This window comes from Stenotrophomonas sp. GL_111, assembly GCF_057835245.1.
The window spans coordinates 114,509-228,644 of record NZ_CM174421.1; the positions used below are offsets into that span (position 1 = coordinate 114,509).

The following is a 114,136-nucleotide window of genomic DNA, read 5'->3' on the forward strand; positions in this document are numbered from 1 at the left end:
GGGCGAACTGGGTGAGCGCATCGCCGAGATCTCGGTACGCGTCACTGCCGATGCGATGGCCTCGGTCGATGCGGCAGTCATGGCCAACCAGGCCGCGCGCGTGGCCCGCAGCGACGCACGTCGGGCCACAGAGGATCGTCAGATCGCGGTAATCGCCCGCGAGCAGGCCGCGCTGGGCCTGCAGCAGGCGCGTCTGGCCCAGCAGCAATCGATGGCGTCGGCGCGTGCCGCACGCGAAGCGCGCGCGGCAATCGATCAGGCGCTGTCCAGTGGCAAGGCCCAGCGCCTGCGCGACTGAGTGATCACCCGCAGTTGGCGCGCACGATCCGGTTCTGCGCATCCACCTCGATGCTGAGGCGGTCCTCGCGGTAGTCCATGGTCATCGCCATGCCCGGCTTCATCACCCGGGCGTGGCGTGCGCCACTGTCCTGCACGGCCTTCTTGATCACCGCTTCGCTGGCCATCTGGCCGGCCAGCCCACCAAGCTTCTCCGGGTCGCACGTGGCCGGACCACCCGCCACCTTGGCCGGCATGTCTTCCGCCGGTGGGGTTGCCGCGGTTTTCGGCGGGTGGCTGCAGGCCGCCAACGGCAGCGCACAACCCAGCAGCAACAACAGATGCAGACGCATGGTCGGTCTCCACGGCAAGGGATGAGCGCGCAGCTTGCACTGTCCGGGTTGTACGGGGTGTCAACGCGCCTTACAACGCCAACGTCTCCCGTTCCCGCTGTTCTTCGGCCACCAGCCGCAGCATCAGCAAGGACAGCGTGACCACGTCCTGGTGGTTGTGGTCGGCCACGCGGCGCAGGTTCACCGCGCTGCCGCCGCGCAGGTAGTTCAGCCACGCCGCGGGTGCTTCCGAACCGGGCAGGTCGTCTTCGCGCACCACCTGCAGCAGCTGGCGCTCGATGGTGGCCAGCCGGCAGTTTTCCCAGGTGCCGCGATACCGGCGGCGGGTGGGGAACAGCAGGTCGACATGGTCCAGCGGGGTGATCGGGCAGGGCAGCCGGGCCAGCCGGTAGCGGGTCTTCAACAGCGGCGCGTCATAGCAGCGGCCGTTGTAGCTGGAGAACACCGTGCCCGGCTGCAGCCAGCCGGCGAACTCGCGCAGCATGGCGGCCTCGGCGCCCAGCGTGGTGATCATCAGCTGGCGGATGCGCAGGCCGTCGCCCTGCACGGGATGGGGATGCCAGTCGGCGGCGCCGATCATGAAGGCGCGGGTACCGGTACCGCCGGCCAGGCCGGTGGTTTCGGTATCGAAGAACAGCAGATCCTGCGGGTGCACCTGTTCGCCCACGCGCTTGGCGAAGTCCAGTGACAGCGGCGCGCTGGGGATGGGCTGGGGCAGGAACGATTCGATCAGGAACAGGCCTGGCGCGATCTCTTCGCCGGGCACGTGGCGGTCCTGCGCGCTGACGTGCGGCTTGGCGCTGGCCGTGGCTGTGCCACGGTCGCGCAGACCGAGCAGCCGATGCAGGCCGCCGACATCGGGTTTGCGCAGGATGATGGGTGTTGCCGGTGCAGCCGCGGTCGCCGTCGCCGCGCCGGTCGGCTTGTGGCGGATCTCCTGTTCGATCCAGGCAAAGGCGGAGGCCGGGAGCGGGGCGTGCGCGCGTGGTTCGTTGGCGGCGGGCGGCAAGGGGGGCGGTGGCTGGTCGGAATGTGCCGACCAACGGTCGGCACCCACCGCATCGCCTGCACTGGCTACCGCGTCGCTCGCACCCGCCACCGCGTCGCTCGCACTCGCCACCGCATGGCTCGCATCTGCCGCGCCAGACGAGGCGGGGGCGGCCGTGGCATCGCCCGCTTGGCGGCGCAGCAGGCGCAGCTTGTCCAGGCTCAGGCTCACTGCGGTACCACCTCGGCGCTCTGGCGTTCGCGTTCGGCGGCATCAGGCAGGGCCTGCGCGTCGAACAGATCCAACACCTGCAGCGCCAGCTGTCTGGGCGTGGTGCCTTCGTCCTCCTGGCCAGCCAATACCGGGCCGACACAGGCCGGGCAGCCGGCCTTGCAGTCGCAGCGCTGTACCAGTTCGCGCGCGCGCTGCAGCAGTTCGTCCTGACGCAACCACAGCGGTTCGCTCAGGCCCACGCCGCCGGGGAAGTTGTCGTACAGGTACACGGTGGGCACGAACTGCTGCTGTAGCTCGATCGCACTGGCATCGAACTCGGCACCACGCAGCTGGCCGCGCCCGCTCTGGTCGGCTACCGCAAACCAGGCGCCATCGCCATTGCCGACCGCCTTCTGCAGATCGCGCGCATCGGCCATCACCGCCACGGTGGCGACGATATGCAGGGCGTAGGCCGCGCCGAGGAAGCCATCCAGCGCTTCCTGCTTGCTCTCGAACGCGGTCAGCAGCAGCGCCTGCGGCAGCTGCCACCACACTGCAGTGGTGTGCAGTTCCTGGTCGGGCAGGTTGACCGGGCCGTAGCCGATGTTTTCGTGAGTGTAATAGCGGATCTTCTTGTAGCCGGCCACGCGCCGCACCACATGCACTTCGCCATGGTGCGCATCGCCCCGCCCGGCCGCACAGCCATCGAAGCGGTCCAGCACCTTGAGCTTGGTGAAGTCGATGCTGTCGGTGTAGTAGTCCACGTGGGTGCGGGTGACGTAGGCCTTGCGGCCTTCCCAGTCCAGCCGCTCCACCTGGTAGGGGGTGGACTGCACCATGTGGATGGCGCCCTCGTACAGGGTCAGCGCGGCAGCGGAGTAGTCCACCTCGGCGATGATCTGCTGCTTGCCGTCGCTGCGGTCCACCACCACGAAGTTGCCGTCGGCCACCGAGCGCAGGCTGACCGCATTGGCCGGGTAGCTGTCGGCGATCCACTCCCAGCGGTCACCCTCGCGGTGCACCACGTCGGTTTCGGCCAGGGCTTCCAGGAACACCAGTGGATCGATCGGGCCGAACGGGTCGCCGGCCAGGAACGGCAGCTCGAAGGCGGCGCAGCGGATGTGGTCGAACAGGATCAGCGGCTGGTCCGGGGCAATGCGCGCATGTTCGGGCGAGGCCTCGGCGAAGAAGTCCGGGTGCCGCACCACGTACTGGTCCAGCGGCTGCGAGCTGGCCACCAGCACGCCCAGCGCGGGCTGCTGGCGGCGGCCCGCGCGGCCGAAGCGCTGCCAGGTGGCGGCGACGCTGCCGGGGTAGCCGTTGAGCACCACCACGTCCAGGCTGCCGATATCCACGCCCAGTTCCAGCGCCGAAGTGCTGACGATGCCGTCGATGCTGCCGGCACGCATGGCGCGTTCGGTCTCGCGGCGCTCGGTGGGCAGGTAGCCGCCACGGTAGGCACGGATGCGTGCGGGCTTGCGCGGGTCGTGGTCGAAGATGTCCTTGAGGTACTTGGTGAGCACTTCGACCATCAGCCGGCTCTGCGCGAAGATCAGCGTCTTCAGCCCGGACTTGATCGCGATGCGCGCGATGCGGTTGCTCTGCGAGCGCGCCGAGGCGCGCAGGCCGAGGTCGGCATTGACCACCGGCGGGTTCCACAGCAGCACGTGCTTGGGCCCGGTGGGGGCGCCGGATTCGGTGATGGCCGTAACCGGCGCTTCGATCAGCGCCTCGGCGTGCGCCTGCGGATTGCCGATGGTGGCCGAGCACAGGATGAATTGCGGCTGCACCCCGTAGAACGCGCAGATCCGCTTGAGCCGGCGCAGCACGTTGGTGACATGGCTGCCGAACACGCCGCGGTAGGTATGCACTTCATCGATCACCACGTAGCGCAGGTTCTCGAAGAACTGCGCCCACTTGGTGTGATGCGGCAGGATGGCCTGGTGCAGCATGTCCGGGTTGGAGACCACGATGTCGCCGTGCAGGCGGATCGCCTGGCGGGCATCGCCGGGGGTATCGCCATCGAAGGTAAACGCCTTTACCCCGAGGTCGCCGGCGCGGTTGAGCTCCAGCAGTTCGGCCACCTGGTCCTGGGCCAGCGCCTTGGTCGGGAACAGGTACAGCGCCTTGGCCTTGCCCTGCATCGCCGCGCTCACCACCGGCAGGGTGTAGCACAGCGACTTGCCACTGGCGGTAGGGGTGACGATGGCCACGTGTTCGCCGCGCTGGCTGGCGTCCCACGCGTCGGCCTGGTGGCTGTAGAGCTGCTCGATGCCGCGCGCCTTCAAGGCGGCGGTGAGCGCGGCTGGCACATCGGCTGGGATCGGCGCATAGCGGCCTTCGCGGCCAGGCAGGGTGAAGCTGCCGGTGATGCGGTCGGCATAGCGGCGCTGCAACCGGGCGGTGAGCAGCGCGCCATTGCGCGAGGGCAGCCCGTCGGTGGTGGACAGGCGGCGCTCGGCGTCCTCGGTGCGTTTGGCGAGTTCGTAAGCCATGGCGACAACGGTCTGCAAAGACCGTCATGGAACCATGCCTGTGTCTCAATGTTTGAGACACGGTGAGGGCGGTGCGTGAATCATTCAGTGCTTCCGGTCAGCGGCGTGCCGGGGGGCGCAACGAAATCTGAAGCCCGCATCCGTATCCTTGCGCCCAGTACCCATGCACAGGACAGATGGTCGTGGCATTTCGCGGATGGCAGGGAGCAGCAGTACTGGCCGGCATGCTGCTGGCCACCGTGGCACGTTCGCAGCAGGCGGCGGAGCCGCAACCGGTGCCGGTGCCGCAGCCGCAGCCGCAGGGCGACGCGCAGGGCACTGTCACCACTCTGGGCGAAGTGCGCGCGATCAAGCCCGAGGACGACCAGCCGCTGGACCTGTACCGCTTCAAGAGCCCGGTGCAGGCAACGCCGAACCGTTTCAGCAAGACCTGGAGCGAGCCGCCCACACCCGAGCAGGTGGGCATGAGCGGCGGCTACCTGATGATGGGTATCTACTACGGGGTAGGCAAGGCGGCACAGGGCCTGCACAAACTCACCGGTGGCCCCGACCAGATCCAGTCCGCCATCGCCCGCCCGCCGCCGGAGTTGGACGCAGAACAGAAACGTCGTGCGCTGCAGTTCTGCGCGGAGCAGGAAGGCTGCGTGATGCCTCCGGGCAACTGATCCACAGCCTGTGGTGGCTGCCGTGGATTATCCTGCCCGCCCCACATCACCGTCTTCCGTCATGCGCCTGCTGATCCTGCTTGCCTCTCTCGCGCCACTGCCCGCCTTCGCTCTGGAGATGGCCGACGACGGTAGCTGCCGCAATGGCGCGTTTCCGGGCGAACAGAGTGATTTCGCGCTGGCCAAGGTCACTGGCACGGCGCGGCTGTATCTACTGGGCGACATGGACGGCTGTCCAGCCAAGGGCGACGCGGCCTGTCGCCAGCGCAGCTATGTGGTCGGTGGCGATACGTTGATCACCGGGCGTACCCACGGAGGCTACCGTTGCGGCTTCTATCCCAACAAGGTCGGCGGCAGCGCCGGTTGGGTCGAGGTCCAGCGCCTGCAACCGGTACCGCTGCACGCCACCCCGAGCCTGCGCGACTGGAGCGGGCACTGGCGCAACGGTGATGACACGTTGGTGATGCAGGTGCGCGATGGCCAACTGGCGGTCACCGGCGAAGCTTTCTGGCCGTCGGCCAAACCCACACCGCAGCGCCCGTATGGACCCAACCTGGGACAGATCGATGCAGTGGCCCGACCGGTGGGGGCGACGGTGCATTTCACCGACAGCGATGACGCCGGCTGCAAGCTGCAGGCGCAGTGGCTGGGCGACTACCTGGTCGTGTCCGACAACAGCGAGTGCGGCGGCATGAACGTGCGCTTCAACGGCGTGTACCGGCGCGACCGCAAGCGCTGAACCCGCACGCTGATCAGGACGCCGCCGCGGCCGCCACCGGTGCGCGGCGTCGCTCCAGCCACCACAGCACACCGGCGACCAGCACGAAGGCCAACAGCCAAGGCCCGCGTGGGCCGGGCACCTGCGTGACAGCGGATGCGGTCGCGGGACCGGCGCTGGCAATGCGCTGCACGGTGGCATCGTGCGTCTGCTGGCGGTGCATCGCAACCGCCTGCGCGGGGTCGAATACGTAGAACGCCTGTGTGCTGTCGCCCTGCCGCAGCTGGTGCCAGCCGGATTGATCGGGCCAGTAGCCTGCACAACGCGCGGTGCCGCTGCGTGGATCGACGATCAGCGTGGTGAGGCGGCCGTCGGCGGCCTGCACCTGCGCGCCGGCGGGCAACTGGCACAAAGAGACGCGCTCGCCGGCCCAGGCGGTATCCGTGCCCAACCGTGCCGCGCCGTGATCCGGCAGCGGCCGCGCGAGGGTGGCCACCACGCTGCTCCACAGCTCGGCATGGCGATCGTCGCGGCCGGCCAGCACCAGCCGGTAGCTGTCAGTGACCGGTAGCAGGGCAATGCGGCCACGGCCGGCATCGCGCCAGCCGCCAACAGCGGCGTCCTTGGCGTCGTGCAGCAATGCCGTGGCCTCGCTGCTGCGCAGGGCCAGCTGCTCCAGTGCAGGCACAGTGGCGTGCTGCGAGGCGCGCTGGGCATCTTCGATGTAGACGGTGCTGTCCGTGCTGGCGCGCGTGGGGCCACGCCGCGCCTGCAGCAGGGCCGCATCAGGGTCGGCGGGCAGCGCCAGTGGGGTGGACTGTGCGTTGCCGGTAACCACCAGGTCCCAGCTGCGCAGGGTCTGACGCGCGCCGTCGCCGAGCGGGCCGGTGCTGCGTACCAGTACGCCCAGGCCACCGCGCAGCGCCTGCTGCACGGTAGCGCGCTGGGCGCTGCCGAGCGCGGCCAGGCTGCGCTCGTCGAGGATCAGCAGGTCGGTCTGCGCCAGGCGTGCCGCGGTCAGCGCAGCGGGCGGGTCGCCCAGTGATACGCCGGCACCGGCGCTGGCCTGCGATTGCACGCGCAGCCCGGTGTCGGTGGCCCAGCGGCGCAGGTACTTCAGTTCCGGGCCGGGCGCGCCGGCCACGATCAGCACGCGCGTGGCGGGTGCTTCCAGCGTCTGTTGCGGTACCACCACGCTGTCGATGACGTGCTGGCCGGCATCGAGCAGGCGCAGGCTGAACGTGCTGCGGCCGGCGGCGCGGGCAACCCCGTCCAGGCGTACCCCGCCCGTGCGGTCGAGTGCGGCGCGGGCGATGACCTGGCCGGCCGGGTCGAGCAGTTCGGCGCTGCCCCCGGTGAGGCCCTGCGACTGGGCGGCGACATTGAACACGGCGCCTGGCGCGCTGGGCGCGGGCGGTTGCAGGCCGATCCAGCCGCGTGCGGCGGCGGGCGGTTCGAGGCTGACCTGGGCCGGCAGACGCGTGTCGCGATCGCGCGCCGCCAGCCCATCGCCGATCAGGCGCAATGCATCCGTTCCCGGGTGCTGGCGCAGGGCGGTGGCCAGGTCGGGCGCACGCTGCGCCCCGGGGCGTGCACCGGCTTCGGGCAGGGAAATCACGGTGTCGCCCGGGCGCTGCTGCCAGCGCACCTGGTCGGCATGTGCGCCCAGCACCACCAGTTGCCCGGCGGCGGCATCGCGTGCGGGCGGCACCAGGGTCAGATACAGCAGCCCACCGGCAGTGGCCTGCAGCGCCAGCAAGGCGGCGAACGCTATGGCACCACGGCGTGCACCGCGCCATTGTTGCCAGCACAGGCGCGCGCTGCCGATCAGCACGATGGCCGCCAGTGCGATCGCGATCAGGCGGGCATCGTTCATCGCGCGGTCTCCAGTGCGTCCAGGTAGCGCTGCCCCATCGCCTCGGCGGGCTGGCGCCGGGTTGGCTGCGGGGTCGGCCGCAACAGGGCGCGCCACAGCTGCGCGCGCAGTGCCTGACGGCAGTCGAGGCAGGCGGGGGTGATGCGCAGGGTTTCAATCGCGGCGGCGAGGCTGAGCGGGTCGCTGAGGCGCTGTTCGTTGCGCGCCAGCCAGGTGGTCAGCGCGTCGAGATCGGGGCGGCTGTCGGCGGTGGCCAACTGCTGCCAGACCGCGACGATGGCCGGGTCGGGCGTGGCCTGCGCCTGCAGCGGCAACGGACTGCTGGCGATGGCCGCGCGGTCGCCAGTGAGGCGTCGGCCTTCGTCGATGGGTGGCAGTTCCGGGCCGACCCGGGCCAGGTAGATGCGCTCGGCCTGCTGCACCTGCTTGATGAAGGCCAGGGCCTTGTAGGCGAAGGGCAGCGCGGCCTCGGGCCGGCCCTGGCGCAGCTCGCCTTCGGAGGACCACATCTGGTCGAGCGCGGCCTTCAGCGTAGCGCGGGTCTGCGGGTCGAGCAGGGTGGCTGCTTCGGCATGGTCATGGGTGTGGCCGTACTCGCTGAGCACGTCGGTGGCGCTGCCGAATACCGGCGCGGTTTCCGCAGGTGCCGGGCCATGGTCGTGACCGTGATCGTCGTGGTCGTGTTCATCCGCATCGGCGTGCACACCCGGCGCATCGCTGGTGGGCAGGCCGTCACTGGTGGGCGGTGGTTTCGGCGCGCCTTCGCTTTCCTCGCCCAGGAACTGGCCGTAGCGCAGGCGCAGGATGCGTTGGTCGACCCCGATCGCATCGCTGCGTTTGACGAATTCGGCAGCCGGCAGCTGCCGACGCAGTTTGATCAGCGCCTCGGCGTCGATGATGATCTGGCGCTGGCTGCGGAAGTAGGCCGGCAGGCTCTTCTTGACCATGCCCTCGAGTTCGGCACCCTGCACGTCCTCGACGCTGGGCAGGCGCAGGATCACGCTGCTGCTCTGCGCGGTCTGGGGCTGTGGGGCGCGGGTGTCGCGCACCTGCAGCTGGGCGATCACGTCATTGCCGGGCTGTGCGCCCAGCGCGGCCAGATCCAGCGTGTGGCTGAAGCGGCGCTGGGTGGCCGGGCCGCTGCCGGCCAGGGTCACGCTGTGCTCGCGGAAGGTGATGTTCTCGCCGCTGCCCTGGGCCAGGGTGATCTTCAGCTGCGCGCCCGGGGCCACGCCATGATCATCGCTGGCCTCGAACGCAAGCGCCCACTGCCGTTGCCCGGGCGTGCCCAGCACCAGGCTGCGGTCGGGGCTGATCACGCGGATGGTGGGCGGCAGATCCGGCACCACGTCCAGGCGATACAGGCGGGTGTCACGCAGCGCCGGCTCGGTCACCACGCGGTACAACGCAGGGCGGGTGGCGCGCCATTGCGCGGTCCACACCTCGCCGTTGCGCTGCAGGGCCACGCGCCGGCCATCATGGAACTGCAACAGCGCGTGCTGCGGTTGTGCGGAGAAACCCAGCGTCCATTGCAGGTCGCTGCCCTGGGCGACCTTGGCGTCCAGCGTGCTCTGCACGCGCTGCGCTTGGTCGGTGTAGGCCGGTGCGGTGATCTGCAGGCGGGTGGACTGCAGCTGCGGCGGCCGTGCAGCGGAGGCTGGCGGTGCGGCGTGCGGAGCAAACGGCATGCCGCTGCCACCGCTGCGTGGCCAGCCGACAGCCAATGCGATCAGCAGTACCGCGCTGGTCCAGGCCAGCAGCAGCGCGCGGCGCGGCCAGCGTGGGCGCAGGTCGGGCATGCGCGCCTGTAGCGCGTCGGCGACGTGGCTGTGTTGACGCTGCTGCAGCGGGTTGAGCTGCGCGGGCGCGGCAAACAGCAGGTCGGCGCTGTCCTCGGCCAGCGGATGCGTATCCAGCTGGCGGACCAGCCAGTGCCGGTCCAGCTGGCGTGCCCGCCAGGTGGCCATGCCCACTGCAGCCAGCAGGCCCAGCAGCAGCACCACACTGGCGATATCGCTACCGCCCAGACGCCAAGCCAATGCCGCCAGCGCCAGCGCGATCGGCAGTGCCACCGCGGTGCTGCTCCACCAGCAACGCCGACGCGCACGTTGCCACGCGGTGTGCACGGCGTTCATGCCGCGGCCCCGCGCCGTGGCGATGTGGCCATGACCCGCTCCACGGCAAACAGCAGCACGATCAGCAGCAGCAACCACGGTGAAAGATCGCGTGCCGACATCACCGGCGCGGCGGCACCGCGCAACGGCACGTGGCTGGCGGCAGCGGCCAGCTGCGGTGCAGGCGTGGGGCGCAGCACCTCCAGCAGCTGGCGGGGCAGAGCCGGGTCACGCAGCGCAGGCAGTGTGTGTGAGGACAGCGCGGCGCTGAAGCGCAGCTGTTGTCCCTGGCCCTGCGTGCGCTGCTGCAACAGCACGTGGCCGTCAGCATCGCGCAGCAGCGTCTGCCACGCCGTGCCGGGGGTAGTGTCTTCGGCGGCCACCAGCACGCGACCGCCGGCCTGCAGCCAGTCGCGCCATGCCACAGGCAACGGTTCGGCCGACAACCACACGCCGATCTGTCCCTCGCCGGGGAGGGCATCGCCCGCACGCGCAGGCGCCAGCGGCGTACGGCTCCAGGCTTGCTGGAGCGCGCCCAACACCCGCTGGGCGTCCGCATCGGCGCGGCCCAGCTGCCACTGCGGCGGCGCCACGGGAGTGGCTGCAGACGACGGGGGTGTCGCCACCGGTCGCCAGGTGAGCGGGCGCGACAGCTGCACGCGCTGGCCGTCCAGTCCGGGCATTGGATCAGGTACGTACGCGGTCAGCGGCGCCCCGGCCGGCAGGGTTTGATCCAGTTCGCGCAACAGGCTGGCCAGCGGCTGTGCGCTGACCGGCGCGGGCTCCTGCAGTGCCGGGAAACCGGGCGCCAGCCAGCGCCAGTCACCGTCGCGATCCTGACCGCGCAATGCCGCGCCCGCCAGGCCCGGGGCCACCACCGTTACCGCGTGGGTATTGGCCGCGCCGCCCTGCAGCACGGGCCGGGCCAGCAGCAGCGCCAGTGCACCCAGCAGCAACAGCCGCACCAGCAGCAGCGGCCATTCGTCGAAACGGATGCGCTGGCGCGGGCGCACCTTGGCGCGCAGCCAGCGCAACGCGGCAAATTCCAGCGGTGCGTATTGATGGCGGCGGGCGAGGTGAACCAGCAGCGGTATCAACCACGCGGCCAGCGCCAGCAGCCCGAGCGGAAACAGCAGGGACAGGCTCATCCGCGCGCCCCGCCGCCGAACAGCTGCTGCAGCGGTGCATCCAGCGGCTGATCCAGGTAGCCGATGGCGTGCGCGATGCCGCTGCTGTGCAGGCGCGCCTGCAGGCTGCGCTGGGCCTGGGCGAAACGGGCCAGATAGTCGTCGCGGATCGCGCGGCCATCGCCGAGCAGTTCCTCGCCGGTTTCCGGGTCGCGGAATAGATGGCCGTCCGTGAACGGGAAGTCGCGCTCCTCGGCGCTGAGCAGCTGGATCTGCAGCACCTCGCGGCGCGCCGCCGCCAGGCGTTCCAGCAGCACCACGCCGGCCTCCTCGAAACCATCGCCGAGCGCGATCAGCAGATCACCGGCTTGTACGCGTTCCCAGACCGGCCGCAGCGCCTCATGGGCCGGCCACGTTCCCTCGGCGCGCAGCTGGCGCAGCAGCAGGTGCACGCGGTCGCGCTGGCGGGGGCCGGCACCGGCCGGCACCAGCTGCACGCCGGCGCCGTTGAGCACGATCACACCGAAGCGATCGCCTTGCTGCAGGGCCAGCTCCACCACGCAGGCGGCCAGCGCACAGGCGTGGTCCAGCCGCGACCAGTCCGGTCGCGCGCGGTCGCACTGGCGCGCCGAGGCGCTGGCATCGATCAGTACCCAGGTGGTGACCGGGCTCTCACGCTCGGATTCGCGCACGAAGAAGCGGTCCGAGCGCGCGTACAGCTTCCAGTCGATCTGGCGCAGTTCATCGCCGGGCTCGTAGGCGCGGTACTGGGCGAACTCCAACCCGGCACCGCGGCTGCGGCTGGCATGCTGGCCGATGCCGTGTGCACCGCGTGCGCGGCGCGGCAACAGGCGCAGCGCCTTGAGGCGGCTGCGCACGTCGGCGGGCAGGGCAATGGGTGCGTTCGACGACACGGGCGATCAGGCGGGGAAGGGCACGGCCTGCAGCAGCGCGGCGATCACATCGTCGGCGCTCTTCTGCTCGGCCTCGGCCGCAAAGGACAGCAGCAGACGGTGCCGCATCACCGGCGCCAACAGCGCCTGCACGTCCTCGCGGGTGGCAGCAAAGCGGCCCTGCAGCAAGGCGCGGGCCTTGGCCGCCAGCACCAGGGACTGCCCGGCGCGCGGGCCGGCGCCCCATTTGATCCATTGGTTGACCGCCACCGGTGCCTCGGGCCCGGGCCGGCTGGCGCGTACCAGCCGGGTGATCCAACCCAGCACGTCGTCGCTGATGTGCACCTGGCGCACCGCCGCCTGCAGGGCCAGCACGGCGTCGGCGTCCATCACCTGCGGGACCTGGCCGCTGGCGCTGCCGGTGGTCTGCAGCAGGATCTCGCGCTCTTCCTGTTCGCTGGGGTAGTCCACACGGATGTGCAGCAGGAAGCGGTCCAGCTGCGCTTCGGGCAGCGGGTAGGTGCCGGCCTGTTCGATCGGATTCTGTGTAGCCAGCACGAAGAACGGCGCCGGCAGCGTATAGGTGGTGCCGGCATAGCTGACGGTGCGTTCCTGCATCGCCTCCAGCAGTGCGGCCTGGGTCTTGGGCGGCGTGCGGTTGAGCTCGTCGGCCAGCAGCAGGTTGGTGAAGATCGGGCCCTGCTGGAAGCGGAAATGGCGGTGGCCGGTGCCGTGGTCTTCTTCCAGCAGCTCGGTGCCCAGGATGTCGCTGGGCATCAGGTCCGGGGTGAACTGCACACGCCGGAACTGCAGCTCCAGCGCCTGCCCGAGCGAGCGCACCAGCAGGGTCTTGCCCAGCCCGGGTGCGCCTTCCAACAGGCAATGGCCGCCGGCCAGCAGGCCGATCAGCAGCTGCTCCACCACCGCATGCTGACCCACCACGGCCTGACCCAGCGCCGTGCGCAGGTGCTGCAGTTTGGGAAGAAGGGCATCCAGGCTGTTGGTCGTCATAAGGCGCTCGCAGAAAATCGGTGTAGAGCCACGCCATGCGTGGCTGAAGAGGCAGGAAGGAACCTAGCTGTTCAACGCATACATCACGATGTTGACCGCGAAACGGGTGTTGTCTTCGGCCAGGAAACGCTTGTTGCGCCAGTCGTAGTCCCACTCGCAGCCGTAATCCTTGTTGCTGTAGAGCACGCCCAGGCGACCATCGACCTCGATGCCCTTGAGGTAGTCATGCACCAGGTCATCGCCCCAGCCATTGAGCTCGAAGCCGGTGGCGGGCGGGCCATCGGGGAAACGGAAAAAGCTGCGGTACAACGCGTGGTTGTTGGGCAGCTTCTTCATTGCCGCCGGTCCGAACAGTTTCGCCATCTGTGCTTCGAACGATTTGGCGAACAGGCCGTCGATATCGTGGTTGCAGTCATCCACGAACACGAAGCCGCCGTTGCGCACGTAGCGCACGAAGTTCTGCCGCTCGGCGGCGTTGAATTCCACCAGCTTGTGTCCGGCCAGGTAGCAGAACGGTGCTTCGAGCATGCGCGGGTCCGACAGCGCGATGACATGCTCGGTGGGGTCCACGCGCAACGAGGTGTAATCGATCAGCGAAGTGATCACGTTGGACGGCATGCGCGCATCCACGTCCCAGTCGCCGGAGTCGTACTTGAGGCGGGTGAACCAGAAGTCGTAGCGCCCGGCCTGCGCGCGGGCCACCGGCGGCAACGCCGCGAATGCGGCGCTGCCCAGCAGCAGGCGCAGGAACTGCGCGCGGTTCATGACCGCGCGCGTTCCCGGCAGGGGCTGACACCAGCGCGCATCAGACGGCGTCGGACAACGAGGTGAAGGTGAAGTCGCGCAGCTTCATCGGCGGGATCATCATCACGAAGCTCGACTCGTCACCGGCCACACGCACCGGCTTGCCGAGTTCTTCGATGTTGTTGAGCATGATCACCGGCGATTCGTTGAAGCGGAAGTTCTTCACCGGGTACTTGATCTGGCCGTTCTCGATGTAGAAGGTGCCGTCGCGGGTCAGCCCGGTCAGCAGCACGGTCTGCGGATCGACCATGCGGATGTACCAGGTACGGGTGACCAGGATGCCCTTCTGGGTGCCGCGCACCAGCTCGGCGGTGCTCTTGTCGCCACCGCTCATCAGCAGGTTGCCGGGGCCGGCGTTGGCGGTCTTGCCCTGCTTCTGCGCCCAGAACCGCGAATACTCCAGGTTGGCGATCTTGCCGTTTTCGATGATCGCCAGCTTGCTGCGCGGCATGCCTTCGTTGTCCCACGGCATCACCGGCGCGTCCGGGTGCCACGGATCGGCATGCATGTTCACGCGCGGGTCGTAGACCTGCTCGCCGAGCTTGTTGCCGCCGCCCTTCTTGGACAGGAAGCTGCGCCCTTCATCGGCCGAGCGCGCGCTGAAGAAATTCATCATGAAGCTGATCAGGCCCGCCGCCGCGGCCGGCTCCAGGATCACCGTGTACTTGCCCGGTTCCAGCGCCTTGGCTTCGGAAGACTCGGTCGCCTTGCGCATGGCGATCTGGATGTCCTGGTCGGCCTTGAAGTCGTCCGCATCCTTGAGGTTGCGCCCGACCCAGCCCGAGCCGCGGCCGTCTTCGGTGCGCACGGTGCAGGTGTAGTCGAAGTTGGTGCTGCGCTGGTAACCGAAGTTGCCGTTGCTGTTGGCGGTGGCGTAGAAGCCCTGGCCGTCTTCCAGGAAGCCGGCGGCGATCAGGCCCTTGCCCCGGCACGGGGCGATGGAGTCGGCGGCGACCTTGGCGCGGAACGCCGGGTCGATGGCGGCGGTGGAGGCGCTGAAGGTCGGGCTGGGCGTGTAGCTCTGCTTGCCGATGGCCGGCATGAACTCCGGGTTCTCCGGGGCCAGCCGGGCCAGGTCTTCGGCGCGGCGCACCACGCGTTCCAGCGCGGCATCGTCGAACTCGTTGATCGAGGCGGTGCCGACGCGCTTGCCGAACGCGACGGTGACCGCCAGTTCGGTGTTGTCGACGATACCGCTGGTGGAGACGTTGTTGAGCGCGAAACGGATGTTGCCGTTGATCGAGCCGGCCAGCACGGCGGTGCACTCATCGGCCTTGGACAGCGCGATGACCTTGTCGAGGACGGCCTTGGCCTGGGCTTCGGTGAAGATACTCATGGATTGGGGCTCCTGACCGGTCAGCCGAGGCTGCGTGCGGTGTTGATGACGTTGATGCCGTTGAAGCGCGCGGTGGACGAACCATGCGAAACCGCCGAGACCTGGCCCGGCTGGCCCTTGCCGTCGAAGAACGACCCGCCGAGGCGGTAGTCGCGCTCATCGGCCACGGCGCTGCAGGCGTTCCAGAACTCCGGCGTGCGGATCTGGTAGGCCACGTCCTCGAGCATGCGGGTGATCTTGCCGTTCTTGATTTCATAGAACAGCTGGCCGCCGAACTGCGCGTTGTAGCGCTGCTGGTCGATGGAGAACGAGCCGTCGCCGATGATGTAGATGCCGTTCTCGACGTCCTTGACCATGTCGGCCACGCTGAGCGGGGTCTTGCCCGGGGCCATCGATACGTTGGCCATGCGCTGGAACTGCACGCTGGACCACGAGTCGGCATAGCAGCAGCCGTCGGAGGCGGTCTTGCCCAGGATGTGGGCCTGGTCGCGGATGGTCTGGTAATCCACCAGCTTGCCGTCGCTGATCAGGTCCCAGCGCTTGGTCTTGACGCCTTCATCGTCGTAGGCCACCGCGCCGAGGCTGCCCGGCTGGGTCTTGTCGGCGAAGATGTTGACCTTGTCGCTGCCGTACTGGAAGTGCTGTTCGCGCTTGTCCAGCGTGGCGAAGCTGGTGCCGGCGTAGTTGGCTTCGTAGCCGAGCACGCGGTCCAGTTCCAGCGGATGGCCGATCGATTCGTGGATGGTCAGCCAGGTGTGCGACGGGTCCAGGATCAGATCGTACTTGCCCGGCTTCACCGACGGTGCCTTGAGCTTCTCCTGCGCCTGCTTGGCCGCGGCAATCGCATCTTCCTTCATGTCGTAGGAAGAGCTGTAGTTGACCACGCCATTGGGGGTGAGCACCTTGCCGGCCGCGGCACCGTCCATGTACTCGTAGCCCATGCCCATCGGCGAGGACAGGCCTTCGCGGGTGCGGAACTTGCCACTGGCCTTGTCGATCGCGGTGATCGTCATCGGCGCCCAGATCCGGTGCACGTCCTGGTCGATGTAGGAGCCATCGGTGGAGGCGAAGTACTTCTGTTCGTTGACCAGGAACAGCATCGAATTGACGAAGCTTGCCCCGGCGGCGAGTGCGGCGGCGTTGACGTCCAGCAGCAGTTCGACCTTTTCCTTGATCGGCACATCCATCGCGTTCTTGCGGATCGGAGTCTTCCAGCTCACCTCACCCACGCCCGGCGCGGCGGCCAGCTGCACCGGCGTGGTCTGCACGCCGGCGTTGGCCTTGGCGATGGCCGCCGCCTGCTGCGCGGCGCGGGCCACATCGGCGGTGCCCAGCTGGTTGGTGGCGGCAAAGCCCCAGGCGCCGTTGACGATCACGCGGATGCCCACACCGGTGGATTCGGTGTTGACCACGTTCTGCACCTTGTCCTCGCGGGTGATCACGAACTGGCGCAGGTAGCGCCCGATGCGCACATCGCAGTAGGTGGCGCCGGCCTGGCGGGCGGCGGCCAGCGCCGCATCGGCCAGGCGCTTCTTCAGCCCCAGGTCCAGCGTGCTGTGCAGCTGCTCGGCGGCGATCGCCTTGCCGAAGAAGGACGGCACAATCAGGCCGCCTGCGGTAAGCCCGGTGAGGGCAAGGAAGTCACGTCGTTGCAAGGCAGCTCTCCACGTCGGTGTGGGGGTGGCAGGGACACGTCGACATCACGGCAGCCGCAGGGTGGAACTCCCGGTCCCGGCGGCTGCGCCTGGGGTGCGGTGGTGGGGCGATACCGGCGGATTGGGCGGTACTCATCCCAGGCTCCGCGCGGTGTTGATGATGTTGATGCCATCGAAGCGGGTGGTGGACGAACCGTGCGACACCGCCGAGACCTGGCCCGGCTGACCCTTGCCGTCGAAGAACGAACCGCCGAAACGGAAATCGCGTTCATCGCAGATCGCACTGCACGCATTCCAGAATTCCGGCGTACGGATCTGGTACGCCGCATCCTCGACCATGCCGGCGATCTGGCCATTCTTGATCTGGTAGTACAGCTGGCCACCGAACTGCGCGTTGAAGCGCTGCTGGTCGATCGAGTACGAGCCGCGGCCGTGGATGTAGATGCCGTTCTCCACGTCCTTGATCATGTCGGACACGCTCAGCGGCGCCTTGCCCGGTGCCAGCGACACGTTGGCCATGCGCTGGAACTGCACGCTGGACCACGAATCGGCATAGCTGCAGCCGTGCGATTCGGTTTCGCCAAGCAGATGCACCTCGTCGCGGGTGGCCTGGTAGTTCACCAGGATGCCGTCGCGGACCAGGTCCCAGCGCTTGGTCTTGACCCCTTCATCGTCGTAGCCGACCGCACCGAGGCTGCCCGGGGCGGTCTTGTCGGCGAAGAAGTTCACCCGCTCGCTGCCCCAGCGGTAGCCGGCGTCGCGCTTGTCCAGCGTGGCGAAGCTGGTGCCTGCGTAGTTGGCTTCGTAGCCGAGCACGCGGTCCAGCTCCAACGGGTGGCCGACGTTCTCGTGGATGGTCAGGAACAGGTTGGAGGGGTCCAGCACCAGGTCGTACTTGCCCGGCTTCACCGACGGCGCTTTGAGTTTCTCGCGGGCATGCCGGGCGGCGGCGATGGCGTCTTCCACCGGGTCATAGGAATCGCGGTAGGCGGTGATGCCACCGGGCAGGGCGATCTTGCCGCTGGGGTTGCCGTCGAGGAATTCGTAGCCCATGCCCATCGGCGAGGACAGCCCGGCGCGGGTGCGGAACTTGCCGCTGGCCTTGTCGATCGCCGTGGCGGTGAAGGGCAGCCAGATGCGGTGGATGTCCTGGTCGATGAACGAGCCGTCGCTGGAGGCGAAGTACTTCTGCTCGTTGACCAGGAACAGGGTGGAATTGATGAAGTTGGCGCCGGCGTTGAGCGCGGCGGCATTCAGGCTGAGCAGCAGCTCGACCTTGTCCTGGATCGGCACGGCCATGGCGTTGGTGCGGATCGGGGTCTTCCAGCTGACCTCCCCCACGCCCTGCACCGGGGCCAGCTGCACCGGGCGGGTCTGGATGCCGGCGTTGGCCCGGGCGATGGCAGCGGCCTGTTCCACGGCGGCCTTCACCGCCGCCGGGGTCTGCTGGTGGGTGGCGGCAAAGCCCCAGGCCCCGTTGACGATCACGCGGATGCCGATGCCCGACGATTCGCGGTTGGTGACGTTCTGTACCTGCGCCTCGCGGGTGATCACCGACTGGTTGAGGTAGCGCCCGATGCGCACGTCGCAGTAGCTGGCACCCAGGCGCTTGGCGGTGCCCAGCGCGGCCTCGGCCAACGCCTTCTTGCGGCCCACGTCGCCGGGCTCGAGCAGCTGCTCGGCGGCGATCAGGCGGGAGTGCGGCAGCATCAGGCCAGCCAGGCCCATTCCAGACAGCGTCAGAAACTCACGGCGTTGCACAGCTTGCGATTCCCCGGGTACGGTCGTCGGCGGTGGGCCAACGGCAGTGGACAAGTCATCGACTTTCGTTCGCGCCCGGCAGTGGCACAAGTGACTGCGGTCATGGTTGGATGGGCGCTGTCGAATTCATCTGGGGTGGCACATGAGCCAACAGCGCTGGTCCGAGGCCTGCGAACGCAACCGCGCGCCGATCCTGGCGGTACTGCGCGAGCAGCTGCGTGATTGCCACCGTGTCCTGGAAATCGGCAGTGGCACCGGCCAGCACGCGGCGTACTTCGCCGCCGAACTGCCGCACCTGCAGTGGCAGGCCAGCGACCACCCCGACTACCTGCCCGGCATCGCCGAGCGCCTGGCCGAGGCCGCGCTGCCCAATGCACCCGCACCGTGGCCGCTCCAGGCCGTGCTGTCGCCGGTGCCAGGATTGGCACCGCTGCCCGACCCGCCACGGGACTTCGATGCGGTGTTCAGTGCCAACACCCTGCACATCATGAGCTGGGCGCACGTGCAGGCCCTGTTCGCCGGCCTGCCAGCGGTGATGGCGGACAACGCGCTGCTGTGCATCTACGGCCCGTTCAATTACGGAGGCGACTTCAGCAGCGACAGCAACCGCCAGTTCGATGCCTGGCTGAAGGCGCGCGATCCCGATTCGGGCATCCGCGATGCCGAAGCGGTGGATGCGCTTGCGGCGGCACAGGGGCTGGTGTTGATCGAGGATGTGGCGATGCCGGCCAACAACCGGTTGCGGGTGTGGCGGCGGGGGTGATCAGGCGGGGCTGTTGAATTGACGCAGGCAGCGCTCGCAGCTGCTTTCGATTTCCTGCACCAGCGTCGTCAGCAGTGGGTGATCGATACCTTCTTCCCGCAGCAGCATCACGGTGCCTTCTTCGGCTTGATGGCGTAGTCGGCAGGCGACTCATGCACCGTCAGCGGTGCGGTGGAGGGTGTCGGTGGCAGCCCCTGCCGGGCAAGCTCAAGAATCTGTGCGTATGACAGCTGCCCGGTCGTGCCGATGTGGCGCGCTGGGCCCTGCGTGGGCCCACGGTGGCGGTCAACGGAATCCCCAGCACATTCATCACCCGCAGCACCAACTGCAGTTCCGCGCGGGGCTTGCCCTTCTCGATGTCGATCACCCACTGCCGGCTGACGCCGGTCTCGTAGGCCAGGCGTGCCTGGTCCCAGCCCAGTGCCTTGCGGCGCTGCCGGATCACCTGACCCAGGTCGGCGGGAGTCTTGAGGGCATCATGGCCCAAATGTAAGCGTTCGCCGACCTCACGCCACCTGCACGATGTGCAGCGCCTTCGGGTTGCGCCACTGCGCCAGCAGCGTGGCCTCGCGGGCCTTGGCCTTGTGCAGGTGCGCTTCCTTGACGTGCCCGTAGCCGCGGATGTGCTCGGGGATGCTGGCGATCTCCACCGCCAGGGCCACCCGGTCATCGTCCAGACCATCCAGCAGCAGTGCCACGGTCTGCGCATAGTCGGTGATCAGCTGGCGCTCGCCGCGACGTTCAGCGGTGCGGCCGAACACGTCGAAGGTGCCGCCGCGCAGGAACTTCAGCTTGGCCAGCAGACCGAAGGCCTTGAGCATCCACGGCCCGTACTCCTGCTTGATCAGGCGGCCCTGCTCATCTTTTTTGGCGAACAACGGCGGCGCCAGGTGGAAGCGCACCTGGAAATCGCCCTCGAACTGCTGCTGCAGGCGGCGCTGGAACTCGCCGCTGGTATACAGCCGCGCCACTTCGTACTCGTCCTTGTAGGCCAGCAGCTTGAAGTAGTAGCGCGCCACGGTCTCGGTCAGGGCGGTGCTGCCGGCCTTGTCCCATTCCACCGCGCGCACCGTGTCCACCAGCTGCCGGTAGCGCGCAGCGTAGGCGCTGTCCTGGTAGTCGGTGAGGAAGCGCACGCGGCGTTCGATCATTTCATCCAGCGAACGCGACAGGCGCTCATCATCCAGCGGCAGGAACGCCACATCGGCGCCGCCGCCGTGGCCGGGCAGACCACGCAGCTCGCGCTCGTCGCCGGTGTCGCGGGGGGCGGCGTTGGCACCCCATTCGTTGCCTTCCCACTCGCCCGGCGGCAGGTCATGCAGCGGGCCCGGCGTGCGCTCGGCATCGGTGTGGCCATTGCGGACCAGCCCGGCGGCCTGCTGCACGGCCTGCGGATCGACCGCGGCCAGACGCCCCCAGGCGAACGCCTGCTGGTTCATCTGCACGGCCGCGCCGTTGAGCTCGACCGCGCGCATCAGCGCCTCGAACGAGATCGGCACCAGCCCCTGCTGCCACGCATAGCCGAGGATGAACAGGTTGGAGGCGATCGCATCGCCGAGCAGCGCGGTGGCCAGCTGGGTGGCATCGAGCAGCATGGGCTCGCGCCCGCCCAGCGCCACGCGGATGCCGGCGATGATGTCGGCCGCCGGGAACTGCATGTCCGGGCGCGTGGTGAAGGTGCCCGGCATCGCCTCGTAGGTATTGAGCACCACCTGCGAACGCTCCGCGCGCACCTTGGACAGCGCCCAGTAGTCGTTGACCACCACCATGTCGCAGCCCACCACCAGGTCGGCTTCACCGGCGGCGATGCGCACCGCATGGATGTCTTCGGGTGTGCGCGCGATGCGGATATGGGTGGTGACCGCGCCGCCCTTCTGGGCCAGGCCGGTCTGGTCGAGCACGCTGGCGCCCTTGCCCTCCAGGTGTCCGGCCATGCCCAGCAGCGCGCCGATGGTGACCACGCCGGTGCCACCGACGCCGGTGATCAGGATGTTCCAGGGCTGTTCCAGCGTGGTGCGGAAGGTCGGCGCCGGCAGGTTGTCCAGCAGCGCCGTCCTGGAACTGCGTTCACCCTTGCGCAGCTTGCCACCGTGCACGGTGACGAAGCTCGGGCAGAACCCGGTGGTGCAGCTGTAGTCCTTGTTGCAGTTGGACTGGTCGATGTCGCGCTTGCGCCCGAACTCGGTTTCCTTGGGCAGCACCGACACGCAGAAACTCTTCTGCCCGCAGTCGCCGCAGCCTTCGCAGACCAGGGAATTGACCACCACGCGCTTGGGCGGATCGACCAGCTTGCCGCGCTTGCGACGGCGGCGCTTCTCGGTGGCGCAGGTCTGTTCGTAGATCAGGATGCTGGTGCCCTTCACTTCGCGCAGCTGCTTCTGCACCGCGTCGAGCTCGGCACGGTCGTGGAACGCCACACCTTCCGGGAACAGCTCACGCTTGTTCCACTTGCCGATCTCATCGCTGACCAGCACGATCGTCTGCACCCCTTCGGCGCGCATCTGATGGGCGATCTGCGGCACCGTCAGGGTGCCGTCCACCGGCTGCCCGCCGGTCATCGCCACCGCGTCGTTGTAGAGGATCTTGTAGGTGATGTTCACACCAGCGGCGATCGCCTGACGGATCGCCAGCGAGCCACTGTGGAAATAGGTGCCGTCGCCCAGGTTCTGGAACACGTGTTCGGTATCGGTGAACGCGGCCTGCCCGGCCCAGGTCACGCCTTCGCCGCCCATGTGGGTGAAGGTGTCGGTGCTGCGGTCCATCCAGGTGACCATGTAATGGCAACCGATGCCGCCCAGCGCACGCGAACCTTCCGGCACGCGGGTGGAGGTGTTGTGCGGGCAGCCCGAGCAGTAGTGCGGCACGCGCGGGAAGCTGGCGCGCGGCAGCGCAAGCTCGGCTTCCTTCTCATCCATCCAGCGCAGGCGCTGTTCAATGGATTCATTGGTGAAGAAACGCTGGATGCGACGGCCGATCACCCCGGCGATGGTGGCGGGGGTGAGTTCGTTGGTGGACGGCAGGATCCAGGTCCCCGCCTCGTCGTACTTGCCCACGATCGACGGACGCGGGCCGGCGCTGGCCGGCCAGTTGTAGAACTGTTCCTTCATCTGGCGCTCGATGAAGGCGCGCTTCTCCTCCACCACCACGATGTCTTCCAGGCCTTCGGCAAAGCGTGCGATGCCCACCGGCTCCAGCGGCCAGGTCATGCCGACCTTGTACACGCGGATACCGATGTCGGCGCAGGCCTGCTCGTCCAGGCCCAGGTATTCCAGCGCCTGCAGCACGTCCAGGTAGCTCTTGCCGGTGGTGACGATGCCCAGCCGTGCGCGCGGGGAATCCATCACGATGCGGTCGATACCGTTGACGCGCGCGAAGGCCTGCGCGGCCTTGACCGCATAGCGGTGCAGGCGCATCTCCTGGTCCAGCGGCGGGTCGGGCCAGCGGATGTTGAGGCCGCCGGCCGGCATCTCGAAGTCTTCGGGCAGCAGGATCTTCCGCGCGAACGGATCGATCTGCACCGAGGCGGAGGACTCGACGGTTTCGGCAATCGTCTTGAAGCCGATCCAGCGCCCGGTGTAGCGGCTCATCGCCCAGCCCAGCAGGCCCATGTCGAGGATGTCCTGCACACCGGCCGGATTGAGCACCGGCATCATCGCGCTGACGAACTCATCCTCGCTGCCATGCGGCAGGGTCGAACTGCGGCAGGCGTGGTCATCGGCGGCCAGCGCCAGCACGCCGCCATGCACCGAGGTGCCGGCCGCGTTGGCATGCTTGAACACATCGCCGCAGCGGTCCACGCCCGGGCCCTTGCCGTACCACATGCCGTACACGCCCTGGACCTTGGCGCCCGGGAACAGGTTGGTCTGCTGGGTACCCCAGACCATGGTCGCGCCGAGGTCTTCGTTGAGGCCGGGGGTGAACTTCACCTTGGCCGCGTCCAGGTGCTGGCGTGCGCGCCACAGCTCCAGGTCGAAGCCGCCCAGCGGGCTGCCCCGGTAGCCGCTGATGAAACCGGCGGTATCCAGCCCGGCGGCCTCGTCGCGCAGCCGCTGCATCAGCGGCAACCGGACCAGCGCCTGCACACCGCTCAGATAGATGCGGCCATCGGTACGGGTGTACTTGTGGTCCAGCGTATAGCCATCGTCCAGGCCACCGGCAGCAGGCAGGTTGGCGGAAGACGGCGAGGTGAGTTCGGCGGTACTGGTCATGGCTGGCCCGGAAAGACGGCTGGCAGGGCCGCGCCAGGCGCGGCCGGAAGAGGCGCGGATTGTAACAGTGGTGCCTGCAAGGCCCGTCAGGGACTCGCGCCGGGGCGCGCGCTGGGGTTAGGATCAGGTGAGGGAGGGTTGTTGTGACAACCTGGGGGAGTTTGCATGGCAGTGGCAAGACAAATGCTGGCCGGTGTGGTTCTGGCCGCGGGAATGACGGTGTTCGGGGCGGCCGCGCAGGCGTTGCCAGCCCTGCAGGAGTTCTACTTCGACAACGACAGTGCCGCCGCACCCGTGGTGGTGGTGCCGGGTGAGGGCAGTGACCTGGTTGACCAGTTGATGCGGCAGCGCGAGCGCGGCCGCAAGATGCTGGAAGCCACCGTGCAGCTGGCCGGTGTGGCCATGGCGCAGGGCCGTCCGGAACTGGGCCGTACCTTGTACCAGGAGGCGCTGGGCAGCGCGGCGGCAAGCACAGCGCCCGGTCGTATGGTGCGCTGGAACTACGCTTGGGACCTGTTCCGCGCAGGTGAGGCCGAGCTCGCGCTGGCGCAGTGGCACAGCGCCCAGGCGGGTCTGCGTGGCAACCCTTCGTGGGTACCGCCGACCTATGCACTGGCGCTGTGGACGCTCGGGCGCAAGGACGAGGCGGTGCAGTGGTATGCCGCGGCCGTGCGCACCGAACCCCAGTTGTGGAGCGGCACCGACCGCTATGCGCAGCTGCTGCCCAGTTGGCGCGACAGCGAGCGCGCCACGTTGGCCGAGGTCCAGCAGGCCTGGGCCAGCAAGCCACCGGCCTGGCCCTAAGCCACGCGGGCGGCCGTGTTGCACGGCTGCCCTGGGCAGGGCCGCGTCAGCCGTCCGCGCTGACGGTGCGTCCGCGTGCCCACTCGCGCAGCGCGCCGACCTGTTCGGCCATCAGCACCGACAGCGGCCGGCTGCCGCGGATCTCCTGCATCAGCAGCTCGGTATCCAGGCTGCGCTCCTCGGCGTGCGCGGCATACAAACCGGCCACCACCGCCTGTTCGATCTCCGCACCCGAGAAGCCATCGCTGGCGGCAGCCAGCGCGGGCAGGGCGAAATCATCGGCGTTGAGCTGGCGACGGCCCAGGTGCAGCCGCAGCAGTTCGACCCGGGTGTTGGCATCGGGCAGGTCGACGAAGAAGATCTCGTCGAAGCGGCCCTTGCGCAGCAGCTCGGCCGGCAGTTCATGCACCTGGTTGGCGGTGGCCACGATGAACACGTTGCTCTTGCGTTCGGCCAGCCAGGTCAGCAGGTGGCCGAGCACGCGCCGCGATACACCGCCATCCTCACCGCCACTGGCCAGGCCCTTCTCGATCTCATCGATCCACAGCACGCACGGCGCCAGCTGCTCGGCCGAGGCCAACGCCTCGCGCAGGTTCTTCTCGGTCTCGCCGTGGTACTTGTCGTACAGGCTGCCGAAATCCAGCCGCAGCAGCGGCACCCCGAAGCCGGCAGCCGTGGCCTTGGCCAGCATCGATTTGCCGCAGCCCTGCACGCCCAGCAGCAGCATGCCCTTGGGCGGGTCCAGCCCGGCGGGGCCTTGACCGCCCAGGAATACCGGCCGGCGCTGGTTGACCCAGCGCTTGAGGCGGTTGGCCCCGGCCACATCGGCAAAGCGCGTGGTGTCGTATTCGTAGTGCAGGTGGCCGGCGCGGTTGAGCAGTTCGAACTTCAACCGGGCCAGCTGCGGCAGGTCGTCCTGGCTGAGCGCGCCGTCGGCGAAGATCAGCTGGCGCGCGATCCGGCGCGCATCGACCATGCTCAATCCACGCAGGTTGTGCAGGATCTTCTTGACCGCCTCGTTGTCCACTTCAACCCGGCGCCCGCCATTTTCGCGGGCATAGGCGGCGGCCTCCTCGCGCAGCATCTTCAGCAGCGCGTTGGGGTCGGGCAGGCGCGGATTGAACCGGGTGGCCAGGGCTTCCAGTTCACCGGGCAGCTCGACCTTGGCCCCGATCAGCACCAGCACATGCTCCTGGCAATGGCGGCGCTGGATCAGGTCGCGCAGGGCGCGCTGGTGGCTGGCATAGCCCAGGTAGGGATGGAAATCGAGCAGCAGGTAGATGCCGCGCTGTTCGGCCTGGCGGATCATCTGCAGGGCCGAACTGGCATCGGGCGGGCCGACCGGATCGTCCTCGCGGTCCATGTCGATCCGGCGCAGGCCTTCGGTGATCGACCAGCGGTGCAGCGCCCGCCACACATGCATCAGGGTTTGCCGGAACAGGTCGACGATCCGACCCTCGTCCTGGGTTTCGATCACGATCAACGGGGTGTTGGCGCGGATCAGCGCACTGAGGTCCTGTAACTCGCTCATACCGGCTTGCAGTCCATTGGATCGCGCACGATAGCAAAGCCCCACCCCTCGCAGGCAGTTCAGCGCTGCGACTATCTCCGTCACGGATGCCGGTGTACGCTGCGGTGACGTTCCCCGGAAGCGAGGCTGGCATGAAGACGATCCTGGTAGCCGGTTCCAAAGGTGGGGTGGGCAAGACCACCGTCGCCACCCACCTGGCGGCGCATGCCGCGTTGGACGGCCGCAGGACCGTGCTGGCCGATGCCGACCCGCAAGGCTCCAGTACCCGCTGGGCGCAACGCCGCGCGGTGCTGGAAAGCGCCGTGCTGCCGGTCGATGTGTACCGCAAGAAGGCCTGGGAGAAGCTGATCCCGGAAGGCACCGATGACGTCATCATCGACGCGCCGGCCGGTGCATTGGCCGACGATCTTGGCCATTTCCTGGAGGTGGCCGATGCCGTGGTGGTGCCGGTGCTGCCCTCGGCGCTGGATATCGAGGCCATCGTCGGTTTCCTCAACAGCCTGGCCAAGGTGCCGCGTGTGCACCGCCGGGCGCTGCCGGTCGGGCTGGTGCTCAACCGCACCAAGCCATGGACCCAGACCTCCCAGCAGGCCATCCAGATGCTGGGCGAATGGCCGTATGACGTTGTCGCGCAGTTGCGCGACAGCCAGAGTTACGTGGTGATGGTCGGGCTGGGACGCAGCCTGTTCGATTACCGCTCCGCGCAGGTGCGCGAACACCAGAGTGACTGGGAGCCACTGTTGAAGTGGCTGAAGAAAGCCTGACACGAGAGAGCCCATGCGAGAACTGATATTGCTGCGTCATGCCCATGCCGAAACCGCCAGCACCGGCCAGGCCGATCTGGACCGGCCGTTGTCGCCGGTTGGACTGGCCGAAGCCGAGGCCGCCGGCCGCTGGCTGAAGGAAAACAACCTGTTGCCCGACTGCGTGCTGTGCTCGCCGTCGCGGCGTACCCGCGAGACCCTGGAGGCCGTGCTCGGCATTACCGGCTTCGTCGAAAAGCGGCTGGAGGATGCGGTCTACGACGCCACCCCCGGCACCTTGATGGGGCTGATCGACGCCCGCCGCGATGTCGACCGCCTGCTGGTGGTGGGCCACAACCCGGGCCTGGAACAGCTCGTGGCGCTGATGAGCGAAGGCACCAGCAGCGATTACCGCGGCATGCCGCCGGGCGGGATCGCGGTGCTGGCCTTCGACCGTGAAGCCAGCATCGAACCTGGCGTGGCCACCCTGACCGCCTTCTGGTGGCCGTAGCCTGTGGCAGTAGTACGTGCGCTGCTGGGCGCTCTGCTGGTGCTGGCCCCGGCCGGTGCCGGGGCGGAACCGTCGGTGCCGGTCACGGCACCGGCACCGACCATCCACCAGGTGCTGGAGTTCGACACCGCGCGTTCGCGCTTCGGTTTTGAGATCCGCACCCGGCTGGGGCAGCGCATCGAAGGTGTGTTCCCGCGCTTTGAAGGGCGCATCGATGTCCTGTCCGACGGCCGCCACCAGGTCCACCTGCGGATGTTCACCCGCTACGTGGAGATCCCTGGCAAGTCGCGCTACACCGGCTGGATGCGCGGCGAGGAGTTCTTCGATTCCGGCCGCTACCCGGTGGTCGAGTTCGACTCACAGCCCTACTGGCCCGATGTGGTCGACAAGGGCGGTGGGGTACAGGGGCGGTTGATCCTGCGCGGGGTCAGCCATCCGGAGACCCTGCGGGTGGAACCGGCGGAGTGCCCCCGGGCCGGGTATGATTGCGACGTCGTCAGCCGCGGTACCGTGCAGCGTGGCCGGTATGGGATGGATAGCTGGCAGCTAGCCTTGAGTGATCGAGTGACCTTCGTATTGCGAGCGCGTCTAAGTGAGGCGCCGAAACCGTGAATCCATTGCTGCGGGTATTGATGCTGGCAACGCTGTTGCTGGGCAGCGGCTGTGCGTCGCTGAGCAATGCGCAACGCGAACGCGCCGTCGGCATCGCCGTGCAGGCGCGCTCGACCGTGGTCGACTGCGACCGGCCGGACCGCTGCGCGCTGGATTCGCCGCTGCGCGCGCTGGGCGGGCGTGCCTTCAGCGAATCCACCGAAACCGTGCCGCGCCACTACGCCACCATCATCGACGAGGGCGAGGTATCGCTGGTCGCGCGGCTGAACCTGATCCGCAGCGCCACCCGCAGCATCGACCTGCAGACCTACATCTTCGACAAGGACGACAGCGCCCGGCTGATCCTGGACGAGCTGCTGGCGTCGGCGCGGCGCGGGGTCAAGGTGCGGCTGCTGATCGACCAGTTGTCGGCGATCTCCGACCTGGAGATCCTGGGCGCGCTGGCCAGCAGCCACCAGAACTTCGAGCTGCGCGTGTACAACCCGACCTTCGGCAAGGCGCGGCTGAACTACTTCGACTATGCCGGCAGCGTGCTGTGCTGCTTCCGCCGTTTCAACCAGCGCATGCACAACAAGCTGCTGGTGATCGACGATGCGCTCGGTGTCGTGGGCGGGCGCAACTACCAGGACGACTATTACGACTGGGACAGCGAATACAACTTCCGCGACCGTGACGTACTGGTCGCCGGCCCGGAAGCACGCGAGATGGCCGCCAACTTCGACGCGTTCTGGCGTGCGCCGCGCAGCGTGCCGGCCGAACGTCTCAACGATGTCGGCCGCACCCTGCTGCGTCAGGGCGCGCCCACGATGCCGCCCGCCATCTACCGGCGCCCGGAACGGGTGGAACGGGTCAGCGAAGAGGCCAACGATCCGGACTACATCACCCGCACCTTCGTTGATACCGCGCTGCCGGTGGCGTCGGTGCGCTACGTGGCCGACCTGCCGCGCAAGCACCGTCGCGAGCGCGCCAGCCAGCCGGCCAACGGCCAGCATGTCACCGAGCCGCAGCTGGATTCGCTGATCGCCGGTGCGCAGACCGAAGTGATCCTGCAGACCCCGTACCTGGTGCTGTCCAAGCCGGCGCGGCAGCTGTTCCGCGACCTGCGCAAGCGCGAGAATCCGCCGCGTGTCGTGGTCTCCAGCAACAGCCTGGCCGCCACCGACAATCCGATCGTGTATGCGCTGTCCTACAAGTACAAGCGGCGCAACCTGCGCGAGCTCGGCTTCAACATCTACGAGTTCAAGCCGTTCCCGCTGGATGCGCCGGTGGACTACCGCAACCTGCTGCCCGCCCCGCTGGGTGAAGCGCCGATGGCGCAGGGCCGGCGCAGCAGCCTGCTCGGTGGCAGTGCCGCGGGCAGCAATGCGCGTGGCAGTGGCAGCAGTGGCGGCAGTGGCAGCAGCACTGCCAGCAACGACCCCGACGCACGCGTCGAGCGTGCACCGCGCCGCGGCAACGCCGGCCAGAACAGCGCCAGTGGCCGGCGCCGCAGTACCGATGGCAGCGAAGTCGAGCGCCGCGTGCTGCGTGCCGAAACCCGGCCCTCGTTCCTTGGCACCAAGGCCGTCAACAAGCCGTTGCCGGTTACCCGCACCGGCGCACGCATGGGCCTGCATGCAAAATCGCTGGTGGTGGACCGCCGCATCGGTGTGATCGGCACGCACAACTTCGATCCGCGCAGCGAGAACTACAACACCGAAGGCGCGGTGATCATCGATGACCCGGTGTTCGCCGAAGCGCTGGCGCAAAGTATCCTGCGCGACATCCACCCGCAGAATTCCTGGGTCGTGGCACCGGCCGCCAAACCGCCGGTGCTGTCGGGCCTGAACTACAGCGTCGGCAAGGCGTCCGAAGCGCTGCCGGTGCTGGATTTCTGGCCCTGGCGCTACGCCACCGACTACGAGTTCCAGCCTGGCCCGGACTGCCCGACGCCGCTACGCCGCCAGGACCAGAACTTCCACAAGTGCTACGTCGCCGTCGGTGATTTCCCCGAGGTCAACGTCGGGCCGAAGTGGTTGCTGGTCCGCATGCTCACCGCGTTCGGCGCCGGTCTTGTGCCCATCCTGTAACCCTGTTTGTCTGTCACGGAGCTGCTGCATGTCCCAGGTCTTCCGCGCACCGGTATCGGTCGATGAGCTCAACGCACTGAGCCGCAACACCCTGATTGAACACCTGGGCATTGTGTTCACCGCCGCCGGCGAGGACTGGGTCAGCGCCACCATGCCGGTGGACGCGCGCACCCGTCAGCCTTACGGCATCCTGCATGGCGGCGCCTCGGTGGTGCTGGCCGAAACCCTGGGCAGCAGCGCCGGCAACCTGTGCGTGGACACGCGCGAGCAGGTCTGCGTCGGCCTGGAGATCAACGCCAACCACATCCGCGCCGTGCGCGGTGGCGTGGTCACCGGCACCGCGCGTGCGGTGCATGTCGGCCGCAGCACTCACGTCTGGGACATCCGCATCGAGGACGAGGCCGGCAAGTTGGTCTGCACTTCGCGGCTGACCCTGGCCGTGGTCCCGGCCGCCCGCCCGGCCTGATCGGCCTACCCGGTGGATGCTGTGTTGCACGGCCCGGTACCGTGCGCCGGCGCACTGTTGATGGCGCCGTTGTGCCGCAGCCGGGGACCGGCTTGATCGCCTGCGGCGGTTGGCCCTGCCTTGTCATCGAATTGTCTGGTTGCTGCTGGCAGAGCCTGCGGCGCTCGGGTATCGTTCGCGGATGACTTCCCCCACTCCGGCCTCACGTGGCGGCGTGGCGCGTGTGTGCCGTTATCTGTACCGCGTACCGCTGCTGCTGGTCCACCTGCTGCTGTTCCTGCCGATGCTGCTGATCGCCATGCTGCCGCCATGGGGACGCATGCGTGTGGGCAACCGCCTGTTCGAACATGCCGCGGTGAATGCCTGGTCGGGGGGGCTGATGTGGATCTTCGGCTTCCGCCTGCACCGGATCGGCACGCCGCTGCCGGGCGCGGTGCTGTTCGTGGCCAATCACGTCAGCTGGGTCGATATCTCGATGCTGCACAGCCAGCGCATGATGGGCTTCGTGGCCAAGCGTGAGATCGCCGGCTGGCCGGTGGTGGGCTGGCTCGCCGCGCGCGGCCAGACCATCTTCCACCAGCGTGGCAACACCGAGTCGCTCGGTGGGGTGATGCAGGAAATGGTGGTACGGCTGCGCGAAGGCAAGGCGGTCGGGGTGTTCCCCGAGGGCCGCACCCGCGGCGGGCATGAAGTCGGCCCGTTCCATGCACGCATCTTCCAGGCGGCCGTCGAGACCCAGGTCCCGGTGCAGCCGGTGGCACTGCGCTACGGTCACCGCGGCGACGCACAGACCATCGTCGCGTTTGGTCCCAACGAAAGCTTCTTCGCCAATTTCCTGCGCCTGCTGGGCGAACCGGCCCGCCGCGCCGAGGTGCATTTCCTGGCGCCCATCGACACCCTTGACCTGGAAGGCCGTCGCCGCATCGCCGAAACCTCGCGTGCGCGCATCCTGGCAGCCATGTCCGCAGGGTAGTCCGGTGCTGGTCCTTCACGTGCCAGCGTCGGATGCGGGAGCAGGCTGCGGCCCATGTTGACTGCTGCCGACTACCGTCCACCGCGCTGGCTGCGCAATCCGCACCTGCAGTCGATGCTCAGCTCCAGCCGCATGCGCATGCAGCGTGGCCTGATGCTGCTGGCAGCCACCGGCGCGCTTACCGACGAGGTCATCCTGGACGGTGGCGAAGGCGTGCGCCTGCAGGGCTGGCACAGCCATGTCGAAGGCCGTGCGCCGATCGGCATGGCGCTGCTGCTGCATGGCTGGGAGGGCAGTGCGGAGTCCAGCTACATGCGCATGACCGCCGCGCGCCTGCTCGAGGAGGGCTACGACGTGGTGCGGCTGAACTTCCGCGACCACGGCAACACCCACCATCTCAACCCCGGCATCTTCCACTCCAACCGCATCGATGAAGTGGTGCAGGCCGCGGGCGACATCGCCCGGCGCTGGCCGCAGCTGCCGCTGGTGGCAGCGGGGTATTCGCTGGGCGGCAACTTCGTGCTGCGGCTGGCCCTGCGCGCGCCGGCGGCCGGGGTGCCGCTGCGCCGGGTGGCCTCGGTCTGCCCGGTGCTGGACCCGGCCATCACCATGGAGAGCATCGAGAACGGCCCGGCGATGTATGACTGGTACTTCCGGCGCAAGTGGGCCGGCTCGCTGCGTCGCAAGCGCGATCTGTTCCCCGAGCTCAGCGACTGGGACGACCGCGTGCTCAAGCTGGACATCCGCGCACTGACCGCATGGCTGGTCGAACACCACACCGATTTCGGATCGCTGCAGGCCTACTTCGACGGCTACTCGATCGCCGGTGACCGGTTGGCCGGGCTGGCCGTGCCGGCCGATATCCTGATGGCGCAGGACGACCCGGTGATTCCCTTCGCCACCTTCAACGGCTGGCGGCTGCCGCCGCATGCGCACCTGGAAATCGCCCCGTGGGGCGGGCATTGCGGGTTCCTGGAGAACTGGCGTGGCGACGGCTTCTCCGAGCGCTGGGTGGCCCAGCGGCTGGGGATCGAAGCCCTGCGCTGAGCGGGCCGCGGCTGCCGGCGCGGCGGTCAATTGTCCGGATCGGCCTGCAACCGGGCCCGCGCGACCCTACAATCGGGGGTTTGAGCCCACGCTGGACCGTCATGCAAGACAAGATTCTCCAAGCCCTGCGCCGCAACGCGGCCGATGATGCCGTGCAGCTGGCCCGCGAATGGGCCACCACCGAGCCGGAGCAGCCGCAGGCGCACCGCTGGCTGGCCCTGTCGCTGCAGCAGCAGGGTCAGTTCGACGATGCCCTGCGCAGCCTGCAGCAGGCCCTGACGCTGGCCCCGGACAACGCCGACCTGCACCTGCAGCACGCCGGCCTGCTGCTGGCACTGCGCCAGATCGAGGCGGCCGGTTCGGCGCTGGACCGCACCGCCGCGCTCAATCCCAACGAACTGACGGCCTACCTGATGCAGGCGCATCTGGCGCTGGGCCGCAATGACGTCGATGAAGCCGAGCGGATCACCCGCCTGGCCTCGCGCGTGGACGAGGACCATCCTGAGTTGGCCGCACTGTCGGGCATGATCGCGCTGCGCCGTGGCGAAGGTGACCGTGCGCTGGCACTGCTGTCGGCGGCCAGCCACGCACTGCCCGACGACGCGCGCGTGCTGTATGCGCTGGGCTTTGCCTACCTCGGCAAGGAGATGCTGGCCTTCGCCGAACAGGCGTTCCGCCGCGTCATCGAACTCAACCCGGCCGTGACCGCGCTGAACGGCCTGCTGGTCCAGCTGGCGCTGCGTCAGGGCAATATCGATACCGCGGCGACGATGATGCGTCAGGTACTGGCCCAGCCCGACGGCGATACCCCGGCGATGCGCCGCCTGGCCGGTGAGCTGGAGCTGCAGTCCGGGCAGCCGCTGCAGGCGCTGGAGCACCTGCTGCCGGTGCTGGAACAGTGGCCCGCCGACCGCCAGACCCTGCAGCTGCTGCTGATGTCCTGGCAGCGCCTGGGCCGTGAACAGCAGGCCCGCGACGTGCTCGATGCGGCCCTGGAAAACCATCCGGCCGTGCACGAGCTGTGGCTGGCACGGTTGTCGATCGAAGCGGTGGGCAGCCCGGAATCGGTCGCCGTGGTGGAGCGCTGGCTGCAGGCCATGCCCGGGCATCTGCCCGCGCTGGAAGCACGCCTGCGGCTGCATGCCCTGGCCGATGAAGCCGAGGCGGCCGAAGCGGTTGCACGACAGATCGTGGCGATCGAACCGGGCCGTGCCAGCGGCGAAACCTACATCGTGGAGGCGTTGCTGCTGCGCGATCCCGATGCCGCGGTAGCGCATGTGCAGGCCATCCATGACCGCGCGCCTGCGGACGCCCAGTCCACACTGCGTGCCTGGCTGGGCGGGGTGCAGGACCAGGCCGGCCGCCGCGGCGATGCCCTGCGCACCTGGACCGAGCTGCACGCCAGCGAAGCCGTGAACCGCTTGCCGCTGCCACCGCAGGCCAAGGCGCCGATGAGCTGGCCGGAGCTGGGTACGGTCGACGCGGACAACGCCGCCCGCCCGATGTTCGTCTGGGGCGCCCCGGGCTCGGGCGTGGAGCGGGTCATCGCCGCGATCGCTGCCGCCAGCCCGGTGCTGCGCGGCGATCGCTTCGCGCCCAACCCGCCCGACGACGCGTTCCAGAGTTACCACACCCTGCAGGACCTCTCGACCGGCAAGCTCAGCCCCGAGCAGCTGGTGGCGCACTGGCACGCCCAGCTGCCGGCGCGCGGCCTGGCCGATGCCAACGTGATCGACTGGCTGCTGTGGTGGGACAACGCGTTGTTGTGGGCGCTGCGCCCGCAGTTGCCGGAAGGCCGCCTGCTGGTGGTGCTGCGCGACCCGCGCGACATGCTGCTGCACTGGATCGCCTTCGGGGCCCCGGCCCCGTTCGCGGTGACCTCCCTGCAGGAAGCGGCCGAATGGCTGGCGCGCGCGCTGGCGCAGGTCGCTACCCTGCACGAGCAGGATCTGTACCCGCATGCGCTGGTGCGCATCGACGAGATCGGCAACGACCCGGCAACCATGGCCGAGCACCTGCAGGGCCTGTTCGGGGTGCGTTTCCCGCCTGCCGCCACGCTGGGGCCGCCGCGGTTCGCCGCCGGTCACTGGCGTGAGTATCGCCAGGAAATGGCCAGTGCCTTCGCACTGCTCACCCCGGTCGCTGTCCGCCTTGGTTATCCGGAAGAATAAGGAGCCCGATCATGCATCTGAGCAGTACCAGCCTGCGCAACGGCCAGCCGATTGCCGCGGAATTCGCCGCCGGTGATGCCAATGGCTTTGCCGCCAACCGCAACCCGCAGCTGGCGTGGGACGACGTGCCCGCCGGCACCCGTTCGTTCGCCCTGCTGTGCATCGATCCGGATGTACCGACCGTGCCGGACACGGTCGGCCGGCAGGATCGCAGCGTGCCGCGCGATCAACCGCGCGCGCACTTCACCCATTGGGCGATGGCCGATATCCCGGCCAGCGTGCGTGAGCTGGCTGCGGGCAGTTGCAGCGAGGGTTTCACGGTCAAGGGCAAGACCGCCCCGGCGGGTCCGACGGGCGCGCGCCAGGGCCTGAATGATTTCACCGGCTGGTTTGCCGGCAACCCGGACATGGCCGGCCAGTACCTGGGCTACGACGGCCCGTACCCGCCGTTCAACGACGCGCGCGTGCACCGCTATTTCTTCCGCGTGTTCGCGCTCGACGTGGAAACGCTGGCGCTGCCCAGCCCGTTCACCGCCGCTGATGTCCTGCGGGCGATGCACGGCCATGTGCTGGCCGAAGCGGCCCTGCACGGCACCTACACGTTGAACCCGGCGCTGGCCTGACAAGGTAATGCCGGCAACGACGAAGGGCGGCCTGTGGCCGCCCTTCTCATTTCTCCGGCAGCGGTGCCGGGGTGAATACCAGCATGTCGCCCTGCACGTTGTGGAGGACCAGGCTGCCGTTGTCGTCCAGCGCAAGCGTGGGAGCCGATTGGGCACTGACCAGCATGCCGGCACGTCGTTCCTGCTCGGTAACCTGGACGAGCAGACAGGCGGCGGAGGTGATCACGCCGTTCTCCAGGATGAGCCGGTTGTCCTGCACGCGATATTGGCTGCTCGCGTAGTTGCACAGGTTCAACTGGCTCATGTAGCCCGGCTGGAAGCGCAGGGTGTACGGCGGCCGACCGCTGACAAACATTGCGTCGATACGCCGGCCCTGCGCGTCGGTGGCGCGCGCGAGTTGCCACAGATGGGCCTCAAGCTGGGCGGTGGTGGGAGTGCTGGCGGCCTGGGCGGTGATGCTGCAGATGGCCAGCAGCGGCAATGCAAGGACGCAGACGAGCTTCATGCCGATCTCCCTGGCAGTGTGCGATTGGCGTTGCCTCAACGAAGAAGGGCGGCCTGTGGCCGCCCTTCTGTTTTTCATTTCTTCTCGTTCGCCGATTCGACCACCATGTCCAGCACATAGGCGTTGGACGAGGCATCGGCCGGCGGGTTGGCGATCTTGTAGCGCTTCACGCGCAGCACGTTGCGCACGCCCGCTTCGTGGGTGTAGCCCTCGATGGTGCTGTAGAAGTTCTCCCACTCACCCGGGGTGCCCTGCTTGAGGCCCTTGTCGTCGAACTTCACTTCGCGGGTCTGCAGGCACTGCATGTTCGGGATCAGCGGATGCGAGCAGGGCTTGGTCTGCGCGGCCACTTCGATGAACACCGTCTCGCCTTCGCCGCCGTAGCGGGTTTCAGCGGTCGGTTCCGGGTTGAACACCAGCACATCGCCGGCGGCGGTGCGCAGGGTCAGCTGGCCTTCGCCGGCCAGTTCCACCTTCAGCGCGCCTTCCAGGCGGCTGCTGACGGCCTGGTCCAGCGCCATCAGCGCCTTGTCGGTGCAGGCCATCATGGTCGAGGCCATCGGCGAGACCGTCAGCGTGCCGTCGGCCAGGGTGTAGCCGCCGCCCAGGTGGTTGCAGGTGTTGCTGACCGCGATGCGGCCGTCCTTGAAGTCCAGCGTGACCGGCTTGTCGGCACGCGCGAACAGTGCATCCACGCGCTTGCCGCTGGCGTCGGTGGCGCTGTCCAGTAGCCAGTGGTTGCCCAGCAGGCGCTGCTGGTCGAGCTTGGCAACGGTGGCCTGGTCGGTGGCGGTGGTCGGGGCCGGGGCCAGGTCATCGCCACCCTTGGGGGCGGTCGACTGCGGGTTGCTGCACGCGGCCATCAGGGCCAGCGGCAGGATCAGCATCAGGTTGCGCTTCATGTACATCTCCTTGGTAGCCCGGGGAAAAACGCCCGGGCGTTGAAAACGGGGTTACGGGCGCCGCGGCCGCGTTCAGTTGCCGGCCGGCAACCACAGCAGCAGGGCGGCACCGAGTGCGATCCGGTAGAACGCGAAAGCGGTGAAACGGTGCGACTTGATATAGCCCAGCAGCCACTTCACTACGACGAAGCCGGTGATGACCGCGGCAACGAAGGCCACGCCGACGTCGGTCCAGTTCTCGCTGGCCAGCTTGCCCTCCTTGGCCAGCTCCAGGAACGCATAGCCACTGGCGGCGAACATGGTCGGGATACCGACCAGGAACACGAACTCGGTAGCGGCCGCGCGCCGGCGCAGGCCGAACAGCATGGCGATGAAGATCGCCGCCGCCGACCGCGAGGTGCCCGGGAACACGCCAGCCACCACCTGCGCCAGGCCGACCAGGATGGCTACCTTCCAGGTCACCTCGTCGCGGTCGGGCAGGCGCGCGCTGTAGCTTTCCACCAGCAGCATCCAGATGCCGCCGATGATCAGCGCCCAGGCCACCGGGGTGACCGTCTCGGGCAGCTCCCAGCCGGCCAGCCGCACCGGCAGGCCGACCACGGCGGTGACCAGGAAGGCGGCGCCCAGCTTCATCACGTAGTCGCGGTTGGCGCGCTCGTGCAGCCCGGTGGCCAGCGACCACAGGCGCTGGCGGAACACCAGCGTGATCGCCAGGATCGCACCGGCCTGGATCACGATGTTGAAGAAGTCCGAGCGCGCGCCCAGCCAGTGCTGGGCGATCAGCAGGTGCCCGGTGCTGGAGATCGGCAGGAATTCGGTGAGGCCTTCGAGGATGCCCAACAGAAGGGCGGAGAGCAGGTCGGACATCGGGATGCTGGGGCTCGCAAGGGGTGGAAACAGGGGCGGAACAACGGGTTGCGGGCCATGTTCAACATCGCGTATCGACGGCCCGCCGCGGTAAAGCATAGAACATCGCGCAGTGCACCAAAGGTGTGCGCGGTGCGTCCAATGCACCTTTATGGTGCATCCGGTTCAGCCGCCGGTCGGGTGCATGTCGTGTGAAATCAAGCGCTTGGGCCATCGCAGAAGTTGGCACGGGGATTGCTGTATCCAGGTACGCAATCACCCATCCGAGGTTTCACCGATGTCCGTGGAAAACGTTGAGAAGCTGATCAAGGACAACCAGATCGAGTTCATCGACCTGCGTTTCGTCGACATGCGCGGTATTGAACAGCACGTCACCTTCCCGGTGAGCATCGTCGAGCCGGCGCTGTTCGAAGAAGGCAAGATGTTCGATGGCAGCTCGATCGCGGGCTGGAAGGGCATCAACGAATCGGACATGGTCCTGCTGCCGGATCCGTCCAGCGCCTATGTCGACCCGTTCTACGCCGACCCGACCCTGGTGATCAGCTGCGACATCCTCGACCCGGCCACCATGCAGCCGTATGGCCGTTGCCCGCGCGGCATCGCCAAGCGCGCAGAGGCCTACCTGAAGTCCTCCGGCATCGCCGAGCAGGCCTTCTTCGGCCCGGAGCCGGAGTTCTTCATCTTCGACTCGGTCCGCTTCTCCAATGACATGGGCCACACCTTCTTCAAGATCGATTCCGAAGAAGCCGCCTGGAGCACCGGTGACAAGTACGACGGCGCCAACAGCGGTTACCGTCCTGCGGTGAAGGGCGGTTATTTCCCGGTTCCGCCGACCGATTCGCTGCACGACCTGCGCGCTGAAATGTGCAAGACGCTCGAACAGGTCGGCATCGAAGTGGAAGTGCAGCACCACGAAGTGGCCACCGCCGGCCAGTGCGAAATCGGCACCAAGTTCAGCACCCTGGTGCAGAAGGCCGACGAACTGCTGCGCATGAAGCACGTCATCAAGAACGTCGCTCACCGCAATGGCAAGACCGCCACCTTCATGCCCAAGCCGATCGTCGGCGACAACGGCAGCGGCATGCACGTGCACCAGTCGCTGTCCAAGGGCGGCACCAACCTGTTCTCCGGCGACGGCTACGGCGGCCTGAGCCAGATGGCGCTGTGGTACATCGGCGGCATCTTCAAGCATGCCAAGGCGATCAACGCCTTCGCCAACTCCGGCACCAACAGCTACAAGCGCCTGGTCCCGGGCTTTGAAGCGCCGGTGATGCTGGCCTACTCGGCGCGCAACCGCTCGGCCTCGTGCCGCATTCCGTGGGTGTCCAACCCCAAGGCACGCCGCATCGAAATGCGTTTCCCCGATCCGATCCAGTCCGGCTACCTGACCTTCACCGTGCTGATGATGGCCGGCCTGGATGGCATCAAGAACCAGATCGACCCGGGCGCACCGAGCGACAAGGATCTGTACGACCTGCCGCCGGAAGAAGAGAAGCTGATCCCGCAGGTCTGTTCCTCGCTCGACCAGGCCCTGGAAGCGCTGGACAAGGACCGCGAGTTCCTCAAGGCCGGCGGTGTGATGAGCGATGACTTCATCGACGGCTACATCGCGCTGAAGATGCAGGAAGTGACCCGCTTCCGCGCGGCCACCCACCCGCTGGAATACCAGATGTACTACGCCAACTGAGCAACAGGTGGCGATGACGAAGGACCTCCCTCCCACCTTCGTCATCGCCGCCGCTTCCGCGGCTGGGGAGCTGCGGCGGCAACGGTAGTACCCGTACCACCAGGGGCAAGAGAGACCGGACGCGTGCCATGGGCCCTTCCTCCCTCCCGCGTCACCGCTGGCGTCGCCCCTGACGGGCGTCGGCAACGGCGTGGCCCATGCAACGTTCGGCGCAACGGTCGGTGGCCAGTGCAATGGCTGCCGGTCGACCTGACATCGGCCCGCGACTGCAGGCCGGTTCCTTCCACCATCGGGATATGCGCATGAAATTGATCTCCGCCATCATCCGGCCGTTCAAGCTCGACGAGGTCCGCGAGGCCCTCTCCGACGCAGGCGTGTCGGGCATCACCGTGACCGAAGTCAAAGGCTTCGGCCGCCAGAAGGGCCACACCGAGTTGTATCGCGGCGCGGAGTACGTCGTGGATTTCCTGCCCAAGATCAAGATCGAAACCGTGGTCACCGACGACCGCCTGGAAGCCGTGGTCGAGGCCATCCAGAGTGCCGCCGGCACCGGCAAGATCGGCGACGGCAAGATCTTCGTCACCGCCGTTGAACAGGTCATCCGCATCCGCACCGGCGAGATCGGCGCGGACGCGCTCTAACCCCACTCGGAGCCCACAATGAAGACTTCCTTGTTCACCGGGTGGCAAGCCCGGTTCCATGCCGTGTGCCTGATGATGCTGCTCAGCGCACTGGCCGTTGGTGCGTTCTCCTCCACCGCGCATGCCCAGGCGCAGGTCACCCCGGTGCAGTCGGCTGAAGTGACGGTGGAGCCGTTGCCGGTCGCCGCGCCCGTTGCTGCAGTGGACGTCGCCGCAGCGGTAGCCCCGGCGTTCGACCGCGGTGATGTCGCCTGGATGCTCACCTCCACCCTGCTGGTGCTGTTGATGGTGGTGCCGGGCCTGGCCTTGTTCTACGGCGGCCTGGTGCGCTCCAAGAACGTGCTGTCCATCCTCAGCCAGATCCTGGTGGTGTTCTCGCTGGTGCTGATGCTGTGGGTCGCCTACGGCTACAGCGCGGTGTTCAGCCAAGGCAATGCGTTCTTCGGCTCGTTCACCGAATTCGCCTTCCTCAAGGGCTTCACCCCCGACTCGGTCGGCAACACCCCGATCAAGGGCCTGCCGGACTACCTGTTCGTGGCCTTCCAGTCGACCTTCGCCGGCATCACCACCGCGTTGATCGTCGGTGCGTTCGCCGAGCGCATCAAGTTCAAGGCGGTGCTGCTGTTCTCCGCCCTGTGGTTCACCTTCAGCTACATCCCGATGGCGCACATCGTGTGGGGTGGCGGCTACCTGGGTGAAATGGGCGCGATCGATTTCGCAGGCGGCACCGTGGTGCACATCAACGCGGGCGTGGCCGGCCTGGTCGGCGCGTACTTCGTCGGCAAGCGCATTGGTTACGGCCAGACCGCACTGAAACCGCACAACGTACCGTTCACCTACATCGGCGCGATGCTGCTGTGGGTGGGCTGGTTCGGCTTCAATGCCGGTTCGGCGGCGGCCGCCGATACCGTCGCCTCGCTGGCCTTCATCAACACCCTGCTCGCCACCGCGGCTGCGGTGCTGGGCTGGACCCTGGTTGAAGCGGTCAGCAAGGGCAAGCCCTCAGCACTGGGCGCGGCCTCCGGCGCGGTGGCCGGCCTGGTCGGCATCACCCCGGCCTGCGGCACCGTCGGCCCGCTCGGCGCGATCATCATCGGCCTGGTCGCCGGCGTGGTCTGCGTATGGGGCGTGACCGGGCTCAAGCGCCTGCTGAAAGTGGATGACACCGCCGACGTGTTCGGCGTGCACGGCATCGGCGGCATCGTCGGTGCGATCCTCACCGGTGTGTTCAGCGCGCAGTCGCTGGGCGGCACCAAGGCCGATCTCGACATCGGCCACCAGGTCTGGGTGCAGCTGGTCAGCGTCGGCTTCACCATCGTCTGGTGCGCCGTGGTCACCGTGGTGATCCTGCTGGTGGTGCGCATGGTGTTCGGCCTGCGTGTGACCGAAGAGGCCGAGCGTACCGGCCTGGATGTCACCTCGCACGGCGAATCGGCCTACGAGGCCTGATTCGACCGCTGCACTTTCGCCGGCGGCCTTCGGGTCGCCGGCGTTTTGTTGGCCCCGGCAACCGCGCGCTGAATCCCGCACAATGCGGTCATGCGCCAGATCCGCACCCTGTTCCCGCTGCTCGCCTGCCTGCTGCTCGCCGCCTGCGCCAGCACCGACATCCGCAGCCCGCTCGCCACCTGGGTACCCTCGCCGAACCACAACGCGCGCGGCCCGGTCGTGATCGTCCTGCACCACACCGACCAGGACAACGTGCAGCAGAGCCTGGATACGCTGCGCAGCGCCAACAGCGGCGGCAAGGTCAGCTCGCACTATCTGGTCGGCGCCGATGGCCACATCTACCAACTGGTCGGCGATGACCGCCGCGCCTGGCACGCCGGCCCTGGCCGCTGGGGCACGATCACCGACCTCAACTCGGCCTCCATCGGCATCGAGATCGACAACGACGGCGACACCCCGTTCGCCCCGTCGCAGATTGACGCGTTGATCCGCCTGCTCGACGACCTGTGCACGCGCCTGCGCATTCCACGTACCCAGATCATCGCCCACGCCGACCTTGCGCCCGCGCGCAAGCAGGACCCCAGCCGCTTCTTCCCATGGCAGCAGCTTGCCCAGGCGGGCTTCGGCATCTGGCCGCGCGACAGCGATGGCCCGGCGCCGGCGGGCTTCGATCCCTACTTGGCGCTGCAGGCCTTCGGCTATCCGTTGGACGACCGCGCTGCAGCCGTTGGCGCCTTCCACCGTCGTTTCCGTGGCCGCGACGACCTGCCACCGCAGCTGGATGCCGACGATGCCCGCATCCTGCACTCGCTGCTGCAGCAATCCCCATAGCCGCAATATCCGCATCCGAATCCGGGTAGCGCCGAGCCACGCTCGGCTGCACCACCACCCACCCTACAATCAAACCCTGCAGCCGCCACAAAGAAAAACCGCCCATGAAGGTCAAGCGCATCACCGCCGCATTCCAACGCTCCGCCATGTTCGCGCTGGCACTGGCACTTCTGGGTGGCTGCGCCGTCTCCCCCCAGCGCCCTGGCGTGCCGACGAACACGTACGTCAAAGCCGACTGGAAGGCCCTGCCAACGGTCACCGACAGCGACCTCCAGGCCGGTTTCGCCGCATGGCGTAGTGCCTGCCCGCGTCTGAAAACCGATGCCATCTGGGCAACCCCCTGCGCCGCCGCCGCCAAGGTCGGCACCACTCCGGAGGCGATCCGCCAGTTCCTGCAGGGCAGCCTCGACGTTTACGCATTGCGCGCCGCCGGCAACCGCACCGATGGCCTGATCACCGGCTACTACGAGCCGATCTATCCCGGCAGCCTCACCCGCACCGCCAAGGCCACCGTGCCGGTGTATGGCGTGCCCCAGGACATGGTCATCGTGCAGCTCGACAGCGTCTATCCCGAGCTCAAGGGCAAGCGCCTGCGCGGCCGCGTCGAGGGACGCGTGCTCAAGCCCTACGACGACGCGGCCGCCATCGCCACGCACGGCGTCAAGGCCCCGGTGCTGGCCTGGCTCACCCACCCGATGGACCTGCAGTTCCTGCAGATCCAGGGCTCCGGGCGAATCGTTCTGAACGATGGCAAGCACCTGCGCATCGCCTACGCCGATCAGAACGGCCATCCCTACCGCCCGATCGGCCGCTGGCTGGTGGAGCAGGGCGAGCTGAAGAAGGAAGACGTCACCATGGATGCCATCCGTGCCTGGGCGATCGCGCATCCGGCGCGCATTCCCGAGCTGCTGGCCAGCAACCCCAGCTACGTGTTCTTCAGCAAGGGCCCGGACGGCGACGAAGGCCCGCGCGGCTCGTTGAACGTGCCGCTCACTGCCGGCTACAGTGTGGCGGTGGACCGCAATGTGGTGCCGCTGGGCAGCCTGATGTGGCTGTCGACCACGCGCCCGGACGGCAGCCCGGTGGTGCGCCCGGTGGCCGCGCAGGATACCGGCGGCGCCATTGCAGGTGAGGTGCGTGCCGACCTGTTCTGGGGCACCGGTGACGCGGCCGGCAAACTGGCCGGGGACATGAAGCAGAAGGGCAACCTGTGGATGCTGTGGCCCAAGGGCGCGGCCCTGCCGAAGGGCGCCGAGCAGCCATGAAGGTCAAGCGCATCATCGCCAACCTGCAGACCGCCGACCCATCACGGGCCGACAGCTTCTATCGCGACATTCTCGGCCTTGAACTGGCGATGGATCACGGCTGGATCCGCACCTATGCGAATGCGACCGACATGAAAGTGCAGGTGAATTTCGCGCAGGAAGGAGGGTCCGGCACCGCGGTGCCGGATCTGTCGATCGAGGTGGATGACCTCGATGAGGTGCTGCGCAGGGTGCACGCCGCCGGGATCGCGCTTGAGTACGGGCCTGCCAGCGAACCGTGGGGCGTGCGGCGGTTTTATGTGCGCGATCCGCTGGGGCGGCTGATCAACATCCTCCAGCACGCGTGAGCGAAGAGGGCCATCATGCATCGGGCATTTCCAGCAGACGCTGACGACGCAACAATCTGTGCCTGCTTCTGGGCAGGAATTGCGTTGGGCCTGCTGCATTTTCAAGCCAGCAAGGACTGGGCGTTCGCGATGATCGCGGCAAGGGATGAACCCGGCATCGAGATCATCGACATTGCCACCGCACATGATCGCAACCGTGCGATGGATGCGGTGCAGGCCGCGGCCGAGGGCGCAGACTGGCAGCGTGCAGGTCGCTGGCTTCTGGCAGAAGTACGGGAGCAGTTTCAGTCCGGTCAGCGATCAGCCTTGGAGACGTCCCGGATCGCCATGCGCGTCGCAGAGACCACGCAGCTCCCCGAGGAGGTTTGCCATGCATTTGATGCTCTCGATGATGAGCTTGAGCTGCTTGCCAATGGCATCTATGGCACTGCGGCGGAGGTTGAGGCCGACCTCCTGGAAGCACTTGAGCGACATTCCGGGGTGGTCGGATAGCGTTTTGGATCCGGTGGATTCCCGCACGCTTCCATTCGGCCTGCACCTTTCTTGTCAGTCTGGCAAACCTTGGTACGGAACATGTCCACGTGTCCGGTCATGGGCCGTTCGAAGCTCAACCCCCCGTTTTGCACTACATTGGTGCAATGACCCTCGCACTCTCGCCCCCTGCCCTTGACGCCCTCGGCACCCCGGTCGCCTGGGCCGATGCCGCAGGCCGCGTGGTCGGCTGCAACCCCGCCTTCGCCCGCTGGCTGGGCGTCAGCGTGCGCCGCCTGTTGGGTCAGCCCCTGGCCTCGCTGGAAGTGCAGGGCGAGGCGCTGGCGCACTTCCTGGCCCGTGACGAGCGCGACACCCTGCGCCTGCACCGGCTGGCCCTGGCCCTGCCCGGTGATGCCCCGCGCTTCGCCGAAGGCTGGCTGAGCCGCTGGGACGAGGGCGGTTGGCTGCTGGAGGCGCATCCGGTCGATGAATTTCCCGGGCTGGACCCGACCCAGGCGCTGCCCAGCGCGCTGAGTGCCGCGCTCAAGGGCCTGGCCCACGAGCTGCGCAATCCGCTGGCCGGGCTGAAGGGCGCGGCCCAGTTGCTGGCCCGGCGCAACGCGCAACGGGCCGCTGACGCGCGTGATCCCGACGAGCGTGAGCTGATCGAGCTGATCGGCTCGGAGATCGAACGCCTCAACGGCCTGCTCGAACAACTGCTGTCGCCTGCACCGGCCGCGCCGCATGCGCCGCTGAACATCCACGCCTCGCTGGAGCGCGTGCTGCGCCTGGCCGAGAACGAGGGTGGCTGGGCGGTGCGCCTGCAGCGCGACTACGACCCCAGCATTCCCGAATTCGACGGTGACGCCGACCGCCTTACCCAGGCGGTGTGGAACCTGGTGCGCAATGCGATCCAGGCCGGCGCCGGTACCGTCACCCTGCGCACGCGGGTGGAGCATGGCGTGCGCATCAGCGATCAGCTGCACCCGTTGGCGCTGCGTCTGGAAATCGCCGACGACGGCCGTGGCGTGCCCGAGGAGCTGGCCGAACACCTGTTCCTGCCGCTGGTCAGTGGCCGTGCCGAGGGCACCGGGCTGGGCCTGGCGCTGGCCCAGCAGGTGGCGCGCGAACACCGCGGCACGCTGACCTACCGCTCGCGCCCGGGGCATACCGTATTCACCGTGCTGCTGCCGATCGGCCAGGGCACGCCCGCGGCTACCGAGGAGACCGCCCATGGCGGATGACGCCGACCCTACCGGCCAGCGTGTCTGGGTGGTGGACGATGACCGCGCCGTGCGCTTCGTGCTGTGCACCGCGCTGCGCGATGCCGGCTACCGGGTGGAAGGGTTCGACGGTGCGGCGGCCGCGCTGGCGGCACTGGCCGCTCAAACGCCGCCGGACCTGCTGTTCACCGACGTGCGCATGCCCGGCGATGACGGCCTGGTGTTGCTGGACAAGCTCAAGGCCGCGCACCCGCAGTTGCCGGTGATCGTGATGTCGGCCTATACCGATGTGGCCAGCACCGCCGGTGCATTCCGGGGCGGTGCGCAGGAATTCCTGTCCAAACCATTCGACCTGGACGACGCCGTAGCGCTGGCGCAGCGCGTGTTGCCCGCGCCGGATGCGGCCGTGGCCGCGCCGACCGACGTAGCTGCCTCGCCGCGCGCCGACCAACGACCGCAGCTGGTCGGGGATACTCCGGCGATGCGCGCGCTGTTCCGCGCGATCGGGCGCCTGGCGCAGGCCCCGTTGTCGGTACTGATCAATGGCGAGACCGGGACCGGCAAGGAACTGGTCGCCCATGCGCTGCATCATGAATCGCCGCGCGCGCAGGGCCCGTTCGTGGCGCTGAACACGGCGGCGATTCCAGCCGAACTGCTGGAAAGCGAACTGTTCGGTCACGAGGCCGGTGCGTTCACCGGTGCGCAACGGCGCCACGTCGGCCGCTTCGAACAGGCCCATGGCGGCACGCTGTTCCTGGATGAAATCGGCGACATGCCACTGCCCTTGCAGACCCGCCTGCTGCGCGTGCTGGCCGAAGGCGAGTTCTTCCGCGTCGGCGGCCGTGAGCTGATCCGCGTCGATGTACGCGTGATCGCCGCGACCCACCAGGATCTGGAATCGCTGGTGGCGCAGGGCCGCTTCCGCGCCGACCTGCTGCACCGGCTGGACGTGGTGCGGCTGCGCCTGCCGCCGCTGCGCGAGCGCCGCGACGATATCGCCCAGCTCGCCGATACCTTCCTGGCCGCCGCCGCGCGCAAGCTCGATACCCCGCCGAAGCGGCTCACCGCGGCGGCGCTGCAGGCGCTGCGCGAACACGACTGGCCGGGCAACGTGCGCGAGCTGGAGAACGTGTGCTGGCGCATCGCCGCGCTGGCCGCCGCCGACACCATCGGCGTGGCCGACGTGGACAGTGCGCTGCACCGCGGCGGCGGTTCACCGCGTACCCGCGTCACCGGCGATCCGGGCCAGTGGGAGGCACTGCTGTCGGCGTGGACCCGCCAACGCCTGGCCGAAGGTGCCGAGGGCCTGCATGCGCAGGTCCGCGACCGGGTTGACCAGGCCTTGCTGGAAGCAGCGCTGCAGGTGACCCATGGCCGCCGTGCCGAAGCTGCCGCACGGCTCGGCATGGGCCGCAACACGCTGACCCGCAAGCTGGGTGCGGGCCGCCGGCGCGGCAGCTGAATCGGATGTGCCCCCTTTCATGACCCGTGGACGGCCCCGGCGCTAGTCTGCAATCAAGGAGTTTTCCATGCGCAGTTCCCGTGTTGTCCTGGCCGTTGGCGCGCTGCTGGTCCTGAGCGCCTGCGGTACCACCCCGCCGCCGCGCCCCGCCCAACCGGCGGTGGTGCTGGTGAGCACCGCCAAGCAGGCCGAAGCCAATCTTTCTTCGGCCTCGGCCAGCCTGGTCAGTGGCCGTCTGGCGCTGGTGCCCGAAGCACGCGGTGTGCATATCACCGGCGTGATCGGCGGCCTGCAGCCGATGCAGACCACGGCGTTCCACGTGCATGAGCGCGGCGACTGCAGCGCGGTGGATGCGAGCAGCGCTGGCGGTCACTTCAATCCCACCGGCCAGGCGCATGGACGCAACAGCGCCGGTGCGCACCATGCCGGCGACATGGATAACCTGCGTGCCGACGCACAGGGCCGGGTGAATGTGGATATCCACCTGCCAGCGGTTACCCTTGGCGGCGGCGCAGCCACCGATATCGCCGGACGTGCACTGGTCGTGCATGCCAATGCCGACGATTACCGCAGCCAGCCCGCCGGCAATGCCGGCGCCCGTATTGCCTGCGGCGTCATCCGGGTCACGCGCTGAGCGCGCGCCCACGACGTCGAACTTTTGAACCTGCCGTATCCCGCTAGGAGATCCAGATGCGCCTGATCCATACCTCATTGTTTGCCGCCATCGCCGCCCTTGGCCTGAGCGCCTGCAACAAGCCGGCCGAGACCACGGCCGACGCCACTCCGGCGGCCGAGACCGCTCCGGCCGAAACCGCACCGGCCGCCGATGCACCGCCGGCGATGACCAGCGAAGCGCACGCCAACCACGGCGCCGTGGCTGAACTGGCCGCCACCCAGGGCAATACCGTCAAGGGTAACGTCACCTTCAGCGTCGTCGACGGCAAGGTCCACGTGAAGGGCGATGTCAGTGGCCTGAAGCCGAACACCGAACACGGCTTCCACATTCACGAGAAGGGCGATTGCAGTGCGCCGGACGGCGCCAGCGCCGGTGGCCACTTCAACCCGGGCAAGGAAGATCACGGCAACGTCGCCACCACCCCGCACCACGGCGGCGACATGCCCAACATCAAGGCCGACGCCCAGGGCAACGCGGTGGTCGATGCCGACGTCTCCACCAACGTCAACATCGGCAAGGGCGATGATTTCGACATCATCGGCCGTGGCCTGATCGTCCACGCCGACGCTGACGACTACAAGACCCAGCCGACCGGCAATGCTGGCGCGCGCCTGGCGTGTGCGGTGATCAAGGCCGCACCGTAACCCTACGGTGTACGCACAATGAGAAAACGCCGGCGCAAGCCGGCGTTTTCTTTTGAACATTGGTAGAGCCACGCCATGCGTGGCTGCAACGGGCGCCATGTTTACCGGGTCAGCAGCTCGCGCGCGTCCTGCCCAGCCTCGCAATGCACGAACAACACCGGCAGCCCGTGCGATTCCAGCACCGCGGCCATCTGCCGCTGGCGCATCAGGTACTGCTCGTAGATGCCCTGCAGGCGGTCACAATCGCCGCTGCCGTGGTTGTAGTACGCGCACCAGCCGGCTGGATCGAACAGCGCCATACGCACTTCGCCATTGGCGTATCGAAGCAGCGGCTCCGGTGCCGCATCCAGCCATTCCTCGGCCTGCGGCGCCATCAGCGCGGTTTCGATCAGCGGCCACAGCGCGGCCAGGCCCTGGTTGTCGTACTGCATCGACATCATTGCGGCGAGGTCGTTCAGGGTGAAATAGCGCGCGTGCTCGATCTGCGCGCCGAACGCGTTCTGCGCATGCAGCGCGGTGTCGGCCTGGGCCATGCCCTGGGCCAGCAGCACCTCTTCCAGCGCCTCGGCCACGGCCTGGGTCTGGGCCACTTCCATGCCGGTGAGCAGGAACGGCACCACCCGCAGGCCACCGCCGGTAAGGCCGGTATCGGCCTGGAAGGGCAGCGGCACATCGCCGTCGGCCCCGGCACCAAAGGCAAGCAGGCGCGGCCCTTGGCTGCGGCCGGGGGCGCGCATCTGCAGTTCTTCCAGGCGCCGGTGCATCGGCCAGCCCGGGCGCAGGACTTCGGCGGGATCGAAATGGGCGCCGGCGATCACGAAGTCCAGCCCACTGACCCCGGGGACCAGTTTGGCCAGATCGCGGCCGACGCGTTCGGCCAGTTCACCGGCCTGTTCGGAAGACAGCGCGGCATGGCGTGGCGCGTCGCCGCCAGCCAGTTCCAATGCCAGTACACCAAGGGCATTCATGCCGTGGTCGGGTTTGCTCATGGTTTCACGGTTGGCCCATCACAGGGCGGCAGCTACACTTGCCCCCATTATGCCTGCTCCTTCGTGCAGGCCATGTTGCAGACACCCCTCCCATGCCAGGTATCTCCATGCCCAACGCCCGTCCCGTCGCCATCCTCGGTGGCGTCCGCATCCCGTTCTGCCGCCAGAACACGGCCTATTCGGACGTCGGCAACCTCGGTATGTCGGTGCGCACCCTCGGGGCGCTGGTCGAGCGCTTCGGCCTGCACGGCCAGCAGCTCGGCGAAGTGGCGATGGGTGCGGTGATCAAGCACTCCAGCGACTGGAACCTGGGCCGCGAAGCCACGCTGTCCTCGGGCCTGTCCCCGCTCACCCCGGGCATCACCATGCAGCGCGCCTGCGGCACCTCGCTGGACACCATCATCGCGGTGGCCAACAAGATCGCGCTGGGCCAGATCGATTCGGGCATCGGCGGCGGTTCGGACACCACCTCCGACGTGCCGATCGTGTACGGCAAGAAGCTGCGTGCGCGCCTGCTGGCGGCCAACCGCGCCAAGACCACCGGTGACAAGTTCAAGGCGCTCACCCGCGGCTTCAAATTCAGCGAACTCAAGCCCGAGTTCCCCGGCGTGGCCGAGCCGCGCACCGGCAAGAGCATGGGCGACCATTGCGAAGACATGGCCAAGGAATGGAACATCGCGCGCGACTCGCAGGACGAGTGGGCGGTGTCCTCGCACAAGAAGCTGGCCGCCGCCTATGAGCGCGGTTTCTTCAACGACCTGATCGCGCCGTTCCGCGGCGTGGAACGCGACAACATCCTGCGTGCAGACACCTCGCTGGAAAAGCTGGCCACGCTGAAGCCGGCCTTCGACAAGGTGTCCGGCCGCGGCACGCTGACCGCCGCCAACTCCACCCCGCTCACCGACGGTGCGGCGGCGGTGCTGCTGGCCAGTGAGGAATGGGCGCGCGCGCACGGCCACGAGCCGCTGGCCTACCTGCGCGATTCGCAGGTGGCGGCGGTCGATTTCGTGCATGGCGAAGGCCTGCTGATGGCGCCGACCATCGCCGTGCCCGAGATGCTCAAGCGCAACGGCCTGACCCTGCAGGATTTCGACATCTACGAAATCCACGAAGCGTTCGCCGCGCAGGTGCTGTGCACGCTGCGCGCGTGGGAAAGCGAGGACTACTGCCGCAACCGCCTGGGCCTGGACGCACCGCTCGGCCGGATCGACCCGGCCAAGATCAACCTGCTGGGCTCCTCGCTGGCCACCGGCCATCCGTTTGCCGCCACCGGCGCACGCGTGATTGCCACGGCCGCCAAGCAGCTGGCCGAACGCGGCGGTGGCCGCGCACTGGTCTCGATCTGCACCGCCGGCGGCATGGGCGTGGTGGCGATCGTCGAACGCTGATTGCGTTCAACGCGCACAGAAAAAGGCCGCCCCAGGGCGGCCTTTTTCGTTGCGATGGCGCCACCCGAGGGGTGGCAGCCCTGCTTCACGGCAACCGCGGGTTGCCGAAATCGTCGCGTTCGTCGGCCACGGTGGGTTCCACCGGCTGTGACTGCGACATCAACGACTGCTCTTCCACCGTGGCGCGTTCGGGCACCACTGCTGCCAGCGGCGTCACCGCCTCGGCACGGGCCAGCGCCACGCTGTCGTCGCCGCGCTGCTGGCGCAGGGCATTGGCGAAGCACTGCGACGCCAGGGCGGGCTCGCCACGGTCCAGGAACACCTGGCCGAGTGCTTCCCACGCCGCCGGGCCGGCACCGGCGGCGATGGCGCGGTGCAGATAGTCTTCGGCCTGCACGTGCTGGCGTTGACGTGCCGCGACCCGGCCCAGGGCCAGCAGCAGGGCCGGGCTGGACGGCTGATTGCCCAGCCAGCGCTGCAGGTTGGCCTGGCGCGTGGCCAGTTTGTCCACCGGGAGCTGCCCATACAGGGTCACCAGTGATTCGTCCCAACGCGTATCCAGCGCCTGCTCAAGGGTGAGCAGCGCCGGTTCGTCCCAGTCCAGGGCGACCGCGCGCAGTGCATAGGCCGAGACCACGTCCGGATCGCTGCGCAGTGGCTTCGGCGTTGCTTCCCACTGCGCGGCCAGCGCGTTGACATCGGCCGCTTCCAGCAGCGACTGTGCGGCCAGCCGGTTTTCCAGTTCAACCACGGCGTCATCCGGCAACACTTTCTGCTTGCGCAGCGCACCGAGCTGGCCATACGCCTCATGCGCGCGTTCCGCACGCGCCAATGCTTCGGTGCGCAGCCACAGGCCGCGCGGCGGCAGGGGCTGGATCGCAGCGGCGTCGAGCACGTTGATCGCATCCACCGGACGCTCCTGCGCCAGCAGGCGCTCGGCCTGCAGCAGGGCATGCGTGGTGGCGTCTTCCGTTGCCAGCCGCTGCAGGTACTGGTTCACCGCGGCCTGGTCATCGCGTGCCTGTGCACTGCGCACCGCGGTCACCAGTGCCATCGCGGCCACTTCCTTGTCTTCGGCGGCGCTGGTGAGCAGCTTTTCGGCACGCTGCCAGTGGCCGTACTCGTGCGACTGCAGGCCTTCGATCAGACGCGCGCGGCCCTGCTTGCGGCGGTAGCGGCCCCAGGCGCGGAACGGCGATGCCGCCAGGCTCCACACCAGCCACAGCACCAGCAGCGCGACCAGCACCATCAACGCCACCTGCGGCACCGTGGAGCGGTAGTCATTGCCGCCGTAGCGGTAGATCACTTCGCCGAACTGGCGCAGTTGTTCGGTGCCCAGAAACTGCGACGCGATCACGCCCAGCGCGACGGCCAGCAACAGCACCACCAGTGATTGAAAGGGTTTCATCGATTATCTCCCGTCGCGCATCGAGCGCAGTTGCTGCAAGGTGCTGCCCAGTTCGGGCAGCGGCGGGCGCAGCACGCTGTTGCGCAGTTGCTGCAGTTCAGCACGTCGCTCGCGCAGAGCGGGTGAATCCGGCCACAGACGCGGCAGCCACAACGCCACGCGGTCCAAGGCCTGTTCAAAGCCGGCCTGGTCGGTGCGTTCCACGGCCGCGCGGGCCAGGGTCAATTCCAGCTGCAGCGCATCCCAGGCGGCCACGCGCTCGGCTTCGGTGAGCGGGCCTTGGGTGCGCGTCGGGGTGATGGTCACGAGCGGGGCCAGCACCTGGTGCCACCACGGCGCAGCGGTGCCGCTGGCCGGATCGCCGCCGACCTGTTCCGGCAACGTCTTCAAGGCGTTTGCGAAGGTGCCCAGGCGCTGGTTCAACGTGGTCTGCACGCCGGTGCCCAGTGCGTCCACGGCATTGCGTTCCTGCATCAGGGCCTGGCGCACGTTGAGGTAGTCATTGCCCTGCACATCGTCGAGCGCGGCGGCGGCCAGCGCGTATAGACGCTTGGCACCGTCCACATCGCCGGCGTAGGTCAGGCGCTGCCCGGCCTGGCTGAGCAGCAGCTCGGCTTCTTCCAGCTGCAGGGCCTGCGCACCATGGCGGGTGCTGTCGGCGAGCTTGGCCAGGTTTTCTTCCAATAGTGCGTTGCGCTGGCTCAAGCCCAGCATCTCATCGCGCAGCACCCGGTTGGTGGCGGCGGCATCCTGTACCCGTTGCGAGGTCGAGCGCTGGTCGCGGCGCAGCGCCTCGACGCTGCCGATCAGCCCCTGCAGCTGCAGGCTGGCGCTCTCTTCGCGCTGCGCGGCCCGCGCCTGCTGCGCCTGCCACTGGGTCCAGCCCCACGCGCCACCTGCGCCAGCCACCACCAGGGCGGTAAGCGGCACGATCCAACGCAGGGAACTGCGGGTAGGGGGCGGCGGAACAGCGTCATTCATACGGGCATCCTTGTCGATCGCGCCGCGGTGTCCGCGTGCTGGCGAGCGACGTGGTGCACAGCATCGCCCGCCGCCTGCGCGTGCCGCAAGGCCGCAGGCGTCGCCTGTTCAGGTAGTTGCGGAAGTGATGATCGCCGTGTGTGCGGCGTCCACCAGCTGGCGTGGTAGGGGGCCTTCGGCCAGCACTACCCGGGCGAAACCGGCCTGGGTGGCCTGTTCGCCGAGCCGCGTGCTGGCGGCCACCACCCAGGCCTGGCGCAGCCGCGCGTGCAGGTCCGGCGGCAGTACGGCCTGCAGCTGCACCAGTGCCTCGCCGCTGCTCAGGGCCAGCACCCAGGGCGTCGGGCAGCCGCGCAGCCGCTGCAGGGTGCGCGGCGGCAGTGGCAGGGGCACGCGCGCATACACATTGGCGCGCTGCAACTGCGCGCCGCGCGCGGCCAGGGTGGCGGCGATGATGCCGCGCCCGCCGGGGGCGGTGACCAGCCCCGCACGCCGTCCATGCAGGTCGGCCAGAGCGGGCAGCGCCAACAGGCCCTCGCTGTCCATCCGCGCCGGGGCCTGGATGTCATCGGCACCGTGCGCGCGCAAGGCCGCCGCCGTGCCCGCACCGACCGCCAGCCAGAGGCCGGCGCGTGGCTGGTCCAGCGCCTGCAGACGGGCGGCGGCATGCACCGCGGCCGGGCTGCTGAATACCACGCGGTCGGCCGTCAGCGCCTGGGCCAGCGCGGCGCGGGTGGCCGGATCATCACGGGCCTGCAGCGCCCACGGTGACAGCGCCAGCAGGCGCGCACCGGCCGCGCGCGCGGCACGCCGCAGCGGCGCATGCTGGCCGCGCGGGCGCAGGGAAACGAGGGTCCATTCCGGCACATATGCTTCGCTGTTCATTGCGGGCATTATGCGAGCCCTTTGCCGTGGCGTTGTCGTGTCGATGTCCAATCCTGAATCCGTACCCGCGCAGTTGGCTGCGCTGCAGGCCGTGCTGGACCGCATGCCGCCGGTGGCGGCGATGCAGATCCGTGTGGACACCTACGACGACGGGGTGCTGTGCCTGCGCGCGCCGCTGGCGGCCAACGTCAACGACAAGGGCAACGCCTTCGGTGGCAGCCTCTCCTCGGCACTGACCCTGTCCGGCTGGGCGCTGGTCACCCTGCGCCTGCGCCTGGCCGGGTTCGACGCCGATGTGTATGTCGCCGACAGCCATGTGCGCTACCTGGCCCCGGTCTATGAGGACCTGCAGGCGCAGGCCCAGGCGGCGGATGAGACCGACTGGGAGGGCTTCCTGGCCACCTTCGCCCAGCGTGGCAAGGCCCGCATCGGGCTGGTGGCGCGGCAGCCCGGTACCGAGGGCAAGCCGGCCGCAGAACTGACCGGTCGCTTCGTCGCCTTCGCAAGGCGGTAGGATGTGGCCCTTGCCGATGGGGGAATTCGCATGCGCCGTACGTTCCAGATCCTGCTGCTGACCCTGCTGGCGCTGGCCAGTGTGACCGCGTTGGCTGCCGAGCAGAAAACCACCCGGAAGCAGCGCAAGGAGCTGGAAGAGACCCAGGTCAAGTACGACTCGACCATGCGCTGGGGCACCGTGGAAGACGCGTTGCCCTACCTGGACCCGGAGTACGCCAAGGCGCATCCGGTGACCGACCTGGAGATGCGCCGCTTCGAGCAGGTGAAGATCTCCAGCTATCGCGCCGGGGACAACGTCCCGATGCCCGATGGCCGGGTGGGGCGCAACGCCGAGGTGCGGGTGATCAACAACAACACCCAGTCCGAGCGCACGGTGCGGGTCAAGGAAATCTGGCGCTGGGACGCCGAAGGCAAGCGCTGGCTGCAGGCTAACGGCCTGCCGGACCTCTGGCAGGACTAAGGCCGGGCCGTTCCGGGCGGGGCTGGACGCCGATTCGCCAGCATGTGCGACAATCGGCGCCCGCTTATCGACCCGTGATCTGAGTGAATTACGAAGAGTTGCTGGCCTTCGCCGGCCGAAACCCGATGTTGTCGATGGCCCTGGTGGGCCTGACCGTGGCCATCATCGTCACCGAAGTGCGGCGCCTGTTCCGCGGCTTCAAGTCGCTCAAGCCGGCCGAACTGACCCACCTGATGAACGCCGGTGGCGCCGTCGTGGTCGACCTGTCTTCCAGCAGTGACTTCGAAAAGGGCCATATCGCCGGCAGCCGCAATGTGCAGCCGACCGCGTTTGGCCCGGAGCACAAGCTGGTGGCCAACGCCAAGCAGAGCCCGGTGGTGCTGGTCTGCCGTACCGGCACTGCCTCGGAAACCGCAGCCAAGGCACTGAAGAAGGCCGGCTTCGAGCAGGTCAACGTGCTCGACGGCGGCATTCCGGCCTGGCAGCAGGCCGAGCTGCCGCTGGTCAAGGGCCGCAACTGATTTCATCCAGATTGCGCTGCGCGCCTTGTGCGCGCCGCCACACGCCCGCATAGCAGGGCATGTAACAATCGGTTTCTACTGCATTCATTACTGCATTCATTCTGGAGCTACAGGAAATGTCCGAAGAGAACACCAACGGCGCCATCGCGCCGGCCGACGCCGCCACCGGCCCCGCGTTCACCGTCGAGAAGATCTACGTCAAGGACGTTTCCTTCGAGTCGCCGAATGCACCGGGCGTGTTCAACGAAGCCGTGCAGCCGGAACTGCAGCTCAACCTCAACCAGCGCGTGCAGCGCCTGGGCGAGAACGCTTTCGAAGTGGTGCTGGCCGTGACCCTGACCTGCAAGGCCGGTGACAAGACCGCCTATGTGGCCGAAGTGCAGCAGGCCGGTGTGTTCGGCCTGGTGGGCCTGGACCCGCAGTCGATCGACGTGCTGCTCGGCACCCAGTGCCCGAACATCCTGTTCCCGTACGTGCGTTCGCTGGTCAGCGAGCTGATCCAGGCCGGTGGTTTCCCGCCGTTCTTCCTGCAGCCGATCAACTTCGAAGGCCTGTACGCCGAAACCCTGCGTCAGCGTCAGGAACAGGGCGAAACCTCGCTGGCTGATTCCGAGCCGGCCGGCAACGCCTGATCGGCGCTGCTGTCGTTCCGATGAGCAACAACGCAGAAAAGATCGCGGTTCTCGGCGCCGGCTCCTGGGGCACGGCGCTGGCCTCCCTGCTTGCCCGGCACGGTCATTCGACCGTGCTGTGGGGGCGTGATGCGGCCATGGTCGAGGCCATCGACCAGCGCCACGAGAACACCCGCTACCTGCCGGGCATTCCGTTGCCCGAATCGCTGCGCGCGACCACCGATCTGGCCGACGCCGTGCGCGATGCGACCTGGATCCTGGTGGTGGTGCCCTCGCACGCCTTCGGTGAAACCGTGCGCGCGTTGGCGCCGCTGCGCCCGGCCGACGCCGGTGTCGCCTGGGCCACCAAGGGCTTTGAGCCCGGTTCGGGCCGGTTCCTGCACGAAGTGGCGCGCGAGGTCCTCGGGCCGGACGTGCCGCTGGCGGTGGTGACCGGGCCTTCGTTCGCCAAGGAAGTCACTCTGGGCCTGCCGACCGCGATCACCGTGCACGGTGACGCGCCGGAGTTCGCCCAGCAGGTGGCCGATGCCATGCACGGCCCCGCGTTCCGCGCCTATACCGGCGATGACATGGTGGGTGCCGAACTCGGCGGTGCGATGAAGAACGTGCTGGCCGTGGCGACCGGCGTTGCCGATGGCATGCAGCTGGGTCTCAACGCCCGTGCTGGCCTGATCACCCGCGGCCTCAACGAGATGCTGCGCCTGGCCGCTGCGATCGGGGCCAAGCCGGAGACCCTGATGGGTCTGGCCGGGCTGGGCGATCTGGTGCTGACCTGCACCGGCGACCTGTCGCGCAACCGGCGGCTGGGCCTGGCGCTGGGACGTGGCCAGACGCTGCAGGATGCGATCCGCGAGATCGGCCAGGTGGTCGAGTCGGTGCAGACGGCCGACGAGGTCATGCGCCAGGCACGCCGCCACGGCATCGACCTGCCGATCTCCGATCGCGTTCGTGCGGTGCTGCACGGCGAACAGACCCCGGAAGAGGGGTTGCGCGCGCTGTTGGCGCGGGAGCAGAAACCGGAGTATCCGGACACGCTGTTCAAGTGACCCATGAAAAACCCCGGCAATCGCCGGGGTTTTTTTATGGTTGTTCTCCCCTCTGCGGGGAAAGCCCACCGCACATTTTTGCCGTGTAAGGCCCCGCGTACCAAGAACACCGGCGTCTCTTTGCAAGCGCTCGCCTCACACCCAGAACGAAACCGCCGTTGTTGATCTGTGAATGAAACGCCCTCTCCAATGGGAGAAGAACCTTTTCATAAGCGTGGCGGTACCAGAAACGCAAAAACCCGGCGCAAGGCCGGGTTTCTGCGTGGCGCACCGACGAGGTTGCGGCCAGATAAGGTGAAGCCCGGCGAACCGGGCTTCATGACGCGCGGGAGAGAGAGATCACGCGTCATCCAACAACGTAGTGCGTATTACCAGGTGAAGCGCGGACCGACGAACCATTCCTTGTCGCCGCCCTTGGCCAGCTTCACTTCGCCAGCCAGGCCCCAGTTCTGGTTGAGCTTGGCCTGGGCGCCGACGCGGCCGTAGAACTCGCCGTCCGGGTTGATGCCGTGCTTCTTGCTGTAGTCCTCGTAGCCGGCCATCACGTAGCCCTCGATGTTCGGAGTGAACGCGCTGCGCACGCCCACTTCGGTCGAGTAGCCGTTGAAGTCCAGGCCGTGCTTCGGATCGAACTTCTGGTACGCAACGCGGGCCACCAGGTCGGTGGTCGGAGCGATACCGTAGTTGTAGCCCACACCGACCTTCCACTGGTCGACGTCGTTGCTACCACGCTTGGTTTCCTGCGAGTTGTAGTCGCCGAAGACATGGAAGTTCGGCGCGACCGCGACGGAGCCCTTCACGGCCCAACCGTCAGCGTCGCCGCCCTTCGCATCGGTCTTCACGTAGCCGCCTTCGACGAAGTTGTACGACAGACCGTCGGTTGCCGAAGCAGCGAACGGCAGTGCAGCGAGCAGACCCAGAGCAAGCAGGGAAGTCTTCATAATCGGGACACACCTTTAATTATTTTTGGTTTTGCCGACCACCCCCCTTGGGAGGGGGAGAGAAGGGGCGGTCGACAGGTGTGAATTATCCGTTACGCGCTCTAATCAACCCTGAATTTTGAACTGACCGGTACATGAATAAATGGGGGGTTCAGGGAACTCGGGTCGTCAGTTGCCACAACTCCCGCACATACGTGAGGAGGCCTCCCGTGCTTTACAGCCAGTCCTTGCTGATCAATGAGATCTCCGCCTGGCAGAAGTCCAGGTAAGTCCTGATGATTGAGGAAGGATGCCTATGCGAGGGGTACAGCAGATGGATCTGTTGCTGGGGCAATGGCCACTGTGGCAACAGCTCCACGAGGTCGCCCGCGCGGAGTGCGTCTGCCGCCAAGAATGGTGGCAGCTCAGTCAGCACATCTCCGGCCAAAGCACGACTGCGCAGATGTGCGTAGTCATTCGTGGCGAGGACACTGCGAGGCTCAACAGAGGCCCCCCCAAGTAGCCAACGGTTTGGCGCATTCGCACCAAGGACCCAAGTGGCACACGGAAATCGATGAAGATCGTCAATCGACTGCGGAACTCCAAGGCGTTCTATCAGAGCTGGAGATGCGACCAGTAGATGGCGATACTCCAACACCCTTCTTGCCACCATGGCTTCATGGGTAATGGTGCCGACGCGGAGCGCAACATCAATTCCGTCTTCAATCAGATCGATGCGACGTTCCGTCGTGTGCACCTGCAATTGAATGTCCGGATACTGCAACTGGAACCGCGAGAGCAGCTCCCACCAAGGCTCGAACGCAGGTGGAAGTGACAACCTCAGGCGCCCCTTCAGGCGCGCCTGGTCACTGACAACGGATTGCTGTGCCTCGGCGAGCAGCTCAATTCCGCGCACCGCGTGCTCATACAAGCGTGCGCCGGCGTCTGTCAGGCGAGTGCCTCGAGCAGAACGCTCCAGCAGCTGAACGTTCAATTCGCGCTCGAGTTCGCGAACCCGCCTGCTCACGGTAGGCAGAGGCAGCTTGAGCCGCTCGGCTGCGGCCGAGATGCTCCCGGCCTGAACGACCCCGACAAACATCTGTACCGCGTTCAAGTCCACGAACAACCTCTCATATATGGCAGGCCTGATCTCAAATATGAGGCTTCTATCTCATTTTTGAAACCAGCAAAGTTGCTCCACGCCACCGATCCCCGGTGAGCCAACGGGAGCATCCAATGTCTATTGCAGCAGTTCTCAAGTCCTACGAAACCGCCCTGAATGGCAACGATACCGACAGCATTCTGAGCCTCTACAGCGCCGAGCCGGTGTTCATGCCGCAAAACGCACCCGCCCTGGAGGGGCGTGATGCCGTTCGTGCGGGCTACGAGCAGGTCTTCGCCACCCTCAAGCTCAACGTCACCTTCGATATTCATGAAGTCGTTCAGGCTGGGGAGTGGGCTTGGGTCCGCACAAGCTCGGCGGGCCGCACCCGAATCCTGACGGCCAATGTCGAGGTTGCTGAAGGCAACAACGAGTTGTTCGTGTTCCGCCTCGAGGCTGGCGAGTGGAAGATCCATCGCTACCTGTTCGCCACCAACCAGCCGCGCTCCTGAGGTATCAGTCATGAAGGCATATGTGATTGAACAGGCCGGCGGCCCCGAGGTTCTGCAGCTGCGGGATATTGGTGCGCCCCTGAGCAGCAACGATGAAGTGCTCGTCAGGGTCCGCGCATTCGGGCTGAATCGTGCGGAGATCTATCGACGCCAGGGCAAGATGGGTCCTATCGATAGCCCCGTGGTGCCCGGTATCGAGGCCGTGGGTGAAGTCATCCGAGATCCGTCCGGCACCTTCCGCACGGGGCAGCGTGTCGCGACGGCCATGGGCGGATTGCAGTTCAGCCGGCCAGGCAGCTATGCCGAGCAGGTGAGCGTGCTTGCGCAGAATCTCATCTCGCTTGACGGTATCGACCTGGCCTGGGACGAGCTCGCGGCACTGCCTGAGTCCTATCTGACCGCCTGGGGTGCGCTGGATCATAGCCTCCAGATCCAGAGCGGGCAGACCTTGCTGGTCCGAGGTGCTACTTCGGCAGTCGGCATGGCCAGCGTTGCTTACGCGAAGGCGCGTGGACTGAATGTCATTGCTACCACGCGCACGGCGGGCAACGAAGCGCGGTTGAAGGAAGCCGGTGCTGACGCGGTCATCGTTGATACCGGAGAAATCGCAGGCCTGGTTCGACGCATGCTCCCAAGCGGCGTCGACGCCGTGCTGGAAGTTGTCGGCGCGGCGACGCTTCGAGACTCGATCAAAGCGCTTCGCCCCTTCGGCGGCGCATCGGTCATTGGCCTTCTGGGGGGTGCACCGGTCCTCGAGTCGTTCCACCTGATGCAGGACCTTCCTGGCGCGGTCCATCTCAACTTCTTCCCGAGTGGACTGCTTGGCACCGCCGCATTGCCGCTAAGCGAATCGCCGCTTCGCTGGATTGCGCAGGAGATTGTCGCCGGCCGGATCCCCTCCTTGCGTACCAGAACCTTTGATTTCGACGACGTACGGCAGGCCCATCGACTGATGGAAGGCAATGCGGCCCTTGGAAAGTTCGTCGTACAGCTTTGACCTCTCACAGATACTGGAGAATCCCCATGCGTACCTATCTCGCCTCACTCGCAATTCTATTGGCCTTGTCGCCTTTCGCGGTTCTTGCCTCCGGCAAGACTGCGATGCCAAACCTGGACAGCACGGCAATCACCCGTCAGCTTGAGCGCTATGAGCAGGCTCTCAACAGTGCTGACGTTGACGCCGTCATGCGCCTTTACGCGGACGATGCGGTCTTCATGCCGCAACATAGTCTGCCGGTAGCGGGGGCCGGAGCAATCCGATCTGCCTATCAACAGATCTTCAAGACAATCCGGCTGAGCATCGATTTCACCATTGATGAGATTCAGCCGCTATCGCCGGACTGGGCCTTTGCCCGCACGCGTTCCAACGGAACGGTAAAGGTACTGGCCTCCGATGGACCGGCAGGGGCGGAAGCCAATCAAGAGATCTTCCTGCTGCACCGTGGAAAAGACGGGCAATGGCGATTCGCTCGTTACATCTTTTCCACCACCAACCCGCCTCGTCAGCCGTGAGCCATGACCATGAACACTTCCCTTCAATCGATCGCCATGGCGATCGCCCGCACGCTGATGGTCGTCGTCTTTCTGCTGTCGGGTCTGTCAAAGATCGGTAGTACGCAAGCCATCGCCGGTTACATGGACATGATGGGTGTTCCGAGCATGTTGCTGTGGCCAACCATCGCCTTCGAAATTGGCAGCGCAGCGCTGATCATCCTGGGATTCCACACTCGTGTCACGGCCATCCTTCTGGCAGGCTTCAGTCTGGTGACGGCGATCGTCTTCCACCATCAGTTTTCGGATCAGACTCAGCTGATCATGTTCCTCAAGAACGTCGCGATGGCCGGTGGTTTCCTGTTCCTGGCGTGCACAGGCCCCGGTCCCCTGAGCATTGATGCACGTCGCAATGCCGCTTGACCTGGACACGGGTGTGCTCGGTACGGATCCGAGCACACCCGCCAGATTCGAGGAAGCCCACCGCAGCGCTGGATGACTCATCAGCGATGCCCGGTAGAATCGAAGCCTGGCGTCTTTGGAGAATTCGGTCAGCAATAACGTCATCGCTTCGTGGATCCCTGGGGAGTAGAGGAGGTACATTCAACAACGGTGGTCATGAAATGACGTGGGAGAGGGGTGCGCATTCCCATCATGTCGGTGTCAGCTGACGCGCTCGATATTCTTCGGCGGAGGGACCATGACATGGCTGCAAGAAACCTTGTAGGTGTCGACAAGTTCTACCATTGCTTAGCCATGTGCGAAGCTCTTTCTCGTGGAGCACTCGATGCATCGTTCGCAGCTGCAGCCGGTGTAGCCCGTGAGTTGTATCAGAAATATGGAAAGGGGGAGCTTGCCAATGAACGCACTGCTGACAACGGAGCAAATGGTCAAGGTACTGCTGCAGGGCTACGAAACCAGTCTTGCTCAATTTCCTGCTCAAATTTGATGCCCGCTGGGGTCGCGTACCCATGAACTTCTTGATCCCGCTCGTCGTCGGCCTAGCTCTAACTGCCGCCGGATGCTCAAAGCTGGCCGGGCTCAATGAAATCTCATCGGAACAATATGCGACGCACGCGGAAGCAGTTGAGCGAGAGGCATTCGAATCTGGCTGGCTACCAGAAGAGCTGCCGAAATCTGCCAGGCGGATAGTGGAAGTACATAGCATCGACTCCGGCGAGATGTGGGTTGGTTTCTCATCTGATGGAGTGGATATTTCCAGGTTCATCAGCGGGTGTGCGACGAGTCCAAAATATGGTCTGCCTGATCGAAGGAGAACAAAGAGAAACGCTTCGTGGTGGCCAGGAGGCCTGACAGAAGGGAGTGATGAAAAAGCGCAAGGGAAATGGGATTTGTACTTCTGTCCCGAGATGCATCATGCCAAAACCGTTCTTCCTGCAGGAGTAGCCGTTGATCCCGCCAGCCACACTGTATGGTATTGGGTGAAAAAGTAGAGGCCGCTGTATAGAGCCCATTCAATCAACGGAGTAGGTTCGCGCATCGCGCGCCTTGACCCGCCGCAATGAACAAACGAAGCCCCCCCAATGGGGGCTTCGTTTTTGACTGACCCCAAAGGGTTGGTGAAGAAAAAAATCCTGCGCCGTCGCGCATCAATGCGAGCCGGGGTTGAGTGCCCAGCGCACACGAATCAACGACAACAAGGCGAAATGCCGAACCTAGCCGAACGTCATGGATGCAGCACCGGCAGACACTTCAATGATCCCGTTGCGCAGGTACAACCAAGACACACCGCGATTATCGTCAACAATGCAGCCTTTTACATTCCCGAATGGCTCATGGCCGAGCATCGCAGATGAGTCAAATCTCACCGTGCATGACCTGACGGCCTCAAAGTAGACAGATACCGGCACGCGCTCAACCGATTCCGGCACGCGCTCAGGTAGAGAAACATTCGGCACAAGTAACCGGGCACAGAACGCCTTGCGGACATCGGAATACCAGAAACCCGTCAAGACTGCGAAGTCGAGCCCAGTAGCGATATCCGAGTCAAACCTGCTTCGCTTGCCTTCAAGCTCAGCGGTCAAAGAGCAGTGCTTCGACGTCGATTTCACCTGCGCTGCGAGGGTGCCAACCCTGGCTTCCACCATGCCGCCGGTCAGATAGAAGCGCAGCACCTGCCCGCCTTCGAAATGGCCATCCTGCACGTTCCCTGGCCGGGCGTTGTCGAGCATCTCCTCGCTTTCGAGCGTCAGGAAGAACGAGTCCAAACCGCCACAGGAGATGTCAGCGCCAGCCCCCTCCGGTATGTCTCCGGTCACGCCCAAGACCCGCACAAGGCAGGTCTTGTCCAGGATTGACACCTGTATCGAGTCGAGCGATGAGTCATGAAGCCCTATGGCTTCCAATGGATTTCGGTCCGCCATCTCAACCCCCAATAAGTCGCAGGAAGAATGCATCATCGTTTGAGACATGCACAGCCCTGACCACGCGGACTACGCGTTCATTGGGCGCACGCACGATGGCAAAATTCCTGCTGCATCCAGCTTGCCCGCCTCCGTCCTGACCAATTGCTCTGCGATGCGATCAACGCCCGGCCAGTCGGTGTACTCGAGATTGTTGCCGACCACCGGAAGCGTGGACGCATATCGCATGAAGGCTCTGATCATCAGGTCATCCAGAAATCCGTGGCTTCGATGACGCAGGGCCCCTGCCACCGATTCAGTGATATCGGGGTTCCAATGATTCTCGTGAGCAAGTGACAACAGCGCCCGGGTGTAAGGGTTGGTCATGCTGGATCGCTTGTCTTCACGGCGCGCTAGAAGACTGACCGTGATCATCGCGGTTGTCCTGCAACCAAGAACGGGAGCATGTGATTCAATGAACGAACGCACCTCGCGTCGAAATCGCCCGTACTTGATGGACGCGACAAGGCATACGACTGAGAACGCAGTCAGTTCGTTCGGCGCTGCGATGACGTCTGCAACCGTAGATTGGATACCACGACGACTGAGTTGATCAGCGAGCCGTCTGCTGATCTTTTCCGCTTGCCCGTGACGCCCGGCGTGTACCAAAAGCGCACGCCGGGCATTCCCTGGATTGACTGAGCAGCCGGGGCTTCTGCTTTCGGGCATATATACCTCCAACGACGTGGCGTTCCTGCACGCATCCAAACCCCATACGCAGCCCGGTCCACGGGAGCAGGACGGTGAGGCCGGCAAGGAGGCTCTGCTGCTGGCGGTGTTCACGGTGCTGGGAAACGATAGTGATGCGACAACTACCTGTGAAGGCGACCCGATGTCGCACCGCGCCAGGTCCGATAGCAGCCGATCCTGGCGCGGTCACGGGACAGCGAATCTCCCCGCTCAGAACCTCGCCGTCGCCCCCACGAAGAACGTACGTGCACCGCCGTCGTAGTTGTTGCCTTCTTCCAGCGTGGAAACATCGCCAAGATTGCGCACGCCGGCGCGCAGCCGCAGGTTCGCGTTGACGTCGAAACCCGTGACCAGGTCCCAGGTGGTGTAGGCCTTGGCGAAGGTGGAACTGCTGGTGGAGACCAGCTGCTCGCCGATGTGCTGTGCGCTCAGACTCAACGACCACGCATCGGTGACCTGCCAGTCCAGCGAGGTGTTGGCGGTGAGCTTGGGCACCACCAGCAGGTTGGTGCCGGTAGTGAGGTTCTTGGACTCCAGCAGGCGCGTGGCGTTGGTGGTCCAGCTCAGGCGCTCGTGCAGCGGCACGGTGACGCTGGCTTCGATACCGCGGGTGCGTGCCTTCTGCACGTTCTGCGCCACCGTCCACCAGTAGCCGTTGACGAAGCTGGAGGTGAAGCCCGGGATATCCCGCAGCGGCACCTGCTCGATCTTGTCGTCGAAGTTGGTCAGGAAGTAGGTGGCCGACACCGACCAGCCATCGCGGTCGAAGCCGGCGCCGATCTCGTAGTTGGTGCTGGTTTCCGGTTCCAGGTTCGGGTTGCCGGCCATGTAGCAGCCGCGGTTGCCATCCGGATCCACCAGGCGGGTGCTCCAGCCTTCCACGGTGAGGCTGCCGCAGCCGTTGCCACCGGACTGGGTGGCCGAACCGGCGCTGCCCTGCTTGAGGTTGGGCGCGCGGAAGCCCTGCGAAACGCCGCCGCGCAGCGTCCACGCATCGGAGGGATGCCAGACGCCGTAGATGCGCGGGCTCAGGTTGTCATCGTAGTTGTCGGTGTTGTCCCAACGCAGGCCCACGGTGAGGGTGAAGCGATCATGCAGCGCGATGTTGTCTTCGGCGAACAGCGCCCACGAATCGGCTTCGCCCTTCGGACGGGTGCGGCCACCACCGTTCCAGGTGACCGGTACCGAGCCGACCGTGTAGTTGTTCTGCAGTTCCTCGCGCTTCCACTGCCCGCCCACGTTGAGGCGGTGTTCCACGCCCAGGTCGAAGGCGGTGCTGAAAGCGGTATCGAAGACGGTTTCCTTGGCGTGGTTGCCGAGCGTGCTGCTCTTGTCCTCGTAGTCGTTCTGCACCAGCGTGGTCTTGGATGTGCTGGCATCGCCGTAGCGGCCGTCGTGGCGGAGCACGTAGCCGGTCTGCACCAGCTTGGACAGGCCCCAGCTGCGCACCGCACCGGTACTGGTGTTGCGCTGCACGCCGCGCGAGGCTTCCACGCCTACGGTGTGGTCATCGTTGATGCGCCAGTTGAACAGCACATTGGTGTTCTCGGCCTTGTTGCCAGGTGTCTGCCGCGCGCCGCGATCGGATTCGCGGTCGGTCACGTTGGCGCCGATCCGCACGCCCAGGTTCTGCGTCAACGGGCCGCTGAACAACGCGCCCATCTGGGTGGTGTCGCCGCGATTGGAGGCGTCGGGCTTGCTGTAGTTGTAGGTGACCGAGCCACCCCATTCGGGTGCGATCTTGCGGGTGATGATGTTGATCACCCCGCCCATCGCGTCCGATCCGTACAGCGAGGACATCGGGCCCCGCACCACTTCGATGCGCTCGATCATGTCCGGCGACAGCCAGTTCAGATCCTGCGGGCCGAGGTCGTCGCGGTAGTTCACGCCGGAGGAATTTCCCTGGCGGCGGCCATCGATCAGGATCAGGGTGTACTGCTCGGGCAGGCCGCGCAGGCGGATCTTGGACTGCGCGCCGGACAGCGCATAGCCGCCGGTCACGCCGGGCACGGTGCTGAGCAGCTGGCCGATGCTGCTGACCGGCTTGCGCTCGATCTCCTCACGGCTGATGACGCTGATGCTGGCCGGCGCGTCCTTGATCCATTGCTGCGCACCGGTAGCGGTGATCACCACGGTGTCCATCTGCTTGGCAGCGGACGCGTCGCCTGCGGGGGCGGCCTGCGCGTGGGCGGACAGGGCCAGGCAGATGGCGGTGGCCAGCGCTGCGGCAGAGGGGCGGTGTGACGGCGTGAATGGACGTGGCATCGGGCAGAACTCCTGGGAAAGAGGGTCCGCTGGCGATGGCTGGGACATCCGTGTGGGATTTCATGGATTGTTAACAATGCTATCACGACGCATTCGCGTTTGTTACATAACGACATGTTCGAGTCCGAGGCGCCGCCGCAGGCAGGCCTGCATTCGCTGCTGCCAGACAATGTGAAGAATGTTATAACGTCACATTGTCGGGTCCATTCCCGCCTTCCCTTTCCGTTTCAGGTCCTTTTTGTACCCATGAAGATCCACGCGTTGACGGTGGCCCTCTCGGCCGCGCTACTTGCCCCCGAATCGCGCGCCCAGTCGTCCGGCTCGGCACTGACCCTGGGCAAGGTCGATGTCCACCAGCACGCCGAAGGGCAGCTCACCGCCCATCAGGTGCTCACTTCCGTGGATGTGCTGGGCGCCGACCAGATCCAGGACCGCAACGTCTCACAGAGCTGGGAGCTGCTCGGACAGATGCCGGGTATCCAGCTCACCGAAACCCGGCAGGGCGCCGAGTCGGGCAAGGTCAGCTTCCGGGCCTTCAACGGCGAGGGCTATCTCAACGCGATCAAGACGTTGATCGACGGCATTCCCAGCAACGTCAACAGTGGCAACCAGCGCTACATCGACATGCTGTTCCCACTGGAAATCAGCTATATCGAGGTCGTACGCGGCACCAATGACCCGCGCTATGGCCTGCACAACATCGGGGGCAACGTCAATTTCGGTACCCGCCAAGGCGGCAGCTACACCGATGCCCGCCTGGCCTACGGCAGCGACAACACCCGCGATGTGCAGCTGGCGGTGGGCCGCGAGCGCGAGGGCGTGGCGCAGAACTACTTCATCGGCCGCCAGGCCTCGGACGGCTACCGCGCACATGACGCCTCGAAGAAGCATGTGCTCGGCGGCAAGTGGTTTTACACCGCCGCCGACGACAGCATGCGCATCGGCCTGACCGCGCGCGCCTATCACCAGGAGGCCGAAGAACCGGGCTTCATGACCGCCGCGGAGCTCAAGGCCGACCGGCGTGGCTCGGACCGCCGCAACGGCAATGATGGCGATGACCGCACCATGCGCCAGATCGGCGTGCACCTGGACATGCACCTCCGCCCGAATCTCTTCCTGGGCACCAAGCTCTACTACAACCGCTACAAGGACGAGCGCCAGGTCACCTTCAGCAACCTGCCGGTTGGCAATGCGCCACGACAGCGCCGGGTATGGGACGAAACGCAGATCGGCCTGCTCAGCACTCTGACCTGGAAGGCCACGAACGCGCTGACCGTGGAAGGCGGCGTCAACCATGAGCACCAGGACAACCGCTACAAGCGCGAGCGTTTCAGCTACACCGAGCCCACCGATTTCTGGAGCACACCTGCACGCGTCCAGAACGATGATCGCCACCGTTTCGACAACTGGGGCGCGTACGTGCAGGCGATCTACCAACCGACGCCCCGCTTGAAGATCGTCCCGGGCTACCGCGTGGACCGCTTCGACGGCTCGACCCACCTGCTGGGCGGTATCCATGCCCCCTTGCAGCGCTACGGCAGCATCGCGCAGCCCAAGCTGAGCGTGGTCTACGCGCTGACGCCCACCAGCAACCTGTATGCGAACTGGGGCCGCACCTTCCAGGTGCTTACCGGCGCCACTGCGCCGGCCTATCTCACCCCGGGGCAGGCGGCGATGCGCCCGTCGGCCAACAAGGGCATGGAGCTGGGCCTTACCTTCAGCCCGCTGCCCGGCAGCCAGGCACGCGTCGCGGTGTGGCAGCAGGATGCCGCGAACGAGGTGTCCAACATGCCCGCCACCGGCACTACCGTGACGCTGGGCAAGACCCGCCGCCGCGGGGTGGATGCGCAGATCAGCGCGCCGCTGGGCGAGCGTTGGACGGTGTGGGGCGCGCACGCCTACCAGGAAGCGAAGATCACCCGTGATGATCGCGGTGCCGGCCTGTCGCTGGAAGGGCACGAGGTGGCCGCCACCCCGCGCCACATCAGCAACATCGGCCTGGACTACCAGGCCAACGATGCCCTGCAGCTGGGCCTGCAGGGGCGCGCGCAGGGCGACTACTACCTGGAAGAACACAACGTGGCGGGCAAGACCGGCGGTTATGCCGTGCTGGACCTCAGCGCCCGCTACCAGATCAGCCCCGCCTGGCGCGTGGACCTGCAGGTGAAGAACGTGACCGGGCGGGCGTATGCCTACGCCTGGTACGACAGCTTCTTCTGGGAGCAGGCGCAGCCGATGTACTCCCCGGCGCCGGGGCGTTCGGTCTACGTGGGTCTCACCTTGAAGCTCTGAACCTGCCCGATGGCGCCCTGCGGCCGGGCCTTGCCAGCGTCAACCTAACGCTGTTAGATTCGCCCCCTAACAACGTTAGGCAGGGCTCGAGGTGCGTCAACCGATCGCGCGGGACAACATCGTCGAGGCGGCATTCCGGATCCTGGACGAGGCCGGCCTGGAGGGCGTCACCCTGCGCAAGGTGGCCTGCTCGCTGGGCATCCGTGCACCGTCGCTGTACTGGTACTTCAAGAGCAAGCAGGCGCTGATCGATGCCATGGCCGATGCGATGATCGTCGACGTCGCCCGCCTGATCCCCGAGGGTCAGCCGTGGCGGCAGACCCTGCTGCAGATCGGCCGCGAATTCCGCCATGCTTTCAAGGCGCGTCGCGATGGTGCGCGCGTGTATGCCGGCACCTTCCTGGCTACCGAGAACGTGCTGCGGGTGGGCGAGGCCAGCATCGCGGCGATGGTCGGTGCCGGTGCGCCAGCGTCGTTCGCGGCGACCACCGCGATGGATCTTGTGTATTACACGATGGGCTTCGTCATCGAGGAGCAGTCCTGGCCCGGTGACGGCAGCATGGAAGCGCTGGGCGAGGCCTTCATGGCCCTGGCCGAAGAGCGCTTTCCGCATTGCTGGCAGGCCCGTGATGTCTGGAGCGCGGTCGATTTCGACACGCGTTTCGAACAGGGCCTTGGCTTGATGCTCGACGGCATCGCACTGCGCATTGCTCCTGCTCCCTGAGTCGTCCTTTCCTTTTGTTCCCGCTGCTCCGACACGGAAACCCCCTCGATGCGTGCCCGAATCTTCCGCTCCACCTCCCTGATCCTGATCGCGGCATTGCTGACGGCGTGTGGAGGCGGCGAGGACAAGGCCGCCGCCGCTGCCACCGCTGACAGCTCCGCGCTGCCGGTCTCGCTGGCCACCGCGCAGCAGCAGCCGATGGCGCGCACGGTGCTGGTCTCCGGCCCGGTCACCGCGTACGAAGAAATGCAGCTGGGCGTGGAGATCAGCGGCCAGCGGGTGACCGCGCTGCCGGTGGACGTGGGCCAGTGGGTGAAGCGCGGCCAGGTGCTGCTGCAGCTGGACCATCGCACCCTGGACAGCGAACTGGCGCAGGCCGATGCGTCGCTGCGCCAGGCCCAGGCGGCGCAGGAACTGGCGCGCCTGAACTACGAACGCAGCGCCAAGTTGGCGGCCCAGCAGTTGATCAGCGCCAGCAGCCTGGACGAACTGCGCGCCAACCGCATCAATGCCGAGGCGCAGACCGCCACCGCGCGCGCCGCCCGCGATGCCGCGCAACTGCGCCGCGACTTCGCCGATCTGCGCGCACCGGCCGATGGCCTGATCTCCAAGCGTCTGGTGCAGCCCGGGCAGGTGGTGTCGGCCGGCACCGAGCTGCTGCGCCTGATCCGCGACGGCCGCCTGGAGTGGCGCGCGGAACTGCCGGAGAACCAACTGGCCGAGGTCACGGTCGGCAACACCGTCGAACTGCCTTACGGCGGTGAGGTGGTGAGTGGCCGTCTCCGCGCCGTTACCCCGGGCGTGGATGCGCAGACCCGCACCGGCACGCTGTACGCCGACCTGCCCACGCCAGGGCCGCTCAAGCCGGGCATCTTTGTGGAAGGCCGCATCGTCACCGGCGACGGCCAGGCCCTGACCATTCCCACTGCGGCGATCGTGCAGCGCGACGGCCACAGCTATGTGTTCAGCGTGACCGACAAGCAGCAGGCCGCGCGCCATCGCGTGCGCACCGGCCAGGCGGTGAACGGCCAGACCGCGATCCTGGAAGGCCTGAAAGCCGGCGACCGCGTGGTGGTGGATGGCGCCGGCTTCCTCGGTGAGGGCGATCGCGTGCGTGTGGTGGCCGATGCCAAGGCGCGCGCGCGATGAACATCTCCGCCTGGGCGATCAAGCGCCCGCTGCCGGCCCTGCTGATCTTCTTCGTGCTGTGCGTGGCCGGCCTGTGGGGCTTCTATCAGCTGCCAGTGGCGCGCTTCCCCGACATCGCCTTCCCGATGACCACGGTGACGGTGACCCAGCCCGGTGCTTCGCCGAGCCAGCTTGAAGCCGAAGTGACCCGCAAGGTCGAGGATTCGGTGGCCACGGTCAACAACGTCAAGCGCGTGATCTCCACGGTCAGCGAGGGCGTGAGCACCACCACCATCGAATTCCAGCTCGAGGCCGACCTGGCCACCGCGCTGGACGATACCCGCGATGCGGTGACCCGTATCCGCACCGATCTGCCGCAGGACATCCAGGAACCGGTGATCTCCAAGGTCGATATCGGCGGCTCGCTGATGACCTACGCGCTGGTCGCCCCGCACATGACCACCGACGAGGCCAGCTGGTTCGTCGACCGTGATGTGTCGCGTGCGATGTACGGCGTGCCGGGCGTGGCCCGGGTCACCCGGGTGGGCGGGGTGCAGCGCCAGATCCGCGTGGACCTGGATCCCAATGCCTTGATCGCGATGGGCATCACCGCCGGCAACGTGTCCCAGCAGCTGGCCCGCATCCAGGTCGAACGTGCCGGTGGCAAGGCCGAGATCGAGGGCGCGCAGCAGACCATCCGCACGCTGGGGACGGTGGGGGATGCGCAGGCGCTGCGCGACTACTCCATCGCCTTGCCCGACGGGCGCGCGGTGCGGCTGTCGACCCTGGCCACGGTGACCGATGCCGCAGCCGACCCCACCGAGGCGGCACTGCTCGATGGCGGCGAAGTGGTGGCGTTCTCGATGTCGCGCACGCGCGGCTCCAGCGAGGTCAAGGTGGAGGCCGGTGTGCATGCCGCGCTCGACACGATCAAGGCCGCGCATCCGGGCATCGACTTCCGCCTGGTCACCACCGCGATCGACGAGACGCACCGCTCCTACGATTCGTCGATGACGATGCTGTATGAAGGCGCGCTGCTGGCGTTGCTGGTGGTGTGGTTGTTCCTGCGCGACTGGCGCGCGACCTGGGTGGCCGCGCTGGCGTTGCCGCTGTCGATCATCCCCACGTTCGCGGTGATGTACTTCTTCGGCTTCACGCTGAACATGATCACGCTGCTGGCGTTGTCGGTGGTGGTGGGTATCCTGGTTGACGATGCGATCGTGGAGATCGAGAACATCGTGCGCCACCTGCGCATGGGCAAGCCGCCGCTGGAGGCCGCACGCGAAGCGGCCGGTGAGATCGGCAACGCGGTGATCGCCACCTCGCTGACCCTGGCCGCGGTGTTCGTGCCGGTGGCGTTCATGCCCGGCATCGCCGGCAAGTTCTTCCGCGAGTTCGGCTGGACCGCCGCCACCGCAGTGCTGTTCTCGCTGCTGGTGGCGCGCCTGCTCACCCCGATGATGGCCGCCTACCTACTCAAGCCGCACGGCGAGGAACCGCCGGAGTCCAAGCTGATGACCTGGTACCTAGGCTGGGTGGATGCCGCATTGCGCCACCGTGGCCGCACGCTGTGGCTGGCCACCGGCCTGTTCGTGGCGTCGCTGGCGCTGGTGCCCTTCATCCCGGCCACCTTCATTCCGCAGTCCGACCTGGGCCGCAGCAACCTCAACCTGGAACTGCCGCCGGGCACGCGCCTGCAGGAAACGGTGGCCGTGGCCGAGCATGCCCGCGCGCTGCTCAAGGACATGCCCGAACTCAAGCAGGTCTACACCGCGGTGGGCAGCGTGCTGGATCTGGGTGACCCCAGCACCACCGGTGTCGGTGAGGCGCGCAAGGCCACGCTGGTGCTGGACTGGGGCACGGCCAATACGCGTGAGCGCGACCAGCGGGCACTGGAGCGCGAGGCGCGGCACAAGCTGGCCAACCTGCCCGGCGTGCGCGTGAGCTATGTCAGCTCCGAACCGGGCAACCTGCTGCAGCTGGTGCTGTCCGGCGATGACCCGCAGCGCCTGCAGGAAGCATCCACCGCCTTGGAGCGCGACCTGCGCGGCATCCAGGGGCTGGGCAGCGTGACCTCGACGGCCTCGCTGCTGCGCCCGGAAGTGCAGATCGTGCCCAACGCCGCCCGTGCGGCCGACCTCGGCGTGGCCACGGCGGACATCGCCGAAGCGGCGCGCATCGCCACCGCCGGCGACTACGAGCAGCGCCTGGCCAAGCTCAACCTGCCCGACCGCCAGGTGCCGATCCGGGTGGGTTTTGCCGAGGCCACGCTGGCCAACCCGGCGTTGATCGGACAACTGCGCGTGCCCGGCCGCAACGGCCCGGTGCCGCTGGCGGCGGTGGCCGATATCGAAAAGGGCAGTGGGCCTTCGCAGATTTCGCGCTACCAGCGCCAGCGCAACGTGACCCTGACCGCCGAACTCAACGGCCGTCCGCTGGGCGATGTGATGACCGAAGTGCAGGCGTTGCCCAGCGTCAAGCAACTCCCGCCGGGTGTCACCTTCCTCAACACCGGCGATGCCGAAGTGTTCGTGGAGTTGTTCATCGGCTTCCTGCTGGCGATGGCCGCCGGACTGATCTGCATCTACATGGTGCTGTTGCTGCTGTTCAATCACGCGCTGATGCCGGTCACCATTCTGGCGGCCGTGCCGTTGTGTGCCGGCGGCGCGTTCGGGGCGCTGCTGATCACCCAGAACATGCTCTCGCTGCCGGCGTTGATCGGCCTGCTGATGCTGATCGGCATCGCCACCAAGAACTCCATCCTGCTGGTGGACTACGCGGTGATGGCCGAGGACGAACACGGCATGAGCCAGCACGATGCGCTGATCGATGCCTGCCGCAAGCGCGCCCAGCCGATCATCATGACCACCCTGGCGATGGGCGCAGGCATGATGCCGATCGCGCTGGGCTTCGCCGGTGACTCCAGCTTCCGTGCACCGATGGCGATTGCCGTGATCGGCGGCCTGATCACCTCCACGCTGCTGAGCCTGATCGTGATCCCGGCGGCGTTCACCGTGATGGACGATCTGGGCGAATGGCTGTCGCGGAAGTTCCGCCGTCGTTCGTCGCATCCGCACGCCGAAGGCGGCGCCTGACGCGCCGCGCGGGTGTCACCGGGCCGGTGGCGGCTGGATCATCTTCCAGCCGTTGCCGGACGGATCGCGGAAGCCGGCATCCACGCTGCCATAGCGGTCCACCGGTGCCTGGGTGAACTCCACGCCGAGCGCGGCCAGGCGCTGATGGGACGCACGGCAGTCGGCCACGTGCAGCACCAACGGCGGCATCGCGCCCTTGGCGACCAGGGCGTCGAGCGCCTGCGCGGTGGCCGCATCGTGCACCGGGGGTCCCGGCCGGAACAGGCCCAGCTGGATGCCGGGTTGGTCGGGGTGCTGCACGGTCAGCCAGCGGTAGTCGCCGTTGCCGGCATCGGTATGCACCTGGAAGCCGAGTTTGCCCACGTAGAACGCCAGTGCCTCGTCCTGGTCGCGCACGTACAGGCCAACCACATTGATACCTTCCATCAGGGAACCTCCGTTGGGTGAGGTTGCTTTGTAGCAGTGGCCTTGCGCCGCCGCTTCTCCGAAACTGCGCTGGTCAGGTCTGGCCGCCCTGACGCCCGCACCAGGCACTCCGGTGGCAGCGCCGGCAGGGGCACGACTGGCTGCGCGCGGGCGCGGACTTCGCCCGGGCTGCAGCCGGTGATGTCATGGAAGATGCGCCCGAACGTGCCCAGGCTGGACCAGCCGGTCTGGTAGGCGATCTCGGTAATGGGCAGCGCGGTCTCCCGGCACAGGGCGACGGCACGCTCGATGCGACGCGTGAGCAGGTAGCGGTGCGGCGGCAGGCCGAAAGCCTGGCGGAACTGTCGCGCGAAATAGGCCGCCGATACCGCACTCACTTCCGCCAGCCGCTGGATCGGCCAGGCCTCGTGCGGGGCCTGGTCCATGCGGTCCTTGGCGCGCAGCAGGCGTCGCAACAGTGCTGGACTCTGGTTCATCGCACCCTCGTTGTCTCCCGCGCGCAGTGTCGCGCGATTGCCTGGCAGGTGCCACGTATCCGTGCTGCAAGGCCGATGTCATGGGGAAGTCACCGGGGATACCAATACTCCGCCGGTCCTCCACTACCCCTCCTGACCGATGCCCGCCACTGGCCACTGCCCCCGAATTTCGCTGCTCGCCCTGCTGCTCAGCTCCGCCGTGCAGGCCATGGCGGCCGAACCCGCGCCCGCCGATGAGGCGCGCACGCTCGACCAGGTGCAGGTCATCGGCCAGGCCACCAGCTACGCCAAGACCACGGTCAGCCAGGAAACGCTCAACCGCCAGCAGATCCTGAGCAGCGTCAACAACGCGCTCAATGAACTGCCCGGCGTGGTGGTCAGCGAGGCCGATGCCACCGGCTCGTCGGTATGGGGCACCCAGATCAGCATGCGCGGCTTCGTCACCAACCGCGATACCCAGCAGATCGGCACCACCATCGATGGCCTGCCCAATGGCGGCTCCGGCTACGGTGGCGGTTCGCTGGCCAACCGTTACATCGACACTCTGGACCTGGAGACGGTGGAAGTCAGCCAGGGCACCGCGGACATCTCCTCGCGCTCCAACGAGGCGCTGGGCGGCACGCTGAACTTCCTCACCAGCGATCCCCTCGCCGAGCGCCGCCTGCGCATGGTGGTCGGCGGTGGCGACAACGACATGCGCAAGTACTACGTGCGCTACGACACCGGTCTGCTCGGCGGTAATACCCGTGCCTGGGTCAGCGCGTCGTCGGCGCGGGTGAACGACTGGATCGATGGCAGCGGCCATGTCAGCAACGACCACATCGCGGCCAAGTTCGTCACTGAACTGGCGCGCTGGACACTCAGTGGTTATGCGTCGTACAACGATGCCGATGAGCCGGAGTACACCAGCGTGAGTCCCGCCGCCTTTGCCACCAACCCCGAGCGTGATGGATTGACCGGCACCCTGACCGGCATCCCCTACCTGGACCAGAACTTCCGCTCCGGTTCGCGCGCGCTGCGTGAGAATACGTTCGGCTACCTGCGCGGCGCCTTCGATGCCGGCAACGGCTTCAAGGCCTCGCTGACCGGCTACGCGCACGGTATGAAGGGGCGCGGCGACTGGCTGCCGCCGTACCTGGTGCAGGCCCGCGCGGACGGCGTGGGCAGGCCCGAGTCGGAATACCTGGGCGGCAGCACGGTCTATGGCGGCAGCGCGCTGGGCCAGTTCTACTTCGTCAATCCCGATGGCAGCGCCGCACAGATGCGCGCCGGCTGCACGCCGCGGGCCGGTTTCTCCGCCGAGTACGACCCGAACTGCTACCCGGCCGGTGCGCAGGGCGTGCAGTCCTACCGTCATTCGCACTACGACAACGACCGCGCCGGCTTCACCGGCGACGTGGAGTGGAAGCAGACGCTGGGCGAGGTGGACAACACCGTGCGTGCGGGCGTGTGGGTGGAGGAGTACAAGCGCAGCGTGCGTCGTGACTGGCATCGCCTGCTCAACGTGGGCACCGACATCAGCTTCGATCACCAGCCGTACTGGGTGCAGTTCGAAGACCGCTACAAGACCAGCGAGCAGATGTACTACATCGAGGATGTTGCCCGCTTCGGCCCGTTCAGCGCTCGCCTGGGCATCAAGCAGTTCTTCGTGGACCAGAAGCGCAACCGCGTGATCGGTGCGGCCGAGAACGTGCGTTCGGATTCGAAGTCCGACCCGTTGATCTCGGCCGGTGGTACCTGGACGTTGCCGGTCGAGGGGCTGGAGCTGTTCGCCGGCTACTCGCAGAATTTCGCTGCGATTCCGTCCGGCGTGCTCGGCGAAACCGATGCGCAGCGCTTCGCCCGGGTCGAGCCGGAAACCGCCGACAACATCGAGCTGGGCCTGCGCGTGAGCCGCTGGCCATTGACCGGCTCGCTGACCTTGTACAACATCAAGTTCGACAACCGCATCGTGTACCTGCCGGCGCGCCTGGCCGAGGGTATCGACTACCTGGATGAGACCGACGGCGTGTACGAGAACTTCGGCGGGGTGGAAAGCACCGGCCTGGAAGCCGCGCTGGGTTACGGCTGGGACAACGGCTGGCGGATCAACGGTGCCTACACCTACAACCGCTCCAAGTACCTGGGCAGTGGCAATGCCGCACGCGATGCCGAACTGCGCATCGTCGATGGCGCCCAGGTGATCGGGCAGCCGCGGCATGTGCTGGTGATGTCGGCCGATTGGCAGGGCGACAGCTGGAACGTCGGGCTGTCCGGCCGCTACCTCGGCGAGCGCTATCTGGACGCTTCCAACAACAACCGCCTGCCCTCGGCCACCGTGTTCAACGCCAACATCGGCTTCGACCTGCAGAGCCTGTCGCCGAAGCTCAAGGGCGTGGGCGCCAGCATCGTGGTGAACAACCTGACCGATCGCCGCTATCTGGCTGGTGTGGACGGGCGTGACTCGGCCTTCATCGGCGCGCCGCGCACGGTCGGTTTCTCGGTGCGGGTCGACCTGTGACGCTGGGGCCGGTGGCGCTGGATGGGGGACGCCGCCGGCTGCTGCAGGCCGGGTTGGCCGGTGGCATCAGTGCGCTGCTGCCGAGCATCGCGCGCGCGGCGGCCATCGCGCCGTACGCGCGCAGCCACAGCCTGGAGGACATCCAGCACATCGTGGTGCTGATGCAGGAAAACCGTTCCTTCGACCACTACTTCGGCACGCTGCCCGGGGTGCGCGGCTTCGGTGACCGCTTCGTGGCCCCGGCCGCGCCGCTGGGGCCGGGCCAACCGCGGCGAACGCTGTGGCTGCAGCCCGATGCCGCGGGCACCCGCAGCATCATGCCGTTCCCGCTGGATACCGCCGCGCACTTCGGCTACATGCGCGTGGAAGGCACCCCGCACACCTGGCCCGATGCGCAGCGGGCCTGGGACCACGGCCGCATGGGCCAGTGGCCAGCGGCCAAGCAGGACCATGCGATGGGCTACTACCGTCGCGATGACCTGCCGTTCCAGTTCGCCCTGGCCGAAGCCTTCACCGTGTGCGATGCCTACCACTGCGCGATGCAGGCCGGCACCAATCCCAACCGCCTGTTCCTGTGGACCGGGCACAACGATCCGCACGCACGTGGCGGTGGCCCGGCGGTGGCCAACTCGCACGACAACTTCCCCGAGCTGGGCGGCCATCCCGATTCCTACACCTGGACCACCTATGTCGAGCGCCTGCAGCGCGCTGGCGTGGACTGGCGCATCTACCAGGACATGGCCGACAACTTCACCGACAACCCGCTGGCCGGGTTCGAACCGTTTCGCCGCGCGTGGCGTGCCGCGCCGGGCCACGATGCGGCACTGCGCGAGCGCGGGGTCAGCACGCGTGGGCTGGCCCAGTTGCGCGAGGACGTGCTCAAGGGCGAATTGCCGCAGGTCAGCTTCATCATCGCCGACGCGGCCGGCAGCGAGCATCCGGGGCCGTCCAGCCCGGCCCAGGGCGCGGCCTATACCGCACGCGTGCTGGATGCGCTGACCGCCGACCCACAGGTGTGGAGCCGCACCGCGCTGCTGCTGATGTTCGACGAGAACGATGGCTTCTTCGATCACGTACCACCGCCGGCACCGCCCTCACCGGACCCCAGCGTGGCAGGGGGATGGGCCGGTGCCTCGGCGGTGGCCACCGACGGCGAGTACCACCGGCAGCCTTCGCCGGGCAACGAGAAACAGGATCCGCTCGATCTGCGTGGTCGCCCGTATGGTTTGGGCCCGCGGGTGCCGCTGTACGTGATCTCGCCGTGGAGCCGCGGTGGCTGGGTCGATTCGCAGGTCTACGACCACACCTCGGTGATCCGCCTGATCGAGCGTCGCTTCGGTGTCGCCGCACCGGACCTGTCGCCATGGCGACGCGCGGTGTGCGGCGACCTCACCGGCGCCTTCGATTTTTCGCATTCCGATGCACGTCCTTTCATCGCCAGCCTGCCGGCCACGGCCGAGCGGGCCGCACGCGCGGCGGCGTTGCCGGGGCGCACCGTCCCGGTACTGCCCGACGGCCTAGTACCCGCGCAGCAGGAACCGGGCGTGCGTCCGGCACGCGCGCTGCCGTACCGCCCTCACGCAACGCTGGTGGTGGATGCGCAACAGCGTGGCGTGCGCCTGCGCCTGGGCTGTGAGGGAGCGCCGGCGGTGCTGCATGTCTACGACCGGCTGCAGCTGGACGCCGTCCCGCGCCGCTACACGCTGCTGCCGGGCGCGCCGCTGGAGGGGCATTGGCCGCTGCATGCACAGCAGGGCTATGACCTGTGGCTGCTCGGCCCGAATGGCTTCCACCGCCACTATCGCGGCGATGCGAACGCGGAAGCCGCACTTGAAGCCAGCGTTGATCGCAGTGCTGCCGGGCTGCGCCTGCAGCTGTACAACCCTGCCGCGACTACGGTGCTGGTCACGCTGGCTGCGGGTGCGTACGCCGCGTCGATGCCGGCGCGTCAGATCACGCTGGCACCGGGCCAGCGCACCGAGCTGGGCTGGGATGCCGTGCCTACCCAGGGGTGGTATGACCTGATACTGAGCTATCCCGGCGGATCGCAGCGCCTGGCCGGTCGTGTCGAAGATGGCCGACCGGGCTGCACCGATCCGGCGATGGGCACCGAGGGAATGCGCCTGCTGCTGGACGACAACGACAACCTGGGCAAGCAGGAGTCATAAGAAAATCCCGTAGCGGCCGCGCGCTGTCCCGCGCGGATCGGCGTCTAGAATTGCGGCATGACAGACACGATCACCACGGCTTTCGCACGCGCACGTAGACGACGGATTGCTGCTTTGGCGGTCTGCCTGCTGCTCGGCGGATGCGCGCGGGGGCATGCGGTACATGAGCGGATTGCGGGCATCGCCGCGCTGCCGAAGGACGCGGTAGCGTCGGTCGATACCGGTAGCTTCGAGACGGGCCGTTTCATCGCGTCCGATGGCAGCGTGCTGCCGTATCGCCTGTTGCGCCCGCCCACGGTCGAGGCCGGGAAACGCTATCCGCTGGTGCTCCAGTTCCACGGGTCCGGCGGAATCGGCACCGACAACCTCAGCCAGCTCGACCGCCTGGCAAAAAGCTGGGCACTGCCGGCGGTACGCGAGCGCCATCCGACCTATGTGCTGGTTCCGCAGTTCCCGATCCGGAGCGCCAACTACGGACCGGCAGCGCCCGACCAGGCCTCCGATGCCGCGCCAGCATTGAAGGCGGCGCTGGAACTGGCCAGGTCATTCGCCGCCGCGCACCCGGTGGATACCGGCCGGGTCTATACGGTGGGCTTCTCGATGGGCGGATCGGCGGCCTGGTGGGCGCCGATCCTGGACCCGGCGCTGTTCGCGGCCAGCGTGCCGATCTCCGGTATCGCACCGTGCGATGCGCATGCGGCCGCGTTGCGCGATCTTCCGCTGCTGATCATGCACGGCGATGCCGATCTGGAAAACCCGATCACCGCCGACCGGCGCTTCTTTGCCGCCCTGCAAACGGCCGGGGCCGGCCACATCCGGTTCCGCGAGTACACCGGCCTTGCCCATCAGCTGCCGGACGATATCCAGCCGGGACACGCGTGGCGCGACTGGCTGTTCCAGCAGCGCCGTGCCACGCACGGGCCGGGCGCGCAGGCACACCAAGGCAGCGCGCACGCGTACCCCGATCCGGTCCATTGCGGTCGCTGAAGCGCCGCCTTCAGCGCGGCTGTTCGTCGGCAAACGCTACGCCGGCCCGGCCTGCCGCGGTCCATGCACGAAGCCCCATCACCGCCAGACCGACGAAGACCAGATAAAGCCCGGCGGTGACGTTGAGCGACTTCACCAGGTACATGCCGACGTACACGATGTCGACCACGATCCACAGCCACCAGGCCGCGGTGTGTCGGCGTGCCTGCCACCACTGTGCCACCAGGCTCAGCGCGGCCAGCATCGCATCCAGCCACGGCAGCGCGGCATCGGTGAAGCTGTGCATGGCCGCGCCGAGCGCGATGCCGAACACCAGCCCCACACCGAGGTCGCGCAGCAGCTGCCGCCGTGGCAGCACCACGATGATGATCTGCCCGTCCTGGTGCGCGTGCTGGCGCCAACTGCGCCAGCCGTAGACCAGGAAGCCGGCGAAGGCGACCTGCAGCAGGGCATCGGAGTACAGCCGGGTTTCGGCGAATACCAGCGTGTACAGCGCAACGGCGACCAGGCCCACCGGCCAGGCCAGCATCCGCCGTTGCGCCATCAGCCACACGCCCAGGATGCTGAAGGCAACCGCCGACCATTCCAGCAGCGCAGCGCCGTTCATAGCGCCACGTTCACCGACAGGCGCGCCTGGCGCGGTGCACCCGGGAACAGGTAGTAGTCACCGAAGCTGCTGCCGGTATCGCGCCAGTAGAAACGGTTGAACACGTTGTCCACCGACAGGTTCCAACGCACCGCGTGATCGCGCAGCGTGTGCTGGAAGACCACGCCGGCATCGACCACCTGGTAGCGCGGTGCACGCACCCGCCCATCGGCGGTGGCCACGTTGGAGGCCGCATAGCGCCACGCGCCGCTGACGCCCAGACCGGGCACGAACGGCAGCTGGTAATTCAACTGCACGCTGGCACGCGCCTTGGGCACGTTGACCAGCTGGTGGCCCTCGTAGGTCGGCGTGCCGGCATCGCGTGCGCGGGCCTGCAGCAGGGCCGCGCTGGCGGTGATGTCCAGGCGCTCGGTGAGGTGGCCGTTGGCGGTCAGCTCCAACCCGGTGTGGGTCTGGGTGCCGGCTTGGACGAAGGTGTAACCGGCATCGCTGCCGTCGGGCTGGGCGAACTGCCAGGGTTGGCTGGTGCGGAACACCGCCGCGCCCAGGGTCAGCGCCGTGGCCGAGGCGTACTTGATGCCGACCTCGAGCTGGCGCGATTCCACCGGCGGCAGGAAGGTGTCGGCATTGGAGGTCCAGAACGGCGCCTCCTGGCCCAGCGCGATGCCGCGCACGTAGCTGGCGTACGCGCTGATCTCGTCGGTGGCCTTCCAGACCAGCGCGGTCTGCGGCAGGAAGCGCGACAGGCGGCTGTGCCGCTGCGGGGTGCCGCGCTTGTCGTAGGCACGTTCGTCCAGGCGCACGTAGCGGCCGCCGGCCAGCCATTCCCAGTCCGTACCGAAGCTGATCCGGTCCAGAGCGAACACCGCCGTCTGCCGGCTGTCCAGGCGCCGTGCCGAGGCACCGGGCAGCTTCGGCGACGGCGCGAACACCGGCAACCGCGGGTCGGCGATGTTGGCCGTGCCCACGTACTCGTTGACGTTCTGGCGCTTGTCCACGGTGCGTCGGAACCCATCCACGCCCAGCGTCAGCTGGTGGCCGATGCGACCGGTGGCGAACGCCCCGCGCAGTTCCGCGCGCGCTTCCTGGTTGCGGCGCGTGTCGTCGGGGCTGCGGTAGTCGTAGACGTCGTAGTCGCCGTTGGGCGCGAAGTAGTTGCCCGGCACGCTGCCATCGGCGCACTGCGCGGCGTAGTAGCAACCGTAGGCGAAGGCGACGTTGTCATCGATCACCGAGCGGCTGTGGCTCACCGACACGCGCGACTGCCAGTCGGCGTTGAAGTCGTAGGTATGCAGCGCGGTGAGGTTGGTGCTTTGGATGCCGACCGGCTGCTGCCACGGCTGGTAGCCGAGCATGCGCGTGCGGTCCACCCCACGCGGCAGCTGCGAAGCCCCCAGCAGCTGGTAGCCGGACACCGAACGCTGCGCGCTGGTCTGGTAGTTGGCATCCACTTCCAGTTTGCCGCGCTCGCCGATCAGCCAGTCGGTGGCCAGCGCGTAGAAATTGCGCCGACCATCGGCGTGGTCGACATACGAATCGGTGTCTTCCCAGGCCGCGTTGAAGCGCACCCCGACGCGCGGCGTCAGCCAGTGGCCCACGTCCACGGCGGCATAGCGCGAGCCTTCCGCGTCGGTGCCCAAGGTGACGTTGCGCACCTGCGCCGGCCGCTTGCCGACGTAGTTGATGATGCCGCCCGGTGCCATCACCCCGGCCGCCAGACCGGCCTCGCCCTTGAGGATCTCCACCCGCTCCACGTTCTCCAGCGCCAGGCGCTGCTCACCGGTGATGGCCAGGCCGTTGAAGCGATAGCCGGTACCCGGGTCGAGCGCAAAGCCGCGGATCGCGATGTTCTGGTAATAGCCCACCGGCGCATAGGCATCGCCCAGCGAGGCATCGCTGCGGGCCAGCTCGGACAGGGTGCGCACCTGCAGGCGGTCCAGTACCGCGCGATCGAGCACGTTCATCGAGGCCGGCGTGCTTTTCCAGTCGCCGGCGCCGAAGCTGCCCGACGCAACGGCGTCCGCAGCAGGCTGGCGTGCCTGCACGCGGACAGCGGCAAGTTCGGTCGGGGAGCGGTCGTCGGCTTCTGCGGCGGCGGCGTGCAGCGGCAGGGCGGCGCACAGGGCGGCGGTCAACAGCGAGGTTCGATAGCAGCGGTTCATGCGATTCGTCATCAGCGATGGGGAGACGAAGCGACGGCGAACGCGCGCAGACCGCCGATGCGGTGCGCCCACTGCTCAAAGCTCCCTACGCCGGTGCAAACCGGATCAGGTTCCAAGGGACTCTCTCAGCCTGGCAATCCAGGCACCCCCGCTTCAAAGGCTATTTCACCACAAATGGTACGGATTTGCCCGTGCAGGCTCAGGCGGCGGCGTGCAGGGCCTCGAGCAGGCGCCGCCCCTCGGTGCTGGCGAACCACGCGGCATGCCCCAGCAGGAAGGTGTGGTAGGCCACGTCGGCGTTCGCGGTGGAGCCGGTAACACCTTGGAAATACTCGACTTCCGACAGCGCGAAGTCGACGTGGACCAGCGGCAGCAGGTCGGCCATCAGGTGCACACGCCCGGCCGACAGCGGCAGCACCTGCCGGTAGCCGTCGAGCAGGGCCAGTGCGATGTCCAGGTGCACCGCCTGCGCACCGCGTTCGAGCTGCAGCCAGGCGATCGCGTTGCGTTCGATGGCCGTGGCCAGGTCGAACAGGGCGCTGGTGGGCGAGGCCAGGCCGAAGTCGAGGACGGTGCTGACCTGCATCGCGCCATCGTGGGGCTGCCAGAGCAGGTTGGAGACATGCCAGTCGTTGTGCGCCCACAGCGCCGGCTCGGCCTGCAGACGCTCGGCCATACCGGCATGCCAGGGCAGCACCGTGCGCTTGAGCTCGTCCTGCCAGGGCGTGTGCGCCAGGTAGTCGGCCAGGCCCGGCCGATCCGCCAGGTCGCGCTGCAGATGGGCGATTGGATCGGCACTGCGGATCAGGTCGTCGCGTGCCACCAGGATGTGCGTGCTGCGCTGGGCCACCGGATGGCTGGCGGTGGCGCGGTGCAGGGAGGCGAGCATCCGGCCGGCCTCCAGCGCCTGTGCGACATCGTCCAGCGGCGTCCACGACGGCGCATCGCGGTACAGGTCCTGGCCGACCCCGACGGTATGCAGTTCATAGGTCCAGCCGGCGTGTTCGACCGCCGTGGCGCCACCGGCGTCGCGTAGCAGCCCGACCACCGGCACGCCCGCGGCAGCGAGGTGCTCGATCAGCCGATGTTCTTCGTTGAGCACCGCCGCGGTGCGCACGCTGTAATGGTGCCGCTTGATGAAGACCGGTTGCCCCGCGCCTTCCACGATAGCCGCGGCGGACAGCGGGCGCGGGCTGTGCCAACGCACCTCGCCGTCGCCCTGCAGCTGTGGGAAGCGGCCGCGCAACCAGGTGATTTCCGCAGCGCTGATTGCCGGCCAGTCGGCCGCCACGGCGTCGTTGTTGAGGCCCTGGACGTGGTGGTCGGTGTGGGTCATGGCAGGTGCGGTGCAGGGCGGGCGGGGCGCGAAGCCGAGCATGGTACTCCGCGCCCCGGTCAGCCTGCAGGCCCTGCGCGTTTACCAGCCGCGGCCCTGGCGACGATCCCAGTCGCGACGTTCGCGTTGCTGGTGTTCCCAGCGGCTGCGCTGATTGCGGCGGTCATAGCCACGGTCGTAGCCGTAGCGGCGGTCATAGCGCTGGTCGTACCGTTGGTCATAACGCTGGTTGTAGCGCTGGTCGTAACGGCGGTCATAGCGATGATCGCGGTTGTCGCGTGTGGTCAGGTTGCCGATGGCGCCACCGGCCACCGCGCCGCCGACAGTCGCTGCCGGGTCGCCATTGGAGAGCAGGTGGCCGGCCACACCGCCCACCACCGCACCGACCACGGTGCGCTTGTCCTTTTTGGACAGGGCGCTGGCATCGCCGACGACGGCCACACCTGCGGTGAGGGCCAGGGCCATCGCCAGTCCACGGAGGCTGAGTGCGGATAGATTGAACATGTGCGGTTCTCCAGTGAGGTGCTTGCCACGGATACCACGCTGGCGCCCGAACATTGTCGGAACATTGCCGCGCGGCGCCACCCGAGGTGCGCATTCATCTAGCGGCAATCGGCATGAAGCGGCGCTGAAAATCACCTGTCTGAGCCCTGAATTGCAAAAGGAACGGTGCTTCTCCGTGTAAGGCCGCGCGGTGCAGAGGGCTGGGGCGCGGGGCCTGATGCCCATGCGCGCGAATGTCCCCCGGCGCCGGCCTGCGGCCAACGGGGCCCCAACGCTCGCCTCACACCCAGAACGAAGACAGCGCCGTGCAAGATGTTGCGAACCAAAGAAAAGGCCGTGCGATGCACGGCCTTTTCAGTGGGCTCCCTGCCCGGTGGGCGTCCTGCCCGTTCGACTCAGTGGTTCATTGAGCGCTGGGTCTGTTGCTCCTGCTCCTGCTGCGGGTTCTGCTGCTGCAGAACATTCGGTGCGCCCTGCACGGCGCCACTGCTGTGGGCCATGCTGCGTTCGGTGGGTTCCTTGAGGTCCATCGCGGCGCGGTGCATCGCCGGGTCGTTGGGCTGGCCCTGCACGGCGAACACGCGCTCGCCGTTGGTGCTCTGCACGACTGAATCGATGCGGCTCAGGCCGGCGGCCTTGGCATCGTGGGTCAGTGCGGCGGCCGCGGCCTCCAGTGCAGGACGGTCCTTGAAGGTGCCGGCCGGCAGGCCTTCCATGCCCTTCAGCGCCTGGTTGTACATCGGGTGCTGCGGGTGACGCGCATCGTTGAGCAGCGGGCGCTCGCGCGCATCGAGCATCGCCGAGGTGGTCTTGGGACCGATCACGCCATCGGCGTCCAGGCCGTTGTCGCGCTGGAACTGGCGCACGGCCGCTTCGGTGTTCCGGCCGAGCTTGCCGTCTTCGTACAACGGCTTGCCGTCGGCGCCGACGTAGCCCAGCCAGCCCAGGTGCTCCTGTGCCTTGCGCACCTGCTCGTTGTCCGCGCCCAGCTTGTGCACGCCACCGCTGGCTTCCGCCTGGACGTGGCCCTGCTTGCCTGCGGCATCGTGGTTCGGGGTGGAGGGGGCCTGGCCCTGCACGCGGTCCTGGGTGTGGCTTTCCAGCAGGTTGCGCGCCTTGGACAGCGGATCGGAGGCGAAGACCTTCCAGTTCGGGTGGCTCTCGACCTGCTTGAGGTAATCCTCCACCGGCATGGTGTGCACGCCCTTGCTGCCCGAGGACTGGCTGATCAACAGCTTGTCGGTGTTCGGGTCGCGCACCACCATCACGATGTGGTCGATGCCGTTCCAGTGTTCGTGCTTGGTCTTGGCCGTATCCAGGCCGATGACCATGCCTTCCTGCAGCGCACCCGGCTTCATGATGCCGGCACGATCGAGCAGCACGCCGGATTCCTTGTAGGCGTTGTGCACGATCGTGCCCGAGCCGGCGTAGCCCAGTTTGATCTTGTCGGCCGCGCTGAACACGTCGTGGCCGGCTTTGCCGTTGATCTCGTCCTGGGTGCGGTTCTGCAGCTCACCGACCCAGCCCGAGCAGTCGATGAAGCCCTGCTCGACGTTCTTGCCGGTGATGCCCTTGCCCTGGTAAAGCGAGCTGGACGGGATGTTGATCGCGTAGCGAACGTCGTCGTATTTCACGCCGGCGTTGTAGGCCGCATCCAGGCGGATGCCGGGCGTGTCCGGGTTCGCGGCGGCCGCGGCGGTAGTGGCCGCGGTGGCCGCCACGGTGGCGGCGCCTGCAGCGACGGCCGCGGTCTGTGCCGGCGGCGTCACGCTCTGCACGGGCGCGGGGCGTGCCTGCGCTTCCGTCAGCGGGGCGATGTTCTTTTCCGGAATGCTGATCGCATCGTACTTGCGGTCGTAGTACTGGGCGAAGCTGCTGGCCAGGTCGTGGTCGTTCATCGTGCGCATCTCGGCGCGGGTATGGCCGGTCAGCTTTTCAACGTCGCTGCCGATCTGCGCCATGATCCGCGGGCGCATGTCGATCGGGTCGCCGTGGCGGTCGCGCACCACGCCGAACGTGCCGGTCGCGATCGCGGTCTGGATCGAGCCGTAACCGGCCTCGCCCTGCTGGTGGGCCAGGTACAGGTCCAGCCCGGTGGGCTTGTCTTCGCCGGACAGATACGGGTGCCCGGTACGGTCATGGCGCTTCTGCATGTCCGCCAGGTTGCGGGTGAACATGTCCGCGGCCGCCTCGGTGTTGCGGGTCGGATCGAACTCATGCCCGGTCAGGCCGTAGCGCTGCGCCGAGGACGGCAGGAACTGGAACAGGCCGCGTGCGTCGGTGGTCTTGTTGTGTGCGCGCTCGTCGAAGCCGCCGCCGGTTTCGATGTGGGCAAAGCGCAGGAAATCCTCGGCCGGGATGCCCTTGCGCTGCGCGACCTGCTCGATGATGTCGAGAACTTCCTTTTTGCTGTAGTCACGTTGTGCCATGACGTCTTCCTCTGGGGTTGATGGAGCGGCCTTTGCCGCATTACGCCAACCGGACTCATCCATGAGTCTTCAACATGTCGGTCAACAGGTCCTGCGTGCTGCTTACTGCTTGGCGTACGCCCGGGTTGCCGGATCGTAGGCGTAGTGCGCGGTGTCGGCCTCGCCCAGTGCACGGGTCTGGTCCGGGCCGGAGAAGGTGGTGCCACTGCGCTGGATGTTGATGCGCGGCAGGTCGCTGCCCGGGGCGTCGCTGAAGGCCAGCACGCCGTCGCTGCCGATGCACGGCATCACCGCGCCGCCGTCGCAGGCCGCCGCGTTGTCCTCGCCGGTCACCACCGAACCCAGGAACGCCCAGACGCGGTCGTCGTCCTTTTCCTGTTCGTAGTGCGGGTTGAACAGCAGCAGCGCATAGCCATCGATGCTGGAACCGGCATCGACGCTGGTGGTCGGCACGGCCAGCAGCAGCTTGCCGGCCGGGGTGCGGTACTCCACCGGCTTGCGCTTGTCGTCGATCTGCGCGGCAGTGCCGTAGGCACCGATGCTGCCGATGTCACGCTCCATGCCCTTGAACACCCACGGCCGGTTCGGCGTGGTGCCGGTCAGGGTGAAGGTGGCCTCGGTGAGGGTGACCTGGGTGGTCGGGCCGGCCTCGTCTTCGCCGGGCTTGCCGTATTTGTTGGGCGTGTTCCAGGCGAAACCGGTGTAGTAGCGGGTGCCGGCCAGTTCGAAGGCATGACCGAACCAGAAGGTCGCCACGCTGCCATTGGCCACTTCATAGGAGGTGGCACCGTCGCCGTCGACCTGGTAGATGAAATACAGCACGCTGCCCGCATCGGGCGGCGTGGCGGCGGCGGGAGTCGGGGTGTTCTGCATCGGGGCAACATCCTGTCGTGGCGCCGGGGCGCCCTGGGGTGACGCGGCGGTAGGAGTCGAGGGGCTGCAGGCAGCCAGCAGCGAAACAAGCGCAACGGCCAGCGTCATGCGCAGGCAGGCCTTGCTCAGGCTGGACTTCAGGGGGGGAAACATGCGCCTCTCCATGGATTCTGCGGGTGCCGTAAGCCACGGCACAGTAGACGCCCCGTAACCGACACGCGGGGGGCGTTGTGATGGGCCGGTCGATTCCTTCGACCTCGCATAGAGGAGCCCATCGGCGGCGATGATGGCATATCCGCGACGCCTATCACAGGGGGGCACCGGTCGATGCCCGCCCCGACCGTGAACTGGGTCTCAGATTTCCCCGTCGCGCAGGTAGTCGAACAGTTCGGCGTCGCCCTTCAGGCCCAGCTTGAGCATGGCATCGCCCTTCTGCCGGCTGATCGTGCTCACGCTCTTGTGCAGCTGCAGGGCGATTTCCTTCACGGTCAGGCCGCTGCCGAGCAGGCGCAGCACTTCCACTTCACGCGGCGATAACGGCTTGGTGCCGGTGTCATCCACGCTCTGCGTGCCGATTGCGTCGATGCGTTCCTTCAGCGTGCGGCTCACATACGGCAGGCCACGCTGCACGGTCTGGATCGCCAGCGGCAGTTCTTCCATCGAGGAGGTCTTGTCGACCAGGCCGAGCACACCGGTGGAGACCACCATGCGCAGGATCGCCAGGTTGTTGGACACACTCAGCATCAGCACCGGCAGGTCCGGGAAGCGGCGCCGGATCATGCCGATCATGGCAAAGCCATCGGCCTGCTGGCTGCCGGGCATGGAGTAGTCGGTGACCAGAATGTCGCAGGGTTGCGAGGTCAACGCCTTGAGCAGCTCATCGGCGGTACTGGCCTCGGCCACCACCACGCCAACGCCGCTGGCTTCGATCACCGCCTTGGTGCCGATCCGCACGACCGGGTGGTCGTCGGCGATGATAATGCGCAGGGTCATGGACTAGTATGGCCTGAGAGGCAGCCGCGGTTCGGGCCGTGCCGTGGTGGGGACTGCATTTTACGGAGATCGGACGGCATGCGTACCTGGGGTGTCCGCTGGCTGGTCATGTGGAGTATGGCCCTGATGTTGGCCGCATCGGCGGCCGCCGCTCCTGCCATCTCCAGCGCAGCGCTGTCGCTTTCGCCCCGCCAGACGGAATGGCTTGGCCGAAACCCTACCATCATCCTTGGCATGTACGACAGCGGCTGGCCGCCGTTCGAGTCGCTGCAGGACGGCAAGCCGGCGGGACTGGGCTACGACTACCTGAGCGTGCTGGCCCAGCGGCTGGGCCTGAAAGTGGACGTGCGCATGTACCGCACCTGGGGCGAGGTGATCGATGCCGCGTGCCGGGGCGAGGTGGACGTGGTGATGAACATCACCCTGACCTCCGACCGCACCCGCTGCATGGTCTACACCGGGCCGTATGCGGAAGCGCCGCTGGCGCTGGTGGCACGCCAGAACGATGTCCGCAGCTCGACCGATCCGGACCTGCATGACCTGCGCGTGGTCACCGAGCGCGAGTTCGTGACCAGCGAGCAGGTGCGTACCCGTTTTCCGCAGGCACGCCGGGTGGTGGCGGCCAACACGATGACTGCGCTGTCGATGCTGGGGCGCGGGGATTCGGATGTGTACATCGGCAACGCCTACGTTGCCAGCCACCTGATCGGCCAGCACGGCATGACCCAGGTGACCCTGCTGCGCCCCAGCGACCTACCGCCGGAACGCCTGCATTTCGGTGTGCCCAATGCACAACAGCCGCTCGCCGAGGCACTGGATGCGGCGCTGGCGGCGGTGACTCCGGCCGAGCGCGAGATGATCGAGCGGCGCTGGTTGCCCACGTTGCAATGGTCAGGCCGCTCACGGCTGATTCTGGACAGCGCCGAGAAGCGGGTGCTGGCCACGCCGCTGCGGCTGGGCTTCGCACCCAATGCGGCACCGTTGGCGTTCATCGACGCCGATGGCCAGCCCAGCGGCGTGGCCGGCGACTACCTGCGGCAGCTGCGCATGGTGGGTGCCAAGTTGGTGCAGGTGCCCGCGCACGACTGGTTCGAGGTGCGCGAGCAGATGCGACGCGGCGACGTCGACGCGATCATGGGCATTCCCAACGACTCCAACTACCTGGGCGCGGACTGGGTGTTCAGCCAGCCCTTCATCAGCGTGCCCAACGTCATCGTGACGGCCAGCGGTGGGCCCTCGATCCTCGGCCTGGCCGACCTGGACCGGCGCACCGTGCTGCTGTCCGATCCGGACCGGTTGCGCGGCTACGTGCTGCAACGCGCACCGAACGCGCGCATCGTGCCGGCGCGCAGTACCGAACAGGCGCTGGCGCGGCTGGCCAAGGGCGATGCCGATGTCTACATCGGCAACCTGGCGATGATCGACCGCATCGTGCGCGATCAGTACCCCGCGCAGCTGCAGGTGGCCGCACCGGCGGGTTTCAGCGACAACCTGTCGTTGGCGGTACGGCGGCCCTATGCACCGCTGGCGACGACGTTCGATCGCGTGCTGGTCAATCTGACCCCGCGTGAGCATGAGGCCATCCGCAGCGACTGGCTTTCAGCCGAATACCGCAGCGGATTGGACTGGCGCACGGTCGCGCGCTGGGCGGTGCCGCTGGCATTGGTGCTGCTGACGGGGATATTGGTGCATGGCTGGGGCCATCTGCGCCTGCGTCGGGAAGTGGCGATGCGGCGGCAGCTCGAGCAGCGCCTGGCCGAGGTTACCGACAACCTGCCGGCCATCGTCTACCAGGCGCGTCGCGGCAGTGATGGGGCGATGTCCTTCCCGTATATCGCCGGTGACATGGACGCGATGTTCGGCGTGAGCGCGGCCGATGCGATGGCCGACGAAGCACAGGTCATGGCGCAGGTGGATCCGCGCGACCGTGAGCGTATCGGTGATGAACTGGAGCGCGCGGCGGCCGGGTTCGACGCCTTGGACATGGAGTTCCGCACCAGTCCGCATGGCGTGCTGCGCTGGATCCGCTCGTGTGCGCTGCCCTATGCCGCCGAGGATGGCGCGGTGTTGTGGAGCGGCTACTGGGTGGATGTCACCGAAGCGCGCGCACAGGCCGATGCGCTGGTCGAAGCCAAGGCGGTGGCCGAACGCGCGGCGGCGGCCAAGGCCGAATTCCTGGCCACCATGAGCCATGAAATCCGCACGCCGATGAGCGGGGTGCTGGGCATGCTCGAAGTGCTCTCGCACACCCCGCTGGATGGCGAGCAGCGGCGCGTGATCGGGGTGATCGAGGATTCGGCGCAGATGCTGCGACAGATCCTGGATGACATCCTGGACTACTCGCGGATCGAAGCCGGTGGGGTATCGCTGCAACCGCAGCCGGTGGCGCTGCGCAGCCTGCTTGACAACGTGCAGCAGCTGCTGTCGCCGCAGGCCTCGGGCAAGGGCCTGGAACTGAGCCTGGACGTGGACCCGGCGGTGGCGCCGCTGCATCTGGTGGACGGGATGCGCCTGCGCCAGATCGTATTCAACCTGCTCAGCAATGCCATCAAGTTCACCCAGAAAGGCGCGGTGAGCATCACGCTGCAACTCGAAGAAGGCGATGACAGCGCGCAGCAGCTGCGCTTGACCGTCGCCGATACCGGCATCGGCATTTCCGACGAGCAGCGCGAGCGCCTGTTCCAGCCGTTCGCGCAGGCCGATGCGGCGATCAGCCGACAGTACGGCGGCACCGGGCTGGGCCTGAGCATCTGCCAGCGCCTGATCGGCTTGATGCGCGGCAAGCTGGACATGGACAGCACGCCCGGCGCAGGCACGCAGGTGGTGGTGCACCTGACGCTGCCGGTGGTGCCCGGCGAGGAGCCGCCGACCTCGCCCACCGATGCGGCCGACGCGGCGCTGCCGCCGGGCCAGGCGCAGCGGCGGGTGCTGGTGGTGGAGGATCACCCGACCAACCAGGCGTTGATGCGCTGGCGGCTGCAGCAGTTGGGCTTGCCGCATGAGCTGGCCGAGCAGGGCGAGGCGGCGCTGGCGATGTTGCAGCAGGAGCGCTTCGACCTGGTGATCACCGACTGCCGCATGCCGGTGATGGACGGTTATGCGTTGACCCGTCGCATCCGCGAGCACGAGCTGGACTCCGGCGCGCCGCGCATGCCGGTGATCGCGCTGACCGCCAGCGCGCTGGCCGAAGATGCACAGCGGTGCCGCGAAGCCGGCATGGATGACCTGCTGGTCAAGCCGGTAGCGTTGGCCACGCTGCGCCAGACCATGCTGCGCTGGTTGCCCGGCGGTGATCTGCAGGCAGCGGCCGCGGTGGTGCCAACCGCGGTCGCCGCAGCGTCTGCCGTGCCCCCGACCCGGGCGGCGATCGTGCGCCGCTTTGGGTCCGAACACGTTGCCGACGTACTCATCGACAGCATGCGCAGTACCACCGACGAAGACCTGCGGCGTGGCCAGGCCGCGCGCGAGCAGGGCGACAGCGAGGCGGCGGTGGAGGTCCTGCACCGCATCGTCGGCGGACTTGGCACGTTGGGTGCCGACGCGCTGGCGACCGAGGCCAGGGAGCTGATGCTGGCGGTGGAGGTGCGCGGCGTGGATGCCTGCACGGCGGCGCTGGCGGCATTCGAAGCGCAGCTGCAGGCGTACCTGGGCTCGCTGCGCGCGGACTGACTCAGCGCTGCTGCTGCAGGTACTCGATCACCTGGCGGCGGCGTTCCGGGTCGACGGTGGCATTGACCATGCGCGTTCCCGGCACCTGCGCCGAGGGCGCGCGCAGGAACGCATCCAGGGTCTGTTCGGTCCAGACGATGTCGGCGTCGCGCATGGCTGTGGAGTAGGGGTAATCGGCCAGGCTGCCGGCGCGGCGGCCGATCACGCCATGCAGGTTGGGACCGAAGCGGTGCACGCCACCGGGCGTGACCGTGTGGCAACCGGCACAGATCGAGAACGCGCGCTGCAACTGCTGCTGGTGCACCTGCTCGGCGGTCTGTGGCGCACGCGCACAGGCCGCCAGCCACAGGCAGCACAGGACAATCCCGACCCGGCGCATCACATCGCCGGGTAGTTCGGGCCGCCACCGCCCTGCGGGGTGACCCAGACGATGTTCTGGGTCGGGTCCTTGATGTCGCAGGTTTTGCAGTGCACGCAGTTCTGCGCGTTGATCTGCAGCTGCTGCTGTCCCTCGGCACCGACGAACTCGTACACCCCGGCCGGGCAGTAGCGCGCTTCCGGGCCGGCGTACTCGGCCAGGTTGACCCGCACCGGCACGCTCGGATCTTTCAGGGTCAGGTGGCTGGGCTGGTCTTCATCGTGGTTGGTGCTGCTCAGGAACACCGAGCTGAGCCGGTCGAAGGTCAGCACGTTGTCCGGCTTGGGGTACACGATCTTCGGGTGCTTGGCCGCCGGTTCCAGGCAGGCATGGTCCGGGGTGCTGTGGCGCAATGTCCACGGCGGGTTGCGGATGCCCAGCTTGGGCAGCAGCCACTGCTCGATGCCGGTCATCAGCGTGGCCACGTTGCGGCCCTTCTTGAACCACTGCTTGAAGTTCTTGGACTGCTTGAGCTCGTCGTGCAGCCAGCTGTTCTCGAACGCCACCGGATAGGCGCTGAGTTCATCGCGCTGGCGATCGGCGGCGAGCGCGTCGAAGGCGGCATCGGCGGCCAGCATGCCGGTCTTGATCGCGGCGTGGCTGCCCTTGATGCGGCTGACGTTGAGATAGCCCGCTTCGCAGCCCACCAGCGCACCGCCCGGGAACACCGTCTTGGGCAGCGACAACAGGCCACCGGCGGTGATGGTGCGCGCGCCGTAGGCGATGCGCTTGCCGCCTTCCAGGTGCTTGCGGATCGCCGGGTGGGTCTTGAAGCGCTGGAACTCCTCGAACGGGCTCAGCCACGGGTTCTTGTAGTCCAGCCCGACCACGAAGCCGATCGACACCTTGCCGCCTTCGGCGTGGTACAGGAACGCACCGCCGTAGGTGTCGTTGTCCAGCGGCCAGCCGGCGCTGTGCACGACCAGGCCCGGCTCATGTCTGGCCGGATCGATCTGCCACAGTTCCTTGATGCCCAGGCCATAGGCCTGCGGGTCCTTGCCGGCATCGAGCTGGTAGCGCGCGATCAGCTGGCGGCCAAGGTGGCCCCGCGAGCCTTCGGCGAAGATCGTGTACTTGGCGTGCAGTTCCATGCCGCGTTCGAAATTCGGGCCGTGCGAGCCATCCTTGCGGATGCCCATGTCGCCGGTGGCCACGCCCATCACCGCGCCGGTGTCGTCGTACAGCACTTCGGCAGCGGCAAAGCCGGGGAAGATCGACACCTCCAGCGCTTCGGCCTGCTGGGCCAGCCAGCGGGTCACTTCGCCCAGGCTGATGATGTAGTTGCCGTCGTTGTGGAAGCACTCCGGCAGCAGCGCATGCGGCGTGGTGCGCGCGCTGTCCGGGCCCAGGAACAGGAACTCGTCGCGGGTGACCTGCTGCTTCAACGGGGCGCCGCGTTCGGCCCAGTCCGGGAACAGCTCGTTCAAGGCGCGCGGGTCCATGATCGCGCCGGACAGGATGTGGGCGCCGGGCTCGGAGCCCTTCTCCAGCACGCATACGGACAGTTCGCGGCCGGCCTCGATGGCGCGCTGGCGCAGCCGGATGGCCGTGGCCAGGCCGGCCGGGCCGGCACCGACGATCACCACGTCGAATTCCATGGCTTCACGCGGGGGCAGGGCGGTGGTCTCTTCGCTCATGGGAATGCGTAACTCTTGGGTAGTGCCGCAAGCCGAGGCGGGCGGCGGTTGCCTGGGAATCGCGCGTGGAGGCACGGCGAAACTGCTCGATCAGACCGTCAGGGTAACGGGACGCGGCGTTTCCGCCTAGATCGCCGACGTTGGCGACCCGTGCGTGGCAGACGCGAAGGCGGTGTCGTGGTGCACATTGCTGCGCCGCGTCAATTCGCGTGCATCAACTGGCGTATGGCGTTGCCACGCTCAGGCGCTGGCATCGAACGCGGCGTGGTAGCGCACGTCGGCGTCCGGGCTGTCGCCGCGCAACCGGCGTGCCTGGAAGTATTCGGCCGGAATGCCGGGCAGACGCAGCCGCGGGTCGGCCTCGAAGCCGAAGCGACCGTAGTAGGCCGGGTCGCCCAGCACCACGCAGCCGGCGGCGGCGCGTTGCTGGAGTGCGTCGATCGCGGCATGCATCAGCGCGCTGCCGATGCCCTGGTGCTGCTGCGCCGGCGCCACCGAAATCGGGCCCAGCCCGTACCACTGCGCGCTGCCATCGCTGAGCGTGACCGGCGACAGCGCGATGTGGCCGACGATCCCGCGGGCATCCTCGGCCACCAGCGAGACCGACAACGCATCGGCGGCACGCAGCGCATCGACGATGAACTGCTCGGTATGGCTGCTGTGCGGTGCATCCAGGAACGCCGCGCGGGTGAGGGCGTGGATGGCGGCGGTATCACCGGGTCGTTCGTCGCGGATCTGCATGGGGATGTCCTGTACGGCGCCAGGTGCCCAGTGTAGGCCGTGCTGCGGCGTGCCTTGGCCGGTGGCGGGGCAGGCACCACAATGGAGGCCTGTTCCATCGCCACGATCCCGGAAACCCATGTCACTCAATCCGTACGACCTGTTTGATGTCCGCGCCCTGCTCAGCGACGAAGAACGTGCCGTGCAGGCCACGGTGGCGCGCTTTACCGATGAACGCGTGCTGCCGATCATCGGCGATGCGTTCGACCAGGGGCGCTTCCCGGACGAGCTGGTGGCCGAGATCGCCGCGCTGGGCCTGCTCGGCTCCAGCCTGCCCGAGCAGTACGGCGGGGGTGGGCTCAACGCGGTCAGCTACGGCCTGATCTGCCAGGAGCTGGAACGCGGCGATTCGGGCCTGCGCAGCTTCGTGTCGGTGCAGAGCTCGCTGTGCATGTACCCGATCTTTGCCTACGGCAGCGAGGAGCAGCGCCAGCGCTGGCTGCCGGACATGGCCGCCGGCAAGGTGGTCGGCTGCTTCGGCCTGACCGAGGCGCATGGCGGCTCGGACCCGGCCGCGATGAAGACCCGTGCCGTGCGCGATGGCGGCGACTGGCTGGTCAATGGCAGCAAGATGTGGATCACCAGTGGCCCGGTCGCCGATATCGCCATCATCTGGGCGCATACCGACGATGGCATCCAGGGCTTCGTGCTGGAAAAGGGCATGCCCGGTTTCACCACGCAGGAAATCAAGCACAAGATGAGCCTGCGCGCGTCGCTGACCGGCGCGCTGTTCTTCGACAACGTGCGCGTGCCCGATCGCAACCGCCTGCCCAACGTGCAGGGCCTCAAAGGCCCGCTGGGCTGCCTCAACCAGGCCCGCTACGGCATCAGCTGGGGCCCGATCGGTGCGGCGGTGGCGTGCCTGGACGAAGCGCTGGGGTACACCAAGCAGCGGGTGCTGTTCGGCCGTCCGGTGGCGGCCACGCAGAGCGCGCAGATCAAGCTGGCCGACATGGCGCGGCGGATCACCACCGCGCAGTTGCTGGCCTTGCAGCTGGGCCGGCTCAAGGATGCCGGGCAGCTGCATCCGCAGCAGGTCAGCCTGGCCAAGTGGAACAACTGCCGGATGGCGATCGACATTGCCCGCGAATGCCGCGATCTGCTCGGCGGCGCCGGCATCACCACCGAACATGTGGCGATCCGGCATGCGCTGAACCTGGAGTCGGTGATCACCTATGAGGGCACCGAGACCGTGCACCAGCTGGTGATCGGGCGCGAGCTGACCGGTATCAACGCGTTCTGAAGGTCACCGGTTACAGGTCGCCGGGCCAGTGGCCCGGTGCTACGCCGACCCGGCGAACCCGTTCTGCCGCCAGGCCTCGTACATCACCACCGCGACGGTGTTGGACAGGTTGAGGCTGCGGTTGTCCGGTTGCATCGGCAGGCGCAGGCGACGGCCATCAGGCAGGGCATCGAGCACGTCCTGGGGCAGGCCGCGGGTTTCCGGGCCGAACAGGAACGCATCGCCATCGTCAAACTGCGGGGTGTCGTAGCGCACGCTGCCGCGGGTGCTGAGCGCGAACAGGCGCTTGGGTGCAATGGCCTGCAGGGCGGTATCCAGATCTGGATGTACCTGCAGCCGCGCATATTCGTGGTAGTCCAGGCCGGCGCGCTTGAGCTGCTTGTCGCTCAGGTCGAAACCGAGCGGCTCGATCAGGTGCAGCCGCGCACCGGTATTGGCACAAAGCCGGATCACATTGCCGGTGTTCGGCGGGATCTCGGGTTGAAACAGAATGACGTGGAACGTGGGTGCGGTCATCGCACCAGTTTACGCCGTGGCTGCGGTCACCCGCAGCGACGGTTTACTGGCGAACCAGCACCTGGGCAGCGGTTTCCAGGGCCAGGGCCTGCAGATCCGACGGCGACGGACGCACCTGCAGGGCCGGCAGGTTGATGATCACTTCACGTGCGGCCGAGGCGGCAACCGCGGTGGCGGTGGCGGCCAGGGTGGCAACGTAGCCGCGGTCATTGGCCTGTTCGGCAACCAGCGTCTGGACCTGTTCGGCGGTCGGGCGGACCTGCACGGCGGCCAGGGTGGTGACGCGGTTGCTGCCAGCCAGCTCGGTGCGGTAGTCGGCAATCATGCCGGCGCCCGGGCGGACTTCAACCACGGCCAGGGTCGGGATGGCGCTGTTGCGCTCGACATCGGCCTGGGCCAGCTGGTCAGCGGAGGGGCGGACCTGGACGGTGTCCAGGGTCGGGATGGCGGAAGCGGCATGCACGTTGGAAGCAAACGCGGTGCCGGCGGCGAGGGCGATGGCGATGGCGATGATCTTGGTGTTCATGGCGAGTCCTGTTTAGTGTTGGTGGGCAGTGGTGTGGTAGTAAGGTAGTACACCAGTTTCTGGCTTGCAAGAACAATTTGCACTTTCCTGCTTTTGTTCAGCGTCCAGTCATATTTGCTTGGTTCGCTGCTTTGCCACGCCCAGTACCAAGCAGGCTTCGTGCCAACTTTTAATCGTTGATTTAAAAGGGTTTTTACTCGCCAACAGCGTGTCCGCTGTCCGGACACCTGTCCGTTGCGGCCATCGGGCTGTCCGTTCGATGGTGATCGCGGGCCCGGAAAGTTCCCTGATATCGCCAATGACTGTTGGCGGATGCCTTTCGCGGTGGTGCCGCGCTAGCATCGGTATTCACTTTCATGACCAAGGAACCGGAATGACCGTCCAACTTCGACCGCGTGCCGCGCTGCTGGCTGTAGCGCTCTCCGCCGCCCTGGGCACCTTCGCGCCAGCCCCGGTGCTGGCCAAGCCGGCGGCCGCGGCCACGGTGGACATTCCGTTCGAGCAGTTCACCCTTCCCAATGGCCTGCGCGTGGTGGTGCATACCGACCGCAAGGCACCGATCGTGGCGGTGAACGTCTGGTACCACGTGGGCAGCAAGGATGAACCGGCCGGCCGCACCGGCTTTGCGCACCTGTTTGAACACCTGATGTTCCAGGGCAGCGAGAACCACGCCGGTGAGTACTTCGAGCCCTTCAAGCAGGTGGGTGTGACCGGTCAGAACGGCACCACCAATACCGACCGCACCAACTACTTCGAAAACGTGCCGACCACCGCGCTGGACATGGCGCTGTGGATGGAGTCCGACCGCATGGGCCACCTGCTCGGCGCGATCGACCAGGCCGCGCTCGACGAGCAGCGCGGCGTGGTGCAGAACGAGAAGCGCCAGGGCGAGAACCAGCCGTATGGCCAGGTGTGGGAAAAGCTGACCCGGGCGATGTATCCGGAAGGCCACCCGTACCACCACAGCGTGATCGGCTCGATGAACGATCTCAACGCGGCCTCGCTGGATGACGTCAAGACCTGGTTCCGGACCTGGTACGGCCCCAACAACGCGGTGCTGGTGCTGGCCGGCGACATCGACCTGGCCACTGCCAAGGAAAAGGTCGCCAGGTACTTCGGTGACATCCCGGCGGGCCCGAGCATGGCCCAGCCGAAGGTGGACGTGGCCAAGCGCGACAAGAGCACGCGTGAAGTGATGACCGACAAGGTGCCGCAGGCGCGCATCTACCGCGCTTGGAACGTGGCCCAGGTCGGCACCACCGACATCGACCAGCTGCAACTGTTTGCCCAGGTGCTCGGCGGTGCCAAGTCCTCGCGCCTGGACCAGCGCCTGCTGCACCAGGACAAGCTGGTGGACAACATCAGCGCCGGGGCCTACAGCTCGCAGCTGGGCTCCAATTTCGTGGTGATGGCTACCGTCAAGCAGGGCGTGGACCCGGCCAAGGTCGAGGCGATCATCGATGAAGAGATCAAGCGCCTGGCCAAGGACGGTCCGACCGCCGACGAGCTGAGCCGTGGCAAGACCGCCTTCCGCGCCGGTTTCATCCGTGGCATCGAGCGCATCGGCGGCTTCGGCGGCAAGGCCGATGCGCTGGCCGAATGCACGGTCTTCGAGGGTGACCCGGGTTGCTTCCGCAAGTCGCTGGCCAACATCAACGCGGCCAGCGCGAGCGACGTGCGCGCGGTCGGTGCCAAGTGGCTCGGTGCCGGTGACCACACCATCGTGGTGGAGCCGGGTGCCCGCGTGGCGCTGGCCGAACTGCCGTCCGCATCGCCCAAGCCGTTCACGGTGCCGGCGGTCGATACCCAATTCACCACCCTGCCCAAGCAGGTGGACCGCAGCACCGGCGTGCCGCAGACCAAGACGTTCCCGGAACTGAAGTTCCCGCAGCTGCACCGCGCCACGCTGAAGAACGGCACCCAGGTGATCCTGGCCGAGCGCCACGACATCCCGGTGGTGCAGTTCAGCTATGAATTCCCGGGCGGCTTCACCGCCGACCAGGGTCGGAAGTCGGGCACCGCCAACTTCACCATGGACCTGATGGGCGAAGGCGCCGGCACGCTGGCCGCACTGCCCTTCGCCAATGCCGCCGATGCCCTGGGCGCCAGCCTGGGTGCGTCGGCCTCGCTGGACAGTGCCACCGTCTACCTGTCGGCACTGAAGGAAAACCTGGCGCCGTCGCTGGCCCTGTATGCGGACATGCTGCGCAAGCCGCGCTTCGACCAGAGCGAGATCGACCGGGTCAAGGCGACCTGGATTGCCGGCATCCAACAGGAGAAGGTCAACCCGAACGCGGTGGCCATGCGCGTGATGCCGACGCTGCTGTACGGCGCCGGCCATCCGTATGCCATTCCCTTCACCGGCAGCGGCAATGAAGCCGATATCCAGTCGCTGACCCGCGAGGACCTGGTGGCCTTCCATCACCAGGCGCTGCGTCCCGAGCAGGGCACCCTGATCGTGGTCGGCGACACCACGCTGAAGGACATCGTGCCGCTGCTGGAGCGCCAGTTCGGTGACTGGAAGGGCGAAGGCGCGGCCATGCAGGTGAAGGCGCCGGTGGATGTGGCCCGCCCGACCCACGCCCGCGTGTTCCTGATCGACCAGCCCGGCGCGGTCCAGGCCAACCTGTTTGCCAGCCAGGTGGTGCCGTCCTCGATGGACCCGGGCAGCACCCGCTTCGACATCGCCAATGGCGTGCTCGGCGGCGACTTCACTTCACGCCTGAACATGAACCTGCGCGAAGAGAAGCATTGGTCCTACGGTGCCGGCAGCAGTGCGCCGAGCACCCTGGGCCAGCGCCCTTGGGGGGCTCGTGCGCCGGTGCAGATCGACAAGACCGCCGAGTCGATCCAGGAAATGCAGAAGGACATCCGCGACTTCGCCAGCGGTGCCAAGCCGGCCACGGCCGCGGAGGTGTCGCGTATCCGCAACATCCAGACGCTGAGCCTGCCCGGTGCGTATGAAACGGCCAGCGCCGTGCTCGGCACCATCAGCGGCATCGTCCGCTACCAGCGCCCGGACGACTATGTGTTCAAGCGCAAGGCCGAGATCGAGGCGATGACCCCGGCCCAGGTGCAGCAGGCCGCGGCCACGCTGGATCCCAAGACCCTGACCTGGGTGGTGGTGGGCGATCTGAAGCAGACGGAGAAGGAAGTCCGCGCGCTGAACCTGGGCGAGGTGCAGGTGATCGATGCCGACGGCAAGGTCGTGCCGGCCGCGGGCCGGTAACCTCGCTGACGTGATGAAGCAGGGTGCCGGGCATTGCCCGGCACCCATCACCCTCGATTCAGCCGTATCCCGCACAATCCCCTTCGTTGTCCAGCCAGGTCTCCCGCATGCGCCTTCTCCTGCTTTCCCTGCTCACCCTCAGCGCCACCGCCTGCACCTGGGTGCCGATCGAACCGGTGGGCAAGACCGTGCGCGTGCTGCCTGCCGGGCAGGTGCCCAGCGGCTGCCAGGCCAAGGGCGAGGTGGTGGTGACGGTCAAGAGCAAAGTGGCCTTCTACAACCGTAACCCCTTGCGCGTACAGGAAGAACTGGAAACCCTGGCCCGCAACGAGGCCCCCAGCGCCGGGGCCAATGCGGTCCAGGCCAGCGGCCAGCCGGCCGACGGCAGCCAGCGCTTCCTGGCCTTCCAGTGCCCGCCGCGCTGAACCCTTCAGCCCGCCCGGCCGCACCATACGCCCGGACGTGAATTCGTAAAGGTGCGGTGAAGGCGGCGCCGGCTTACAATAGCGCCCCCTTTGCCTGAGCCTTGGCGCTAACTGATGCTCTTCAAGAATGTCTCTATCGCCGGCCTGGCGCACATCGACGCGCCGCACACGCTGACGTCCAAGGAAATCAACGAACGTCTGCAGCCGACGCTGGATCGTCTGGGCATCCGTACCGACGTGCTCGGCGATATCGCCGGCATCCATGCCCGTCGCCTCTGGGACGCGGACATGCTCGCTTCCGACGCGGCTACCCTGGCGGCCCGCAAGGCGCTGGAAGACGCCGGCATCGGTGCCGACAAGATCGGACTGCTGGTCAACACCTCGGTCAGCCGCGACTACCTGGAACCGTCCACCGCCAGCATCGTCTCGGGCAACCTGGGCGTGGGCGATGAGTGCATGACCTTCGACGTCGCCAATGCCTGCCTGGCCTTCATCAACGGCATGGACATCGCCGCGCGCATGCTCGAGCGCGGCGAGATCGACTACGCCCTGATCGTCGATGGCGAAACCGCCAACCTGGTGTACGAGAAGACCCTGGAGCGCATGGCGCTGCCGGGCGTCACCGCCGATGACTTCCGCAACGAGATGGCCGCCCTGACCCTGGGCTGCGGCGCCGCGGCGATGGTGATGGCGCGTACCGAACTGGTGCCCGATGCGCCGCGTTACCGCGGTGGCGTGACCCGCTCGGCCACCGAGTGGAACCAGCTGTGCCGCGGCAACCTGGACCGCATGGTCACCGACACCCGCATGCTGCTGATCGAAGGCATCAAGCTGGCGCAGAAGACCTTCCTGGCCGCGCGCGAAGCGCTGGGCTGGGCGGTGGACGAGCTGGACCAGTTCGTCATCCACCAGGTCAGCCAGCCGCACACCGCCGCGTTCATCAAGAACTTCGGCATCGACCCGAAGAAGGTCATGACCATCTTCGGCGAGCACGGCAACATCGGCCCGGCCTCGGTGCCGATCGTGTTGAGCAAGCTCAAGGAACTGGGCCGGCTGAAGAAGGGCGATCGCATCGCGCTGCTCGGCATCGGCTCGGGCCTGAACTGCTCGATGGCCGAAGTGGTCTGGTAATGGATCGCCTCGGCCTGGACCGAGGCGGTTTCCCGGGGCACGCCAACACGTGCCCTGGTACTGAAATTCAAAGGGCCGGTTCTGCCGGCCTTTTTCACAGGTGCGATTCGATGCCCAAGCTTCCCGGTTACCCCGCCCATCCGCAGCGCTTCGACGTGCGCCCCGGCCTGTCGATGAACTATCTCGATGAAGGCCCGCGCGACGGCGAGGTGGTGGTGATGGTCCACGGCAATCCGTCGTGGAGCTACTACTGGCGCACGCTGGTGGCCGGGCTGTCGGACAAATACCGCTGCATCGTGCCCGACCACATCGGCATGGGCCTGTCGGACAAGCCCGATGATGCGCACTACGACTACACCCTGCAGTCGCGGGTGGATGACCTGGATGCGCTGCTCAAGCACCTGGGCATCACCGGCCCGGTGACCCTGGCCGTGCACGACTGGGGCGGCATGATCGGTTTCGGCTGGGCGCTGTCGCACCATGACCAGGTCAAGCGCCTGGTGGTGCTCAACACCGCGGCGTTCCCGATGCCGGCCGCCAAGAAGATGCCGTGGCAGATCGGCCTGGGCCGGCACTGGAAGGTGGGCGAGTGGATCATCCGCACCTTCAACGCGTTCTCCTCCGGAGCCTCGTGGCTGGGCGTGGAGCGGAAGATGCCGGCCGATGTGCGCCGCGCCTACGTGTCGCCCTACAACAGCTGGGCCAACCGGATCAGCACCATCCGCTTCATGCAGGACATTCCGTTGTCGCCGGCCGACAAGGCCTGGTCGCTGCTGGAACGCTCGGGCCAGACTCTGGCCACGTATGCCGATCGCCCGGCGTTCCTGGGCTGGGGCCTGCGTGATTTCGTGTTCGACCACTACTTCCTGGCTGGCTTCCAGGCGGCGCTGCCACAGGCCGAAGTGCATGCCTTCGAGGATGCCGGGCATTACGTGCTGGAAGACAAGCACGAGGTGCTGGTGCCGAAGATCCGGGCGTTCCTGGAGCGCAATCCGATCTGATCGGCGTGACGACCAACGGTCGTCACCTACCCATTGACCATCCCGGTAGTACCGACCGTTGGTCGGTACGCTCATCACGCCGCGATGGGCGCCTGCGGAGCCGGCGAGTTGCCGTTGTCGTCGGGATGGCTGTCGTCGTTGCCGGCTTCGTCGCGCCAACGCCAGTCGGCCAGGGTCAGCGCGGGCATGCCATGCGCCACGCGCGCCTTGTCGCACTGCGGGCTGGCCTTGCCGTACTCCCAGGACGCGTCGACTTCGCGGCACACGCTGGGCCGGTTGGGGTGGATGCTGCAGCGCGAGTACACGCCGATTTCCGCATCCAGTGCCACGCAGTAGACCGGTTTGGACAGGGTGCCGCGCATGCACAGCCGGTGCGGGTCCAGCACCTGGGTGAGTTCATGCGGGACGCCGCCGGGGGTGACCTCGTCCGATTCCATCCAGTGGAAGGCCACACGGTACTGGGTGCAGCAGGCGCCACAGGTCAGGCAGGGGTGGGGCATGGGGTGCCGGCCTTGGGCGGCAATCGAGCAGGAGGGAAGGTCGCGAATTTTCCACGCCGCCGGCCGCCGCGCAAGAAATTTCTGCAACGGCGACAATGAACGGATGAACGCCGTGACCAACATTGCCGCCCGCCTGCCCGAGCTGGCCCGTGAGCGCCCCGACCAGATCGCCATCCGCTGCCCCGGAAAGCCCGGCGCCAACGGCATGGCGCGCTACGACGTGACCCTGGACTACCGCACCCTGAACGCGCGCAGCGATGCCATGGCCGCTGGCCTGGCCGCGCACGGCATCGGCCGTGGCGTGCGCGCGGTGGTGATGGTGCGGCCTTCGCCGGAATTCTTCCTGCTGATGTTCGCGCTGTTCAAGAACGGCGCGGTGCCGGTGCTGGTCGACCCGGGCATCGACAAGCGCGCGTTGAAGCAATGCCTGGACGAGGCGCAGCCGCAGGCCTTCATCGGCATCGGCCTGGCCCACGTGGCGCGGCTGCTGCTGCGCTGGTGCCCGGCGGCCAAGACCCTGGTCACCGTGGGCCGGCGCTGGGGCTGGGGCGGCACCACCCTGGCCCGGATCGAGGCCGACGGCCTGCGCGCGCCGCAGCCGATGGCCGCCACCGATGGTGAGGATGTCGCGGCGATCCTGTTCACCAGCGGCTCCACCGGCGTGCCCAAGGGCGTGGTCTACCGGCACCGGCACTTCGTGGGCCAGGTGGACCTGCTGCGCGCGGCCTTCGGCATGGAAGCCGGGGGGGGGACCTGCCGACCTTCCCGCCGTTCGCGTTGTTCGACCCGGCGCTGGGGCTGACCTCGGTGATCCCGGACATGGACCCGACCCGCCCGGCCAAGGCCGACCCGCGCAAACTGCACGACGCGATCGCGCGCTTCGGCATCACCCAGTTGTTCGGCTCGCCGGCGCTGATGCGGGTGCTGGCCGACCATGGCCAGCCGCTGACGGGTGTACGCCGGGTGACCTCGGCCGGGGCGCCGGTGCCGCCCGATGTGGTTGCCCGCATCCGCCGCCTGCTGCCCGACGATGCCGAGTTCTGGACGCCCTACGGGGCCACCGAATGCCTGCCGGTGGCGGTGATCGAAGGCCGCGAGCTGGAGAGCACCCGCCAGGCCACCGAAGCCGGTGCCGGCACCTGCGTCGGCCGCGTGGTCGCGCCCAACCAGGTGCGCATCATCGCCATCGACGACGCACCGCTGCCGGACTGGTCGCAGGTGCGCGAAGTCGTCGACGGCGAAGTGGGCGAAATCACCGTGGCCGGGCCGACCGCCACTGACAGCTATTTCAACCGCCCGCAGGCCACCGCCGCCGCCAAGATCAGCGAAACGCTGGCCGACGGCAGCACGCGCGTGGTGCATCGGATGGGCGATGTGGGCTACTTCGATGCGCAGGGCCGGTTGTGGTTCTGCGGGCGCAAGACCCAGCGCCTGCACACCGCGCACGGCCCGTTGTACACCGAACAGGTGGAGCCGGTGTTCAACGCGCTGGAGGGCATCGCGCGTACCGCGCTGGTCGGCGTGGGTGCGCAGGGCCAGCAGCAGCCGGTGTTGTGCGTGGAGCTGCTGCCGGGCGTGGCCGACACCGCCGCGCTGCGCGGGCGCCTGCGCGCCGAGGCCGTTGCCCACCCGCATACGCTGCGCATCGAACGCTTCCTGGTGCATCCCGGTTTCCCGGTGGATATCCGACACAACGCCAAGATCGGCCGCGAGAAGCTGGCGGTCTGGGCAGCAACCCAAGTGGAACAGCGCGCATGAAGATTCTGGTGACCGGTGGCGGTGGCTTTCTCGGGCAGGCCCTGTGCCGTGGGCTGGTTGAACGCGGCCACCAGGTGCTCAGCTTCAACCGCGGCCACTACCCGCCGCTGCAGGCACTGGGCGTGGGCCAGATCCGCGGCGACCTGGCCGATGCCGATGCGGTGCGGCATGCGGTGGCCGGGGTGGATGCGGTCTTCCACAACGGGGCCAAGGCGGGCGCGTGGGGCAGCTATGACAGCTACTTCCAGGCCAACGTGGTGGGCACCGACAACGTGATCGCGGCCTGCCGCGAACACGGTGTTGGCAAGCTGGTCTACACCTCCACCCCGAGCGTGACCCATCGCGCCACCCATCCGGTGGAAGGCCTGGGCGCGGACGAGGTGCCTTATGGCGAGGACTTCCAGGCGCCCTATGCGGCGACCAAGACCATCGCCGAGCAACGCGTGCTGGCGGCCAACGATGCGCACCTGGCCACGGTGGCATTGCGCCCGCGCCTGATCTGGGGCCCAGGCGACCAGCAGCTGGTGCCGCGGCTGGCCGAGCGCGCGCGCGCCGGACGGCTGCGTTTCGTTGGCGATGGCAACAATCGGGTGGATACCACCTACATCGACAACGCCGCGCTCGCGCACTTCCTCGCCTTCGAGCACCTCGCACCGGGCGCGGCCTGTGCCGGCAAGGCGTACTTCATCTCCAACGGCGAACCGCTGCCGATGCGCGAGCTGCTCAACAAGCTGCTGGCCGCGGTGGGTGCGCCGGCAGTGGAGAAATCGATCAGCTTCAAGACCGCCTACCGGATCGGTGCGGTGGCCGAGAAACTGTGGCCACTGCTGCGCCTGGGCGGCGAACCGCCGATGACGCGTTTTCTCGCCGAACAGCTGTGCACGCCGCACTGGTACAGCATGGAACCGGCGCGTCGCGACTTCGGCTATGTGCCGCAGGTGAGCATTGACGAAGGGCTCACGAGGCTGAAGGCTTCATCGCACGACGAGGTTGCCGTCACCCGCTGAACACCGCGGGTTGGTGAACATGGCAGCACGCCAATCCGGCACGCATTACGCGAGGATCGACATGCTGCACTACGCCGTCATTTTCTTTGTCATCGCCCTCATCGCGGCGGTACTCGGCTTCTCCGGCATCGCCGGCGCGGCCAGCAACATCGCCTGGATCCTGTTTGTGGTGTTCCTGATCCTGGCCGTGGTGTCGATGTTCCGCAAGCGCACCTAGCGGCTGCCGCTGACCGGCTGTACACCCGCCATCAGCGCCCATTCCCGGATGCCGACCTTGTGTCGGCATCCGTTTTTTTTCAGCTGCTTCAGCGCACCGTGCTCTGCAGGCGGCCATCGGCAGCATGCCGCGCCAGCGCCAGTTCCAGCAGGCGGGTGATCAGCGCGGTGTAGCTCAATCCGCTGGCGCCCCACAGCTTGGGATACATGCTGATCCGGGTGAAGCCGGGCAGGGTGTTGATCTCGTTGATCACCACCTCGCCGTCCGCGGTGAGGAATACATCGACACGGGCCAGGCCTGCGCAGTCCAGCACCTGATAGGCCTGCACCGCGATGTCGCGGATGCGCTGCTGGTCGGCCGCACTGATCGCGGCTGGCACCACCACCTCCGCACCGGTGTCACTGATGTACTTGGTGTCGTAGGAATAGAACGCGTCGTGCACCACCACTTCGCCGCAGACGCTGGCTTCGGGGTGTTCGTTGCCGAGCACGGCACATTCGATCTCGCGCCCGACCACCGCCGATTCGACCAGCACCTTGTGGTCGAACGACAGTGCCAAGGCCAGCGCGGCGTCGAATTCGGCGGCGTCATGCACCTTGCTCACGCCCACCGACGAGCCCTGGTTGGCCGGTTTGACGAACAACGGCGTGCCCAGCTGCGCTACCAGCGCGGCATGGTCGGCGCTGGCCGCAGCGATGCGGTTCAGGCACACGAACGGGGCCACCTGCAGCCCGGCATCGCGTAGCAGGCGCTTGGCCACGTCCTTGTCCATCGCGACTGCCGAGGCGAGCACGCCGCTGCCCACGAACGGCAGGTTGGCCATGCGCAGCAGGCCCTGCAGCGAACCGTCCTCGCCCAGCGTGCCGTGCACGATCGGAAACACCACGTCGATCTGTTCCAGCGCGGTGGCCGGGTCGGATGATGCCTACCCGCGTCTTGCCCATGCGTGCTGCCGCTCCTGTCTGTTCTGGAACCCCAAGGATGGACCGGCGCGCAGCGACGCGCCACGCCTGCGGACGCCCGTCGTTCAAGGGGGCACGGTAGAATGCGTCGATGGCCCGTTCCCTGCTCTCTTCCCTCAAGCCGCTGGCCGGCAATGCGCTGCAGCTGGCGCTGAACCGCGCGCTGGCGCTGGACCCGGACACCCGCAGCGCGCTGGTCGCGCTGGATGGCCGCCACATCGCCCTGACCCTGGAATCGCCCGCGCTGGCGATGCGGATCGGGGTGGAGGGCGACCGCCTGACCGTGGGCCCGGTGGACCCGCAGCAGGAACCGGACCTGGCCGTGCGCAGCACGCTGGGCGGCGTGCTGGCGCAGCTGCCGTTCCTGGCCCATGCCCGCCGTGGCGGCGATGCGCCGGCCGGGCGGGTCAAGGTTTCCGGCGATGCCGAGCTGGCGCGCCGGCTGCAGCAGCTGGCCACCCGTTACGATCCGGACTGGCAGCAGCCATTCGTGCGCGTGTTCGGCGAAGTGCTGGGGGTGCAGGTCGCCCACAGCCTGCGCTCGGCCCTGCAGCATGCGCGCCGTGGCGCGTCCGACCTGGCGCACAGCGCCGCTGAATATGTCACCGAGGAGTCCCGCGACGTGGTAGCGCGTGCAGAACTGGAAGCCTTCCACGATGACGTGGATGTCATGCGTGATGATGTGGAACGCATCGCGGTGCGTGTGCAACGGCTGCGCCAGGTGCGCGCATGAAGGCGATGTTCCGCGCCAGCCGCATTGGCCGCATCCTGCTGCGCTACCGCCTGGATGATCTGCTGCAGGGCACCCCGGCCGAGCGCTGGCTGCGCCTGGCCAAGCCGTTCGTGCCGCGCGCCTCGGCCGATATCGCCGCGCAGTCGCGCGGGGCCCGCTTGCGCCTGGCGCTGCAGGACCTCGGCCCGATCTTCGTCAAGTTCGGGCAGATCCTGTCCACCCGTCGCGACCTGATTCCGGCCGACGTGGCCAACGAACTGACCCTGCTGCAGGACCGGGTCAAGCCGTTCGACGGCGACGCTGCGCAGCGCATCGTCGAACAGGCGCTGGGCCGCCCGGTCAGCGAAGCCTTTGCCAGTTTCGACCTGCAGCCGCTGGCCTCGGCCTCGATCGCCCAGGTGCACGCCGCCACGCTCGCCGATGGCCGCCAGGTGGTGGTCAAGGTACTGCGCCCGGATATCGAAAAGCAGATTGATGCCGACATCGCGCTGTTGAAGTCCGCTGCGGCGCTGCTCGAACGGACCCACCCGCGCGCCGACAAGATCCGCCCGCGCGAAGTGGTGGCCGAAGTCGAGAACACCCTGGCCGCCGAACTGGACCTGCAGCGCGAAGGCGCCAACGCCAGCGTGCTGCGCCGCAACTGGATCGATTCGGACGACCTGTACGTCCCGGAAGTGATCTGGAGCCACACCGCCGAGCGCGCGCTCACGCTGGAGCGGGTGTGGGGCATTCCCTCCGATGACATCGCCGCGCTGGACAAGGCCGGCATCGACCGCAAGGCGCTGGCCGCCAAGGGTGTGCGGGTGTTCTACACCCAGGTGTTCCGCGACAACTTCTTCCATGCCGACGCGCACGCCGGCAACATCTGGGTCGACATCGATCCGGCGCGCCGCGACAACCCGCGCTTCATCGCGCTGGACTTCGGCATCATGGGCCAGCTCTCGCAGGAAGATCAGTACTACCTGGCCGAGAATTTCATGGCCATCTTCAACAAGGACTACCGGCGCATGGCCGAGCTCCACGTTGAGGCCGGCTGGATGCCCAACAACGTGCGCATCGATGAACTCGAAGCCGCCGCGCGTTCGGTGTGCGAGCCGTACTTCACCCGCCCGTTGTCGCAGATTTCGCTGGCCGAAGTGCTGATGAAGCTGTTCCGCGTGGCCCAGCGCTACCAGCTGACCCTGCAGCCGCAGCTGATCCTGCTGCAGAAGACCCTGCTCAACATCGAAGGCGTCGGCCGCCAGCTGGACCCGGAACTGGACATCTGGGCCGTGGCCCGGCCGGTGCTCGAACGCATCCTGCGCGAGCGCTACAGCCCGCGCCGGGTGCTGAAGGAAATCCGCAAGCGCCTGCCGGAAATCATGACCCACACCCCGGACATGCCGCGCCTGGTGCACGCCTGGCTGCGCCAGCAGGTCGAGGGCGGCCACGAACTGTCGATGCGTTCGGCCGACCTGGTCGCGCTCAACACCAACCTGCAGAAACTGCAGAAGCGTGCGGTCGCCGCGATCGCCGGCGTCGGCCTGCTGATCGTCGCCGCGGTGCTGTACGGCATGCAGCCGGGCGGCTGGTACTTCGGCGATGCGCCGGTATGGAGCTGGGTCAGTGGTGCGGCCGGGCTGTTCTCGCTGGCCAGTGCGTGGTGGCGACGCTGAACCGGCCATCGACCACGACGCGCGTGCGCGCCGTGGTCGCGGGATGTCACCAGTGGTAGCCCAGGCCCACGTGCGAGTTGATGCTGCTGAAACGATCGACCCGGGTCTTGTGCCACGCCTTGCCGATTCCCGCATTGAGCATCAGGTGCTGGCCCAGCGGCTGGTTGCGGCGCAGGAACACGCGGGTGGAGGCGTGCTCGCGCAGCAGCAGCGGGTCCAGCTCGGCGGCATAGGCTGAGGTGCCATCGCCCAGCCACAGCTGGGTGGAACCCTTGCCCTGGGCATCCTTCAGGCGCAGCGACAGCGTGTTGCCATGGCCACCGGTGCCGCTGGACAGGTGATGTTTGCTGTAGCGATAGGTCGCGGTGACGCGCGGGAAGTAATACGACGCGCCCGCCGACCACGCCGACACGTAGGTGTTGCCGCGGTATTCGGCGTACTTGCCACCGACGGTAAGCAGCGTGTTCGGGATCACCTTCAGGTTGAAGTCGTGGGCGATTTCGCGGTTGACGAACACCGGGTTGTTGTCCGACACCACAGCGGCGGTGCGGGTCGACAGCTGCGTGTTCCAGTCATGGTGCAGCGCACCCTGCACGCGGGTGCCACGGTAGGCGGCGCCACCGTAGTCCCGTTCGCCATGGGCAAGGCCAACGTGCCAGCGGCTGTCGGCCGCGCGGCCGGCGACGTCCACACCGAACACGTCGCGCTTGCCGTAGCCATCGCTGTAGTCGCTGTGGTCGAACTGTGCGGACACCTTGTCCACGCCAGCGTGGGCGCTGGACACAGCCGCCAGCATCAGGGCGCACGACAGCACGCCACGGGTCATAGAACGCATGTTGATTTACTCCAGGGGTTGGGAACAGTGCAGCTGCTGCACGAGGCGATAGCGCCCCGCAGGCAGGTTTCTTTCCACGGTGATGCGTGGTCCGATTTCGCTATGGGCCGCCACCACGCGGCCGGGAAGAATGATCACGCCGACGCCCAGTGCTGCCGAACGGCCGATCCATGCGCCGAGTTTGTGCAGGCCGGTGTCCACCAGTACGCCATCGACCATCGCCTTGACCGTGGTGCGGTCGAGGCGGTGATTGCTGGTGCGCACCAGCGCGCCGAGGTAAGCGCCGGCATCGACACGGCTGTCGGCCAGGAAGGAGTGCGGCCCCACGCTGACGTCGTCGCCGAGCACGGCGTGCTTGAGCTCGACGGCGAAGCCGAGCCGACAGCGGTCGCCGATGTGCACCGGGCCGCGGATCAGCGCGTTGTTGCCGATCAGGCAGTCGCGACCGATCCGCACCGGGCCCTGGAGCGTGGCGCCCGCACAGATGCGGGTACCTGCGCCTACCTCGACCGCCCCCTGCAGGCACGCATCCGCAGATACCTCCGCGGCCGGATCGATGCGCCCTTGCAGGTTGGCCAGCGCCGCGGCCTGCGCGCACAGATCACTCCACCACATGCGGATACCGGGTGGGCTTGTCGCGCACCGGCTCCTGGCCGGTGATCAGGCCCCGGATGCCATGCAGCAACCAGATGGCGTAGGCCAGCAGCACATACAGCACCGAGAACGCCGCCGCCGGCACCAGCCAGGCGTTGCGGTGGTGCATCGCGCTGATCGTGCCCAGCACCAGCACTACGGCCACCCAGGCCAAGGGCAGCACGGCCAGCGCCATACCGCCGGGACCCTGCTGCTGCATGGCACCCAGCCATGCACTGCCGGAGGCCACCACCCCGACCAGCACCAGCATCACCATCGGCAGGATGCTGAAGAGGCCGAAACGGGTCAGCAGCAGGCCGCGATGCAGGCGCATGCACACCGCATAGCCCACGATCCAGCGGCGCCAGCGCCGCCATTCCTCGGCCAGGGTGTTGCACTCCTGCGGATACACGAAGCAACGGTTGCATTGGCGCAGGCGGTAGCCGCGTGCCACCAGCGACCAGGACATGTCCAGGTCCTCGACCTTGGTGCGGTCGGAGAAGCCCACCGTGCGCAGCACCGAGGTGCGGAACATCCCGCAGGAGCCGGAGATGATGAAGGGCGCGCCACCGAGCAACTGCTGGAAACTGCGCTTGATCACGATCATCGGCAGCTTCAGGCTGGCCCGCACATGCGGCAGGAATCCGGCCCCACGCAGGCATGAGGAAGGGATGCCACCGACCGCATCGGCCCCATCGTGGATCTCGGCAAGCAGGAAGCCAAGGCCGTCGCTGTCCGGATCGATGCGGGTATCGGCATCGGTCAGGAACACCTGCGCGGCGGTGACATGCTGCAGCCCGTGCATCAGCGCGCCGCCCTTGCCGGTGTTGGCCTGGTGGACCACGACCAGACGTCCTGCCCAATGTGGCTGCAGCCGTTCCAACACACCGGCGGTATCGTCGGTGGAACCATCGTTGACGCAGATGACCTGGGCGACGTAACGGTTGCGCAGCAGGTCGGTCAGCGATCGCTCCAGGCACGGCGCCTCGTTGAACGCCGGCACGATGGCATCCACGCTGCGGTAGTCACGGCGGGGCTGGCGGCGCATGCGCCAGAGCAGATGGCCAACGATGAACACGCACATCGTGGCAAACAGCATCGTCTTCATCACAGCACCAGCCGATAGGGAATGAAGCCCTCGCTGGGGCCGATACCGATCTGTTGCCCGCGGAACTGCGCATGGCAGCGCAGATGGCCCTCCTGCATGTAGTAGCGATCCTGCTGGCTGGCGTGCTCGCGCAGCGCTTCGATCTTCAGCTCGAGCTGGGCCGAGATGTCCTCAAATACCTGCGGGGCGAACTGCGGCAGCGTGCTGGGGGTTTCGTAGCAGAGAATCTGCGGCACCTTGCGACAGGCCACGATCGAGGCTTCGTAGACGGCGCGATGGTCCTGGTGACGGTCGTCCTGGCACATCGTGTAGACCCGGCTCGGGCACAGGCGTGCACAGGCTTGTTCGATCCGCTCGACAATATCGTTGCGTGAGGCGGGAAAGCAGGTGTCCGGGAAATCCAACTGCAGCACCTGGGCCACGCCCAGCCGGCGCAGGGCATTGCGCGACTCGCGGGTGCGGTCGACGTCGGAACGGCTGCCCTTGTTGCCCGTACTCAGGGTCAAGGCATGGATGCGGGCACCCCCATGGGCGAGTTTTGCCAGGCTGCCGCCGCAGCCCAGTTCGATATCGTCCGGGTGCGCGCCGATGGCCAGTATGTCGAGAGGCATTGCGGTAGTTCTGCCATGGATGGATGAGCGCTCGTGCGGGCACAGGCAGGCCTGTGGCGTCGATCGGTCGTGGTGGAAGAGAGGTCGATGGACATGCATCACTGACAGTGGTGCACACACACATCGGTGTGATGCACCCGGGCAGCGGCTGCAGGTGGGGCGGCGGAATATGACAGCGCCAGCAGTGCAGTGCTCTGCAACAAGTACGAAAATGCCGCGCATCGCCAAGACCGTGATCGCGGTCTTGCTCCGGTCGTGAATTAGTAGTGAATTTGTAGCGAAAGCGACGCCCAGCCGACGCTTTCGCTCTCCCTTTGCGATTGGAGAATCAGATGGCTTGTGTCAGATGGAGTTGGGCGGGCAATCGCCGCGTGCCGCAACCTGCCAATGGCGACATCCCTTCATGCGCTCTCCACTGGACGTGGCGATGACGCTGCAATCACATCGGGATGAGCCGGCGACATTCGGCAAGGGCGGATGGCTGGCCCTGCGCAGCGGCTGAACCACGCCGGATTGGCGCCCAGCCGCGCCGACGGGGATAATCGGTCGGTGAACGATACCGATACCGCACCCTCTACCGCGCCCGAAGTGGCCCCGCTGCAGCTGCTGCATCTCGACGATCGCCTGGCGGTGGTCAACAAGCCTGCCGGGCTGATGGTCCACGACAGCAAGCTGGCCCGTGGCGAGGATGACTTCCTCGCCGACCGCCTGCGCGAGCAGCTCGGCAAGCCGATTTTCCTGGTGCACCGGCTCGACCGTGCCACCAGCGGCTGCCTGCTGCTGGCCTTCGACCGCGAGACTGCCAGCGCCTTGGGGAAATCCCTGATGGGCGGC

The 114,136-nt window shown here is 67.3% G+C and carries 100 protein-coding genes, 3 pseudogenes and 1 riboswitch (2 of these 104 cut by a window edge); of the genes and pseudogenes, 56 read left to right on the forward strand and 47 right to left on the reverse strand.

The genetic code is table 11. The features are described 5' to 3' along the window. Positions 1-298, forward strand: partial view of a M56 family metallopeptidase gene (locus AC3IPM_RS00470; protein WP_489301974.1) — the 3' end only. It extends 1,463 nt beyond the left edge of the window; the window shows 298 of its 1,761 coding nt (coding positions 1,464-1,761); its start codon lies beyond the left edge, outside the window; the stop codon is at positions 296-298. Between the two features lie 4 nt (positions 299-302). On the opposite strand, the gene AC3IPM_RS00475 is transcribed toward AC3IPM_RS00470, so the two are convergent. The 3 genes from AC3IPM_RS00475 to AC3IPM_RS00485 form a co-directional block, all read right to left on the reverse strand. Then, a complete protein-coding gene (locus AC3IPM_RS00475; RefSeq protein ID WP_489301975.1) occupies positions 303-629 on the reverse strand; it encodes an I78 family peptidase inhibitor in 327 nt (108 codons plus the stop codon). 70 nt (positions 630-699) lie between these two features. Next, positions 700-1,848 (reverse strand): ribonuclease H-like domain-containing protein, encoded by a 1,149-nt coding sequence (locus AC3IPM_RS00480; protein ID WP_489301976.1) that lies wholly within the window; start codon positions 1,846-1,848, stop codon positions 700-702. Continuing rightward, positions 1,845-4,325, reverse strand: a complete 2,481-nt coding sequence (locus AC3IPM_RS00485; protein ID WP_489301977.1) for a DEAD/DEAH box helicase — start codon at positions 4,323-4,325, stop codon at positions 1,845-1,847. The genes AC3IPM_RS00480 and AC3IPM_RS00485 overlap by 4 nt, the downstream gene beginning before the upstream one ends. Positions 4,326-4,501: 176 nt before the next feature. On the opposite strand from AC3IPM_RS00485, the gene AC3IPM_RS00490 reads away from it, so the two are divergent. After that, positions 4,502-4,990 carry a hypothetical protein gene (locus AC3IPM_RS00490; RefSeq protein WP_489301978.1) on the forward strand — a complete coding sequence of 163 codons (489 nt, stop codon included), beginning with the start codon at positions 4,502-4,504 and terminating at the stop codon, positions 4,988-4,990. Between the two features lie 61 nt (positions 4,991-5,051). Next, positions 5,052-5,729, forward strand: coding sequence for a hypothetical protein (locus AC3IPM_RS00495; protein WP_489301979.1), 678 nt, complete (start codon positions 5,052-5,054; stop codon positions 5,727-5,729). A 13-nt stretch (positions 5,730-5,742) separates the two neighbouring features. Here AC3IPM_RS00495 and AC3IPM_RS00500 read toward each other — a convergent pair whose 3' ends face one another. The 9 genes from AC3IPM_RS00500 to AC3IPM_RS00540 all read right to left on the reverse strand — a co-directional run bounded on the left by AC3IPM_RS00500 (position 5,743) and on the right by AC3IPM_RS00540 (position 18,285). Continuing rightward, positions 5,743-7,584 carry a hypothetical protein gene (locus AC3IPM_RS00500; RefSeq protein WP_489301980.1) on the reverse strand — a complete coding sequence of 614 codons (1,842 nt, stop codon included), beginning with the start codon at positions 7,582-7,584 and terminating at the stop codon, positions 5,743-5,745. Beyond that, positions 7,581-9,719: a hypothetical protein gene (locus tag AC3IPM_RS00505; RefSeq protein WP_489301981.1), complete on the reverse strand. Its 2,139-nt coding sequence runs from the start codon at positions 9,717-9,719 to the stop codon at positions 7,581-7,583. The genes AC3IPM_RS00500 and AC3IPM_RS00505 overlap by 4 nt, the downstream gene beginning before the upstream one ends. Next, positions 9,716-10,840, reverse strand: coding sequence for a BatA domain-containing protein (locus AC3IPM_RS00510; protein ID WP_489304234.1), 1,125 nt, complete (start codon positions 10,838-10,840; stop codon positions 9,716-9,718). The genes AC3IPM_RS00505 and AC3IPM_RS00510 overlap by 4 nt, the downstream gene beginning before the upstream one ends. 2 nt (positions 10,841-10,842) lie before the next feature. Then, positions 10,843-11,739 (reverse strand): DUF58 domain-containing protein, encoded by an 897-nt coding sequence (locus AC3IPM_RS00515; protein WP_489301982.1) that lies wholly within the window; start codon positions 11,737-11,739, stop codon positions 10,843-10,845. A 6-nt stretch (positions 11,740-11,745) separates the two neighbouring features. Further along, the gene (locus AC3IPM_RS00520; protein ID WP_489301983.1) at positions 11,746-12,729 is read right to left on the reverse strand and encodes an AAA family ATPase; all 984 of its coding nucleotides are present in this window, start codon (positions 12,727-12,729) and stop codon (positions 11,746-11,748) included. A 63-nt stretch (positions 12,730-12,792) separates the two neighbouring features. Continuing rightward, complete coding sequence (locus AC3IPM_RS00525; RefSeq protein ID WP_489301984.1) at positions 12,793-13,494, reverse strand: DUF4159 domain-containing protein; 702 nt, start codon at positions 13,492-13,494, stop codon at positions 12,793-12,795. Positions 13,495-13,534: 40 nt separating this feature from the next. Further along, positions 13,535-14,869 (reverse strand): TldD/PmbA family protein, encoded by a 1,335-nt coding sequence (locus AC3IPM_RS00530; RefSeq protein ID WP_489301985.1) that lies wholly within the window; start codon positions 14,867-14,869, stop codon positions 13,535-13,537. Positions 14,870-14,889: 20 nt separating this feature from the next. Further along, on the reverse strand, positions 14,890-16,524 hold the full coding sequence (locus tag AC3IPM_RS00535) for a TldD/PmbA family protein (protein WP_489301986.1): 1,635 nt from the start codon (positions 16,522-16,524) through the stop codon (positions 14,890-14,892). Positions 16,525-16,656: 132 nt separating this feature from the next. Beyond that, positions 16,657-18,285, reverse strand: coding sequence for a TldD/PmbA family protein (locus AC3IPM_RS00540; protein ID WP_489301987.1), 1,629 nt, complete (start codon positions 18,283-18,285; stop codon positions 16,657-16,659). Positions 18,286-18,427: 142 nt separating this feature from the next. Between AC3IPM_RS00540 and AC3IPM_RS00545 the strand changes: the two genes are divergently transcribed. Then, positions 18,428-19,048 (forward strand): DUF938 domain-containing protein, encoded by a 621-nt coding sequence (locus tag AC3IPM_RS00545; protein WP_489301988.1) that lies wholly within the window; start codon positions 18,428-18,430, stop codon positions 19,046-19,048. A 160-nt stretch (positions 19,049-19,208) separates the two neighbouring features. Here the strand turns inward: AC3IPM_RS00545 and AC3IPM_RS00550 are convergent, their stop codons facing one another. Together AC3IPM_RS00550 and AC3IPM_RS00555 are read right to left on the reverse strand one after the other, a co-directional pair. Next, the gene (locus tag AC3IPM_RS00550) at positions 19,209-19,493 is read right to left on the reverse strand and encodes a helix-turn-helix transcriptional regulator (RefSeq protein WP_489304236.1); all 285 of its coding nucleotides are present in this window, start codon (positions 19,491-19,493) and stop codon (positions 19,209-19,211) included. 61 nt (positions 19,494-19,554) lie between these two features. After that, positions 19,555-23,256, reverse strand: a complete 3,702-nt coding sequence (locus AC3IPM_RS00555) for an indolepyruvate ferredoxin oxidoreductase family protein (RefSeq protein ID WP_489301989.1) — start codon at positions 23,254-23,256, stop codon at positions 19,555-19,557. A 165-nt stretch (positions 23,257-23,421) separates the two neighbouring features. On the opposite strand from AC3IPM_RS00555, the gene AC3IPM_RS00560 reads away from it, so the two are divergent. After that, complete coding sequence (locus tag AC3IPM_RS00560) at positions 23,422-24,060, forward strand: tetratricopeptide repeat protein (protein WP_489301990.1); 639 nt, start codon at positions 23,422-23,424, stop codon at positions 24,058-24,060. A 46-nt stretch (positions 24,061-24,106) separates the two neighbouring features. On the opposite strand, the gene AC3IPM_RS00565 is transcribed toward AC3IPM_RS00560, so the two are convergent. After that, on the reverse strand, positions 24,107-25,591 hold the full coding sequence (locus AC3IPM_RS00565) for an AAA family ATPase (protein WP_489301991.1): 1,485 nt from the start codon (positions 25,589-25,591) through the stop codon (positions 24,107-24,109). Between the two features lie 131 nt (positions 25,592-25,722). Here AC3IPM_RS00565 and AC3IPM_RS00570 point away from each other — a divergent pair, with 131 nt between their 5' ends. The 9 genes from AC3IPM_RS00570 (at position 25,723) to AC3IPM_RS00610 (ending at position 34,806) form a co-directional block, all read left to right on the forward strand. After that, entirely contained in the window at positions 25,723-26,355 is a 633-nt protein-coding gene (locus tag AC3IPM_RS00570; protein ID WP_489301992.1) for a nucleotide-binding protein, read from the forward strand. A gap of 13 nt (positions 26,356-26,368) precedes the next feature. Then, positions 26,369-26,845 carry a SixA phosphatase family protein gene (locus AC3IPM_RS00575; protein WP_489301993.1) on the forward strand — a complete coding sequence of 159 codons (477 nt, stop codon included), beginning with the start codon at positions 26,369-26,371 and terminating at the stop codon, positions 26,843-26,845. A gap of 75 nt (positions 26,846-26,920) precedes the next feature. After that, complete coding sequence (locus tag AC3IPM_RS00580) at positions 26,921-27,457, forward strand: YceI family protein (protein ID WP_489304238.1); 537 nt, start codon at positions 26,921-26,923, stop codon at positions 27,455-27,457. Further along, positions 27,454-29,526, forward strand: a complete 2,073-nt coding sequence (locus tag AC3IPM_RS00585; RefSeq protein WP_489301994.1) for a phospholipase D family protein — start codon at positions 27,454-27,456, stop codon at positions 29,524-29,526. Before AC3IPM_RS00580 ends, AC3IPM_RS00585 begins: the two co-directional genes overlap by 4 nt. A gap of 28 nt (positions 29,527-29,554) precedes the next feature. Further along, positions 29,555-29,992 (forward strand): hotdog fold thioesterase, encoded by a 438-nt coding sequence (locus AC3IPM_RS00590; RefSeq protein ID WP_489301995.1) that lies wholly within the window; start codon positions 29,555-29,557, stop codon positions 29,990-29,992. A gap of 181 nt (positions 29,993-30,173) precedes the next feature. Further along, positions 30,174-30,965, forward strand: a complete 792-nt coding sequence (locus tag AC3IPM_RS00595) for a lysophospholipid acyltransferase family protein (RefSeq protein ID WP_489301996.1) — start codon at positions 30,174-30,176, stop codon at positions 30,963-30,965. 57 nt (positions 30,966-31,022) lie between these two features. Then, positions 31,023-32,012: a YheT family hydrolase gene (locus tag AC3IPM_RS00600; protein ID WP_489304240.1), complete on the forward strand. Its 990-nt coding sequence runs from the start codon at positions 31,023-31,025 to the stop codon at positions 32,010-32,012. Between the two features lie 101 nt (positions 32,013-32,113). After that, complete coding sequence (locus AC3IPM_RS00605) at positions 32,114-34,183, forward strand: tetratricopeptide repeat protein (RefSeq protein ID WP_489301997.1); 2,070 nt, start codon at positions 32,114-32,116, stop codon at positions 34,181-34,183. 11 nt (positions 34,184-34,194) lie between these two features. After that, entirely contained in the window at positions 34,195-34,806 is a 612-nt protein-coding gene (locus AC3IPM_RS00610) for a YbhB/YbcL family Raf kinase inhibitor-like protein (protein WP_489301998.1), read from the forward strand. A gap of 46 nt (positions 34,807-34,852) precedes the next feature. Here AC3IPM_RS00610 and AC3IPM_RS00615 read toward each other — a convergent pair whose 3' ends face one another. From AC3IPM_RS00615 to AC3IPM_RS00625, 3 genes are all read right to left on the reverse strand, one after another. Beyond that, the gene (locus AC3IPM_RS00615; protein ID WP_489301999.1) at positions 34,853-35,311 is read right to left on the reverse strand and encodes an META domain-containing protein; all 459 of its coding nucleotides are present in this window, start codon (positions 35,309-35,311) and stop codon (positions 34,853-34,855) included. A gap of 74 nt (positions 35,312-35,385) precedes the next feature. Beyond that, positions 35,386-36,213 (reverse strand): DUF4377 domain-containing protein, encoded by an 828-nt coding sequence (locus tag AC3IPM_RS00620; RefSeq protein WP_489302000.1) that lies wholly within the window; start codon positions 36,211-36,213, stop codon positions 35,386-35,388. Positions 36,214-36,285: 72 nt separating this feature from the next. Next, a complete protein-coding gene (locus AC3IPM_RS00625; protein ID WP_489302001.1) occupies positions 36,286-37,080 on the reverse strand; it encodes an undecaprenyl-diphosphate phosphatase in 795 nt (264 codons plus the stop codon). Positions 37,081-37,357: 277 nt separating this feature from the next. Here AC3IPM_RS00625 and glnA point away from each other — a divergent pair, with 277 nt between their 5' ends. From glnA to AC3IPM_RS00680, 11 genes are all read left to right on the forward strand, one after another. Continuing rightward, positions 37,358-38,767 carry a type I glutamate--ammonia ligase gene (gene glnA, locus AC3IPM_RS00630; RefSeq protein ID WP_489302002.1) on the forward strand — a complete coding sequence of 470 codons (1,410 nt, stop codon included), beginning with the start codon at positions 37,358-37,360 and terminating at the stop codon, positions 38,765-38,767. A gap of 302 nt (positions 38,768-39,069) precedes the next feature. Then, the gene (locus tag AC3IPM_RS00635) at positions 39,070-39,408 is read left to right on the forward strand and encodes a P-II family nitrogen regulator (protein WP_489302003.1); all 339 of its coding nucleotides are present in this window, start codon (positions 39,070-39,072) and stop codon (positions 39,406-39,408) included. An 18-nt stretch (positions 39,409-39,426) separates the two neighbouring features. Next, positions 39,427-40,857 (forward strand): ammonium transporter, encoded by a 1,431-nt coding sequence (amt, locus tag AC3IPM_RS00640; RefSeq protein ID WP_489302004.1) that lies wholly within the window; start codon positions 39,427-39,429, stop codon positions 40,855-40,857. A 90-nt stretch (positions 40,858-40,947) separates the two neighbouring features. Further along, positions 40,948-41,688 (forward strand): N-acetylmuramoyl-L-alanine amidase, encoded by a 741-nt coding sequence (locus AC3IPM_RS00645; protein WP_489302005.1) that lies wholly within the window; start codon positions 40,948-40,950, stop codon positions 41,686-41,688. Between the two features lie 104 nt (positions 41,689-41,792). Then, on the forward strand, positions 41,793-42,953 hold the full coding sequence (gene mltA, locus AC3IPM_RS00650) for a murein transglycosylase A (protein WP_489302006.1): 1,161 nt from the start codon (positions 41,793-41,795) through the stop codon (positions 42,951-42,953). Continuing rightward, entirely contained in the window at positions 42,950-43,300 is a 351-nt protein-coding gene (locus tag AC3IPM_RS00655) for a VOC family protein (protein WP_489302007.1), read from the forward strand. Before mltA ends, AC3IPM_RS00655 begins: the two co-directional genes overlap by 4 nt. Before the next feature lie 84 nt (positions 43,301-43,384). Continuing rightward, complete coding sequence (locus AC3IPM_RS00660; RefSeq protein WP_489302008.1) at positions 43,385-43,792, forward strand: hypothetical protein; 408 nt, start codon at positions 43,385-43,387, stop codon at positions 43,790-43,792. A gap of 146 nt (positions 43,793-43,938) precedes the next feature. Continuing rightward, entirely contained in the window at positions 43,939-45,018 is a 1,080-nt protein-coding gene (locus tag AC3IPM_RS00665) for a two-component system sensor histidine kinase NtrB (RefSeq protein ID WP_489302009.1), read from the forward strand. Beyond that, positions 45,008-46,459 (forward strand): nitrogen regulation protein NR(I), encoded by a 1,452-nt coding sequence (gene ntrC / locus AC3IPM_RS00670; RefSeq protein WP_489302010.1) that lies wholly within the window; start codon positions 45,008-45,010, stop codon positions 46,457-46,459. The genes AC3IPM_RS00665 and ntrC overlap by 11 nt, the downstream gene beginning before the upstream one ends. A 67-nt stretch (positions 46,460-46,526) precedes the next feature. Next, a complete protein-coding gene (locus AC3IPM_RS00675; protein WP_489302011.1) occupies positions 46,527-47,093 on the forward strand; it encodes a superoxide dismutase family protein in 567 nt (188 codons plus the stop codon). A gap of 56 nt (positions 47,094-47,149) precedes the next feature. Continuing rightward, complete coding sequence (locus AC3IPM_RS00680) at positions 47,150-47,779, forward strand: superoxide dismutase family protein (RefSeq protein WP_489302012.1); 630 nt, start codon at positions 47,150-47,152, stop codon at positions 47,777-47,779. A 101-nt stretch (positions 47,780-47,880) separates the two neighbouring features. Here the strand turns inward: AC3IPM_RS00680 and AC3IPM_RS00685 are convergent, their stop codons facing one another. Beyond that, a complete protein-coding gene (locus AC3IPM_RS00685; protein WP_489302013.1) occupies positions 47,881-48,768 on the reverse strand; it encodes a hypothetical protein in 888 nt (295 codons plus the stop codon). A gap of 92 nt (positions 48,769-48,860) precedes the next feature. Between AC3IPM_RS00685 and AC3IPM_RS00690 the strand changes: the two genes are divergently transcribed. After that, entirely contained in the window at positions 48,861-50,156 is a 1,296-nt protein-coding gene (locus tag AC3IPM_RS00690) for an acetyl-CoA C-acetyltransferase (RefSeq protein WP_489302014.1), read from the forward strand. Between the two features lie 85 nt (positions 50,157-50,241). Here AC3IPM_RS00690 and AC3IPM_RS00695 read toward each other — a convergent pair whose 3' ends face one another. The 3 genes from AC3IPM_RS00695 to AC3IPM_RS00705 form a co-directional block, all read right to left on the reverse strand. After that, positions 50,242-51,564, reverse strand: coding sequence for a heme biosynthesis protein HemY (locus AC3IPM_RS00695; RefSeq protein WP_489302015.1), 1,323 nt, complete (start codon positions 51,562-51,564; stop codon positions 50,242-50,244). Between the two features lie 3 nt (positions 51,565-51,567). Further along, positions 51,568-52,545 carry a uroporphyrinogen-III C-methyltransferase gene (locus tag AC3IPM_RS00700; RefSeq protein WP_489302016.1) on the reverse strand — a complete coding sequence of 326 codons (978 nt, stop codon included), beginning with the start codon at positions 52,543-52,545 and terminating at the stop codon, positions 51,568-51,570. 108 nt (positions 52,546-52,653) lie between these two features. Then, positions 52,654-53,430, reverse strand: coding sequence for a uroporphyrinogen-III synthase (locus AC3IPM_RS00705; RefSeq protein ID WP_489302017.1), 777 nt, complete (start codon positions 53,428-53,430; stop codon positions 52,654-52,656). A gap of 43 nt (positions 53,431-53,473) precedes the next feature. Here AC3IPM_RS00705 and AC3IPM_RS00710 point away from each other — a divergent pair, with 43 nt between their 5' ends. From AC3IPM_RS00710 to AC3IPM_RS00730, 5 genes are all read left to right on the forward strand, one after another. Beyond that, the gene (locus tag AC3IPM_RS00710) at positions 53,474-53,944 is read left to right on the forward strand and encodes a YiiD C-terminal domain-containing protein (RefSeq protein WP_489302018.1); all 471 of its coding nucleotides are present in this window, start codon (positions 53,474-53,476) and stop codon (positions 53,942-53,944) included. A gap of 30 nt (positions 53,945-53,974) precedes the next feature. Continuing rightward, entirely contained in the window at positions 53,975-54,406 is a 432-nt protein-coding gene (locus AC3IPM_RS00715) for a hypothetical protein (protein ID WP_489302019.1), read from the forward strand. Between the two features lie 83 nt (positions 54,407-54,489). Then, positions 54,490-54,927 (forward strand): rhodanese-like domain-containing protein, encoded by a 438-nt coding sequence (locus AC3IPM_RS00720; RefSeq protein WP_489302020.1) that lies wholly within the window; start codon positions 54,490-54,492, stop codon positions 54,925-54,927. A gap of 116 nt (positions 54,928-55,043) precedes the next feature. Beyond that, a complete protein-coding gene (secB, locus tag AC3IPM_RS00725) occupies positions 55,044-55,559 on the forward strand; it encodes a protein-export chaperone SecB (protein ID WP_489302021.1) in 516 nt (171 codons plus the stop codon). A 20-nt stretch (positions 55,560-55,579) separates the two neighbouring features. Beyond that, entirely contained in the window at positions 55,580-56,605 is a 1,026-nt protein-coding gene (locus AC3IPM_RS00730; RefSeq protein ID WP_489302022.1) for an NAD(P)H-dependent glycerol-3-phosphate dehydrogenase, read from the forward strand. A 368-nt stretch (positions 56,606-56,973) separates the two neighbouring features. Here the strand turns inward: AC3IPM_RS00730 and AC3IPM_RS00735 are convergent, their stop codons facing one another. Together AC3IPM_RS00735 and AC3IPM_RS00740 are read right to left on the reverse strand one after the other, a co-directional pair. Then, positions 56,974-57,546: an OmpO family porin gene (locus AC3IPM_RS00735; RefSeq protein WP_489302023.1), complete on the reverse strand. Its 573-nt coding sequence runs from the start codon at positions 57,544-57,546 to the stop codon at positions 56,974-56,976. 214 nt (positions 57,547-57,760) lie between these two features. Beyond that, positions 57,761-58,645 carry a LysR family transcriptional regulator gene (locus AC3IPM_RS00740; protein WP_489302024.1) on the reverse strand — a complete coding sequence of 295 codons (885 nt, stop codon included), beginning with the start codon at positions 58,643-58,645 and terminating at the stop codon, positions 57,761-57,763. Positions 58,646-58,761: 116 nt separating this feature from the next. Here AC3IPM_RS00740 and AC3IPM_RS00745 point away from each other — a divergent pair, with 116 nt between their 5' ends. The 6 genes and pseudogenes from AC3IPM_RS00745 (at position 58,762) to AC3IPM_RS00770 (ending at position 62,084) form a co-directional block, all read left to right on the forward strand. Next, positions 58,762-59,139 (forward strand): YybH family protein, encoded by a 378-nt coding sequence (locus AC3IPM_RS00745; protein ID WP_489302025.1) that lies wholly within the window; start codon positions 58,762-58,764, stop codon positions 59,137-59,139. 10 nt (positions 59,140-59,149) lie between these two features. Then, on the forward strand, positions 59,150-60,136 hold the full coding sequence (locus AC3IPM_RS00750; protein ID WP_489302026.1) for a zinc-binding dehydrogenase: 987 nt from the start codon (positions 59,150-59,152) through the stop codon (positions 60,134-60,136). Between the two features lie 26 nt (positions 60,137-60,162). Then, the gene (locus tag AC3IPM_RS00755) at positions 60,163-60,651 is read left to right on the forward strand and encodes a YybH family protein (RefSeq protein WP_489302027.1); all 489 of its coding nucleotides are present in this window, start codon (positions 60,163-60,165) and stop codon (positions 60,649-60,651) included. 9 nt (positions 60,652-60,660) lie between these two features. Then, positions 60,661-61,053 carry a DoxX family protein gene (locus AC3IPM_RS00760; RefSeq protein WP_489302028.1) on the forward strand — a complete coding sequence of 131 codons (393 nt, stop codon included), beginning with the start codon at positions 60,661-60,663 and terminating at the stop codon, positions 61,051-61,053. Positions 61,054-61,335: 282 nt separating this feature from the next. Next, positions 61,336-61,485 (forward strand): annotated as a pseudogene (locus tag AC3IPM_RS00765) (hypothetical protein); the annotation flags it as partial. Positions 61,486-61,553: 68 nt separating this feature from the next. Continuing rightward, positions 61,554-62,084 carry a YbbD-related protein gene (locus tag AC3IPM_RS00770; protein WP_489302029.1) on the forward strand — a complete coding sequence of 177 codons (531 nt, stop codon included), beginning with the start codon at positions 61,554-61,556 and terminating at the stop codon, positions 62,082-62,084. A gap of 222 nt (positions 62,085-62,306) precedes the next feature. Here the strand turns inward: AC3IPM_RS00770 and AC3IPM_RS00775 are convergent, their stop codons facing one another. The 3 genes from AC3IPM_RS00775 to AC3IPM_RS00785 form a co-directional block, all read right to left on the reverse strand. Continuing rightward, positions 62,307-63,062 (reverse strand): hypothetical protein, encoded by a 756-nt coding sequence (locus AC3IPM_RS00775; RefSeq protein ID WP_489302030.1) that lies wholly within the window; start codon positions 63,060-63,062, stop codon positions 62,307-62,309. A gap of 21 nt (positions 63,063-63,083) precedes the next feature. After that, complete coding sequence (locus AC3IPM_RS00780; protein WP_489302031.1) at positions 63,084-63,722, reverse strand: flavodoxin domain-containing protein; 639 nt, start codon at positions 63,720-63,722, stop codon at positions 63,084-63,086. 231 nt (positions 63,723-63,953) lie between these two features. Continuing rightward, positions 63,954-66,008 carry a TonB-dependent receptor domain-containing protein gene (locus AC3IPM_RS00785; protein WP_489302032.1) on the reverse strand — a complete coding sequence of 685 codons (2,055 nt, stop codon included), beginning with the start codon at positions 66,006-66,008 and terminating at the stop codon, positions 63,954-63,956. 246 nt (positions 66,009-66,254) lie between these two features. Between AC3IPM_RS00785 and AC3IPM_RS00790 the strand changes: the two genes are divergently transcribed. The 4 genes from AC3IPM_RS00790 (at position 66,255) to AC3IPM_RS00805 (ending at position 73,247) form a co-directional block, all read left to right on the forward strand. Beyond that, positions 66,255-68,300, forward strand: a complete 2,046-nt coding sequence (locus AC3IPM_RS00790) for a TonB-dependent receptor (RefSeq protein ID WP_489302033.1) — start codon at positions 66,255-66,257, stop codon at positions 68,298-68,300. Positions 68,301-68,391: 91 nt separating this feature from the next. Continuing rightward, positions 68,392-69,024 carry a TetR/AcrR family transcriptional regulator C-terminal domain-containing protein gene (locus AC3IPM_RS00795; protein ID WP_489302034.1) on the forward strand — a complete coding sequence of 211 codons (633 nt, stop codon included), beginning with the start codon at positions 68,392-68,394 and terminating at the stop codon, positions 69,022-69,024. A gap of 48 nt (positions 69,025-69,072) precedes the next feature. Further along, positions 69,073-70,173, forward strand: coding sequence for an efflux RND transporter periplasmic adaptor subunit (locus tag AC3IPM_RS00800; protein WP_489302035.1), 1,101 nt, complete (start codon positions 69,073-69,075; stop codon positions 70,171-70,173). Continuing rightward, the gene (locus AC3IPM_RS00805) at positions 70,170-73,247 is read left to right on the forward strand and encodes an efflux RND transporter permease subunit (protein WP_489302036.1); all 3,078 of its coding nucleotides are present in this window, start codon (positions 70,170-70,172) and stop codon (positions 73,245-73,247) included. The genes AC3IPM_RS00800 and AC3IPM_RS00805 overlap by 4 nt, the downstream gene beginning before the upstream one ends. Positions 73,248-73,262: 15 nt before the next feature. Here the strand turns inward: AC3IPM_RS00805 and AC3IPM_RS00810 are convergent, their stop codons facing one another. Both AC3IPM_RS00810 and AC3IPM_RS00815 read right to left on the reverse strand, forming a co-directional pair. Continuing rightward, the gene (locus tag AC3IPM_RS00810) at positions 73,263-73,673 is read right to left on the reverse strand and encodes a VOC family protein (protein ID WP_489302037.1); all 411 of its coding nucleotides are present in this window, start codon (positions 73,671-73,673) and stop codon (positions 73,263-73,265) included. Beyond that, positions 73,673-74,149 (reverse strand): helix-turn-helix domain-containing protein, encoded by a 477-nt coding sequence (locus tag AC3IPM_RS00815; RefSeq protein WP_489302038.1) that lies wholly within the window; start codon positions 74,147-74,149, stop codon positions 73,673-73,675. The genes AC3IPM_RS00810 and AC3IPM_RS00815 overlap by 1 nt, the downstream gene beginning before the upstream one ends. 139 nt (positions 74,150-74,288) lie before the next feature. Between AC3IPM_RS00815 and AC3IPM_RS00820 the strand changes: the two genes are divergently transcribed. The 3 genes from AC3IPM_RS00820 to AC3IPM_RS00830 are packed head-to-tail and all read left to right on the forward strand — an operon-like array spanning position 74,289 to position 79,804. Then, positions 74,289-76,649 (forward strand): TonB-dependent receptor, encoded by a 2,361-nt coding sequence (locus AC3IPM_RS00820; RefSeq protein ID WP_489302039.1) that lies wholly within the window; start codon positions 74,289-74,291, stop codon positions 76,647-76,649. Next, on the forward strand, positions 76,646-78,817 hold the full coding sequence (locus tag AC3IPM_RS00825; protein WP_489302040.1) for a phosphocholine-specific phospholipase C: 2,172 nt from the start codon (positions 76,646-76,648) through the stop codon (positions 78,815-78,817). The genes AC3IPM_RS00820 and AC3IPM_RS00825 overlap by 4 nt, the downstream gene beginning before the upstream one ends. 57 nt (positions 78,818-78,874) lie before the next feature. Next, positions 78,875-79,804, forward strand: a complete 930-nt coding sequence (locus tag AC3IPM_RS00830; protein ID WP_489302041.1) for a carboxylesterase family protein — start codon at positions 78,875-78,877, stop codon at positions 79,802-79,804. A 10-nt stretch (positions 79,805-79,814) separates the two neighbouring features. Here AC3IPM_RS00830 and pnuC read toward each other — a convergent pair whose 3' ends face one another. The 7 genes from pnuC to AC3IPM_RS00865 form a co-directional block, all read right to left on the reverse strand. Then, complete coding sequence (gene pnuC / locus AC3IPM_RS00835) at positions 79,815-80,411, reverse strand: nicotinamide riboside transporter PnuC (protein WP_489302042.1); 597 nt, start codon at positions 80,409-80,411, stop codon at positions 79,815-79,817. Beyond that, on the reverse strand, positions 80,408-82,573 hold the full coding sequence (locus AC3IPM_RS00840; protein WP_489302043.1) for a TonB-dependent siderophore receptor: 2,166 nt from the start codon (positions 82,571-82,573) through the stop codon (positions 80,408-80,410). Before AC3IPM_RS00840 ends, pnuC begins: the two co-directional genes overlap by 4 nt. A gap of 65 nt (positions 82,574-82,638) precedes the next feature. Continuing rightward, positions 82,639-82,733: riboswitch (TPP riboswitch) on the reverse strand. A gap of 39 nt (positions 82,734-82,772) precedes the next feature. Continuing rightward, the gene (locus AC3IPM_RS00845; protein ID WP_489302044.1) at positions 82,773-83,909 is read right to left on the reverse strand and encodes a phosphotransferase enzyme family protein; all 1,137 of its coding nucleotides are present in this window, start codon (positions 83,907-83,909) and stop codon (positions 82,773-82,775) included. Positions 83,910-83,990: 81 nt separating this feature from the next. Continuing rightward, positions 83,991-84,413 carry a glycine zipper 2TM domain-containing protein gene (locus AC3IPM_RS00850; protein WP_489302045.1) on the reverse strand — a complete coding sequence of 141 codons (423 nt, stop codon included), beginning with the start codon at positions 84,411-84,413 and terminating at the stop codon, positions 83,991-83,993. Between the two features lie 395 nt (positions 84,414-84,808). Continuing rightward, complete coding sequence (locus AC3IPM_RS00855) at positions 84,809-86,842, reverse strand: XVIPCD domain-containing protein (protein WP_489302046.1); 2,034 nt, start codon at positions 86,840-86,842, stop codon at positions 84,809-84,811. A 102-nt stretch (positions 86,843-86,944) separates the two neighbouring features. Beyond that, on the reverse strand, positions 86,945-87,868 hold the full coding sequence (locus tag AC3IPM_RS00860; RefSeq protein ID WP_489302047.1) for a hypothetical protein: 924 nt from the start codon (positions 87,866-87,868) through the stop codon (positions 86,945-86,947). 201 nt (positions 87,869-88,069) lie between these two features. After that, a complete protein-coding gene (locus tag AC3IPM_RS00865; RefSeq protein ID WP_489302048.1) occupies positions 88,070-88,708 on the reverse strand; it encodes a response regulator in 639 nt (212 codons plus the stop codon). Between the two features lie 78 nt (positions 88,709-88,786). On the opposite strand from AC3IPM_RS00865, the gene AC3IPM_RS00870 reads away from it, so the two are divergent. Then, positions 88,787-92,377 carry an ATP-binding protein gene (locus AC3IPM_RS00870; protein ID WP_489302049.1) on the forward strand — a complete coding sequence of 1,197 codons (3,591 nt, stop codon included), beginning with the start codon at positions 88,787-88,789 and terminating at the stop codon, positions 92,375-92,377. A gap of 1 nt (position 92,378) precedes the next feature. Here AC3IPM_RS00870 and AC3IPM_RS00875 read toward each other — a convergent pair whose 3' ends face one another. The 3 genes from AC3IPM_RS00875 to AC3IPM_RS00885 form a co-directional block, all read right to left on the reverse strand. Further along, entirely contained in the window at positions 92,379-92,756 is a 378-nt protein-coding gene (locus tag AC3IPM_RS00875; RefSeq protein WP_489302050.1) for a c-type cytochrome, read from the reverse strand. Continuing rightward, positions 92,756-94,432 (reverse strand): electron transfer flavoprotein-ubiquinone oxidoreductase, encoded by a 1,677-nt coding sequence (locus AC3IPM_RS00880; protein ID WP_489302051.1) that lies wholly within the window; start codon positions 94,430-94,432, stop codon positions 92,756-92,758. Before AC3IPM_RS00880 ends, AC3IPM_RS00875 begins: the two co-directional genes overlap by 1 nt. A gap of 240 nt (positions 94,433-94,672) precedes the next feature. Continuing rightward, a complete protein-coding gene (locus AC3IPM_RS00885; protein WP_489303982.1) occupies positions 94,673-95,179 on the reverse strand; it encodes a GNAT family N-acetyltransferase in 507 nt (168 codons plus the stop codon). A 112-nt stretch (positions 95,180-95,291) separates the two neighbouring features. On the opposite strand from AC3IPM_RS00885, the gene AC3IPM_RS00890 reads away from it, so the two are divergent. Continuing rightward, positions 95,292-96,455 carry an acyl-CoA dehydrogenase family protein gene (locus AC3IPM_RS00890; RefSeq protein ID WP_489302052.1) on the forward strand — a complete coding sequence of 388 codons (1,164 nt, stop codon included), beginning with the start codon at positions 95,292-95,294 and terminating at the stop codon, positions 96,453-96,455. A gap of 39 nt (positions 96,456-96,494) precedes the next feature. Here the strand turns inward: AC3IPM_RS00890 and trmL are convergent, their stop codons facing one another. Both trmL and AC3IPM_RS00900 read right to left on the reverse strand, forming a co-directional pair. Next, on the reverse strand, positions 96,495-96,971 hold the full coding sequence (trmL, locus tag AC3IPM_RS00895; protein ID WP_489302053.1) for a tRNA (uridine(34)/cytosine(34)/5-carboxymethylaminomethyluridine(34)-2'-O)-methyltransferase TrmL: 477 nt from the start codon (positions 96,969-96,971) through the stop codon (positions 96,495-96,497). A 43-nt stretch (positions 96,972-97,014) separates the two neighbouring features. After that, positions 97,015-97,497 (reverse strand): XAC0231 family protein, encoded by a 483-nt coding sequence (locus tag AC3IPM_RS00900; RefSeq protein ID WP_489302054.1) that lies wholly within the window; start codon positions 97,495-97,497, stop codon positions 97,015-97,017. A 373-nt stretch (positions 97,498-97,870) separates the two neighbouring features. Between AC3IPM_RS00900 and AC3IPM_RS00905 the strand changes: the two genes are divergently transcribed. The 4 genes from AC3IPM_RS00905 (at position 97,871) to AC3IPM_RS00920 (ending at position 103,283) form a co-directional block, all read left to right on the forward strand. Next, positions 97,871-100,726, forward strand: a complete 2,856-nt coding sequence (locus AC3IPM_RS00905) for a M16 family metallopeptidase (protein WP_489302055.1) — start codon at positions 97,871-97,873, stop codon at positions 100,724-100,726. A 107-nt stretch (positions 100,727-100,833) separates the two neighbouring features. Beyond that, positions 100,834-101,151 (forward strand): DUF4156 domain-containing protein, encoded by a 318-nt coding sequence (locus AC3IPM_RS00910; protein ID WP_489302056.1) that lies wholly within the window; start codon positions 100,834-100,836, stop codon positions 101,149-101,151. 114 nt (positions 101,152-101,265) lie between these two features. Next, positions 101,266-102,282: a 3-oxoacyl-ACP synthase III gene (locus AC3IPM_RS00915; RefSeq protein WP_481487148.1), complete on the forward strand. Its 1,017-nt coding sequence runs from the start codon at positions 101,266-101,268 to the stop codon at positions 102,280-102,282. A 110-nt stretch (positions 102,283-102,392) separates the two neighbouring features. After that, complete coding sequence (locus tag AC3IPM_RS00920; protein ID WP_489302057.1) at positions 102,393-103,283, forward strand: alpha/beta fold hydrolase; 891 nt, start codon at positions 102,393-102,395, stop codon at positions 103,281-103,283. 74 nt (positions 103,284-103,357) lie between these two features. Here the strand turns inward: AC3IPM_RS00920 and AC3IPM_RS00925 are convergent, their stop codons facing one another. Further along, entirely contained in the window at positions 103,358-103,783 is a 426-nt protein-coding gene (locus AC3IPM_RS00925) for a YkgJ family cysteine cluster protein (RefSeq protein WP_489302058.1), read from the reverse strand. Positions 103,784-103,886: 103 nt separating this feature from the next. Here AC3IPM_RS00925 and oleC point away from each other — a divergent pair. From oleC to AC3IPM_RS00940, 3 genes and pseudogenes are all read left to right on the forward strand, one after another. Beyond that, positions 103,887-105,541, forward strand: a pseudogene (gene oleC / locus AC3IPM_RS00930) (olefin beta-lactone synthetase). Beyond that, positions 105,538-106,548 carry a 2-alkyl-3-oxoalkanoate reductase gene (oleD, locus tag AC3IPM_RS00935; RefSeq protein WP_489302059.1) on the forward strand — a complete coding sequence of 337 codons (1,011 nt, stop codon included), beginning with the start codon at positions 105,538-105,540 and terminating at the stop codon, positions 106,546-106,548. The pseudogene oleC and the gene oleD overlap by 4 nt, the downstream one beginning before the upstream one ends. Positions 106,549-106,609: 61 nt before the next feature. Beyond that, positions 106,610-106,765 carry a DUF1328 domain-containing protein gene (locus AC3IPM_RS00940; protein ID WP_489303984.1) on the forward strand — a complete coding sequence of 52 codons (156 nt, stop codon included), beginning with the start codon at positions 106,610-106,612 and terminating at the stop codon, positions 106,763-106,765. 88 nt (positions 106,766-106,853) lie between these two features. Here AC3IPM_RS00940 and ddlA read toward each other — a convergent pair. Continuing rightward, positions 106,854-107,684: pseudogene (gene ddlA, locus AC3IPM_RS00945) on the reverse strand (D-alanine--D-alanine ligase); the annotation flags it as partial. A 134-nt stretch (positions 107,685-107,818) separates the two neighbouring features. On the opposite strand from ddlA, the gene AC3IPM_RS00950 reads away from it, so the two are divergent. Both AC3IPM_RS00950 and ubiB read left to right on the forward strand, forming a co-directional pair. Next, positions 107,819-108,460, forward strand: coding sequence for a ubiquinone biosynthesis accessory factor UbiJ (locus AC3IPM_RS00950; RefSeq protein ID WP_489302060.1), 642 nt, complete (start codon positions 107,819-107,821; stop codon positions 108,458-108,460). Next, positions 108,457-110,115, forward strand: coding sequence for a ubiquinone biosynthesis regulatory protein kinase UbiB (gene ubiB, locus AC3IPM_RS00955; RefSeq protein ID WP_489302061.1), 1,659 nt, complete (start codon positions 108,457-108,459; stop codon positions 110,113-110,115). Before AC3IPM_RS00950 ends, ubiB begins: the two co-directional genes overlap by 4 nt. Before the next feature lie 46 nt (positions 110,116-110,161). Here ubiB and AC3IPM_RS00960 read toward each other — a convergent pair whose 3' ends face one another. The 4 genes from AC3IPM_RS00960 to AC3IPM_RS00975 are packed head-to-tail and all read right to left on the reverse strand — an operon-like array spanning position 110,162 to position 113,302. Then, entirely contained in the window at positions 110,162-110,950 is a 789-nt protein-coding gene (locus AC3IPM_RS00960; protein ID WP_489302062.1) for a YaiO family outer membrane beta-barrel protein, read from the reverse strand. Positions 110,951-110,956: 6 nt separating this feature from the next. After that, complete coding sequence (locus AC3IPM_RS00965) at positions 110,957-111,565, reverse strand: DapH/DapD/GlmU-related protein (protein ID WP_489302063.1); 609 nt, start codon at positions 111,563-111,565, stop codon at positions 110,957-110,959. After that, positions 111,552-112,691, reverse strand: coding sequence for a glycosyltransferase family 2 protein (locus AC3IPM_RS00970; RefSeq protein WP_489302064.1), 1,140 nt, complete (start codon positions 112,689-112,691; stop codon positions 111,552-111,554). The genes AC3IPM_RS00965 and AC3IPM_RS00970 overlap by 14 nt, the downstream gene beginning before the upstream one ends. Next, positions 112,691-113,302, reverse strand: a complete 612-nt coding sequence (locus AC3IPM_RS00975) for a PIG-L deacetylase family protein (RefSeq protein WP_489302065.1) — start codon at positions 113,300-113,302, stop codon at positions 112,691-112,693. Before AC3IPM_RS00975 ends, AC3IPM_RS00970 begins: the two co-directional genes overlap by 1 nt. Before the next feature lie 549 nt (positions 113,303-113,851). Between AC3IPM_RS00975 and AC3IPM_RS00980 the strand changes: the two genes are divergently transcribed. Continuing rightward, on the forward strand, positions 113,852-114,136 hold the start of the coding sequence (locus AC3IPM_RS00980) for a pseudouridine synthase (protein WP_489302066.1). The gene runs 447 nt beyond the window's last position; the window shows 285 of its 732 coding nt (coding positions 1-285); its start codon is at positions 113,852-113,854; its stop codon lies off the right edge, out of view.

Coding starts and splice junctions, on each gene's coding strand:
- AC3IPM_RS00475 (WP_489301975.1), bottom strand. CDS start 629: ATGCGTCTGCATCTGTTGTTGCTGCTGGGTTGTGCGCTGCCGTTGGCG.
- AC3IPM_RS00485 (WP_489301977.1), bottom strand. CDS start 4,325: ATGGCTTACGAACTCGCCAAACGCACCGAGGACGCCGAGCGCCGCCTG.
- AC3IPM_RS00490 (WP_489301978.1), top strand. CDS start 4,502: ATGGTCGTGGCATTTCGCGGATGGCAGGGAGCAGCAGTACTGGCCGGC.
- AC3IPM_RS00495 (WP_489301979.1), top strand. CDS start 5,052: ATGCGCCTGCTGATCCTGCTTGCCTCTCTCGCGCCACTGCCCGCCTTC.
- AC3IPM_RS00500 (WP_489301980.1), bottom strand. CDS start 7,584: ATGAACGATGCCCGCCTGATCGCGATCGCACTGGCGGCCATCGTGCTG.
- AC3IPM_RS00505 (WP_489301981.1), bottom strand. CDS start 9,719: ATGAACGCCGTGCACACCGCGTGGCAACGTGCGCGTCGGCGTTGCTGG.
- AC3IPM_RS00520 (WP_489301983.1), bottom strand. CDS start 12,729: ATGACGACCAACAGCCTGGATGCCCTTCTTCCCAAACTGCAGCACCTG.
- AC3IPM_RS00525 (WP_489301984.1), bottom strand. CDS start 13,494: ATGAACCGCGCGCAGTTCCTGCGCCTGCTGCTGGGCAGCGCCGCATTC.
- AC3IPM_RS00530 (WP_489301985.1), bottom strand. CDS start 14,869: ATGAGTATCTTCACCGAAGCCCAGGCCAAGGCCGTCCTCGACAAGGTC.
- AC3IPM_RS00545 (WP_489301988.1), top strand. CDS start 18,428: ATGAGCCAACAGCGCTGGTCCGAGGCCTGCGAACGCAACCGCGCGCCG.
- AC3IPM_RS00555 (WP_489301989.1), bottom strand. CDS start 23,256: ATGACCAGTACCGCCGAACTCACCTCGCCGTCTTCCGCCAACCTGCCT.
- AC3IPM_RS00560 (WP_489301990.1), top strand. CDS start 23,422: ATGGCAGTGGCAAGACAAATGCTGGCCGGTGTGGTTCTGGCCGCGGGA.
- AC3IPM_RS00565 (WP_489301991.1), bottom strand. CDS start 25,591: ATGAGCGAGTTACAGGACCTCAGTGCGCTGATCCGCGCCAACACCCCG.
- AC3IPM_RS00570 (WP_489301992.1), top strand. CDS start 25,723: ATGAAGACGATCCTGGTAGCCGGTTCCAAAGGTGGGGTGGGCAAGACC.
- AC3IPM_RS00575 (WP_489301993.1), top strand. CDS start 26,369: ATGCGAGAACTGATATTGCTGCGTCATGCCCATGCCGAAACCGCCAGC.
- AC3IPM_RS00590 (WP_489301995.1), top strand. CDS start 29,555: ATGTCCCAGGTCTTCCGCGCACCGGTATCGGTCGATGAGCTCAACGCA.
- AC3IPM_RS00595 (WP_489301996.1), top strand. CDS start 30,174: ATGACTTCCCCCACTCCGGCCTCACGTGGCGGCGTGGCGCGTGTGTGC.
- AC3IPM_RS00605 (WP_489301997.1), top strand. CDS start 32,114: ATGCAAGACAAGATTCTCCAAGCCCTGCGCCGCAACGCGGCCGATGAT.
- AC3IPM_RS00610 (WP_489301998.1), top strand. CDS start 34,195: ATGCATCTGAGCAGTACCAGCCTGCGCAACGGCCAGCCGATTGCCGCG.
- AC3IPM_RS00615 (WP_489301999.1), bottom strand. CDS start 35,311: ATGAAGCTCGTCTGCGTCCTTGCATTGCCGCTGCTGGCCATCTGCAGC.
- AC3IPM_RS00620 (WP_489302000.1), bottom strand. CDS start 36,213: ATGAAGCGCAACCTGATGCTGATCCTGCCGCTGGCCCTGATGGCCGCG.
- AC3IPM_RS00625 (WP_489302001.1), bottom strand. CDS start 37,080: ATGTCCGACCTGCTCTCCGCCCTTCTGTTGGGCATCCTCGAAGGCCTC.
- glnA (WP_489302002.1), top strand. CDS start 37,358: ATGTCCGTGGAAAACGTTGAGAAGCTGATCAAGGACAACCAGATCGAG.
- AC3IPM_RS00635 (WP_489302003.1), top strand. CDS start 39,070: ATGAAATTGATCTCCGCCATCATCCGGCCGTTCAAGCTCGACGAGGTC.
- amt (WP_489302004.1), top strand. CDS start 39,427: ATGAAGACTTCCTTGTTCACCGGGTGGCAAGCCCGGTTCCATGCCGTG.
- AC3IPM_RS00645 (WP_489302005.1), top strand. CDS start 40,948: ATGCGCCAGATCCGCACCCTGTTCCCGCTGCTCGCCTGCCTGCTGCTC.
- mltA (WP_489302006.1), top strand. CDS start 41,793: ATGAAGGTCAAGCGCATCACCGCCGCATTCCAACGCTCCGCCATGTTC.
- AC3IPM_RS00655 (WP_489302007.1), top strand. CDS start 42,950: ATGAAGGTCAAGCGCATCATCGCCAACCTGCAGACCGCCGACCCATCA.
- AC3IPM_RS00665 (WP_489302009.1), top strand. CDS start 43,939: ATGACCCTCGCACTCTCGCCCCCTGCCCTTGACGCCCTCGGCACCCCG.
- ntrC (WP_489302010.1), top strand. CDS start 45,008: ATGGCGGATGACGCCGACCCTACCGGCCAGCGTGTCTGGGTGGTGGAC.
- AC3IPM_RS00675 (WP_489302011.1), top strand. CDS start 46,527: ATGCGCAGTTCCCGTGTTGTCCTGGCCGTTGGCGCGCTGCTGGTCCTG.
- AC3IPM_RS00680 (WP_489302012.1), top strand. CDS start 47,150: ATGCGCCTGATCCATACCTCATTGTTTGCCGCCATCGCCGCCCTTGGC.
- AC3IPM_RS00685 (WP_489302013.1), bottom strand. CDS start 48,768: ATGAGCAAACCCGACCACGGCATGAATGCCCTTGGTGTACTGGCATTG.
- AC3IPM_RS00690 (WP_489302014.1), top strand. CDS start 48,861: ATGCCAGGTATCTCCATGCCCAACGCCCGTCCCGTCGCCATCCTCGGT.
- AC3IPM_RS00695 (WP_489302015.1), bottom strand. CDS start 51,564: ATGAAACCCTTTCAATCACTGGTGGTGCTGTTGCTGGCCGTCGCGCTG.
- AC3IPM_RS00700 (WP_489302016.1), bottom strand. CDS start 52,545: ATGAATGACGCTGTTCCGCCGCCCCCTACCCGCAGTTCCCTGCGTTGG.
- AC3IPM_RS00705 (WP_489302017.1), bottom strand. CDS start 53,430: ATGAACAGCGAAGCATATGTGCCGGAATGGACCCTCGTTTCCCTGCGC.
- AC3IPM_RS00710 (WP_489302018.1), top strand. CDS start 53,474: ATGTCCAATCCTGAATCCGTACCCGCGCAGTTGGCTGCGCTGCAGGCC.
- AC3IPM_RS00715 (WP_489302019.1), top strand. CDS start 53,975: ATGCGCCGTACGTTCCAGATCCTGCTGCTGACCCTGCTGGCGCTGGCC.
- secB (WP_489302021.1), top strand. CDS start 55,044: ATGTCCGAAGAGAACACCAACGGCGCCATCGCGCCGGCCGACGCCGCC.
- AC3IPM_RS00730 (WP_489302022.1), top strand. CDS start 55,580: ATGAGCAACAACGCAGAAAAGATCGCGGTTCTCGGCGCCGGCTCCTGG.
- AC3IPM_RS00735 (WP_489302023.1), bottom strand. CDS start 57,546: ATGAAGACTTCCCTGCTTGCTCTGGGTCTGCTCGCTGCACTGCCGTTC.
- AC3IPM_RS00745 (WP_489302025.1), top strand. CDS start 58,762: ATGTCTATTGCAGCAGTTCTCAAGTCCTACGAAACCGCCCTGAATGGC.
- AC3IPM_RS00750 (WP_489302026.1), top strand. CDS start 59,150: ATGAAGGCATATGTGATTGAACAGGCCGGCGGCCCCGAGGTTCTGCAG.
- AC3IPM_RS00755 (WP_489302027.1), top strand. CDS start 60,163: ATGCGTACCTATCTCGCCTCACTCGCAATTCTATTGGCCTTGTCGCCT.
- AC3IPM_RS00760 (WP_489302028.1), top strand. CDS start 60,661: ATGAACACTTCCCTTCAATCGATCGCCATGGCGATCGCCCGCACGCTG.
- AC3IPM_RS00775 (WP_489302030.1), bottom strand. CDS start 63,062: ATGTCTCAAACGATGATGCATTCTTCCTGCGACTTATTGGGGGTTGAG.
- AC3IPM_RS00780 (WP_489302031.1), bottom strand. CDS start 63,722: ATGCCCGAAAGCAGAAGCCCCGGCTGCTCAGTCAATCCAGGGAATGCC.
- AC3IPM_RS00785 (WP_489302032.1), bottom strand. CDS start 66,008: ATGCCACGTCCATTCACGCCGTCACACCGCCCCTCTGCCGCAGCGCTG.
- AC3IPM_RS00790 (WP_489302033.1), top strand. CDS start 66,255: ATGAAGATCCACGCGTTGACGGTGGCCCTCTCGGCCGCGCTACTTGCC.
- AC3IPM_RS00800 (WP_489302035.1), top strand. CDS start 69,073: ATGCGTGCCCGAATCTTCCGCTCCACCTCCCTGATCCTGATCGCGGCA.
- AC3IPM_RS00805 (WP_489302036.1), top strand. CDS start 70,170: ATGAACATCTCCGCCTGGGCGATCAAGCGCCCGCTGCCGGCCCTGCTG.
- AC3IPM_RS00810 (WP_489302037.1), bottom strand. CDS start 73,673: ATGGAAGGTATCAATGTGGTTGGCCTGTACGTGCGCGACCAGGACGAG.
- AC3IPM_RS00815 (WP_489302038.1), bottom strand. CDS start 74,149: ATGAACCAGAGTCCAGCACTGTTGCGACGCCTGCTGCGCGCCAAGGAC.
- AC3IPM_RS00820 (WP_489302039.1), top strand. CDS start 74,289: ATGCCCGCCACTGGCCACTGCCCCCGAATTTCGCTGCTCGCCCTGCTG.
- AC3IPM_RS00830 (WP_489302041.1), top strand. CDS start 78,875: ATGACAGACACGATCACCACGGCTTTCGCACGCGCACGTAGACGACGG.
- pnuC (WP_489302042.1), bottom strand. CDS start 80,411: ATGAACGGCGCTGCGCTGCTGGAATGGTCGGCGGTTGCCTTCAGCATC.
- AC3IPM_RS00840 (WP_489302043.1), bottom strand. CDS start 82,573: ATGAACCGCTGCTATCGAACCTCGCTGTTGACCGCCGCCCTGTGCGCC.
- AC3IPM_RS00845 (WP_489302044.1), bottom strand. CDS start 83,909: ATGACCCACACCGACCACCACGTCCAGGGCCTCAACAACGACGCCGTG.
- AC3IPM_RS00850 (WP_489302045.1), bottom strand. CDS start 84,413: ATGTTCAATCTATCCGCACTCAGCCTCCGTGGACTGGCGATGGCCCTG.
- AC3IPM_RS00855 (WP_489302046.1), bottom strand. CDS start 86,842: ATGGCACAACGTGACTACAGCAAAAAGGAAGTTCTCGACATCATCGAG.
- AC3IPM_RS00860 (WP_489302047.1), bottom strand. CDS start 87,868: ATGTTTCCCCCCCTGAAGTCCAGCCTGAGCAAGGCCTGCCTGCGCATG.
- AC3IPM_RS00865 (WP_489302048.1), bottom strand. CDS start 88,708: ATGACCCTGCGCATTATCATCGCCGACGACCACCCGGTCGTGCGGATC.
- AC3IPM_RS00870 (WP_489302049.1), top strand. CDS start 88,787: ATGCGTACCTGGGGTGTCCGCTGGCTGGTCATGTGGAGTATGGCCCTG.
- AC3IPM_RS00875 (WP_489302050.1), bottom strand. CDS start 92,756: ATGCGCCGGGTCGGGATTGTCCTGTGCTGCCTGTGGCTGGCGGCCTGT.
- AC3IPM_RS00880 (WP_489302051.1), bottom strand. CDS start 94,432: ATGAGCGAAGAGACCACCGCCCTGCCCCCGCGTGAAGCCATGGAATTC.
- AC3IPM_RS00890 (WP_489302052.1), top strand. CDS start 95,292: ATGTCACTCAATCCGTACGACCTGTTTGATGTCCGCGCCCTGCTCAGC.
- trmL (WP_489302053.1), bottom strand. CDS start 96,971: ATGACCGCACCCACGTTCCACGTCATTCTGTTTCAACCCGAGATCCCG.
- AC3IPM_RS00900 (WP_489302054.1), bottom strand. CDS start 97,497: ATGAACACCAAGATCATCGCCATCGCCATCGCCCTCGCCGCCGGCACC.
- AC3IPM_RS00905 (WP_489302055.1), top strand. CDS start 97,871: ATGACCGTCCAACTTCGACCGCGTGCCGCGCTGCTGGCTGTAGCGCTC.
- AC3IPM_RS00910 (WP_489302056.1), top strand. CDS start 100,834: ATGCGCCTTCTCCTGCTTTCCCTGCTCACCCTCAGCGCCACCGCCTGC.
- AC3IPM_RS00915 (WP_481487148.1), top strand. CDS start 101,266: ATGCTCTTCAAGAATGTCTCTATCGCCGGCCTGGCGCACATCGACGCG.
- AC3IPM_RS00920 (WP_489302057.1), top strand. CDS start 102,393: ATGCCCAAGCTTCCCGGTTACCCCGCCCATCCGCAGCGCTTCGACGTG.
- AC3IPM_RS00925 (WP_489302058.1), bottom strand. CDS start 103,783: ATGCCCCACCCCTGCCTGACCTGTGGCGCCTGCTGCACCCAGTACCGT.
- oleD (WP_489302059.1), top strand. CDS start 105,538: ATGAAGATTCTGGTGACCGGTGGCGGTGGCTTTCTCGGGCAGGCCCTG.
- AC3IPM_RS00940 (WP_489303984.1), top strand. CDS start 106,610: ATGCTGCACTACGCCGTCATTTTCTTTGTCATCGCCCTCATCGCGGCG.
- AC3IPM_RS00950 (WP_489302060.1), top strand. CDS start 107,819: ATGGCCCGTTCCCTGCTCTCTTCCCTCAAGCCGCTGGCCGGCAATGCG.
- ubiB (WP_489302061.1), top strand. CDS start 108,457: ATGAAGGCGATGTTCCGCGCCAGCCGCATTGGCCGCATCCTGCTGCGC.
- AC3IPM_RS00960 (WP_489302062.1), bottom strand. CDS start 110,950: ATGCGTTCTATGACCCGTGGCGTGCTGTCGTGCGCCCTGATGCTGGCG.
- AC3IPM_RS00965 (WP_489302063.1), bottom strand. CDS start 111,565: ATGTGGTGGAGTGATCTGTGCGCGCAGGCCGCGGCGCTGGCCAACCTG.
- AC3IPM_RS00970 (WP_489302064.1), bottom strand. CDS start 112,691: ATGAAGACGATGCTGTTTGCCACGATGTGCGTGTTCATCGTTGGCCAT.
- AC3IPM_RS00975 (WP_489302065.1), bottom strand. CDS start 113,302: ATGCCTCTCGACATACTGGCCATCGGCGCGCACCCGGACGATATCGAA.